71 protein-coding genes, 1 rRNA gene and 1 other RNA gene are annotated in these 93,408 nt (G+C 71.0%); 36 read left to right on the plus strand and 37 right to left on the minus strand.

What is annotated here, in order from left to right; translation table 11 throughout:
• Nucleotides 1–158 precede the first annotated feature (158 nt).
• Nucleotides 159–275 (plus strand): 5S ribosomal RNA (rrf, locus tag ACWGDB_RS34030).
• A gap of 124 nt (nt 276–399) precedes the next feature.
• On the opposite strand, the gene ACWGDB_RS34035 is transcribed toward rrf, so the two are convergent.
• From ACWGDB_RS34035 to ACWGDB_RS34055, 5 genes are read right to left on the minus strand one after another with little or no spacing between them, the layout of a single operon-like run.
• Nucleotides 400–1,710: a DUF58 domain-containing protein gene (locus ACWGDB_RS34035; protein WP_453825997.1), complete on the minus strand. Its 1,311-nt coding sequence runs from the start codon at nt 1,708–1,710 to the stop codon at nt 400–402.
• A complete protein-coding gene (locus tag ACWGDB_RS34040; protein WP_453825998.1) occupies nt 1,710–2,699 on the minus strand; it encodes an AAA family ATPase in 990 nt (329 codons plus the stop codon). Before ACWGDB_RS34040 ends, ACWGDB_RS34035 begins: the two co-directional genes overlap by 1 nt.
• Complete coding sequence (locus ACWGDB_RS34045; protein WP_453825999.1) at nt 2,699–3,907, minus strand: DUF4350 domain-containing protein; 1,209 nt, start codon at nt 3,905–3,907, stop codon at nt 2,699–2,701. The genes ACWGDB_RS34040 and ACWGDB_RS34045 overlap by 1 nt, the downstream gene beginning before the upstream one ends.
• A complete protein-coding gene (locus ACWGDB_RS34050) occupies nt 3,904–4,629 on the minus strand; it encodes a DUF4129 domain-containing protein (RefSeq protein WP_453826000.1) in 726 nt (241 codons plus the stop codon). The genes ACWGDB_RS34045 and ACWGDB_RS34050 overlap by 4 nt, the downstream gene beginning before the upstream one ends.
• A 4-nt stretch (nt 4,630–4,633) precedes the next feature.
• A complete protein-coding gene (locus ACWGDB_RS34055; protein WP_453826001.1) occupies nt 4,634–5,953 on the minus strand; it encodes a hypothetical protein in 1,320 nt (439 codons plus the stop codon).
• 140 nt (nt 5,954–6,093) lie between these two features.
• Between ACWGDB_RS34055 and mtnA the strand changes: the two genes are divergently transcribed.
• The 7 genes from mtnA (at nt 6,094) to ACWGDB_RS34090 (ending at nt 15,224) form a co-directional block, all read left to right on the plus strand.
• Nucleotides 6,094–7,245: an S-methyl-5-thioribose-1-phosphate isomerase gene (gene mtnA / locus ACWGDB_RS34060; protein ID WP_453826002.1), complete on the plus strand. Its 1,152-nt coding sequence runs from the start codon at nt 6,094–6,096 to the stop codon at nt 7,243–7,245.
• A gap of 160 nt (nt 7,246–7,405) precedes the next feature.
• Nucleotides 7,406–8,095 carry a two-component system response regulator MtrA gene (gene mtrA, locus ACWGDB_RS34065; protein ID WP_015659998.1) on the plus strand — a complete coding sequence of 230 codons (690 nt, stop codon included), beginning with the start codon at nt 7,406–7,408 and terminating at the stop codon, nt 8,093–8,095.
• Nucleotide 8,096: 1 nt separating this feature from the next.
• Nucleotides 8,097–10,172, plus strand: coding sequence for an MtrAB system histidine kinase MtrB (gene mtrB, locus ACWGDB_RS34070; RefSeq protein WP_453826003.1), 2,076 nt, complete (start codon nt 8,097–8,099; stop codon nt 10,170–10,172).
• Nucleotides 10,162–12,006: an LpqB family beta-propeller domain-containing protein gene (locus ACWGDB_RS34075; protein ID WP_453826004.1), complete on the plus strand. Its 1,845-nt coding sequence runs from the start codon at nt 10,162–10,164 to the stop codon at nt 12,004–12,006. The genes mtrB and ACWGDB_RS34075 overlap by 11 nt, the downstream gene beginning before the upstream one ends.
• 259 nt (nt 12,007–12,265) lie before the next feature.
• Nucleotides 12,266–13,267 (plus strand): ComF family protein, encoded by a 1,002-nt coding sequence (locus ACWGDB_RS34080; protein WP_453826005.1) that lies wholly within the window; start codon nt 12,266–12,268, stop codon nt 13,265–13,267.
• Nucleotides 13,268–13,582: 315 nt separating this feature from the next.
• Complete coding sequence (hpf, locus tag ACWGDB_RS34085; protein ID WP_383616714.1) at nt 13,583–14,275, plus strand: ribosome hibernation-promoting factor, HPF/YfiA family; 693 nt, start codon at nt 13,583–13,585, stop codon at nt 14,273–14,275.
• Between the two features lie 202 nt (nt 14,276–14,477).
• Nucleotides 14,478–15,224 (plus strand): response regulator, encoded by a 747-nt coding sequence (locus tag ACWGDB_RS34090; protein ID WP_453826006.1) that lies wholly within the window; start codon nt 14,478–14,480, stop codon nt 15,222–15,224.
• A 22-nt stretch (nt 15,225–15,246) separates the two neighbouring features.
• Here ACWGDB_RS34090 and ACWGDB_RS34095 read toward each other — a convergent pair whose 3' ends face one another.
• The gene (locus tag ACWGDB_RS34095; protein ID WP_453826007.1) at nt 15,247–16,446 is read right to left on the minus strand and encodes a winged helix-turn-helix domain-containing protein; all 1,200 of its coding nucleotides are present in this window, start codon (nt 16,444–16,446) and stop codon (nt 15,247–15,249) included.
• An 89-nt stretch (nt 16,447–16,535) separates the two neighbouring features.
• Complete coding sequence (locus ACWGDB_RS34100; protein ID WP_453826008.1) at nt 16,536–17,117, minus strand: GNAT family N-acetyltransferase; 582 nt, start codon at nt 17,115–17,117, stop codon at nt 16,536–16,538.
• Between the two features lie 270 nt (nt 17,118–17,387).
• On the opposite strand from ACWGDB_RS34100, the gene secA reads away from it, so the two are divergent.
• On the plus strand, nt 17,388–20,237 hold the full coding sequence (secA, locus tag ACWGDB_RS34105) for a preprotein translocase subunit SecA (protein WP_453826009.1): 2,850 nt from the start codon (nt 17,388–17,390) through the stop codon (nt 20,235–20,237).
• 102 nt (nt 20,238–20,339) lie between these two features.
• Here secA and ACWGDB_RS34110 read toward each other — a convergent pair whose 3' ends face one another.
• Nucleotides 20,340–20,963: an Rv3235 family protein gene (locus ACWGDB_RS34110; protein WP_453826010.1), complete on the minus strand. Its 624-nt coding sequence runs from the start codon at nt 20,961–20,963 to the stop codon at nt 20,340–20,342.
• A 353-nt stretch (nt 20,964–21,316) separates the two neighbouring features.
• Between ACWGDB_RS34110 and ACWGDB_RS34115 the strand changes: the two genes are divergently transcribed.
• Together ACWGDB_RS34115 and ACWGDB_RS34120 are read left to right on the plus strand one after the other, a co-directional pair.
• Nucleotides 21,317–21,832, plus strand: coding sequence for a DUF6912 family protein (locus tag ACWGDB_RS34115; RefSeq protein ID WP_453826011.1), 516 nt, complete (start codon nt 21,317–21,319; stop codon nt 21,830–21,832).
• 78 nt (nt 21,833–21,910) lie between these two features.
• Nucleotides 21,911–22,576: an HAD family hydrolase gene (locus tag ACWGDB_RS34120; RefSeq protein WP_453826012.1), complete on the plus strand. Its 666-nt coding sequence runs from the start codon at nt 21,911–21,913 to the stop codon at nt 22,574–22,576.
• A 91-nt stretch (nt 22,577–22,667) separates the two neighbouring features.
• Here ACWGDB_RS34120 and ACWGDB_RS34125 read toward each other — a convergent pair whose 3' ends face one another.
• On the minus strand, nt 22,668–23,234 hold the full coding sequence (locus ACWGDB_RS34125) for a DJ-1/PfpI family protein (protein ID WP_383239638.1): 567 nt from the start codon (nt 23,232–23,234) through the stop codon (nt 22,668–22,670).
• A gap of 779 nt (nt 23,235–24,013) precedes the next feature.
• On the opposite strand from ACWGDB_RS34125, the gene ACWGDB_RS34130 reads away from it, so the two are divergent.
• Nucleotides 24,014–28,951 (plus strand): NAD-glutamate dehydrogenase, encoded by a 4,938-nt coding sequence (locus tag ACWGDB_RS34130; protein ID WP_453826013.1) that lies wholly within the window; start codon nt 24,014–24,016, stop codon nt 28,949–28,951.
• A 132-nt stretch (nt 28,952–29,083) separates the two neighbouring features.
• Complete coding sequence (locus ACWGDB_RS34135) at nt 29,084–30,580, plus strand: hypothetical protein (RefSeq protein WP_453826054.1); 1,497 nt, start codon at nt 29,084–29,086, stop codon at nt 30,578–30,580.
• Between the two features lie 159 nt (nt 30,581–30,739).
• Here the strand turns inward: ACWGDB_RS34135 and ACWGDB_RS34140 are convergent, their stop codons facing one another.
• The 4 genes from ACWGDB_RS34140 to ACWGDB_RS34155 all read right to left on the minus strand — a co-directional run bounded on the left by ACWGDB_RS34140 (nt 30,740) and on the right by ACWGDB_RS34155 (nt 36,526).
• Nucleotides 30,740–32,416, minus strand: coding sequence for a glycosyltransferase family 2 protein (locus ACWGDB_RS34140; protein ID WP_453826014.1), 1,677 nt, complete (start codon nt 32,414–32,416; stop codon nt 30,740–30,742).
• Nucleotides 32,413–34,641 carry a CDP-glycerol glycerophosphotransferase family protein gene (locus tag ACWGDB_RS34145; protein ID WP_453826015.1) on the minus strand — a complete coding sequence of 743 codons (2,229 nt, stop codon included), beginning with the start codon at nt 34,639–34,641 and terminating at the stop codon, nt 32,413–32,415. The genes ACWGDB_RS34140 and ACWGDB_RS34145 overlap by 4 nt, the downstream gene beginning before the upstream one ends.
• A 102-nt stretch (nt 34,642–34,743) precedes the next feature.
• Nucleotides 34,744–35,610 carry an ABC transporter ATP-binding protein gene (locus tag ACWGDB_RS34150; protein WP_453826016.1) on the minus strand — a complete coding sequence of 289 codons (867 nt, stop codon included), beginning with the start codon at nt 35,608–35,610 and terminating at the stop codon, nt 34,744–34,746.
• Nucleotides 35,603–36,526, minus strand: a complete 924-nt coding sequence (locus ACWGDB_RS34155; RefSeq protein WP_453826017.1) for an ABC transporter permease — start codon at nt 36,524–36,526, stop codon at nt 35,603–35,605. Before ACWGDB_RS34155 ends, ACWGDB_RS34150 begins: the two co-directional genes overlap by 8 nt.
• 334 nt (nt 36,527–36,860) lie before the next feature.
• On the opposite strand from ACWGDB_RS34155, the gene ACWGDB_RS34160 reads away from it, so the two are divergent.
• Nucleotides 36,861–37,487: a TetR/AcrR family transcriptional regulator gene (locus ACWGDB_RS34160; RefSeq protein WP_453826018.1), complete on the plus strand. Its 627-nt coding sequence runs from the start codon at nt 36,861–36,863 to the stop codon at nt 37,485–37,487.
• A gap of 139 nt (nt 37,488–37,626) precedes the next feature.
• On the opposite strand, the gene galE is transcribed toward ACWGDB_RS34160, so the two are convergent.
• Complete coding sequence (gene galE, locus ACWGDB_RS34165; RefSeq protein ID WP_453826019.1) at nt 37,627–38,607, minus strand: UDP-glucose 4-epimerase GalE; 981 nt, start codon at nt 38,605–38,607, stop codon at nt 37,627–37,629.
• Nucleotides 38,608–38,683: 76 nt separating this feature from the next.
• Entirely contained in the window at nt 38,684–40,369 is a 1,686-nt protein-coding gene (locus tag ACWGDB_RS34170) for a glycosyltransferase family 2 protein (protein ID WP_453826020.1), read from the minus strand.
• A 129-nt stretch (nt 40,370–40,498) separates the two neighbouring features.
• Between ACWGDB_RS34170 and ACWGDB_RS34175 the strand changes: the two genes are divergently transcribed.
• Nucleotides 40,499–42,124, plus strand: a complete 1,626-nt coding sequence (locus ACWGDB_RS34175; protein ID WP_453826021.1) for a glycosyltransferase family 39 protein — start codon at nt 40,499–40,501, stop codon at nt 42,122–42,124.
• Here ACWGDB_RS34175 and ACWGDB_RS34180 read toward each other — a convergent pair.
• Entirely contained in the window at nt 42,114–42,581 is a 468-nt protein-coding gene (locus tag ACWGDB_RS34180) for a MarR family winged helix-turn-helix transcriptional regulator (RefSeq protein WP_453826022.1), read from the minus strand. The two genes, ACWGDB_RS34175 and ACWGDB_RS34180, sit on opposite strands and share 11 nt — an antisense overlap.
• 119 nt (nt 42,582–42,700) lie before the next feature.
• On the opposite strand from ACWGDB_RS34180, the gene ACWGDB_RS34185 reads away from it, so the two are divergent.
• Nucleotides 42,701–43,114, plus strand: coding sequence for an organic hydroperoxide resistance protein (locus tag ACWGDB_RS34185; RefSeq protein ID WP_383616234.1), 414 nt, complete (start codon nt 42,701–42,703; stop codon nt 43,112–43,114).
• Nucleotides 43,115–43,133: 19 nt separating this feature from the next.
• Here ACWGDB_RS34185 and ACWGDB_RS34190 read toward each other — a convergent pair whose 3' ends face one another.
• The 8 genes from ACWGDB_RS34190 to ACWGDB_RS34225 all read right to left on the minus strand — a co-directional run bounded on the left by ACWGDB_RS34190 (nt 43,134) and on the right by ACWGDB_RS34225 (nt 59,260).
• Nucleotides 43,134–44,768: a hypothetical protein gene (locus ACWGDB_RS34190; protein WP_453826023.1), complete on the minus strand. Its 1,635-nt coding sequence runs from the start codon at nt 44,766–44,768 to the stop codon at nt 43,134–43,136.
• A gap of 64 nt (nt 44,769–44,832) precedes the next feature.
• On the minus strand, nt 44,833–47,073 hold the full coding sequence (locus ACWGDB_RS34195; protein WP_453826024.1) for a bifunctional glycosyltransferase/CDP-glycerol:glycerophosphate glycerophosphotransferase: 2,241 nt from the start codon (nt 47,071–47,073) through the stop codon (nt 44,833–44,835).
• A 9-nt stretch (nt 47,074–47,082) separates the two neighbouring features.
• Nucleotides 47,083–49,284 carry a CDP-glycerol glycerophosphotransferase family protein gene (locus ACWGDB_RS34200; RefSeq protein ID WP_453826025.1) on the minus strand — a complete coding sequence of 734 codons (2,202 nt, stop codon included), beginning with the start codon at nt 49,282–49,284 and terminating at the stop codon, nt 47,083–47,085.
• A gap of 178 nt (nt 49,285–49,462) precedes the next feature.
• The gene (locus ACWGDB_RS34205) at nt 49,463–51,736 is read right to left on the minus strand and encodes a bifunctional glycosyltransferase/CDP-glycerol:glycerophosphate glycerophosphotransferase (protein WP_453826026.1); all 2,274 of its coding nucleotides are present in this window, start codon (nt 51,734–51,736) and stop codon (nt 49,463–49,465) included.
• A 168-nt stretch (nt 51,737–51,904) separates the two neighbouring features.
• Nucleotides 51,905–52,819: a carbohydrate ABC transporter permease gene (locus tag ACWGDB_RS34210; RefSeq protein WP_453826027.1), complete on the minus strand. Its 915-nt coding sequence runs from the start codon at nt 52,817–52,819 to the stop codon at nt 51,905–51,907.
• On the minus strand, nt 52,816–54,162 hold the full coding sequence (locus tag ACWGDB_RS34215; RefSeq protein ID WP_453826028.1) for a carbohydrate ABC transporter permease: 1,347 nt from the start codon (nt 54,160–54,162) through the stop codon (nt 52,816–52,818). Before ACWGDB_RS34215 ends, ACWGDB_RS34210 begins: the two co-directional genes overlap by 4 nt.
• A gap of 4 nt (nt 54,163–54,166) precedes the next feature.
• Complete coding sequence (locus tag ACWGDB_RS34220) at nt 54,167–55,549, minus strand: ABC transporter substrate-binding protein (protein WP_453826029.1); 1,383 nt, start codon at nt 55,547–55,549, stop codon at nt 54,167–54,169.
• Between the two features lie 243 nt (nt 55,550–55,792).
• On the minus strand, nt 55,793–59,260 hold the full coding sequence (locus tag ACWGDB_RS34225) for an FHA domain-containing protein (RefSeq protein ID WP_453826055.1): 3,468 nt from the start codon (nt 59,258–59,260) through the stop codon (nt 55,793–55,795).
• 370 nt (nt 59,261–59,630) lie between these two features.
• Here ACWGDB_RS34225 and ACWGDB_RS34230 point away from each other — a divergent pair, with 370 nt between their 5' ends.
• From ACWGDB_RS34230 to ACWGDB_RS34245, 4 genes are all read left to right on the plus strand, one after another.
• Complete coding sequence (locus tag ACWGDB_RS34230; protein ID WP_453826030.1) at nt 59,631–61,319, plus strand: serine/threonine-protein kinase; 1,689 nt, start codon at nt 59,631–59,633, stop codon at nt 61,317–61,319.
• A gap of 135 nt (nt 61,320–61,454) precedes the next feature.
• A complete protein-coding gene (locus ACWGDB_RS34235) occupies nt 61,455–62,696 on the plus strand; it encodes a serine/threonine-protein kinase (RefSeq protein WP_453826031.1) in 1,242 nt (413 codons plus the stop codon).
• Nucleotides 62,697–62,799: 103 nt separating this feature from the next.
• Nucleotides 62,800–63,906 carry a peptide chain release factor 2 gene (gene prfB, locus ACWGDB_RS34240; RefSeq protein ID WP_453826032.1) on the plus strand — a complete coding sequence of 369 codons (1,107 nt, stop codon included), beginning with the start codon at nt 62,800–62,802 and terminating at the stop codon, nt 63,904–63,906.
• A gap of 294 nt (nt 63,907–64,200) precedes the next feature.
• Nucleotides 64,201–64,806 (plus strand): LPXTG cell wall anchor domain-containing protein, encoded by a 606-nt coding sequence (locus ACWGDB_RS34245; RefSeq protein WP_453826033.1) that lies wholly within the window; start codon nt 64,201–64,203, stop codon nt 64,804–64,806.
• Nucleotides 64,807–64,922: 116 nt separating this feature from the next.
• On the opposite strand, the gene ACWGDB_RS34250 is transcribed toward ACWGDB_RS34245, so the two are convergent.
• The gene (locus ACWGDB_RS34250; RefSeq protein ID WP_427844733.1) at nt 64,923–65,117 is read right to left on the minus strand and encodes a hypothetical protein; all 195 of its coding nucleotides are present in this window, start codon (nt 65,115–65,117) and stop codon (nt 64,923–64,925) included.
• A 233-nt stretch (nt 65,118–65,350) separates the two neighbouring features.
• Here ACWGDB_RS34250 and ftsE point away from each other — a divergent pair, with 233 nt between their 5' ends.
• The 9 genes from ftsE (at nt 65,351) to dacB (ending at nt 73,808) form a co-directional block, all read left to right on the plus strand.
• On the plus strand, nt 65,351–66,040 hold the full coding sequence (ftsE, locus tag ACWGDB_RS34255; RefSeq protein WP_383616869.1) for a cell division ATP-binding protein FtsE: 690 nt from the start codon (nt 65,351–65,353) through the stop codon (nt 66,038–66,040).
• Nucleotides 66,041–66,077: 37 nt separating this feature from the next.
• The gene (gene ftsX / locus ACWGDB_RS34260; protein WP_383616866.1) at nt 66,078–66,995 is read left to right on the plus strand and encodes a permease-like cell division protein FtsX; all 918 of its coding nucleotides are present in this window, start codon (nt 66,078–66,080) and stop codon (nt 66,993–66,995) included.
• Nucleotides 66,996–67,062: 67 nt separating this feature from the next.
• Nucleotides 67,063–68,229: a S41 family peptidase gene (locus ACWGDB_RS34265; RefSeq protein ID WP_453826034.1), complete on the plus strand. Its 1,167-nt coding sequence runs from the start codon at nt 67,063–67,065 to the stop codon at nt 68,227–68,229.
• A gap of 59 nt (nt 68,230–68,288) precedes the next feature.
• Nucleotides 68,289–68,837, plus strand: a complete 549-nt coding sequence (smpB, locus tag ACWGDB_RS34270) for an SsrA-binding protein SmpB (RefSeq protein ID WP_453826056.1) — start codon at nt 68,289–68,291, stop codon at nt 68,835–68,837.
• A 125-nt stretch (nt 68,838–68,962) separates the two neighbouring features.
• Nucleotides 68,963–69,331, plus strand: a transfer-messenger RNA (tmRNA) gene (gene ssrA, locus ACWGDB_RS34275).
• A 202-nt stretch (nt 69,332–69,533) separates the two neighbouring features.
• Complete coding sequence (locus tag ACWGDB_RS34280) at nt 69,534–70,544, plus strand: DUF4232 domain-containing protein (RefSeq protein WP_453826035.1); 1,011 nt, start codon at nt 69,534–69,536, stop codon at nt 70,542–70,544.
• Nucleotides 70,541–71,104, plus strand: coding sequence for a hypothetical protein (locus ACWGDB_RS34285; RefSeq protein ID WP_453826036.1), 564 nt, complete (start codon nt 70,541–70,543; stop codon nt 71,102–71,104). Before ACWGDB_RS34280 ends, ACWGDB_RS34285 begins: the two co-directional genes overlap by 4 nt.
• A gap of 77 nt (nt 71,105–71,181) precedes the next feature.
• A complete protein-coding gene (locus ACWGDB_RS34290; RefSeq protein ID WP_453826037.1) occupies nt 71,182–72,165 on the plus strand; it encodes an extracellular catalytic domain type 1 short-chain-length polyhydroxyalkanoate depolymerase in 984 nt (327 codons plus the stop codon).
• 50 nt (nt 72,166–72,215) lie between these two features.
• A complete protein-coding gene (gene dacB / locus ACWGDB_RS34295; RefSeq protein ID WP_453826038.1) occupies nt 72,216–73,808 on the plus strand; it encodes a D-alanyl-D-alanine carboxypeptidase/D-alanyl-D-alanine endopeptidase in 1,593 nt (530 codons plus the stop codon).
• A 101-nt stretch (nt 73,809–73,909) separates the two neighbouring features.
• On the opposite strand, the gene ACWGDB_RS34300 is transcribed toward dacB, so the two are convergent.
• Together ACWGDB_RS34300 and ACWGDB_RS34305 are read right to left on the minus strand one after the other, a co-directional pair.
• Nucleotides 73,910–74,755 carry an SDR family oxidoreductase gene (locus ACWGDB_RS34300; RefSeq protein WP_453826039.1) on the minus strand — a complete coding sequence of 282 codons (846 nt, stop codon included), beginning with the start codon at nt 74,753–74,755 and terminating at the stop codon, nt 73,910–73,912.
• Between the two features lie 102 nt (nt 74,756–74,857).
• Complete coding sequence (locus tag ACWGDB_RS34305; RefSeq protein ID WP_453826040.1) at nt 74,858–75,823, minus strand: helix-turn-helix transcriptional regulator; 966 nt, start codon at nt 75,821–75,823, stop codon at nt 74,858–74,860.
• A gap of 64 nt (nt 75,824–75,887) precedes the next feature.
• Between ACWGDB_RS34305 and ACWGDB_RS34310 the strand changes: the two genes are divergently transcribed.
• The gene (locus tag ACWGDB_RS34310; RefSeq protein WP_453826041.1) at nt 75,888–76,469 is read left to right on the plus strand and encodes a TIGR03086 family metal-binding protein; all 582 of its coding nucleotides are present in this window, start codon (nt 75,888–75,890) and stop codon (nt 76,467–76,469) included.
• Nucleotides 76,470–76,545: 76 nt separating this feature from the next.
• On the opposite strand, the gene ACWGDB_RS34315 is transcribed toward ACWGDB_RS34310, so the two are convergent.
• From ACWGDB_RS34315 to ACWGDB_RS34335, 5 genes are all read right to left on the minus strand, one after another.
• Nucleotides 76,546–78,066 (minus strand): FAD-binding oxidoreductase, encoded by a 1,521-nt coding sequence (locus ACWGDB_RS34315; protein ID WP_453826042.1) that lies wholly within the window; start codon nt 78,064–78,066, stop codon nt 76,546–76,548.
• A 159-nt stretch (nt 78,067–78,225) separates the two neighbouring features.
• On the minus strand, nt 78,226–79,905 hold the full coding sequence (locus ACWGDB_RS34320) for an NAD(P)/FAD-dependent oxidoreductase (RefSeq protein WP_453826057.1): 1,680 nt from the start codon (nt 79,903–79,905) through the stop codon (nt 78,226–78,228).
• 180 nt (nt 79,906–80,085) lie between these two features.
• Nucleotides 80,086–81,546 (minus strand): FAD-dependent monooxygenase, encoded by a 1,461-nt coding sequence (locus ACWGDB_RS34325; protein ID WP_453826043.1) that lies wholly within the window; start codon nt 81,544–81,546, stop codon nt 80,086–80,088.
• Between the two features lie 176 nt (nt 81,547–81,722).
• Complete coding sequence (locus ACWGDB_RS34330) at nt 81,723–82,118, minus strand: pyridoxamine 5'-phosphate oxidase family protein (RefSeq protein WP_451173939.1); 396 nt, start codon at nt 82,116–82,118, stop codon at nt 81,723–81,725.
• Nucleotides 82,119–82,151: 33 nt separating this feature from the next.
• Entirely contained in the window at nt 82,152–83,642 is a 1,491-nt protein-coding gene (locus tag ACWGDB_RS34335) for an MFS transporter (RefSeq protein ID WP_453826044.1), read from the minus strand.
• 165 nt (nt 83,643–83,807) lie between these two features.
• Here ACWGDB_RS34335 and ACWGDB_RS34340 point away from each other — a divergent pair, with 165 nt between their 5' ends.
• The gene (locus ACWGDB_RS34340) at nt 83,808–84,227 is read left to right on the plus strand and encodes a winged helix-turn-helix transcriptional regulator (protein ID WP_453826045.1); all 420 of its coding nucleotides are present in this window, start codon (nt 83,808–83,810) and stop codon (nt 84,225–84,227) included.
• A 19-nt stretch (nt 84,228–84,246) separates the two neighbouring features.
• Here the strand turns inward: ACWGDB_RS34340 and ACWGDB_RS34345 are convergent, their stop codons facing one another.
• The 3 genes from ACWGDB_RS34345 to ACWGDB_RS34355 are packed head-to-tail and all read right to left on the minus strand — an operon-like array spanning nt 84,247 to nt 86,559.
• Entirely contained in the window at nt 84,247–84,795 is a 549-nt protein-coding gene (locus ACWGDB_RS34345; RefSeq protein ID WP_453826046.1) for a flavin reductase family protein, read from the minus strand.
• Nucleotides 84,796–84,808: 13 nt separating this feature from the next.
• Nucleotides 84,809–86,119 carry a cation:proton antiporter gene (locus tag ACWGDB_RS34350; protein WP_453826047.1) on the minus strand — a complete coding sequence of 437 codons (1,311 nt, stop codon included), beginning with the start codon at nt 86,117–86,119 and terminating at the stop codon, nt 84,809–84,811.
• A complete protein-coding gene (locus ACWGDB_RS34355; RefSeq protein WP_453826048.1) occupies nt 86,116–86,559 on the minus strand; it encodes a nuclear transport factor 2 family protein in 444 nt (147 codons plus the stop codon). Before ACWGDB_RS34355 ends, ACWGDB_RS34350 begins: the two co-directional genes overlap by 4 nt.
• 247 nt (nt 86,560–86,806) lie before the next feature.
• On the opposite strand from ACWGDB_RS34355, the gene ACWGDB_RS34360 reads away from it, so the two are divergent.
• Nucleotides 86,807–87,499 (plus strand): antibiotic biosynthesis monooxygenase family protein, encoded by a 693-nt coding sequence (locus tag ACWGDB_RS34360; RefSeq protein ID WP_383632866.1) that lies wholly within the window; start codon nt 86,807–86,809, stop codon nt 87,497–87,499.
• Between the two features lie 64 nt (nt 87,500–87,563).
• The gene (locus ACWGDB_RS34365; protein ID WP_453826049.1) at nt 87,564–88,238 is read left to right on the plus strand and encodes a response regulator transcription factor; all 675 of its coding nucleotides are present in this window, start codon (nt 87,564–87,566) and stop codon (nt 88,236–88,238) included.
• 40 nt (nt 88,239–88,278) lie between these two features.
• Here ACWGDB_RS34365 and ACWGDB_RS34370 read toward each other — a convergent pair whose 3' ends face one another.
• Entirely contained in the window at nt 88,279–89,094 is an 816-nt protein-coding gene (locus ACWGDB_RS34370) for a ScbR family autoregulator-binding transcription factor (protein WP_453826050.1), read from the minus strand.
• Nucleotides 89,095–89,303: 209 nt separating this feature from the next.
• On the opposite strand from ACWGDB_RS34370, the gene ACWGDB_RS34375 reads away from it, so the two are divergent.
• Nucleotides 89,304–90,308 (plus strand): ScbA/BarX family gamma-butyrolactone biosynthesis protein, encoded by a 1,005-nt coding sequence (locus ACWGDB_RS34375; protein WP_453826051.1) that lies wholly within the window; start codon nt 89,304–89,306, stop codon nt 90,306–90,308.
• 640 nt (nt 90,309–90,948) lie between these two features.
• Here the strand turns inward: ACWGDB_RS34375 and ACWGDB_RS34380 are convergent.
• Entirely contained in the window at nt 90,949–91,659 is a 711-nt protein-coding gene (locus ACWGDB_RS34380) for a ScbR family autoregulator-binding transcription factor (protein ID WP_453826052.1), read from the minus strand.
• A gap of 553 nt (nt 91,660–92,212) precedes the next feature.
• Here ACWGDB_RS34380 and ACWGDB_RS34385 point away from each other — a divergent pair.
• The gene (locus tag ACWGDB_RS34385; RefSeq protein WP_453826053.1) at nt 92,213–92,962 is read left to right on the plus strand and encodes a response regulator transcription factor; all 750 of its coding nucleotides are present in this window, start codon (nt 92,213–92,215) and stop codon (nt 92,960–92,962) included.
• 353 nt (nt 92,963–93,315) lie between these two features.
• Nucleotides 93,316–93,408, plus strand: a 93-nt coding sequence (locus tag ACWGDB_RS34390) for a biotin carboxylase N-terminal domain-containing protein (RefSeq protein ID WP_280842533.1), incomplete at its 3' end; no start/stop codon positions are given.

Raw genomic sequence — 93,408 nt, forward strand, 5'->3', positions numbered from 1 at the left:
GTTGATAGGCCGGATCTGGAAGCACGGTAACGTGTGGAGGTGACCGGTACTAATAGGCCGAGGGCTTGTCCATAGATGCTCGCGTCCACTGTGTTGGTTCTGAAACCACGAACAGCCCCGTATGGCCACATGCGGTGCGGCTGACAGTTTCATAGTGTTTCGGTGGTTATAGCGTGAGGGAAACGCCCGGTTACATTCCGAACCCGGAAGCTAAGCCTTACAGCGCCGATGGTACTGCAGGGGGGACCCTGTGGGAGAGTAGGACGCCGCCGAACAAATTGTGAGAAAGGCCCACACCTTATGGTGTGGGCCTTTCTGCGTTTATGGTGGTTTACGCTACGCGTGGTTTCGGGGCTCTCTGAGAGGAGAGCCCCCTTCGAATCTCCGCCAGCCCGCCGGTTAGAGGCGTCCCGCTGTTTTGAGGGCCAGGTATGCGTCTGCCAGTGCCGGCGCGAGTTCTTCTGGCGTCGCGTCGACGACCGTGACGCCGTGACGGCGGAGTTGTTCTGCCGTGCGGTGGCGTTCGCTTTGGGCCTGGGCGGCGGCTGCGGCCTCGTATACGGCGTCTGTGTTTCCGCGTGCGGTTGCCATGTGCGCGATGTGGGGGTCCGCTACTGATGCCAGAAGAACTGTGTGGCGCTGCGTGAGTTGGGACAGCACCGGGAGCAGGCCCTCCTCGATGGGGGCCGCGTCGAGGGTCGTGAGCAGCACGATCAGGGAGTGGCGGGGGGCCGTACGGAGAGCCGTGGCTGTCAGGCCTCGGGCGTCCGTTTCGATCAGCTCGGGTTCCAGTGTGGCCATTGCGTTGACCAGGGAAGGGAGGACGTCTCCTGCTGCGCGGCCCTGGACGAGGGCTCGTACTCGGCGGTCGTAGGCGAGGAGGTCCACTCGGTCGCCGGCGCGGGAGGCGAGGGCGGCCAGGAGCAGTGCCGCGTCCATGGAGGCGTCTAGGCGGGGAGCGTCGCCGACGCGGCCTGCTGAGGTTCGGCCGGTGTCCAGGACGAGGAGGATGTGGCGGTCCCGTTCGGGGCGCCAGGTGCGTACGGCGACCGCGGACTGGCGGGCTGTGGCGCGCCAGTCGATGGAGCGGGTGTCGTCGCCGGGGACGTATTCGCGCAGGCTGTCGAATTCTGTGCCTTCGCCGCGGGTGAGCACGCTGGTGCGGCCGTCGAGTTCGCGCAGGCGGGCCAGTTTGGAGGGGAGGTGCTTGCGGCTTGTGAACGGGGGGAGGACTCGCACCGTCCAGGGGACGTTGTGGGTGCCCTGGCGGGAGAAGAGGCGTAGCGGGCCGTAGGAGCGGATCGTCACGCGGTCGGTTCGGCGGTCGCCGCGGCGGGTGGGGCGTAGGCGGGTGGTGATGCGCCGGCGTTCGCCTGCGGGGACCGTCACGCGGTGGCGGGACGCTGCTACCTCTGTGCCCGGCTGCCAGCTGCTGGGGGGCCAGGCGTCGCGGAGGTGGGCGCGCAGGGGGCGGTTGGACGGGTTGGTGATCGTCAAGGTGACGTCGGCCGTTTCACCCAGGCGTACGGAGGTGTCGCCGGAGCGGGTCAGGCCCAGGCGGCGTACGGGTGCGGCCAGTGCGAAGTCGCAGGCGCAGGCCGCTACCAGGGGGGCGTTGACCGCGAGGATGCCCGTCCAGCTGGGGTCCCAGATGCCTACGGGGAGGGAGCCCAGGGCCGCGAGGAGTGCGGCTCGTCCGGTGAGTGCCATCAGCGCGGGACGGGGACGTGGGTGAGGATCGCGTTGATCACGGAGTCGGCTGTGACGCCTTCCATCTCGGCCTCCGGACGGAGTTGTACGCGGTGGCGGAGGGTGGGGAGGGCCAGGGCCTTCACGTCGTCGGGGATGACGTAGTCGCGGCCTGTGAGCCATGCCCACGCGCGGGCGGTGGCCAGGAGGGCCGTGGCGCCGCGTGGGGAGACTCCGAGGGTGAGGGAGGGGGATTCCCGGGTGGCTCGGCAGATGTCGACCACGTAGGCCGTGATCTCGGGGGACACCGTCGTCTTGGCCACGGCCGCGCGTGCCGCTTCCAGGTCTGCGGGGCCCGCTACGGGGCGTACGCCGGCGCCGCGCAGGTCACGAGGGTTGAAGCCCTCGGCGTGGCGGGTGAGGACGTCGATCTCGTCCTTGCGGGAGGGGAGCGGGATCGTGAGCTTGAGGAGGAAACGGTCCAGCTGCGCTTCGGGGAGGGGGTACGTGCCCTCGTACTCCACCGGGTTCTGCGTGGCTGCGACGAGGAACGGGTCGGGGAGCGGGCGGGGGGTGCCGTCGACGGTGACCTGGCGTTCCTCCATGGCCTCCAGCAGGGACGACTGGGTCTTCGGCGGAGTGCGGTTGATCTCGTCGGCGAGGAGCAGGTTGGTGAAGACCGGGCCGGGCTGGAAGGAGAACTCGGCGGAGCGGGTGTCGTAGACGAGGGAGCCCGTCACGTCGCTCGGCATGAGGTCGGGGGTGAACTGGACGCGCTTGGTGTCGAGTTCGAGTGCGGAGGCGAGGGTGCGTACGAGGAGGGTCTTGGCGACGCCGGGGACGCCTTCGAGGAGGACGTGGCCGCGGCACAGGAGTGCGACGACGAGACCGGTCACGGCGGGGTCCTGGCCGACCACGGCTTTGGCGATCTCGGCGCGCAGGGCTTCCAGGGAGGCGCGGGCGGTGTCCGCATCCCCGGTGTTCCCGGCGTTGTCAGTGGTCGGGTCCATCATGGACGGCGTACCTCTCTTTCGAGGGCGTCGAGTTGGTCGGCGAGGGCGATGAGTGCTGCGTCGTCGCTGGGTGGCGGGCCGAAGAGGAGGGTGTGCAGGGGCTGTCCGTCTCCGTGGTGGTGGAGGTGGGCGGACAGGGCGGGGAGCAGGGCCTCGGGCGTGTGCGCCTGAGTGACGGGGACACCTACGAGGGGGGCGAGGCGCGTGCGTGTGGTGGAGCGAAGAGCGGCGGCCGCGCGGTCGCGGGCGTTCGCCTTGCGGTAGAGGCGGGCGCGGCCTTCGACGGTTTCGGAGGCTCGGATCGCCACGGGGAGTTTTTCGGGCACGAGGGGGCCGAGCCGGCGTGCCCGCCAGAGGGCCGCCAGGGCTGCGGCGATGAAGAGCTGCAGTGTGCCCCAGAGCCAGCCCGCGGGGAGCAGGTCGAGGAAGCTGCGTTCGTCGTCCGTGTCGGCGGCCGACGTGTCGGAGAGCGAGGGGAGGTACCAGACCAAATGGGGGCGGGAGCCGAGGAGTTGGAGGGCGAGCGAGGCGTTGCCCTGCTCGTCGAGGCGGTCGTTGTTGAGGATGTCGGGCGCGCCGAGGACGACGGTGTCGCCGGTGCCGTCGCCGGTGGAGTCCGGGACCCGCAGCAGGGTGGCGAGGCGTTCGCTCGGATAGCACTCGTCGGCGTTGAGGTGGGTGGTGGTGTAGCGGACGCCGCCCAGGTCGGCGGTGCCCGCGCGCTGGGCGGCGGGCAGGGAGCAGTCGGGGGAGAGCTCCGAGTCGAGGCTGGTGGCGGGGTCGGCGGTGACGCCGGGGGCGAGCCGTTCGACGGACCAGCTGCCGGGTGCGACGAGTACGGTGCGGCCACCAGAGCCGGCGGTCGACGAGCGCAGCCAGGTCTGTTGACGGTGCGTCAGCAGGTCGGGGGAGGTGACCAGGAGGGTGGTGTCCGGGGCGGCCGCGGCGCGTGCGTCGTCCAGGGTGGTGACCACGCGTGTGTCCACGCCGCGGTCGGCGAGGAGTTCGGCGACGGCGCGGCTGCCTTTGGGGTCGGCGGAGCGTGGGTCGAGGGCGCCGTGCCGGGAGTCGGAGCGGATCGTGGCGATCACGACGGCTGCCACGAGCAGGAGTACGACGGCGAGGGCGATGCCTCGCGCGCGGGTCCACACCTGGCGTGGGGTGGGCGAGGCCGAGGTGGACGGGAGCGTGGCCTCGGTGGTCATTCGGCGGCTCCCTGGCGGGCGTTGGGGGCCGCACTGGGGGCGCTGGCGGCGAGTTGTGGCTTGCTGCTCTCCAGGTCGCGGTCGAGCTCCGCGATGCGCTGGTACGCCTGCTGGGTCGCGGTCCTGCCGCCGTACGTCACGTCGTCGAAGTCCCGTGCGGCGGTGCGCAGCCGGTCCTTGTGGGCGGGCAGTGAGCGGCCTGCTTCGGCGGCGGCCTCGTCCGCGGTGCGGCCGGGGCGTACGTCGAGAAGTGCGCGCTCCTCGAGGGAGCGGACGATGGCGCGCATGCGTTCCTGGACGGCCTGGTTCCAGTGGCCCTGGGCTGCGTGTGCCTCGGCGGCGGCCCGGTGTTCGGCGGCGCTGCGGGGGCGGTCGTCGAACAGGGCTGCGGAGGAGGTGGGTTGGCGGCGGGGGGTGCCCAGGCGCCACCACAGGGCGCCGAGGGCCGCGACGACGACCAGGATGACGACGACCAGGCCGAGCGGTCCTCCGGGCGTCACGGTCGAGGCGCTGTCGAACAGGTCCGCGACCCATTCCCAGAAGGCGTCCAGGGCACGCTGGAACCAGCTGGGTTCGTTCTCGTGGTACATCTGCTTGGACAGCTCGCGACGGGCCGCCTCCCGCGCGGGGTCGCGCGGGATCGTCAGTGGTGGCTCGTCGTCCGAGCGTGCCGTCAGCGACAATGCCGACGCTGTTGTGAGAACTCCCCCCGCCAGGCTCACCGATTCAGCTCCCCGGAGTGCCGGTGCCGTGGCCCTGGACGCCGGCTGCTCGGGCCAGTTCGAGGTCGAGGGCCTCGCGGCGGATGCGCTGGTCGATGTAGAGCAGCACGGTGACGCCGGCCGTGATCGGGAAGGTGATCATGGAGCCGATCACCGAGCCGATGCCGCTGATGATGAGGAACGTCCAGCCGAAGTCGCCCGCGCCGTCGAGGAATGCGGTGGCGCCGTCGCCGCTGAAGGCGGCGGCGAGGAAGGTGAAGGGGATGACGACGATCGCCGCGACGATGTTCGCGATGAGTGTGGCCAGCAGCTGGATGCCGAAGACGCGCCACCAGGAGCCGCGGACCAGCTTCGTGGAGCGGCTCAGCGCCTTCATGATGCCCTGCTTCTCCAGCATCAGTGCGGGCGAGGCGAGGGAGAAGCGGAACCACAGCCACATCGCGACGATGCCCGCACCGAGGATGCCCAGGACCACGAGCGCCCCACCCGCCGCACCGGAGCCCGAGGCGACCACGAGGATGCCGGGCAGGGCACCCACGAGCACCAGGCCGAAGGTCATCAGCAACAGCAGGAGGAGCAGGCCGAACAGCGGCAGCACCTGAGGACGGGCGTCGCGCCAGGCCTCGCCCGTGGTCACGGACTTGCCGAGTACCGCGCGGCTGGTGACCGTCGTCAGCAGGGCGGTCGCGATGATCGCGCCGATCACCGAGATCAGGAAGATCACGCTGGAGCTGAGCAGTGCGTCGCCCGTGGCCCGGGTGACCTCGCTGAGGGTGGCGTCCGGGTCGTTGAGGGCCTCACTGCCGGCGAGGTCGTTCAGGACGAAGCCCTGGAGGAGGATGACGAGGATTTCCGTCACGATCGCGACGGTCAGGGAGATGCCCAGGACCGTGCGCCAGTAGGTGCGCATGGTGGAGACCGCGCCGTCGAGGATCTCGCCGACGCCGAGCGGGCGCAGCGGGATCACGCCGGGCTTGGCAGCGGGCGGCGGGCCGCCCCAGCCGCTGCCCCAGGCGCCGTATCCGCCCGGGGCGCCGTAGCCCTGGGGGCCACCGCCGGGTCCTGCCGGAGGGGGAGTGCCCCAGCCCGGGCCGGGCGGCGGGGGCGGCGGGGTCTGACCGGGGGCCTCGGGTCCCGTCGGGGCGGACCATTGGGCGGCCGGCGGCTGCTCCTTGGACCACTTCGAGCCGGGGCCCTGTGGGTCGGGCGCCGGCTGCTGCGCGGGGTCGGGGCGGTCTGCGGGCTCGGCAGGGCCGGACGTGCCGGGTTCCTGGCCGTCGGACGGGGCGGATCCGGGCGAGGCCCAGCCCGGAGTGTCTTTCATTCTCGCTCCTTCACGGTGCCCGTCCGCGGTCGCGGCGGCAGGTTGGCAGCCATCGTGCCATGGGGTGGCTGTGGAGGTACCGGCCGCGGTATGGGCTGCACACCTTCAATTGTCCGCCGGACAACGGGCAGACTGACCGCATGGCTGATCAGCACGCGCAATTCGGCGAGGACAGCAAGCGGCACGAGATTCCGGCGATTCGATGGGACGAACCACCCGAAGGTCCCGTACTGGTCCTTCTCGACCAGACAAGGCTGCCGGCCGAGGAGGTCGAGCTGGTCTGTACGGACGCGCCCGCGCTGGTGGAGGCGATCCGTTCGCTCGCGGTGCGCGGGGCGCCGCTGCTCGGGATCGCCGGGGCGTACGGCGTCGCGCTCGCCGCCGTACGCGGCTTCGACGTGGACGACGCCGCCGAGTCGCTCGCCGGCGCCCGGCCCACCGCCGTGAACCTTGCCCTCGGCGTGCGCAGGGCTCAGGCGGCGTACCGGGACGAGCTCGCCGGGAGTGGGGACGTCGAGCGGGCCGCTGCTGCGGCGCTGGGTGCGGCGCGGGCGTTGCACAGGGAGGACGCCGAGGCCAGCGCGCGCATGGCCGAGCGGGGATTGGCACTGCTGGACGAGCTGCTGCCCGGCGGTGGGCACCGGATCCTCACGCACTGCAACACCGGGGCGCTGGTGTCGGGCGGAGAGGGCACGGCGTTCGCGGTGGCGCTCGCGGCGCACCGGGCCGGGCGGCTGCGGAGGCTGTGGGTGGACGAGACGCGGCCGTTGCTGCAGGGCGCTCGCCTGACGGCGTACGAGGCGGCGCGCAACGGGATGGCGTACACGCTGCTCACGGACAACGCGGCGGGGTCCCTGTTCGCCGCCGGTGAGGTGGACGCGGTGCTGATCGGGGCCGATCGGATCGCGGCCGACGGGTCGGTGGCCAACAAGGTGGGGAGCTATCCGCTCGCCGTGCTCGCGCGCTACCACCATGTGCCGTTCATCGTGGTGGCGCCCTTGACGACAGTGGATCCGGGGACGCCGGACGGGGCGTCCATCGAGGTCGAGCAGCGTCCTGGGTTCGAGGTGACCGAGATCGCGGCGCCTCAGGTGCCGGTGGCGGGAGGGGAGCCGGGAGGCGGGATCCCTGTGGCGCCTCTGGGGGCCCAGGCGTACAACCCGGCTTTCGATGTGACTCCGCCCGAGCTGGTGACGGCGATCGTCACCGAGGAGGGAGCCGCGTCGCCCGTGACGGCCGAGGCGCTGGCCGAGCTGTGCGCCAGGTCACGGCAGGTGACGCCGACTTTGTGAGGAAGACGTGGGTGTCATCAGTCCGGCAGAGCGGGGCGAACCCCCTCATTTGTCACTCGCTGTGATCTGAGCGAGGGCAGACAGTGGCGACGGCGTACGACTAAGGTCACTGGCCGGTGACCTATCTCACCTGAGCCTTCGCCACTGTTATGAGAATGGGATGATGTCGTTTATGAAGGGACGAGTCCTTGTCGTCGACGACGACACCGCACTGGCCGAGATGCTCGGCATCGTGCTGCGTGGTGAAGGTTTTGAGCCGTCTTTCGTAGCCGACGGCGACAAGGCGCTGGCCGCATTCCGTGAGACCAAACCTGACCTGGTGCTGCTCGACCTGATGCTGCCCGGGCGCGACGGCATCGAGGTGTGCCGTCTGATCAGGGCGGAGTCGGGCGTGCCGATCGTGATGCTGACGGCGAAGAGCGACACCGTCGATGTCGTCGTGGGCCTGGAGTCCGGCGCCGACGACTACATCGTGAAGCCGTTCAAGCCGAAGGAGCTCGTCGCCCGGATCCGGGCGAGGCTGCGGAGATCCGAGGAGCCGGCGCCCGAGCAGCTCGCCATCGGTGACCTGGTCATCGACGTGGCCGGGCACTCCGTGAAGCGGGACGGGCAGTCGATCGCGCTGACGCCGCTGGAGTTCGACCTGCTGGTCGCGCTGGCCCGCAAGCCTTGGCAGGTGTTCACGCGTGAGGTGCTCCTCGAGCAGGTGTGGGGCTACCGGCACGCCGCCGACACGCGTCTGGTCAATGTGCATGTGCAGCGGCTGCGTTCCAAGGTCGAGAAGGACCCGGAGCGGCCGGAAATCGTCGTGACCGTACGTGGCGTCGGCTACAAGGCAGGGCCGAGCTGACATGTCCGGGGACAGTGCCGCTTCGGCCCCCGGTCGGACCGGGGCCCGCCCGGAGCGGCCTGTCGGCCGGAAGAAGGCGGGCTCCCGCTGGGGACGGTTCCTCGAGGGCGGGCTGCTGCAAGGCGGAGTACAGGGCAGTCCGGTCCTTCGGCTCCTGCTGCGCTGGGTGCGCCGGCCGCTGCTGCCCGTCATGCGGCTGTGGCGGCGCAACATCCAGCTCAAGGTCGTCGTCACGACCCTGCTGATGTCGCTCGGCGTCGTCCTGCTGCTGGGCTTCGTCGTCATCGGGCAGGTGCGCAACGGCCTGCTGGACGCCAAGGTGAAGGCCTCCCAGAGCCAGGCCACCGGCGGGTTCGCCGCGGCCAAGAAGAGCGCCGACGAAGCCGCGGCCGGGGCCGCCGACGACGGCGCGACGGTCGACGGGCGTTCCGAGCAGAACGTCATCCAGTGGATGAGCGACCTCGTCTCCTCGCTCTCCAGCGGCGGCCAGGGCGCCTTCGACGTGGTGACCCTTCCGGCCTCCGCGGCAGGAGACAGCGGTGGACGCGGGCCGCGAGCCTCCGGCGGCGTGGACCCGACGGCGAGCGTGCCCGAGGACCTGCGCGAGCGGATCGACAGCAACATGGGGGCGTTCCAGAGCTACACCCGCATCGTCTACAACCGCACCGCCGACAAGGAGCCCCAGCCGGCCCTGGTCATCGGCAAGCAGGTCAACGACCCCAACAGCGACCCGTACCAGCTCTACTACTTCTTCCCGCTCACCCAGGAGGAGAAGTCGCTGAGCCTGGTCAAGGGGACGCTGGCCACCGCCGGGCTCTTCGTCGTCGTACTCCTCGGAGCCATCGCCTGGCTCGTGGTGCGCCAGGTCGTCACGCCGGTGCGGATGGCGGCCGGTATCGCCGAACGGCTGTCCGCCGGGCGGCTGCAGGAGCGGATGAAGGTCACTGGCGAGGACGACATCGCGCGGCTCGGCGAGGCCTTCAACAAGATGGCGCAGAACCTCCAGCTGAAGATCCAGCAGCTGGAGGACCTCTCGCGGATGCAGCGGCGGTTCGTTTCCGACGTGTCCCATGAGCTGCGGACGCCGCTGACGACCGTACGGATGGCCGCCGACGTCATCCACGAGGCGCGGGAGGACTTCGACCCGGTGACCGCGCGGTCGGCGGAGCTGCTGGCCGACCAGCTGGACCGGTTCGAGTCACTGCTCGCCGACCTGCTGGAGATCAGCCGCTTCGACGCGGGCGCTGCGGCACTGGAGGCCGAGCCGATCGACCTCAGGGAGGTCGTGCGGCGTGTTGTCAGCGGGGCCGAGCCGCTCGCCGAGCGCAAGGGCACACAGATACGCGTTGTCGGCGACCAGCAGCCCATCGTCGCCGAGGCCGACGCCCGCCGCGTCGAACGGGTGCTGCGCAACCTCGTCGTCAACGCCGTCGAACACGGCGAGGGCAGGGACGTCGTCGTCAAGCTCGCCTCGGCGGGCGGTGCGGTCGCGGTCGCGGTGCGCGACTACGGCGTCGGGCTCAAGCCCGGCGAGGCGACCCGCGTCTTCAGCCGCTTCTGGCGGGCCGACCCGGCACGCGCGCGTACGACGGGCGGTACGGGGCTGGGGCTGTCGATCGCGCTGGAGGACGCACGGCTGCACGGCGGCTGGCTCCAGGCGTGGGGCGAGCCCGGCGGCGGTTCGCAGTTCCGGCTGACCCTGCCGCGGACCGCGGACGAGCCGCTGCGAGGCTCGCCGATACCCCTGGAACCCAAGGACTCGCGGCGCAATCGCGGCCTCGACGACGCCGGACTGCCCAGCGGTGGCGGTGAGAAGGCGGCTACGGTGCCGGTCCAGCCCAACGGGGACCAGGCGCCCCCGATGCCGTCCAGGGACCCCATCGCCACGCGGATGGGCGGGGCGGCCCCCAAGGCCGACCCGACGGCGCTGCCCGGCAACGGCGCACGCGTGGTGCCCCGGCCCGCTTCGGGCGCACGGCGGCAGGAGGAGACGCCCGGTGCGCAAGAGCCGGCAAGCGAGGAAGCCGGACAGGACGGGGAGTCGAGCAAGCATGGGGAGGCATCTCGTGGCCGCTGACCGCGAGAGGGGCGCCACCCGGCGCGGGGCGGGGCGCGCGGTGGCGTACGCCGCCTGTGGCGCCGTACTGCTGGCGGGGTGCGCCTCGATGCCCGACAGCGGCGATCTGCGGGGCGTCGAGTCCACGCCGCGGCAGGAGACGCAGGTGCGGGTCTTCGCCATGCCGCCGCACGAGGACGCCTCGTCCTCGGAGATCGTGTCGGGCTTCCTGGAAGCGCTGACCAGCGACGATCCGGACTACGAGATCGCACGCAAGTACCTGACCGAGGAAGCGTCCCAGAAGTGGCAGCCCCAGCTGTCCACGACGGTGCTCGCCGACGGACCGGGCGCCGATGCCGAGCGTGTGGCAGGCCGGGAGGAGACCGACAGCCTCTCCTACACGCTGACCGGCACCAAGGTCGCCCTGGTCGACGCGCAGCAGTCGTACGCGTCCGCCGACGGGGATTACAGCGAGCCGATGCACCTCACCCGGGACAAGAAGACCAAGCAGTGGCGCATCGACATCCCGCCGCGCGGCGTCGTCATGGGCAAGTCGGACTTCCAGCGCAACTACATGTCCGTCGACAAGTACTACTTCGCCTCGAACACCACCCTCGGGACCTCGCCGCACACGGCGGCCGTCGCCGATCCCGTCTACGTCCGCAGGAACGTGGACCCGATGACGCAGATGGTCCGCTCCCTGCTCACAGGGCCCACCAGCTGGCTCAACCCGGTGGTCAGGTCGAGCTTCCCCACCGGCACGGCATTGAGGAAGGGCGTCACCGCGCTGACGCCCGACGATCAGAACAGGCTGACCGTGCAGTTGAACGACAAGGCGGCCCGGGTCGGGCTGACCCAGTGCAAGGAGATGGCGGCCCAGCTCCTGTTCACCCTGCAGAACCTCACCCCCACCGTGGACGAGGTCGACCTGCGGTCCCCCGGCAGGCAGCTGTGCTCGCTCACCGAGCAGGACGCGGAGGCCGTCGCCGCGCGCGGGTCGGTGGAGCGCGCCGACTATCTGTACTTCCTCAACGCCGAACACCGGCTCGTACGGCTGCCCGCCGCCACCAGCGACACGGAGCCCGACCCTGTGCCGGGCGCCCTGGGCGACGGCGATGTGGAGCTGAAGTCGGTGGCGGTGTCGCGCGACGAGGACATGGCGGCAGGGGTCGGCCTCGACGGCAAGAACCTGTACGTCGGCGCGCTGGTGTCGGGCGGTCCGCTCGGGGAGCCGGAGCTGAGCAGCGCGGGCTCCTCGGCGGAGGAACGGCTCTCGGCGCCCAGCTGGGACGCCCAGGGCGACCTGTGGGTGGCCGACCGCAATCCCGGCAATCCCCGGCTGCTCCTGCTGGAGGAGGGCGTCGGCAAGCCCCTGGTGGTGAAGACGCCGCCGGGCCTCGAGGGGCGCATCGAGTCGGTCAAGGTGGCCGCCGACGGTGTGCGCATCGCGCTCGTGGTGAAGCAGGGCGAGAAGTCGTCGCTGCTCATCGGGCGGATCGAACGGAGCCAGGACGACAAGGCGGACGAGTCCTCGACCGTGTCGGTGCACGAACTGCGCTCCGCGACTCCCGAGTTGGAGGAGGTCTCGGCCATGTCGTGGGCCGGTGACAGCCGGCTCGTCGTGGTCGGGCGGGAGAAGGGCGGCGTGCAGACCATGCGGTACGTGCAGGTCGACGGCTCCACTCCGGAGGGGCCGGCGCCCGCGGCCCTCAGCGGCGTGAAGGAGATCACCGCGTCCGAGGACGCACGGCTGCCGCTGGTCGGTTACTCGGAGGACGGGATCGTGCGGCTGCCGTCCGGGGCGCAGTGGCAGAAGGTCGTGACGGACGGGGCGGCTCCGGTCTATCCGGGGTGAGGCCTTGCCCGGCCCGCCGTTGGATGCGGGACGGGGAGTGTGGTGGCCGCTTCCGGCCGGGGTGAGTCTCCGGCTGGGGGCGGCCGCTTCGGTTTGTGCGTGGGTGGTGCCGCGGTGCGTGGGGGGTGCTGTGGTGCGTGGGTGGGAACGCGGCTCGGTTCGGGGAGGGAAGTGGGCAGCCGCATCAGGCGCCGGGTTATCCACAGGCAGTTATCCACAGGGGTGGTCGGCCGGCGCGGGCGTTGGCACAGTGGTGGCCATGCGGGGGTGGTGGCAGGACTTGACCGACCTGGTACTCCCGGCCGAGTGCGGAGGCTGTGGAAGGCCTCGCACGGTGCTCTGCCCGGAGTGCCGTGCCGTCCTGAACGGGGCCGTACCGAGCCGGGTGCGACCGGAGCCGGAGCCGCCCGGGCTGCCGGTCGTGCACGCGGCGGCCCGGTACGCGGACGAGGCGCGGGCGGCTCTGCTCGCCCACAAGGAACGCGGCGCGCTGGCGCTCACGGCACCGCTCGGGGCGGCGCTGGCGGGGGCTGTGCGGGCTGGGCTTCGGGAGGCCTGTGCGTCTCGGGACAGCGGGGCGTCGGAGCGGGATGTGCGGCTCCGGGGCTCGCAGGTGCGGGGCGACGGGGCGCGGCGGTTGGAGGGCGCCGAGGCGCCTGTGCTGCTCGTCCCCGTTCCGTCCGCGCGTGGGTCGGTGCGGGCGCGAGGACATGATCCGTCGCGCCGGATCGCGCTCGCGGCGGCGGGCGAACTGCGGCGGACCGGGACGCCGGCACGCGTACTTGCTGTGCTGCGGCAAGCGCGCGGGGTGGCCGATCAGTCGGGGCTCAACTCGCGGCAGCGGCTGGACAATCTCTCCGGCGCGCTGGTGGTGGCGCCTGCGGGTGGTCGGCTGCTTGCCGGGGGTGGTCCCGTCGTGCTCGTCGACGACCTGATGACGACGGGTGCGTCGCTGGCGGAGGCGGCGAGGGCTGTGCGGGTGGTGTTGGCGGCGGCGGAGGGGGTGGGCTCCGGTGGTCGGGAGAGGGTGGGCCCCAACAGTCGTACAGCGGAGCCCACCGCCCGCGTTGGCCGGACAACAGCCGTGTACCGGCCGGGAACTCGGGAAAGCACATGGGAACGGAGAGCCGGATCGACGGAGGGCAGTGTGCGGCAGTTGCGTGAGAGGCCGGGAATCATGGGCCCAGGACTGACCCCTGACCTGATCTGCGCGGCTGTGGTCGCGGCGTCGCCGGATTCTTTCGAAATAAACCGGAACTGACTGAGAACTTGCATCGTTGCAGGTAACGAGAGGGTCAATTCACCTGAACGGAGGTACGCCGCAGTAGAGGGTGACGACATCCGTCCGGGCGAGATATGTTCGGTTGTGAGGGAAAGGCGCAGGCCATCCCCGTCATATCCGAATGCCGTGCCGTGGGTTTTGCGCAATCACCCGCGGCCATGGGGTGGAGATCTTGCCCATGGGGGAGGAGGAGGTGGAAGTCACCGAGTCCGAGGTTCCGGGGCTCCCCGGGGCCTGGTGCAAAAGGGAGATGCTCCGCCGATGGAGCGGGGCGATCCGGGAACGGAGTTCTGCGTGGACATCGTCGTCAAGGGCCGCAAGACCGAGGTGCCCGAGCGGTTCCGCAAGCACGTGGCCGAGAAGCTGAAGCTGGAGAAGATCCAGAGGCTCGATGCCAAGGTGATCAGCCTCGACGTCGAGGTGTCCAAGGAGCCCAACCCGCGACAGGCCGACCGCTGTGACCGAGTGGAGATCACGCTCCGCTCCCGCGGTCCGGTGATCCGGGCGGAGGCAGCGGCCAGCGATCCGTATGCGGCGCTCGACCTCGCGGCGGAAAAGCTGGATGCCCGGCTGCGCAAGCAGCACGACAAGCGTTTCTCGCGCCGAGGCGCACGCCGACTCACGGCGGCCGAGGTCCCCGACCACGTACCGGGCGCGGCGACGCTCAACGGCAATGGCCGCACGTTCCAGGAAGAAGAGCCGGACGGAATTCCCACCAAGAAGATCGGCTCGCTGGAAGTAAAGGGCGAAGGCCCCCTCGTTGTACGCGAGAAGACGCACGTCGCCTCCCCGATGACCCTCGACCAGGCCCTCTACGAGATGGAGCTGGTCGGGCACGACTTCTACCTGTTCGTCGACTCGGAGACGAAGGAACCAAGCGTCGTCTACCGGCGTCACGCCTACGACTACGGCGTCATTCACCTCAGCACGGACCCGATGGTCACCCAGGCGCAGGCCCCCGCGGCAGGCGGCACGCTGGGTGGCTGACCCACCCGGCTGACAGCTGAGCCGGTGCCCCTGGAGCGCGGCGTGCGCCCCCAGGGGCACCGGTGTGCGACCTCTTCGCGCCCCGCTCGTCACCGTAGTGTCGGCCAGGCATGGAATCATGGCCGCACCGGCCCAACCGTTGGGCCGCTGCCTTGGGTTGGCGATGGCAGACGACCAGCCACAGCCTTCAGGGGGAGGAACGATGGCGGACAGCTTCGGACCGATGCGGGACGAGGATGCCGACAGCGATGTCGTCGGCATGGGCCCGGACACGGGCTCTCCACGCAAGGAGCCGATCAGAGTCCTCGTCGTCGACGACCACGCCCTGTTCCGCCGTGGACTGGAGATCGTGCTCGCGGCCGAGGAGGACATCCAGGTCGTCGGGGAGGCGGGCGACGGCGCGGAAGCCGTTGACAAGGCCGCTGACCTGCTGCCGGACATCATCCTGATGGACGTGCGGATGCCCAAGCGGGGCGGGATCGAGGCCTGCACCTCCATCAAGGAGGTCGCCCCCAGCGCGAAGATCATCATGCTGACGATCAGCGACGAGGAGGCCGACCTCTACGACGCGATCAAGGCGGGCGCGACCGGCTATCTCCTGAAGGAGATCTCCACCGACGAGGTGGCCACGGCCATTCGCGCCGTGGCCGACGGGCAGTCGCAGATCAGCCCGTCCATGGCGTCGAAGCTGCTCACCGAGTTCAAGTCGATGATCCAGCGCACGGACGAGCGCCGGCTCGTGCCCGCGCCGCGCCTGACGGACCGTGAGCTGGAGGTCCTCAAGCTCGTGGCCACGGGGATGAACAACCGGGACATCGCCAAGGAGTTGTTCATCTCCGAGAACACCGTGAAGAACCACGTGCGCAACATCCTGGAGAAGCTGCAGTTGCACTCCAGGATGGAGGCCGTGGTGTACGCGATGCGGGAGAAGATTCTCGAGATCCGCTGAGGCCGGATGACCGGCCCTGGGGTCACGCCAGCAAGCGGGTGAGCTCTGTGGCGAGCGGCTCGCGCAGGTCGGGTGCGTCGACCCGTTCCACGCGTACGTCCGTGCAGTCCACCCAGCTCGCCGCCTCCACCAGCGCCTGGGCCACCGCGGGGACCGCCTTCGGGCCGTCCAGGGTGACCTGCTTGGCGACCAGGGTGCGGCCCTCGCGGGCCGGGTCAACGCGGCCGACCAGACGGCCACCGGCCAGGACCGGCATCGCGAAGTAGCCGTAGACCCGCTTCTGCTTGGGGACGTACGCCTCCAGGCGGTGGGTGAAGCCGAAGATCCGCTCCGTGCGTGCCCGCTCCCAGATCAGGGAGTCGAACGGGGACAGCAGCGTCGTACGGTGGCGGCCGCGCGGAGGGGTTTCCAGGGCCTCGGGGTCGGCCCAGGCCGGCTTGCCCCACCCCTCGACGGTGACCGGCACCAGGCCCGAGTCGGCGATCACCGCGTCGACCTGTTCGCCCTTGAGCCGGTGGTAGTCGGCGATGTCCGCGCGTGTGCCCACGCCGAGGGACTGGCCCGCCAGGCGGACCAGGCGGCGCAGGCACTCGGCGTCGTCAAGATCGTCGTGCAGCAGTGCCTCGGGGATGGCGCGTTCCGCCAGGTCGTAGACGCGCTTCCAGCCGCGGCGCTCGACGCAGACCACCTCGCCGTACATCAGGGCGCGTTCGACGGCGACCTTGGCGCCCGACCAGTCCCACCACTCGCTGGTCCGCTTAGCGCCGCCCAGCTCGGTCGCGGTCACGGGGCCCTCGGTGCGGAGCTGCTTGATCACCTGGTCGTAGGCGCCGTCGGGGAGGTCGTGGTTCCAGTGCGGCCGGTTGCGGTAGGCACGGCGGCGGAAGGCGAAGTGCGGCCACTCCTCCACGGGGAGGATGCAGGCCGCGTGGGACCAGTACTCGAAGGCGTGGGGCTGCGCCGACGGCTCGCCCGCCGCCCCGGTGGTCCAGTAAGCCTGCTCGACGGTCTTGCGGCCTACTGCGCCCAGGCGGGCGTACGGGATGAGCTCGTGGGAGCGCGCCAGGACCGAGATGGTGTCGAGCTGAACCGCGCCGAGGTGACGCAGTATGCCGCGGACGCCTGACCTGCGGTCGGGGGTGCCGAGGAACCCCTGCGCGCGGAGGGCGATCCGGCGGGCCTCGTCGGCCGAGAGGTCGGTGGTGGGGCGCAGGGTCGTCATGGTCGGCACGATAGGCGGTGGCACTGACAGTGCGGGGTGAGCTGGGGGTTTGTCCGTGCTGGACCTGCTCGCGGGTGCCGGGGGCGCAGTTATGCGGGCTGGTTCCTCGCCGGCAGGTACGGGGCCGTGGACGGCAGGCTCAGGTCCGACGGGAGCAGGGAACCCACCCAGCAGTCCCGGCGTACGCCCTGGTTGACCATGGCGGAGCGGAGGGTGCCCTCGAGGGTGAAGCCGGCGCGTTCCGCCACCGCGCGGGAGGGCCTGTTGCCGACCTCCGCGCGCCATTCGACCCGGTCGAGCGACAGGTCGACGAAGGCCCAGCGGGACGCGGCGAGTACGGCTTCGGTGATGTAGCCGTTGCCGCGGTGCTCCTTCGTGCCCCAGAAACCGATCTCGGCCTCGCTCATGGACCGCATGGTGAGGCCGAGCATGCCTACCAGGTCCTCCCCTTGGGGGAGGAAGAGCCCCCAGGTGAGCATCGAACCGTTCGCCCAGCCTTCGGGGACCAGTTGTTCCGCGAAGCTCTGGGCGTGCTCGTAGAGGTAGGGCGAGGGAATCGTGGTCCAGCGCTGGATGTCGGGGTCCTGTACGGCCTCGTACACCGTGTCCGTGTCCTTCGGGCCGACCGTGCGCATGAGGAGACGGCTGGTGGCGAGCGTGACGGGTTCCATCGGCCGATTCTGCTCGGGGGCCGTCGCCGGCGCCATCCTTATATGCGGTGTGTGAGCGAGCGAACGCATTTCGCGCAATTCGTCGGCGGAACGCGGCACCATCCGCAGCCCCCGGCCGTTGTCCCTTTGACGGAGATTTGAAGCAGCGGAGGTTCGACGTCCACGGCAGGCTCCCGGCGTGGCGGGGTCCTCGCATACGATGGCCGTTGCTCAGTCAAGTCAAATGGAAACCGACCGTCCCAGGCCCGACCGGCAAGGAGACCAACCCCCGTGTCCGTCCTCTCGAAGATCATGCGTGCAGGCGAAGGCAAGATCCTGCGCAAGCTGCACCGCATCGCGGACCAGGTCAACTCCATCGAAGAGGACTTCGTCGACCTCTCCGACGCCGAGCTGCGGGCCCTCACCGATGAGTACAAGCAGCGCTACGCAGACGGTGAGAGCCTGGACGACCTGATGCCCGAGGCCTTCGCGACCGTTCGCGAGGCCGCCAAGCGCGCTCTCGGCCAGCGTCACTACGACGTCCAGATCATGGGCGGCGCGGCCCTCCACCTGGGCTACGTGGCCGAGATGAAGACCGGTGAGGGCAAGACGCTCGTCGGCACGCTGCCCGCTTATCTGAACGCGCTGTCCGGCCAGGGCGTCCACCTGATCACGGTGAACGACTATCTGGCCGAGCGTGACTCGGAGATGATGGGCCGCGTCCACAAGTTCCTGGGTCTGAATGTCGGCTGCATCCTCGCCAACATGACGCCGGCCCAGCGCCGCGAGCAGTACGCGTGCGACATCACGTACGGCACGAACAACGAGTTCGGCTTCGACTACCTGCGCGACAACATGGCGTGGTCCAAGGACGAACTCGTCCAGCGCGGCCACAACTTCGCCATCGTCGACGAGGTCGACTCCATCCTCGTCGACGAGGCCCGTACGCCGCTGATCATCTCCGGCCCGGCCGACCAGGCCACCAAGTGGTACGGCGACTTCGCCAAGCTGGTCACGCGCCTGAAGAAGGGCGAGGCGGGCAACCCGCTCAAGGGCCTTGAAGAGACCGGCGACTACGACGTCGACGAGAAGAAGCGCACGGTCGCCATCCACGAGGCCGGTGTCTCCAAGGTCGAGGACTGGCTGGGCATCGACAACCTCTACGAGTCGGTGAACACGCCGCTGGTGGGCTACCTGAACAACGCCATCAAGGCCAAGGAGCTCTTCAAGAAGGACAAGGACTACGTCGTCATCGACGGCGAGGTCATGATCGTCGACGAGCACACCGGCCGTATCCTCGCCGGCCGCCGCTACAACGAGGGCATGCACCAGGCGATCGAGGCGAAGGAAGGGGTGGACATCAAGGACGAGAACCAGACGCTCGCCACGATCACCCTGCAGAACTTCTTCCGCCTCTACAAGCGCCACGACCACGACGACAAGGAACAGCCCGGTCTGTGCGGCATGACCGGTACGGCGATGACCGAGGCCGCCGAGTTCCACCAGATCTACAAGCTCGGCGTCGTCCCGATCCCGACCAACCGCCCGATGGTCCGCCAGGACCAGTCGGACCTGATCTACCGCACCGAGGTCGCCAAGTTCGAGGCGGTCGTCGACGACATCGTCGAGAAGCACGAGAAGGGCCAGCCGATCCTCGTCGGTACGACGTCGGTCGAGAAGTCCGAGTACCTGTCGCAGCAGCTGTCCAAGCGCGGCGTCCAGCACGAGGTGCTGAACGCCAAGCAGCACGACCGTGAGGCGATCATCGTCGCCCAGGCCGGCCGCAAGGGCGCCGTCACCGTCGCCACCAACATGGCCGGCCGTGGTACGGACATCAAGCTCGGCGGCAACCCCGAGGACCTCGCCGAGGCGGAACTGCGTCAGCGCGGCCTCGACCCCGAGGAGCACATCGAGGAGTGGGCCGCGGCCCTGCCCGCCGCCCTGGAGAAGGCCGAGCAGGCGGTCAAGGCGGAGTTCGAGGAGGTCAAGGACCTCGGCGGTCTCTACGTCCTGGGCACCGAGCGGCACGAGTCGCGCCGTATCGACAACCAGCTGCGCGGTCGTTCCGGCCGTCAGGGCGACCCGGGCGAGTCCCGCTTCTACCTCTCCCTCGGTGACGACCTGATGCGCCTGTTCAAGGCCCAGATGGTCGAGCGCGTGATGTCGATGGCGAACGTCCCGGACGACGTGCCGATCGAGAACAAGATGGTCACACGCGCGATCGCGTCCGCCCAGTCGCAGGTCGAGCAGCAGAACTTCGAGACCCGTAAGAACGTCCTGAAGTACGACGAGGTCCTCAACCGCCAGCGTGAGGTCATCTACGGCGAGCGCCGCCGTGTTCTGGAGGGCGAGGACCTGCACGAGCAGGTGCAGCACTTCATGGACGACACGATCGACGCGTACGTCGGCGCGGAGACCGCCGAGGGCTTCGCCGAGGAGTGGGACCTGGACCGGCTGTGGGGCGCCTTCAAGCAGCTCTACCCGGTGAAGGTGACCGTCGACGAGCTGGAGGAGGCGGCCGGTGACCGTGCCGGGCTGACCGCCGAGTTCATCTCCGAGTCCATCAAGGACGACGTCCACGAGCAGTACGCGGCGCGTGAGGCGCAGCTCGGCTCCGAGATCATGCGTGAGCTGGAGCGCCGGGTCGTGCTGTCGGTCCTGGACCGCAAGTGGCGCGAGCACCTCTACGAGATGGATTACCTCCAGGAGGGCATCGGCCTGCGCGCGATGGCGCAGAAGGACCCGCTGGTCGAGTACCAGCGCGAGGGCTTCGACATGTTCACCGCGATGATGGAGGGCATCAAGGAGGAGTCCGTCGGCTACCTGTTCAACCTGGAGGTCCAGGTCGAGCAGCAGGTCGAGGAGGTCCCGGTGGAGGACGCCAGGCCGGCGGCCGATCTGGAGAAGAAGGACGCGGTGCCGGCGCAGGCGGGCTCGCGTCCCGAGATCCGTGCCAAGGGCCTCGAGGCTCCGCGCCGCCCGGACCGGCTGCACTACACCGCGCCCAAGGTGGACGGTGAGGGCGACATCGTCGAGGGCGACTTCGACAACGGCGACGAGCCGGTGCGCTCGGAGGCCGACGGCCTCACGCGCGCGGAGCGGCGCAAGCAGGCGCGTGGTGGGCGGCGCCGCAAGAAGTGACGTGACGGTGGCTGTGACGCCGTAGCAGCCAGGAAGGGCCGGGTTCCTTGGGGAACCCGGCCCTTCGGCTTGCTCGGCCCGCCGGCGGCCGTCGTGGGGCGGTCAGTCGTCGTCCGGGCGCGGCCTGCGTGGGCCGCCCAGTTCCACTGCCGTGCAGCGCCAGCGGAGGTCTCCGCCCTGTTCCAGGCGGAATGCCATGGCGCGCAGCTGGTCTCCGGCGCCGATGCGGGCGAAGGCCTCGATGGCGCCCGGGCGGGGTTCGAAGTAGCCGATGTCGCGGACGACGGGGCGGGTGCCGCGGGTGCGCAGGAGGCCGCGTTCCGCGAGCCGGGCGAGTTCGTCGTAGGCGCGGCCGGCGGTGTGGCGGAGCATCCAGTGGACGGGGCGCTGGCCGCTCAGCACGAGGAGCAGGCGGTCGGCGAAGACGTCGGTGGGGCGGGGTTGCGGGACGGTGGGCCGGTCGAGGGGGCTGGTTTCGGCCGCCGGGAGGCGCCCGGTGCGCGGCGTAAGGGCGGGGACGGTCGCTGGGCGAGTGTCCGTGGGCCTGGTGCGCGGGAGGGTTGCCGTGGAGCCTGAGGAGCCCGGTGGGCGGCCTCCGGGGGATGCCGTACGGGCCGTGCCGCCGCTCGGTGTGCGGGGCGGGCTGCCGGCGGGGCGGCGGGTGTCGCGGCGGGTCGGCGGGCGGGTGCCGGGGCGGTGCTGTGCCCTGGTCATGACCTTGTTCATGGAGTCCCCGTTCGGTGAACCCGGTTTTATACCGGTCGGTAACTTCGTGGTTGGTGATCTTGTACGGGGCCGCGGGTGTCGGCGGCAAGGAAGCGGGGACTCGGGCCGGGCGGCCGGAAGCTTCACTTATCCGGGTGATCGAGGGCGGCGGAAGCCCGCACCGGCAAGGGCGCACCGGGTGAGTTCGTGGACCGGGGTGGACGCCGGGCGGGGTGGTGGACGGGGCTCGAAAGGGGACGCCGCAGGTATCGCCCGCACGTATCCTGAAGGCCCTCCGGAGGTGCGGGGATCGCCCCTCTCCGGGCCCTTGCAGAGCCTTACGAGTGCTCCGAGTACGAAGAAAGCGGTCAGCCATGCGCGTCTACGTCCCCTTGACCCTCCCCGGTCTCGCCGAGGCGCACAAGGCGGGCGAGCTGAAGGCCGAGTCGCTCGTCGCGTACGCCGTCACGCCCGCGCTGCGCGAGTGGTACCTCTCCGACGACATCGAGGAGCTGGAGTACGCCGCGCTCAACCGGTCCGCGCTGGCCTCGCTGCGGCTGCTGGCGGCGGACGCCCGGGCGGCGCGGCGCCGGGTCGTGGTCGCCGTCGACGTGCCCGACGGGGCGGCCGTCGCCGACCCGGACCGGGGGCTGGACCCGGCGGCGCTGGGCGAGGTGCGGATCGCCGGGGGCGTGGCGCTGGCCAGGGCGGCCGCCGTGCACGTCGACTCGGACGACGCGGAGACGGACGTGGCGGCGGCCGCGGAGGCGCTGGCGGCGGCGGACGGCGGGGACGACGACGCGCAGTTCGTCGTGGACGGGGCCGACGACCATGAGCTGCTGTGGTTCGCCACCCAGGAGATCCCGAACCTGGTGGGTCTGGTCGACTGACCCGGCGCTGCCCTCGTTGACCTGCTGTTCGACCCGCCGTTCTCTTGATTGTCAGTGAGGGCGGGTACGGTTTTCGGCATGGGGAAGCTACTAGGGGCGCACATCGTCTGGGACTGGAACGGGACGCTGTTCCACGACAATGACGCGATCATCGGGGCGACGAACGCGGCGTTCGGCGAGCTGGGGCTCGACCCGATCACGATGGAGCAGTACCGGGCGCTGTACTGCGTGCCGGTGCCCAAGTTCTACGAGCGGCTGCTCGGCCGGCTGCCGACCGACGCCGAGTGGGAGGTCATGGACGAGACCTTCCACCGGTACTACGCCGAGCACCGGGTGACCTGCGGGCTCACCACGGGTGTGGCGGAGCTGCTCGTGGAGTGGGGGTCGGCGGGGCGCAGCCAGTCGATCCTGAGCATGTACGTGCATGACGAACTCATCCCTTTGGTGCGGGGGTTCGGGATCGAGGAGCACTTCATACGCGTCGACGGGCGGACCGGGCCGTCCGGGGGCAGCAAGGCCGAGCACATGGTGCGGCACATCAAGGCGCTCGCGAGCGTGGATCCCACTCGCACGGTCGTGATCGGCGACGCGGCGGACGACGCGGTGGCGGCGCTGCATGTGGGGGCTCAGGCCGTGCTCTACACCGGGGGGTCGCACAGCCGGGCGAGCCTCGAAGGGGTCGGGGTGCCGGTCGTGGACACGCTGGTCGAGGCGGTCGCGGAGGCGGAGCGGCTGGCCGCGTGAGCGTCGGCGCCCCTCAGGGGCGCGGCGCCCCGGTGGAACGCCGCGCCTGTGCTCGCCGGGGCCTGCATGCGGACCCGGGCGGGGGCGTGGGTCAGGTCACCGGTGCCTTCGCTCGCAGCACCGTCAGGAACTCGCGCATCCAGCTGGAGTGGTCCGGCCAGGCGCGGGAGGAGACCAGGGTGCCGTCGACCACGGCCTCCGCGTCCTGGAAGGTGGCGCCGGCCGCCTGCATGTCCAGTTCCAGGGCGGGGTACGCCGTGACGCGGCGGCCGTGAAGGCTGTCGATCGCGGCGGTGAGCAGGGGGCCGTGGCAGATCTGGGCGACCGGCTTGTCGGCGTCGAAGAACGACTTCAGGATCTTGCGGAGCTCGGGGTCGTTGCGGAGGTACTCGGGGGCCCGGCCGCCGGGGATGACGACGGCGGCGTAGTCGCCGGGGTCGACCTCGGAGAAGGCGAGGTCGGCGGGCCAGGTGTAGCCGGGTTTCTCGGTGTAGGTGTCGAAGCCGGGTTCGAAGTCGTGGACGACGAACTGGAGCTTCTTGCGGGTGGGGGCGGCGATGTGGACGTCGTAGCCCTCTTCGCGGAGGCGCTGGTAGGGGTAGAGGACCTCCAGTGACTCTGCGGCGTCGCCGGTGACGATGAGGATTTTCGCTGTCATGTCGGGTGCGCTCCTCTTTTTGGCCGGGGGCTGCGTCTCCGCCGGGCCTTGGGGGCAACGTGCCTCGGGGCGGGGCGCTTGCCAAGGGGGCGTGCGCGGCCCGGCGGCACGAAGCGCCGCCGCGGCCGTGACGGGCCGCCCCGGCGGCACGACTGCCTGCACGCCCGGTGGGTCGCGGACAGGCAAGGCGCAGAAGGCGCCATGGTCGGCGGCTGTTTTCGGACACCGGTCGCCTCCGGATGGCCTGCTTCCGTTCGCGGAACCCGGCCCCGGTCGTCGTCACCGTCCCTCACCCCAGGCTCCCCCCGTGCACCCGACCCCGCCAGTTACGCCCTCCCCACCCCGTTTGCCCCTGTGCAGAACGTCAAAGTTCCACCCCTGGTTTTGTACACATACGGCTCATGACGGCCCCCCTGTAAGGAGCGATAGCCTTAGTGGCGTGATCAGCGCGATAGCTCGCGGGGGCAGTGTTGCCCCTGCCCTGCGCCCGGCGAGCACGGACTACATCCGTGACCGGGCGGCGGTCGCTGGTCTTCGCGGGCGGGAGGGGGGCGTAAGGGCTCCCGGGACGTCATGCACACCCCGGGCCCGGACGTCGCAGAGAGCAGCGTCACACCCCTTGGGCAGCTCAAGATTGGCTCATATAACCCCGCTCATCTCACCTCGCGGCATAGCGTCGAAGCAGACCGGACACCCCGCGTCGCGGCGTTACACCGGAGGGGAAGAGACCGTACTTCCTTCTACGTCACGCAACGGCGCGCGACAGGAGCCAGAGGACAATGCAGACCAAGCTGGACGAAGCCAAGGCCGAGCTGCTCGAGAGGGCCGCTCGGGTAGCTGAGAACAGCCCGGTCGGGGGGCACCTACCGACTGGGACGACGGACGAGAGCAGCCCCGGCACCCCGGACCACGACACCGTGCTCACGTTCCTCCAGCGCTACTACCTGCACACCGCCCCGGAGGACCTCACCGACCGCGACCCGGTCGACATCTTCGGAGCCGCCTACTCGCACTACCGGCTGGCCGAGAACCGCCCCCAGGGCACGGCCAACGTGCGGGTCCACACGCCCACCGTGGAAGAGAACGGGTGGACCTGCAGCCACTCCGTCGTCGAAGTCGTCACCGACGACATGCCCTTCCTCGTCGATTCGGTGACCAACGAGCTCACTCGGCAGGGCCGCGGGATCCACGTGGTCATCCACCCCCAGGTCTTCGTCCGCCGCGACCTCACCGGCAAGCTCATCGAGGTGCTCACCGCGCCGCCCACCGGCGAGGTGCCGCACGACACGCACACCGAGTCCTGGATCCACGTCGAGATCGACCGCGAGACCGACCGCGGCGACCTGAAGCAGATCACCGCCGACCTGCTGCGCGTCCTGTCCGACGTCCGTGAGGCCGTCGAGGACTGGAGCAAGATGCGGGACCTGGCCATGCGCATGGCCGACGAGCTGCCGCAGGAGCCCCACTCCGATCTGCGTGAGCAGGAATTCGAGGAGGCCCGCGAGCTGCTGCGCTGGCTGGCCGACGACCACTTCACCTTCCTCGGCTACCGCGAGTACGAGCTGCGCGAGGACGACTCGCTGGCCGCCGTGCCGGGCACCGGCCTCGGCATCCTGCGCGCCGACCCGCACCACTCCGAGACCGACAGCCACCCCGTCAGCCCCTCCTTCGAGCGGCTGCCCGCCGACGCCCGCGCCAAGGCCCGCGAGCACAAGCTCCTCATCCTGACGAAGGCCAACAGCCGGGCGACCGTGCACCGGCCGTCGTACCTCGACTACGTCGGCGTGAAGAAGTTCGACGAGAACGGCGAGGTCGTCGGTGAGCGCCGCTTCCTGGGCCTGTTCTCCTCCGCCGCCTACACCGAGTCCGTCCGCCGCGTGCCCGTCGTCCGGCGCAAGGTCGACGACGTGCTGCGGGTCGCCGGGTTCTCGCCCAACAGCCACGACGGGCGCGACCTGCTGCAGATCCTGGAGACGTACCCGCGCGACGAGCTCTTCCAGACCCCGGTCCCCGAGCTCCAACGCATCGCCACGTCCGTCCTGTACCTGCAGGAACGCCGCCGGCTGCGGTTGTACCTGCGGCAGGACGAGTACGGCCGCTACTACTCGGCCCTCGTCTACCTCCCGCGCGACCGCTACACCACCGGCGTACGCCTGCGGATCATCGACATCCTGAAGGAGGAGCTCGGCGGCACCAGCGTCGACTTCACCGCCTGGAACACCGAGTCGATCCTCTCCCGGCTGCACTTCGTCGTGCGGGTCCCGCAGGGCACCGAGCTGCCGGAGCTCAGCGACAGCGACAAGGAGCGCATCGAGGCGCGTCTCGTGGAGGCCGCGCGCTCCTGGGCCGACGGCTTCGCCGACGCGCTCAACGCCGAACTCGGCGAGGAGCACGCCGCCGAGCTGCTGCGCCGCTACTCCAACGCCTTCCCCGAGGGCTACAAGGCCGACCACAGCCCGCGCTCCGCGGTCTCGGACCTCGTCCACATCGAACAGCTCACCGAGGAGACCAACTTCTCGCTGAGCCTGTACGAGCCGGTCGGCGCGTCCCCCGAGGAGCGCCGGTTCAAGATCTACCGCAAGGGCCCGGCCGTCTCCCTGTCCGCCGTCCTGCCCGTCCTCAGCCGGCTCGGCGTCGAGGTCGTGGACGAGCGGCCGTACGAACTGCGCTGCTCCGACCGCAGCGTCGCCTGGATCTACGACTTCGGTCTGCGGCTTCCCAAGTCGGGCGGCAATGCCGGTGACTACCTCGGCGACGACGCGCGTGAGCGGTTCTCGGAGGCCTTCGCCGCCACCTGGACCGGCAAGGCGGAGAACGACGGCTTCAACGCCCTCGTCCTGAGCGCCGGGCTGACCTGGCGGCAGGCGATGGTGCTGCGGGCGTACGCCAAGTACCTGCGGCAGGCGGGCTCCACCTTCTCGCAGGACTACATGGAGGACACCCTCCGCAACAACGTCCACACCACCCGGCTGCTCGTCTCCCTGTTCGAGGCCCGGATGTCGCCGGACCGCCAGCGTGCGGGCCGCGAGATCGTGGACGCGCTGCTCGAAGAGGTCGACGCGGCGCTCGACCAGGTGGCGAGCCTCGACGAGGACCGGATCCTGCGGTCCTTCCTCACCGTCATCAAGGCGACGCTGCGGACGAACTTCTTCCAGGAGGCGGCGGCCGGCAAGCTGCACGACTACGTCTCCATGAAGTTCGACCCGCAGGCCATCCCCGACCTGCCGGCGCCGCGACCGGCGTACGAGATCTGGGTCTACTCGCCGCGCGTCGAGGGCGTGCACCTGCGCTTCGGCAAGGTCGCGCGCGGTGGTCTGCGCTGGTCCGACCGGCGTGAGGACTTCCGCACCGAGATCCTCGGCCTGGTCAAGGCGCAGATGGTGAAGAACACCGTCATCGTGCCGGTCGGCGCCAAGGGCGGTTTCGTCGCCAAGCAGCTGCCCGATCCGAGCGTGGACCGGGACGCGTGGCTGGCGGAGGGGGTCGCGAGCTACAAGACCTTCATCTCGGCGCTGCTCGACATCACCGACAACATGGTCGCCGGCGAGGTCGTGCCCCCGGCGGACGTCGTCCGCCACGACGAGGACGACACCTACCTCGTCGTCGCCGCCGACAAGGGCACCGCGACCTTCTCCGACATCGCCAACGGGGTCGCCGAGCAGTACAACTTCTGGCTCGGCGACGCCTTCGCCTCCGGCGGCTCGGCCGGCTACGACCACAAGGGCATGGGCATCACCGCCCGCGGTGCCTGGGAGTCCGTCAAGCGGCACTTCCGCGAGCTGGGCGTGGACACGCAGTCCGAGGACTTCACGGTCGTCGGCATCGGCGACATGTCCGGTGACGTGTTCGGCAACGGCATGCTGCTCAGCGAGCACATCCGCCTGGTCGCCGCCTTCGACCACCGGCACATCTTCATCGACCCGAACCCGGACGCGGCCACCTCCTACGCCGAGCGCCGCCGCGTCTTCGAGCTGCCCCGCTCCAGCTGGGAGGACTACAACACCGAGCTGATCTCGGCCGGTGGCGGTGTCTTCCCCCGCAGCGCCAAGGCCATCCCGGTCAACGCGCACATCCGCGAGGCCCTGGGCATCGAGGGCAAGATCGCCAAGATGACCCCGGCCGACCTGATGAAGGCCATCCTCCAGTCGCCGGTGGACCTGCTGTGGAACGGCGGCATCGGTACGTACGTCAAGGCGTCCACCGAGACGCACGCCGACGTCGGCGACAAGGCCAACGACGCCATCCGCGTCGACGGCGCCGACCTGCGGGTCAAGGTCGTCGGCGAGGGCGGCAACCTCGGGCTGACCCAGCTCGGCCGGATCGAGTTCGCGCGGCACGGCGGCCGGATCAACACCGACGCCATCGACAACAGCGCGGGCGTGGACACCTCCGACCACGAGGTGAACATCAAGATCCTGCTCAACAGCCTGGTCAGCGACGGCGACATGACCGTCAAGCAGCGCAACAAGCTGCTCGCCGAGATGACCGACGAGGTCGGCCGCCTGGTCCTGCGCAACAACTACGCGCAGAACACGGCGATCGCCAACGCCCTCGAGCAGTCCAGCGCCATGCTCCACGCCCAGCAGCGCTTCATGAAGCACCTGGTCAGGGAGGGGCACCTGGACCGGGCGCTGGAGTTCCTGCCCACCGACCGCCAGATCCGTGAACGCCTCGGCACCGGCCACGGCCTCACCGGCCCGGAGACGGCCGTTCTGATGGCGTACACGAAGATCACGGTCGCCGAGGAGCTGCTGCACACCACGCTGCCGGACGACCCGTACCTGAGCACGCTGCTGCACGCGTACTTCCCGACCGCACTGCGCGAGCAGTTCCCGGCCAACCTCGTCAGCCACCCGCTGCGCCGCGAGATCACCACGACCGTGCTGGTCAACGACACGGTCAACACGGGCGGTACGACGTATCTGCACCGGCTGCGCGAGGAGACCGGGGCTTCCCTGGAGGAGATCGTCCGGGCGCAGACCGTGGCCCGCGCGATCTTCCGTTCGTCGACGGTGTGGGACGCGGTCGAGGCGCTCGACAACAAGGTCGAGGCCGCCGTCCAGACCCGGATCCGGCTGCACTCGCGCCGCCTGGTCGAGCGCGGTACACGCTGGCTGCTCAACAACCGGCCGCAGCCGCTGGAGCTCGCCGACACCATCGACTTCTTCAGTGACCGTGTCGAGCAGGTGTGGTCGCAGCTGCCGAAGCTGCTCAAGGGCGCGGACCTGGAGTGGTACCAGCAGATCTACGACGAGCTGACCGGTGTCGGCGTCCCCGCCGAACTGGCCACGCGGGTGTCCGGGTTCTCCTCGGCCTTCCCGACGCTGGACATCGTCTCGGTGGCCGACCGCCTCGGCAAGGACCCGATGGACGTCGCCGAGGTGTACTACGACCTCGCCGACCGGCTCCGTATCACCCAGCTCATGGACCGCATCATCGACCTGCCCCGCGCGGACCGCTGGCAGTCCATGGCCCGCGCCTCCATCCGCGAGGACCTCTACGCCGCCCACGCGGCCCTGACCTCGGACATCCTGGCGGCCGGCAACGGCACCGCGACGCCCGAGCAGCGCTTCAAGTCGTGGGAGCAGAAGAACACGGCGATTCTGGGACGGGCGCGTACGACGCTGGAGGAGATCCAGGGGTCGGAGGCGTTCGATCTGGCCAACCTGTCGGTGGCCATGCGGACGATGCGGACGTTGCTGCGGCAGCACTCGTAGCCGTGCGGGTTCGTTGATTCGTACGTAGGTCGTACGTAGCTCGTACGTGGGTCAGGGCGCCCCGGACTGTGACAGTCCGGGGCGCTCGCGCATTTAGGACATAACGGGAACTAAAGTGCTGGCGTGAGCACGATGCGGGGTGCGCTGCGGAGACCTTCGGCCGTTGCGCAGGTCGGCGCCGTGCTGGTGGTCGTGCTGCTTGTGCTGGTCGTCGTCCGGCTTCCGTGGGCCGGGGATCTCGGTATGCACGCCGCGACCGTGCAACGTCTGCGGCACGATCTGATCGACCCCGGCAATCCGCTCGTCGACGCGGACACACCGAGTCCGTACTACTCGCCCTGGATGCTGGTGCTCGGGTGTGTCGCCCGGGTGACGGGGTTCTCCGTCTTCGTCGTGCTGCGGATCGGTGCGGTGGTCGGACTCGGGTTGTTCGTCAGCGGGGTGTGGCGGTACGTGCGGACGCTCAGTGCGCATCCGGCTGCGCCGGCGCTGTCGTTGCTGTGTCTGGTGTTCCTGTGGGGGACGTCGCTGTTCACCTGGAGCGGGTTCCTCGGGCTGAACTCGCTGGCGTTGACGGTGTCGTATCCGAGTCTGTTCGCGTTGGGGCTGGCGTTTCACTTCTGGGCCTGGCTGGCGGGCGCGGTGCGGGGCGGGTCGGTGCGGGCGGGCTGGGCGCGGGGGTGGGGAGTGTGGGTCGGGCTCGGTGTGCTGTGGGCGGTGATTCTGCTGTGCCATCAGTTCTCGGGGGTGGTGGCTTCGCTGGGGGCGTTGGCCACGGTGGTCGCCGCGCGGGTGGGGGGTGGGGTGTGGGTGCGGCTGGGGGTGGGCGTGCTGGTGGGGGTGGGGGTGCTGTGGGTGTGGCCGTACTACGACTTCTTCGCCTTGTTCGGGGCGGGGGGCGATCTGGAGGCCGTGCATCGGGGGTTGTACCGGGATCTGGTGGGGCGGTACTGGCTGGTCTCGGTGGGGGTGGTGGCGCTCGGGGTGCGGTGGTGGCGGGATCGGTGGGATCCGCTGGTGCTGTTCTTCGTGCTGGGGGTGGTGGTCGTGGGGGTGGGTGGGGTGAGTGGGCACTACTCGTGGGGGCGGGCTGTGCCGGCGGTGGTGATTCCTGCGCAGATCGCTGCGGCGGTGGGGGTGGTGGAGGTGTGGGGGCGGCGCCCGTGGTGGCGTGGGGTGGGGGTGGGGGTGCTTGGTGCGGCATTGGTGGCGGGGGCCTGGACGCAGGTCGGGACTGTCGGGTACGTCGTTCCGCGGGGGGTGTTGCCGGGGGTGGTCGCGGCGAAGTACCGGGTGCCTTGGGTGGGTTATCACTGGGTCACGCCGTGGGTTGGGTACGGGGACGTCGTGATGGCGCGGACTGTTCCCGCGCGGCAGATTCCGGCGTATGGGGCGTACACCGTGGCGCCCGGGTATCCCGACTTCTTTCTGCCGGATGAGGGGCGGCGGGGGGAGGCTGTGCGGCGGTACTTCGCGGTGGGGGCGTCGGAGGGGGTTCGGCGGGAGATCGTGCGGGCGTATCGGGTGCGGTGGGTTGTGGATCAGGAGGGTGGGGGTGGGGTGGGCTCCGGGGTGCGGGTGGTGGCTCGGGGGCCGGGTGGGCAGGTGTTGTATGAGGTGGTGCGGTGAGGGGTTCGCGGGGCGTTCTCTCGCCCCCGCCGCCCCTACCCGTCCCGTCCCTGAGGGCTGCCGCCCCCAGACCCCCGCTTCGGCCTGAACGGCCTCGTCCTCAAGCGCCGGACGGGCTGACATACCTGGACCGGCGCCGGTTAGTGACCCAAGGCCGCCCTACCGCAACGCGCTCCTCAGCAAGCGTGCCGCCCTTCTCACCCTCGGGCGGGCCGCGTGGCGGGCCAGGGGGTGGAGGAGTTTCGCCGTTACGCCCACCGGCTGCCAGCGGATTTGGAGTCGGCCGGTGCCTCGGCCCTCCGGCTCGATGGTTACTTGGTGGGGTGCCGTGCCGGTGCGGTACGGGATGCGGGTGGTCAGGGTGGGGAAGTCCAGGGGGGCCAGGAGAACGGCGGAGTGGGCTTGGTCCTGGTGTTCGATGCGGAGCAGAGGGTGGCGGACGCCGGCGAAGCCGTGGTGGGGGACCAGGGCGGTGGCGAGGTCGAGGTGGACGTGGCCCTCGTAGATGCCGGGGCGGGTCGGGGTGAGGCGGAAGGGGGCCTTGAGGCGGTGCCGGCCGGGGGTGAGGAGGAGGGCGGCGCGGTGGGGGCCGACCGGCAGGCGCAGGCCGGGGTCGTAGGTGCGGATGGTGAGGTCGATCGAGGCGCCGGGGCCACGGGTGAGCTCGGTGATCTCGTGGCGGAACTGGGCGCTTCGGAACGGGCGCGTGTCCAGTTCGAGGTCGGTGACGTCCAGTTCGCGGCGGGACCAGTCGGTTGTGGGGACGGTCTCGCCCCAGTACGTGTGGCCCCTCGCGTCCGGTGTCACCTGCCTCGGCGCCACCGCGTGGCCCAGGCCCCGGGCCGCCGACCCGGCCTCCTGGAAGCGGCGTTCGCGGACCAGTTGCAGGACCACGCGTTCCGTCCGGGGCAGGCGGGCGTAGGCCGCGGGGGACAGGGTCTCCAGGTAGGGGGTCATGATGTCCGCGAAGGACGTCAGCCACTGCTCGTCGCGGTACGGCAGGTCCCCGGCGTACATCCGGAAGTCGTGCTTGAGGAACTTGTAGTCCTTGTCGTCGCGCAGCCCCGTGTGCCCGCTCTCGGCGAGGAAGTCGTCGATGAGACGCTGGACGCGGACGCGATCGCGGACGTTGTCGAGCCGGTCGCGCTGGTTGGAGATCGATGCCGCGCCGGTCGTCGCGAAGGGCGCGATGTGCCAGCGGTACACCGGCTCCGGGACGATCGTGAACTCCTTGGCCAGGCAGTACGCCTGCGCCGAGAACAGCTGGTCCTCGTAGTGGACGCCCTCGGGGAAGCGGAGGTCGTGGCGGTCCAGGAAGGCACGGGCGTACATCTTGCTCGTCGACAGGTGCTCGAAGAGCAGCCGGGGTTCGGACTCGATGCCGATGACCGTGCGGCGCTCGGCGACCAGGTGCGGCATCCATCTCGTACGGCGGCCGTTGTCCTCGCGGATCCGCACCACCGCGCCCATCGCGAAGTCGATCTCCCGCTCACGGTGGGCCGACAGGAGCAACTCCACGGCGTCGTCGGTCAGTTCGTCGTCGCTGTCCAGGAACATCACGTACGGCGCTCGCGCGATCTGAAGGGCGCGGTTGCGCGGGACGCTGCAGCCGCCGCTGTTCGCGGGCAGGCGGAGGTGGCGGACGCGGGGGTCCTGGGCCGCCAAGTGCTGTGCCACCCGCGGGGTTTCGTCCGTCGAGTGGTCGTCGCTGATGATGATCTCGATGTTGGCGTGGGTCTGGCGGCGTACCGACGCCACGGCTCGGGGGAGGCGCTCGGCGTCGTTGTAGACGATGACCGTGACGGTCACGTCGGGGGGCGTGACGTCCGGCGTCATAGCGACTCCCTCGGGCTCGGTGCCGGTGTGCGTTCCTCCAGTGGGATCACCGGCGGCAGGGCGTCCTCGCTCTCGCCCAGGAACACCCGGCGTACGACGCGTTCGGCGGCGCGTCCGTCGTCGTACTCGCAGAAGCGGTGGCGGAAGGCGGTCCGCGCCTTCGTCGCGCCCTCGTCGTGCCAGGCCGAGGTGGTGAGGATCTCGGTCAGTTCCTGCTGGGTGCGGGCCACTTGGCCGGGCGGCTCGGCCATCAGGTCGAAGTAGACGCCGCGGGTGGAGCGGTAGGTCTCCCAGTCGTCGGCGTAGACGACGATCGGACGGTCGAGGTTGGCGTAGTCGAACATGATGGACGAGTAGTCCGTGACCAGCGCGTCCGCGGCCAGGGCCAGGTCCTCGACCGGGTCGTAGGCGGAGACGTCGATGACCCGGCCCGTGCGGCGCAGGGCGGTCAGCGGGGACGGGGCGTGGTCGTAGAAGTAGTGGCCGCGGACCAGCAGGACCGTGTCCTCGCCGAGTTGCTCGGCGAGGGTGGCGAGGTCCAGGCGGGGCGTCCAGCCGGCTTCGTAGTCGCGGTGGGTGGGGGCGTAGAGGATCGCGCGGTGGGCCGGCGGGATGCCCAGGCGGTCGCGGATCGTGCGGATGTCGGCCGCGGTGGCGGTGTAGTAGACGTCGTTGCGCGGATAGCCGTGGTCGAGGGAGACGAAGCGGGAGGGGTACGCGCGCTCCCACATGCGGGTGGAGTGGCTGTTCGCGGAGACGCTGAAGTCCCACCTGTCGATACGGGACAGCAGCGCCGGGAAGTCCAGGCCCTTGGCCGCCGCCGGGAACTCCATCTGGTCCACGCCCATGCGTTTGAGCGGGGTGCCGTGATGGGTCTGCAGGTGGATCGCGTCCGGGCGTTTCACGACCGCGTTGGCGAAGTTGACGTTGTTGACCAGGTACTTCGCCGTGGCCAGCACCTCGCGGTAGCGGCGGGTGCCGGGGAGCACATGGTCGGTGTGGGGTGGCAGGAGGGGCGCGTTGTCGGGTGTGACCACCCACACCGGGTGGATCTGCGGGGCCAGTTCGGTGAGCTTGGCCGCGATCGCCGCCGGATTGCAGGCCACGCCGCGGTTCCAGTACGCCGCGAAGACGGCCAGGTTGGGATTGACCGGGCGGGACAGGGACCTGCGGTAGTGGTGGTCGCCGAGGGCGGCCGAGACCTGGCGTGCGCGGGCTCCGACGGCCGACTTCGCGGCTCGGCGGGCGCGGTTGGTGGCCTGGAAGGCGCGGTACCCGGTGTACGCGTTCTCCTCCAGGAGGGCTCGGCGGATCCCCTCGGGGCCGGCGGGGCGGCGGTATCCGGGCGGGCGTTGCCGGACGGCGGCTTCGGCGGCGCGGCGGAAGAACTGCCTCGCCACGGCCTCCGGCATGGGGGTGCGGGCGAAGGCGCGCAGACAGTCCCGGATCATCACGTCGTACAGGACGGCGTGCGTGGTGCGGCTTGCGTGGTCCGCGGGGACCGCGCGGCCTGCGGGGCTTGTGGCGAGGGTGAGGAGGGCCTCGTAGCGGTCGACGAGGGCGTCGTGCTGCTCGGGGGCGACCGGGGGGAGGCTCTCGGGGCGCAGCTCGTGGTGCTCGTACGCCACCTGGTTCAGGGCGGCGACGTGGTCGGCGAGGAGGAGGGCGGCATAGGCGGCGTACGGCTCGTCGGGGGTGGTGAGTCGGGGCTCGTGCGCCTGCCAGAAGGAGGTGCGCAGGGCGCGGTTGCCCAGCAGCGGGGTGATGCGGAGCGCGCTGCGGGCGATGTCGTCGAGGGGGTGGGCGGCGCGGCCCGCGCGGGCCAGGCGCGGGCCGTCCGAGGAGGGCAGGCCGGCGGTCTCCCAGGTGGAGCGGACGTGGTCGAAGAGGAGGACGTCCACTTCGTCCGGCACCTGCGCGACACGCTCGGCGACCGTGCGTGGGGCGCCGGCGGGCAGGCCGTCCTTCGCGTGGACGAAGTGCAGCCAGCGGCCGGAGGCCCGGGCCGCCCCGGCCGAGCGGGCCGCGGCGTCGTCCGTCCCGTCCGGCAGCGGCAGTACCAGCATCTCGGGGGCGTACGTCCGGGCCGTCTCCTGGGCCCACGGTCCGACCGCGGCCACGATCACCTCGACGTCGGGGTGCGGGTGCGCGGCCAGGGAGGCGAGGAGTCCGGTCAGACGGTCCTGGGTGTTCGGCCCGTGGACGATGACGCTGAGCTCGGGCATCGCGGGGACTCCTTCACCGTCATCATCGCGCCGGGCGCACCCTGTTCCCCCATCCGGCCATAGTGGCATCAACGGGGTGAAAGGGTGCGCCGGAGTTGCGCCTCACGAGGGAAGAGGGGCGGGCGCCGGCTTGGGCTTCGGTGTCGGCTTGGCCGTCTTGTCCCCCGTGAAGGCCTCGTACTCCTTCAGTACGTCGTCCGTCGGCCCGTCCATCCGCAGCTCGCCGCGCTCCAGCCACAGCACGCGGTCACACGTGTCCCGGATCGACTTGTTGTTGTGGCTGACCAGGAACACGGTGCCCGCGTGCTTGCGCAGCTCGCGGATCCTGGCCTCGGAACGCTTCTGGAAGGAGCGGTCACCGGTGGCGAGGGCCTCGTCGATCAGCAGCACGTCGTGGTCCTTGGCGGCGGCGATGGAGAAGCGCAGGCGGGCCGCCATGCCGGAGGAGTACGTGCGCATGGGGAGGGTGATGAAGTCGCCCTTCTCGTTGATGCCGGAGAAGTCGACGATCTCCTGGTAGCGCTGCTTGACCTGCTCGCGGGACATGCCCATCGCGAGGCCGCCGAGGTGGACGTTGCGCTCGCCGGTGAGGTCGTTCATCAGGGCCGCGTTCACGCCGAGGAGGGAGGGCTGGCCGTCGGTGCAGATACGGCCGTTCTCGACCGGGAGCAGGCCCGCGACCGCCTTGAGCAGCGTCGACTTGCCGGAGCCGTTGGTGCCGATGAGCCCGATCGCCTCGCCCCTGTACGCCACGAAGGAGACCTTCTTGACGGCGTGCACCTTGCGCACGCCCGATGCCTTCTCGGTCTGCTTGCGGCGCAGGATGCGGTTGAGCGCGGCGGTGGCGGAGCCGCGGCCGGCGCCGGTGCCGTTGACGCGGTAGACGATGTCGACGCCGTCCGCGATGACGGTGGGGACCTGCCGGCCCTGCTGGATCTGCTCCTGTGCGAGCTGTGCGTTGTCAGCCACGGCCGTACCTCTCCTCAGCCTTCCAGAAGTAGATGAAGCCGCCGACGCCGGCGAGCAGCGCCCAGCCCGTCGCGATCGCCCACACGTGCGGCGGGAGCTGGCTCGCGTGGAAGCTGTCGATCAGCGCGAAGCGCATCAGGTCGATGTAGACGGCCGCGGGGTTGGCCTGCAGGGCCGCGGTCAGCCAGGACGGCCAGTCGGTGTGCTTGGCCATCATGTGGCTGATGCTGAACATCACGCCCGACGCGTACATCCAGGTGCGCAGCACGAACGGCATCAGCTGGGCGATGTCCGGTGTGCTCGCACCCATGCGGGCCATGACCATCGCGATGCCGGTGTTGAAGACGGACTGCAGCACCAGCGCCGGCACCACCAGGACCCAGGAGACGGCGACCGGGATGCCGAAGAAGAGCAGGATCACGACCAGGGCCGCCATCGAGAACAGCAGCTGCTGGAGCTGCTGCAGCGCGAAGGAGATCGGCAGCGCGGCCCGCGGGAAGTGCAGGGCCCGGACGAGGCCCAGGTTGCCGGAGATCGCGCGGGTGCCCGCCATGATCGAGCTCTGCGTGAACGTCCACACGAAGACCCCCGTCACCAGGAACGGGATGTAGTCCGGCACCCCCCGGCTCGTGCCCAGCAGCTTGCCGAAGATGAGGTAGTACACCGCCGCGTTCAGCAGCGGCGTCATCACCTGCCAGAGCTGGCCGAGCTTCGCCTGGCTGTACTGCGCCGTGAGCTTGGCGGTGGAGAAAGCGCCGATGAAGTGCCGGCGCGCCCACAGCCGGCCGACGTACTCGCGCAGGGAGGGGCGGGCCCCGCTGACCGTGAGGCCGTGCCGGGCGGCGAGGGCCGCGAGGTCGGCTTCGTGGGGCGGGGCGGGGGCCGTGGGGGGCGGTGTGTGGAGGGCCTGGGTCACATCCGCTGCTTTCGCTCGGGGGGTGCGGGGTGGGTGCGGGGCGGGGGTGCGGGGCGGTTTCTTACGCTTCTCTTCACGAATTCTTACGTCGGGACGGGACCGTATCGTCGCAACGTGAGCGTAGATCTCTGGGGCGTCGGAACGCAACCGTTTCGTCGTGACGTGAGCGAGGTAACGGCGGGGTTGTTTCGCCGCAAGGTCGGCGTCGCCCGGATGCAACCGTGGCGTTACGGCGTGGCGGCCCGAGCCCGTCGTGGCTGACCCCGTCCGACCCGTCTGTGCCCTGTTTCGTGGGGACGGCACCGTATCGTCGCAACGCCCTATGCTGGTCCGCATGACGACGAACGCCGACCGGCCCCAGACGAGTCCGCGCCGCCGGACCCCCGCCGGGGCGGCCGTGCTCCGCGAGGACGTGACGGAGGCCATTCGGGCGGCCGTCTTCGAGGAACTGGCGGCGGTCGGCTACGCGCGGATGTCGATCGAGGGCATCGCACGCCGCGCCGGCGTCGGCAAGACCGCGGTGTACCGGCGCTGGCGTTCCAAGCTGCACCTGGTGCTCGACGTGGTGTCGGCGGTGGCGGTCATGGGGCTGCCGACGCCGAACACGGGCTCCCTGGAGGGGGACCTGCGGATGCTGTACGAGGTGACCTCGCGCGCGTTGCGTCACCCCGTCGTGTCGCAGATCATCCCCGACCTCCAGGCCGAGGCGGCCCGCAACCCCGAGATCGCCGAGGCCCTGCAGAAGGCGCTGGAGCAGGGGCAGGAAGGCGTCGCCAGCAAGATCCTGACCGGGGCGGAACAGCGTGGCGAGGTACGGGCGGGCATCGACGACGATCTCGCGCTCGACCTGATCTCGGGCCCGTTGTACTGGCGGATGGTCGTGGCCCGCAGCCCGAAGCTGCCCAAGGGTCACCTGGACGCGCTGGCCCGGGCCACCACCGAGGCGCTCAAGGCGCTGTGAGTGGGCTGCGCGCAGCGACCGCCGGGCGAGCGTGGCCCGCAGGGAGTCGCCCGGACTAGGTCGTCACAACTCGTAGGCGGTCGGCGCGCAGCGGGGCGCCGAAGCCTCCCCGCGCCCCGAAATCAGCTCCGCGCCCCGATCAGCTCCGCGCCGCCCCCGGATGCAGCCGGACCCACCCTTCCCAAGCCGACGCGATCATGTCCTGGACGTCGTGCTTGGACTTCCAGTCCAGTTCGGTGGCGATGCGGTCGGCGGAGGCGACGACGCGGGCCGGGTCGCCGGGGCGGCGGGGCGTGACGGTCGGGGGGCGGTCGTAGCCGGTGATGGCGTTGACCAGGTCGATCATCTCGCGGACCGAAACGCCCTCTCCGCGGCCGATGTTGAGGGTGAGGGAGTGGCCGGGGGAGGACTGCAGGGCCCGTGCCGCGGCGACGTGGGCCTCGGCCAGGTCGACGACGTGGATGTAGTCACGGATGCAGGTGCCGTCGGGGGTCGGGTAGTCGTCCCCGAAGATGCGCGGGGGCGCGTTCTCCGTGAGCCTCTCGAAGACCATGGGGATGAGGTTGAAGACGCCGGTGTCGGCGAGTTCGGGGGTGGCCGCGCCCGCCACGTTGAAGTAGCGCAGGGACGCCGTGGACAGGCCTGTCGCGCGGCCCGTGGCCCGGACCAGCCACTCGCCGGCCAGCTTGGTCTCGCCGTACGGCGACATCGGCGCGCACGGCGTCTCCTCCGTCACCAGGTCCACGTCCGGCATGCCGTACACGGCCGCGGAGGAGGAGAAGACGAAGGACCGTACGTTCGCCGCCGTCACGGCTTCCAGCAGGACGCGCAGGCCCTCGACGTTCTCCCGGTAGTAGTGCAGCGGCAGGTCGACGGACTCGCCGACCTGCTTCTTCGCCGCGAGGTGGACGACACCGGTGATGCGGTGGGCCGCGATGGCGCGGGCGACGCGCTCGCCGTCCAGGGTCGAGCCGACGACCATCGGGACGCTGTCGGGCACACGGTCGGCGATGCCGGTGGACAGGTCGTCGTACACCACGGCGCGTTCGCCCGCCTCGGTCATCGCCCGTACGACGTGCGCTCCGATGTAACCGGCGCCGCCGGTGATCAGCCAGGTCATGTGCGGCCGTTCCCCTCGTCAGTGGGCCCTGTGGTCATCCGTGGTCTGCGCTGCTGGTCTGCGCTGCGGGTCTGTCTCAAGTGTGCGTCTGCCAGTGAAGCAGGCGGCGGAGTCTGCTGCGGACCACGGACAGAACTCCTCGTGAACCGGGAGCCACGCGCAGCGCCAGCGCTCCGGAGTGTGTGACGTAGGGCTGTACGAGTACTACGGCCGGCCCAGCGCCGACCACCGCGCGTCGGCGCAGAGGACCGGCGTTCGTGAGGGCGTGCGCCGTGACCTCGCGGTACGCGCCGCCCTGGAAGCGCACGCGCAGGCGGAGGTCCCAGGTGCGGGACGCGCCGGCCGGCCCGTACGGCCCGGACGTCCCGGGCACTCCGGAGAACGCGGCCCAGTGGACCGTCGTCTCGGCCGACCAGACGCCGTCGGGCGGGGACGAGGGCGTGAGCGCCACCCTCGTACGCGGCCCCGCCGCCCGCCCCGTCTCCCGGCACCGCCACTCCACCTCCAGCGCCTCGGGCCCCGCCTGCGCCACCCTGCCGTACAGCTCGTGCAGGCGAAGCCGGAGGAGGGCGCTGCGCGCGCGGGGGCGCAGTTCCGCGTCGACGGCGAGGGGGAGGAGGCGGACGGGGCGGGTGAGCAGGGCGTCCAGGGTGGGTTCGGGGAGGTCGGCCGACCAGACGGGGGTGCCGTCGGAGGCGTGGGCGTAGGGAGGGAGGAGGCGGGCGGGGCGGGAGGCCAGGTCCCTGAGGCGGGGCAGGTCGCGGGGCTCGGGGGAGGCCAGGACGACACGGCCGATGAGACGGCCGGGTGCGGTGGGGTTGTGGGCCCAGTCGGACGCGTCGTACTCCGCGAGGTACGCCCGCGTGTGCGCCCACCACGCGCGCTGGTAGCGGGCGTCGTGCAACCCCAACTCGCGCGCGTATATCCGCACCTCGTGGTCCAGGAACTTGGCGCGTGCCGCCCGCGCCAGCTCCTTCTGGCCGGCGCCCAGCAGGATGCCGTAGGCCAGCCGGCTCGCCTCCGTGCGCGCCCGCCAGTTGGCGATGCCGGCGCGGTCCAGGGAGATGGACAGCCGGTCGGCCGAGCGGCGCACGTGCCAGACGTACACCCGGTCGGGGACCAGGGCGATGCGTGGCCGGGCGGCGAGCACGCGCGCGGTGAAGACGAAGTCCTCGTAGGGGAAGCGGCCTTCGGGGAAGCGGATGCCGTGCCCGCGCAGGAAGTCCGTGCGGTACAGCTTGTTGACGCAGAGCGTGTCGTGGACCAGGCGGGGGCGCTGTGCCGGGCGCTCGACCACGGCGTGCGAGGTGTAGAGGGGTGCCTGCCATGGCACCTCGCGCCGTCCGGGCAGCTCCCGCCGCACACACAGGCCGCTCGCCACCTCGGCGCATCCGCCCGTCGCCGCCGCGAGCAGCGCGTCCACCGCCCCCGGCGGAAGTACGTCGTCGCTGTCCAGGAACATCACATAGGGCGAGGTCACCCGGTCGAGCCCGGTGTTGCGCGGACTGCCGCAGCCACCGCTGTTGACCTGGCGCCGGACCACCTGCACGCGCGGCTCGGTCGCGGCGAGACGGGTGAGCACCTCGGCGCTGCGGTCCGTCGAGCAGTCGTCGACGGCGACGACCTCACGGACGACGGGACCCTGCGCCAGCGCCGAGCGGACGGCGGTCGTCACATGTGCGGCGTCGTTGTAGCCGATGACGACGACGCCGACCTGCGGGTCGCGCGCGGTGCGGGCGGCGGGGGCGGCGTGAGGGTGCATCAGGGGCCCGGTTCACTGTGATTCATTACCGCGGGATCGTATGCCGGGTGAGTGGCATATCGGTGGCGATACGCGGTGATATGCCGTCAATGACCAATAAGCATCAGTTAATAGTACAAACTCATTCCCGTGCTGATCGGGGACCGGGAGCCGGGAAAGGGCGAGCGCGAGGGCGAGGGCGGTGCGGCCGCGGTCCTCGCCGTGTGCGTCCCCGTGGTCGTCATGCTCGGGCTCGGGCTGTGGGGCCTCGACCGCGACGCCATGTGGCGGGACGAGGGAGTGACCTTCCAGGTCGCGCGGCGGTCGGTGCCGGAGATCCTGCGGCTGGTGCAGGGCGTGGACGCCGTGCACGCCCTGTACTACCTGCTCATGCACGCCGTCCTCGCCGTACATCCCGGCGAGGTCGCCCTCCGGCTGCCGTCGGTGCTCGGGGCGGCCGCGGCGGCCGGGCTGATCGCGGCACTCGGGGTGCGGCTGGCGCGGCCGCGGGTGGGGCTGTGGGCCGGCCTGCTGTACGCCGTGACGCCGCTGGTCGGGCACTACGCCCAGGAAGGCCGGTCGTACGCGCTGGTGACCGCGGGGGCGGCCGGGGCCACGCTGCTGCTGGTGCGGAGGGTGTGGTGGGCTTACGGCGTGGTCCTCACGGTCACCTGTCTGCTGCATGAGCTGGCCGCGCCGGTGGTGTGCGCGCATGCGGTGACGTTGGGGGTGGGACGGGCGCCGAGGCGGGTGTGGGCCGCGTGGGGCTGTGCCGTGGCGGCCGCCGGGGTCGCCCTGCTGCCGTTGCTGCTGGTGTCACGGGCGCAGGCCGGGCAGGTGGGGTGGCTGCCGGTGCCGGGGTGGGGCAGTGCGGAACGGCTGTTGCGGGAGTTCGCCGCCGGGCCCACGGGCGTGGTGTTCGGGGTGTGTGTCCTGCTGATGGCGGCGGGGCTGGGGGCGGGGCGGGTCGCCGGGGTCGCGTTGCCGTTGCTGGTGGTGCCGCCCGGGCTCCTCATCGCCGCGTCGCAGGTCCGGCCCCTGTACGACGACCGGTACGTGCTGTACGCGCTCGCGGGGGCGCCGCTGCTCGTGGCCGCGGGGGCGGACCGGCTGGCAGGCCTCGTGCACCGCGTGCGACCTCGCGGCGACCGCCCTTCCCGCAACGCCAAGCCCGACCGCGACCCCCACCTCGACCAAGGGCCCTACGACGGCCGGCCCGCCGCCGGCCGATCCCCGCACCGCCCCCTGGCACCCCTCGCCGGCACCCTCGCCATCACCCTGGTCTTCCTCCATCACCTCCCCCTCCACCGCCAGGACCGCTCCCCGGCCCACCGCCCCGACAACCTCGCCCTCACCTCCGCCTACGCCGCCCGGCATCTGCGCCCCGGTGACCCGGTGCTGTTCGTGCCGTCCATCGGGCGGCGGGCGGTGCTCGCGTATCCGAAGGGGTTCCGACGGGCGTGGGACATCGCGCTGCGGCAGTCCGGGCCGCGGTCGGGGACGCTCTACGGCCGTGAGGTCGGGGCCGGCGAACTGCGGCGCAGGCTTGCCTCGGTCGACCGGGTCTGGGTCGCCGCCGAGCCGTACGCGCTGAACTCCCCCTGGTATCCGAGCAACCCCACCGAGCGCGTCAAGCTCGCCGTCGTGGGCGAGGAGTTCCGGCCACTGTCCGAAGGGCCGCCAGACGGTCCGCTACGGCTGTACGTCCGCCGCCCGGCCGCCGAACGCACGGCACACCTGGCCACGGACCCCACCCCGCAGTCGCCTAACCGGTAGCCCCCTCGACCGCCGCCGCGTCCAGCGCCGAGGTGAGCTGGTCCAGCCGTGCCCGCAGCTCGCGGATCTCGTCGACGTCGAAGCCCGTCGCCGCGGCGATCCGGCGCGGCACCTGGAGGGCCTGCTCGCGCAGCGCGGCGCCCGCCTCGGTCAGCCGCACCTCCACCGAGCGCTCGTCGCGGGCGCTGCGCTCCCGGCGTACCAGGCCGGCCGCCTCCAGCCGCTTGAGCAGCGGCGACAGGGTGCCGGAGTCGAGGCGCAGGTGTTCGCCGAGCTTCTTCACGGGCAGGTCGCCCTGCTCCCACAGCACCAGCATCACCAGGTACTGGGGATAGGTGAGCCCCAGGTCCTTCAGGACCACGCGGTAGACGCCGCCGAAGGCGCGCGACGCGGCGTTCAGGGAGAAGCAGATCTGCTGGTCGAGGCGGAGCCAGTCCGCCGTGGGCGTGCTCGTCATGCCCCCAGGGTAGCTCGTGTCCGTCATTAAGTTGTGTGCAATTGAATTGTGTGCTCTACTTGTCGTCGTCGGCGGCCACCAAGAGAGCCGCCGGACGTGACTTGAGAGGGATGGTTTCCATGGACGCGCTCTACACCGCTGTCGCCACCGCCACCCACGGCCGCGAGGGTCGCGCCGTCAGCAACGACGGCAAGATCGACCTGCAGCTGGCCGCGCCGGTGGAGCTGGGCGGCAACGGCCAGGGCACGAACCCGGAGCAGCTGTTCGCCGCCGGTTACGCCGCCTGCTTCGGCAGCGCCCTCGGCCTCGTCGGCCGTCAGGCGAAGGTCGACGTCACCGACGCCGCCGTCACCGCCGAGGTCGGCATCGGCAAGCAGGGCGAGGGCTTCGGCCTGAAGGTGACCCTGCGCGTGGAGCTGCCCGACACCCTCGACGAGGCGACCGGCCGCAAGCTGGTCGAGCAGGCCCACCAGGTCTGCCCCTACTCCAACGCCACCCGCGGCAACATCGACGTCGACCTCGTCATCGAGTAAACCGACCCGGCAGCCACGGTCACCCGATCCGCGCCAGCACCTCCCCCGTCTCCCGGCTCCACGCCACCACCACCGCCTCCTCCGGCACCCGCTTCCACCGCGTCAGCAGCAGCCAGCGCGCGTGGTGGCGCCGGGCGACGGTCGTGCGCTCGGCCCGGGTGGACGTGGGGGAGAGGTAGGCGCGGACATCGGCGAGCCGGCGTTCCCGCTCCCGCTCGTCCAGGGCGGGGTCGGGCCAGATCGGCGCGGCCAGGTTCGGTCCGTACCCGGGGATGGAGCGAGGGGCGTAGTGCCCGTCGGAGATCACCACCTCGCCCTTCCCGACATGCCGTGCCACCCAGGCGTACGACGGCCACAGCGAGGGCTGTTCGAGCCCGATCGGATCGAGGGCCCGCGGCACCACCGCCCCGCCCTGCACGGTCAGGAACCCGACACAGGCCCCGGCGACCGCGGCTCCGCCCAGTGCCCGGCGCGCCCTGCCCCACGGCCGGGGCGCCGCCAGCTCCACGGCCAGGGCGAACTGCAGCGGCACCAGGGTGAGCCCGAGGATCCTGCCGTAGGTGTAGTGGCCGCTGACCCAGCCGTACGCCACGAGCAGGCATTCGAGGGCGAAGAGCAGCACCAGCGGATCCCGCCAGGAGCCGCGCCGCCACCGCAGCCACAGCGCCGGCAGCCCCAGCAGCGCCAGCCAGAACTGCCCGCCGAGCTGCTCGTACAGCCGCTGGTGCATCCAGTCCACGCTGTCGTCCCCGGCCAGCGCGAACACGTCGAAGTACGGCCAGGACCAGGCGAGCAGCACCGCCGTGCCCGTCATCACCCCCCATCGCACGGCCAGGGCGCCCCGCTGCCCCCGAAGCCACCCCTGCTGCCACCCCGCCACGAACGCCACCGCGCCCAGCGCCGCCGCCACCGCGGTGATCGGATGGATCAGCAGGATCAGCCCGTACAGCACCCCGATCCCCGCGTACCCGGCGAGCCCCGGCAGCCCGCTCGGTCCGACGTACCGGACGAGCCCCTGCCGCCGGTCCTCCCCCTGTCCCTGGCCGCGTGCCCGCGTCCCCGTCAACGCCCAGGCCCAGAAGGTGAGGCCGATGGCGAAGGCCGAGGGGTAGCCGAGGTTCCCCGTCATCGACATCAGGCTCAGATAGCCGCTCCACCAGGCCCGCTCGGTCCCCCACAGCAGCGTCATCGCCCCCAGTGCGAGCACCGGCGCCCACGGTCTCGGCGTCAGCACCCGCACCAGGCGGCCGATGCCGGTCAGCAGCACGAGCAGGTTCAGCGCGCCGGCCGGCCGCAGCATCTCCCAGCCGCCCAGCCCCGTCAGCCGGGCGAACGCGCCCTGCGCGACCGCGTACGGCGAGTAGTACGGGCTGCCCGCGCCCGGCAGGTCCGCCATCGGGTGGCGCGGGTGGAGCAGGTCCGCCTTCAGGCGTTCGACGACCGCCGCGTGCTGGCCCGCGTCGCAGCACAGCGGCACGGCCCAGTACGCCAGCAGCATCACCAGGTAGAACAGGAAGCCGTAGAGCTGGTACGGCGTCGGACGCCAACTGCGTCCGCCGCGCAGGGCACTCGCGCCTCGAACGGTCCTCCGGACGAGGACACCGACAGCGGCGCCCGCGGCTCTGGTCGTGGAGGTTGTACTGGTTTGAGGCATTTGCCGTATGTTCCCGGCAAGGTCAACACCTCTACCTCACGTCACCTCATCGAGTGAGCCCGCTTCAGCGGGCGTCCATGAGCGACGACCTCGCCGCCGCCGGCGCAGGCACCCGCTCGACCCCGTCCGGACGCTCCGGCATCCGCTCACCGAGCATCACCGTCCGCACGACCCGCTCCGCGGCCAGCCCGTCGTCGAACTCGCAGAACCGCTCCCGGAACCCTGCCCGCAACCGCGCCGACTCCCCGTCCTGCCAGGTCCCGGACGCGAACAGCCACGCCAACTCCCGGTACGAGCGCGACACATGGCCCGGCGCGTCGGCCGTGATGTCGAAGTAGGCGCCCCGGCTCGCCGCGTACGCCCCCCAGTCGTCGGCGTGGATCACGATCGGCCGGTCCAGGTTGGCGTAGTCGAACATCAGGGCGGAGTAGTCGGTGACCAGCACGTCGGCGGCGAGCAGTACATCCTCGACATGCGGTTCGTCGGTCGCGTCGATCACCACGCCCCGCCGGTGCAGATCGGCCAGGCCCATCCCACGGGCCGTGCCCTTGGCGAGCGACGGATGCAGCCGTACGACGAGGGTGTGGCCGGTGCCGAGATCCCGGGCGAACCTGGCCAGGTCGATCCGGTCCACGTGGCCGCCCCGGCGGTACTCACGGCGGGTCGGCGCGTACAGCACGACGGTGTTGCCGGCGGGGACGCCGAGCCGCGCCCGCACCGCCTCGCCTGCCTCGGAGCCCGCGTTCACCAGCACGTCGTTGCGCGGGCTTCCCGTCCTGAGCGACGTGAAGTGGCACGGATACGCCCGCTCCCACGCCAGCTCGGAGTGCCGGTTGGCCACCAGGCTGTAGTCCCAGCGGTCGGCCCGCCACAGCATCTTCGGCACGTCGAAGCCGTGCCGGGCGCCGGGCTTGGTCAGCAGGTCGGCCGCCATGTACTTGAGCGGGGTGCCCTGGTGGGTGTGGAGGTGGACGCTGCCGGGGCGCTTGGCCAGGGTGCCGGGCCAGTTGACGTTGTTCACCCAGTACGTGGCCCGCGCCATGACCTCGTGGTAGCGCCGCGAGCCGGGCGTCACGAAGTCGATCCCGGGCGCCAGCGCGTCCACCGCGTCCTCCTGGACCACCCACACGCCCCTGATGTGCGGGGCGACCTCGCGGGCCTTGGCGTGGATCGCCGCCGGATCACCCAGCACTCCGCCATGGGAGAACGCCGAGTAGACGGCCAGGTGCGGATCGAGCGGGAGCTTCGACTTGGCGGCGTACCAGGCGCGTCGGGCCCGGTTCGACGCCGCGCGTGTCACGCGCCGCTTGCCGTGGCCCGCCGCCCTGCGCACCTCGCGCAGACCACGTGCGACGGCGTACGTCGGGTAGGACGCCGTCGCCAGCAGCCGCATCTCCTGGCCGCGCCGGCCGTCGGGCGGTGTGAAGCCCTCGGGGAGGTGGCGGGCGTAAAAGGAGCGGATCTCGCGGTAGAAGTCCGGCCGGTCCGCGGGCCGCACCCGGTCCTCGCGCGCGAGCACGAACAGCATGTGATCCAGGGCCCGTTCGAACAGCGGCGGGCGTGCCCACGCCAGGTCCGGGCGCTGTGCGAGAAACGCGAACAGGCCCTCGTACTGCGGGAAGATGTCGAAGTGCCGCCGCCCCGGCGTCCTGGTGATCGCGCCCTGCCGCCGCTGCCGGTATTCGACCCCGATCCGCTCCAGACCGGCGATGCGGTCGGCCAGCACCATCGAGCGGTACGTGACGGGCGCGTCCTCGTACAGACCCGCCGCGTAGCGCAGCTCGTGCTTCAGGAAGAAGTCCCGCCGGTACGCCTTGTTCCAGGCGACCAGGAACAGATGCAGATACTCCGGGTTCTCGCGGACGTTGAAGGTGCCCGTCCCGGCCGCGGCCAGCAGGTCGGCCGCCGTGCTGCGGCCGCCGCGGCCCCACCAGTGGGTGCGGACGTGGTCGAAGACCAGGATGTCCGGCTCGTCGGCCGCCTCCAGGCGTGCGGCGACGGCCGCCAGCAGGCCCGGCGTGTACTGGTCGTCGCTGTCGAGGAAGAGGACGTAGTCGCCGCTCGCCTGCTCCAGACCGGCGTTGCGGGCCCGGCCGAGGCCGACGTTCTCCGGCAGGTGCAGCACGTGCACGCGGGCGTCGCGGTCGGCGTACGCGTCGAGGATGGCGGGGCAGCCGTCGGGGGAGCGGTCGTCGACGGCGATCACCTCGAAGTCGGTGTACGACTGCCCGAGCACCGAGTCCAGGCACTCCCGCAGGAAGCCCTGCACCTTGAAGACGGGGACGATGATGCTGAAGCGGGGCACGTCGGTACCTCAGTTCCTTACGAGGGTCGTCGCGGCGGGGGCGGGGATGCGCTCGGTGAGGGGGAGCACCGGCGGGATCGCCTCGGGCGGCTCGCCCAGCAGCACCCGGCGTACGACGCGCTCGGCGGCGCGCCCGTCGTCGAACTGGCAGAACCGCTCCCGGAAGGCGGCGCGCAGGGCGGTGGCCTCCTCGTCCGCCCACGAGCCGTCGCGCAGGACGGCAGCCAGCTCGCCCGGCGTCCGCGTCACCCGGCCCGGCGGTGCCTCCAGCAGGTCGAAGTAGACGCCCCGCACCTCCCGGTAGACGTCCCAGTCGTCGGCGTACACGACGATCGGCCGGTCCAGGTTGGCGTAGTCGAACATGATCGACGAGTAGTCGGTGATCAGCGCGTCGGCGGCCAGGCACACGTCCTCGGCGGAGCGGTGCGCGGTGACGTCGATGATCCGGCCGGTGCCGCGCCCGGCGCCCCGGTCGTAGAAGTAGTGGGCGCGCAGCAGCACGACGTACTCGTCGCCGATCTCCTCGCACAGCGCCTCCAGGTCGAGGCCCGACTCGAAGCCGGTGGCGTGGTCGCGGTGCGTGGGCGCGTACAGCAGGGCCTTCTTGCCCTCGGGGATGCCGAGTTCGCGTCGGACGCGGGCCACGTCGGCGGCGGTCGCCGTGTAGTAGACGTCGTTGCGCGGATAGCCGTACTCGAGGGTCTCGTGCGCGGCGGGGTAGGCGCTCTCCCACATCTGGGTCGAGTGCCGGTTGGAGGTGAGGTTGTAGTCCCAGCGGTCGACGCGGGCCAGCAGCCTGGCGAAGCTGCCGGTCGCCGCGGCCACCACCGGGTACGTCGCCTGGTCGGCGCCCATCTTCTTCAGCGGGGTGCCGTGCTGGGTCGACAGATGCACGCTGCCGCTGCGCTTGACGACGGCGTCCGCGAAGTTGGCGTTGTTGATCAGGTACTTGGCCCGGGCGAGCACGTCCCAGTACCTGCGGCTGCCGATGACCGCGTACTCCACGTCCTTCGGCACGGTGTGCGCCTGCTCGGCCTCGACCAGGAACACCGAGCGCAGGTGCGGGGCGAGCTCCCGCGCCTTGGCGTGGATGGCGGCCGGGTTGCAGACGTAGCCGCGGCCCCAGTACGCGCAGTACACGGCGAGGTTCCGGTCCAGACGGCGGCGCAGCTGCCACCGGTACCGCAGCCGGGTGCGCAGCCCGCGCGGCCGCGGCACCCCCGAAGCCGCCCGAGTCGCCGCCCGGTTGGCGCCACGCAGCACCCGGAACGCCGCGTACGCCCCCCTCGCCAGCAGCCGGTGCTGCACACCGAGGCTCCCGCCCGGCACCCGGAACCCGGCGGGCCGGTACCGCCGGTAGAGCCCGCTCGCCCGGCGGAAGAAGGCCCGGCGCCGGCGCGGCAGCCGTCGCGGATGGGCGGCGGTCTTCAGTACGGCGGCGAAGAGCTGCTCGAACAACGGCCCGAGCCTGCTCTCCCCCAGCCCCTGCTCGACGGCCCGCGCCAGCACCAGCTCGGCCTGGTCGAGCAGCTCGAAGTGGTGCTCCCCGGGCAGGTTCAGCCGGTTGCCCTGCCGCCGCAGCAGATGCCGTACGACGACCTGGCGCAGCACCGCCATGCGCTCGGCGCCCAGCACCACCAGGCCACCGAAGCCGATGTCGGTGAAGTGCCCGTCGGGAAAGGGGAGTTGCCGTGCCGCGAGGAAGGCCCGCCGGTAGGCCGCACTCCACGCGGGCAGCTGGACCCCCGTCAGCTGCGGAGCCTGCTCGGGCGCGAACACCGCGCCCGGCGTCCGCGCGAGCACCAGCGCGGCCGGGTTGGTCGGCTCGCCCACCCACCACGGGGTCCGCTCGTGCTCGAAGTACAGGACGTCCACGTCACCGGTCTCGCTCAGCCGGGCGTCCAGCGCCGCCAGCGCGCCCGGCATCAGCTCGTCGTCGCCGTCCAGGAACAGCAGCCAGTCGCCGATCGCGGCCCGCAGCCCCGTGTTGCGCGCCCCGGCCAGACCGGCCGTCGGCGGCGAGTTCACCGGCGCCACCCGGCAGTCCCGCTCGGCGTACCCGGCGGCGACGGCCGCCGCCGCGGAGTCGAGGGCGTCGCAGACCGGGATCAGCTCGAAGTCGCCGAAGGACTGGGAGAGGACCGAGTCCAGCGCCTGGGACAGCCGGCCCGCGACCCCATGGGACGGAACGATGATGCTGAAGCGGGGCATACTGCTCTTTCTGTCGATGGGCTGGCGGCCGGGTTCCTCAGCGGGCCGGGGCCGGCCTCAGCCGGCGCGAGTACGGCCGGGCCGACCGGCCGGACGCCAGGTGGACGGCCGGGTCGGCGTGGGCCGTGACGGGCTGGAGGGCATGGGAACTCCTCTTCCGTTTCCGTGAGAACGGCGTTCAGAGGCTCTCGGTGACGGTCCGGCGCCCCGTCGGTTGCGGCACTGTCGCGAGCGGAGAGTGCGTGAGCGACGCGGCCGGCGACGGCACGGGGTGGCGCTTGCCGAGCGGCACGACGGGCGGGCGGCAGGTCTCGCCCAGCACCACATGGCGTACGACCCGCTCGGCGGCGCGCCCGTCGTCGTGGGGGCAGAAACGCTCCCGGAACGCCGACCTCAGCTGGGCGGAGCGCGAGCCCCGCCAGTGGCCGGAGGCGAAGATGTCGATCAGCTCGTCCTCGCCGCGCGCCACCGCGCCCGGCGGGAAGGAGCGCACGTCGAAGTAGGTGCCGCGGGCCGCCTCGTACGCCTCCCAGTCGTCGGTGTGGAGCACGATCGGCCGGTCCAGGTTGGCGTAGTCGAACATGATCGACGAATAGTCCGTGACCAGGGCGTCCGAAGCCAGGCACAGCTCCTCGACGCACGGATGGCCGGTGACGTCGATGACGCGGCCGGCGGTGGGCGTCAGGGGACCGCCGTGCCGCGGGTCGGCGCGGGCCAGGACGACGAAGCGGGGGCCAAGGCGGCGCAGGACGCGGTGCAGGTCGAGGGTCGTGCGCTGGGTGCGCCGGTAGTCGCGGTGGGCGGGGGCGTAGAGGATCGCGACCGTGCCGTCGGGGATGCCGAGCTGCTCGCGGAACCGGGTCACGTCCGCCGACGTCGCCTGCTGGAAGACGTCGTTGCGGGGGCTGCCGTACTCGAGGGTCGTGTACCCGCCCGGGTGCACCCGCTCCCAGGTCAGGGTGGAGTGCCGGTTGGCGGACAGGACGTAGTCCCACTTGTCGACGTCGTCGAGGAGTTCGTCGACGTCCGTGCCCCCCGCCGCCGCGGGGCGTTCGCCCAGGTCCAGGCCCATGTGACCGAGCGGGGTGCCCTGTTGGGTCTGCACGAGGACCTGGCCGGGGCGCTTGACCAGGCGGCGGTCGAAGCCGTCGTTGTGGACGAGGTACTTGGAACGGGCCAGGGCCGTCCAGTAGGAGGCCGTGTCGGGGCGCAGCCGGCGCGGGCCGGACGGGGCGGTGTCCCGCTGCTGGGCATCGGCGTCCGGGCCGGTGATCCAGGCGGTGCGGATGTGCGGGGCGTGCGTACGGAAGGCCTGCTCCAGGGCGCCCGGGCTGTCGCCGGGGCCGGGGACGCCGTGGGCCGCGAAGGCGGCGCGGTCGGCGCGCAGGGGAAGGCGCCGCTGGACGCGGTAGTGCAGACGCAGGGCACTGCCGCGCAGGCCCTTCAGCAGGCGATCGGTGAGTTTGCGGATGCGGCGCAGCAGGGCCGACGCCAGCTGCAGGGCACGCCATGTGCGGTGCAGGCCGAGGCGGACCAGGCCGTGCCGCAGGCGGTTGCGCGGGGGGACGGGGGCACCGGGGGAGCGGTAACGGCGGTAGTGGGTACGGGCCTTGCGCAGGAACGCGGCGCGGCTGCGGCGCGGGAGGCGGTCCCGGCGGGCGAACACCACGACCAGGTGGTCGACCATCCTGCGGAACAACAACGGGCGCCAGCGCGCCAGTTCGGGGTTCCGGTCGACGTAGGCGAAGACACGGTCGTACTGCTCGAAGATGTCGAAGTGCCGCGGGCTGACCGTGCCGAGGATCGCGCCCCGGCGGCGCTGCCGGTAGTGCACGCACACCCGGTCCAGGGTCGCGATCGACTCCGCCGTCATCAGGACCGGATACGTCCAGGGTGTGTCCTCGTAGTAGCCGGGTGGGAAGGTGAAGCCCTCCTCCTCGACGAACTCCCGCCGGTACGCCTTGTTCCAGGCGACCATCAGCAGCCGCAGCAGCCCCGGCCGGTCCGTCAGCCGGAACGGTGCCGGGCCCTCCTCGGTGAGCTGGGCGGCGGCCTGGTTGCGGATCGTCTCGCCCGTCCAGAAGGTGCGCGCGTAGTCGTAGACCAGGACGTCCGGCTCGCCGGTCTCCTTGAGCCGGTCCGCGATCTCGTGCAGGGCGTCGGGGGTGAGCGTGTCGTCGCCGTCGAGGAAGACCAGGTAGTCGCCGGTGGCCTCGGCCATACCGGCGTTGCGGGCGGGTCCCAGGCCCTGGTTCCGTGCGAGGTGCACGGGGTGTACGCGCGGATCGCGGGCCGCGAACTCGTCGATGATCGCGCCGCATGCGTCCGGCGAGCAGTCGTCGACGGCGATCAGTTCGAGATCGGGATACGACTGCGAGAGCACCGATTCCAGGCACTCGTGCAGGTACGCCTGAACCTTGTACGCGGGGACAATGACACTGAACCTGGGCAAGGGACATCCACTGGGTCGGCCGGGGCGGTAGGCGGCGACAGCGCCTTGCCCGGCAACGGCCAATGGAGTGACTTGGTTACGCCGCGGTACGGCATACGGGGGATCATGAATGAACGTGAGGGGGCGGACCGATGACGGGCCGCCCCCTCAAGCGTGTTGCGGTTGCGCCTACTTGACCGCGCCCGCCATCACGCCGGACACGAACTGCCGCTGGAACGCGAAGAACACGACCAGGGGGATCACCATGGAGATGAACGCGCCGGGTGCCAGGACGTCGATGTTGTTGCCGAACTGCCGTACCTGCGTCTGCAGGGCGACCGTGATCGGCTGGCTCCCGGAGTCCGTGAAGATCAGCGCGACCAGCATGTCGTTCCACACCCACAGGAACTGGAAGATGCCGAGCGCGGCGATCGCCGGACCGCCGAGCGGCATCACGACGCGGAAGAACAGGCGCAGTTCACCGGCGCCGTCCAGCCGGGCCGCCTCCAGCAGCTCTCTCGGGATCTCGGCGAAGAAATTCCGCAGCAGGAACACCGCGAACGGCAGCCCGAAGCCGACGTGGAAGAGGATCACGCCGGTCAGGGAGCCGAAGATGCCGATCTTGCCGAACAGTTCGGCGATCGGGATCAGCGCCACCTGCACCGGCACGACCAGCAGGCCGACCACGCCCAGGAACCACCAGTCGCGGCCCGGGAACTCCATCCACGCGAACGCGTAACCCGCGAGCGAGCCGATCACGACGACCAGGACCGTCGCCGGGACCGTGATCAGCACGGTGTTCAGGATCGAGTCGGTGATGTCGCTGTTGCTCAGGAGCTTGTCGTAGCTGTCGAAGGTGAGTTGGGAGGGCTTGCTGAAGACCTCCCACCAGCCGCTCGCGGTCATCTCCTCCGGCGGGCGCAGCGACGACAGCAACAGCCCGATCGTCGGGACCAGCCAGAACAGGCCCACGAGGATCAGGAACACCCGCACAATCCCGCCGCTGACGAACGAGGCGAGCCGGCCGCCGAGGGACTGCTCGGTCTTCACGGTCTCGGGCGGCGGCGGAGCCGCCTTGCTGAGCCCGCCGACATCGGTACTCATCGCCTGCCCTCCCGCCTGAGCCTACGGATGTTGAACCACATCACGGGAATGACCAGGAGCAGCAGGAACACCGCGATCGCGCTCGCGATGCCCGGCTGGTCCTCGGAGAAGCCCTTGCGGTACAGCTCCAGTGCCAGGACGTTCGCGTCGTCCTGGGAGGAACCCGGGGCGATGATGAAGACCAGGTCGAAGATCTTCAGGACGTTGATCATCAGGGTGACGGTGACGACCGCGAGGACGGGCGCCAGCAGCGGCACCGTGACGCGGCGGAACACCTGCCACTCGTTGGCGCCGTCGACGCGGGCCGCCTCCAGCAGATCGCGGGGGATGCCGGCGAGCCCGGCCGCGATCAGCACCATCGCGAACCCGGCCCACATCCAGATGTACGACCCGATGATGGCCGGCGTGACCAGGGACGGGCCGAGCCAGTCCAGGCCGTTGTACGGCTCCTTGAAGTTGTCCGGGGGGAGCCGCAGTTGGGCCCCCTCGGCGGCGGCCGGCAGCGTGAACGTGCCGTCGTCGGCGGCCTTCGTGGAGGCCACCACCTTGCCGTCCTTGACGGCCTCGATCTTCATCCCGGCATAGCCCAGCTCGGCCGCGTCGACCCCGCCGAGGGTGCCGACGCCCTTGCCGCGCGTGAAGTCCTGCCAGGTCGTGCCGGTGACCCCGGCCGGGTCCGCCTTCGCCTGTACGGCCGCCTTGGAGTCGTCCGGCATCTGGTCGGGCGCGACGCCCACCAGGGGAAGGCTGACCGGGGTGCCCGCGCTGACGGTGTCCTTGGTGATGAACCCGCCGCCCGGTGCCGCTTCGAGCGGCGACTCCCGCCCCGGGTGGGCCTTCGGGAACGCCGACGCCTGCGCGAAGGTGTCGTGCACGCCCACCCACACCGCGTTCGCGACGCCCTTGTCCGGATCCTGGTCGTACACCAGCCGGAAGATGATGCCCGCCGCCAGCATCGAGATCGCCATCGGCATGAAGACGACCAGCTTGAACGCCGTGCCCCAGCGCACGCGTTCGGTCAGCACCGCGAAGATCAGACCGAGCGCGGTGGCGACCGTCGGGGCGAACACCACCCAGATCACGTTGTTCTTGAGGGCCGTACGGATGCCGTCGTCCGTGAACAGCGCCTCGTAGTTGTCGAATCCGGCCAGGCCGTCGCCGGACTGGTCGTAGAAACTGCGGACGAGCGAGTACCCGATCGGGTAGACCACGAGCGCGCCGAGCAGCACCAGAGCGGGCAGCAGGAAGAGCACCACCACGGACCTGCGCGTGCCGGTCACGCTCTTGCGCGACTTGGGTGCGGCAGGGGGCGCAGTACCCCCTGCCGCTTCCGTCGACGCCATGGCGTCAGTTTCCGAAGGCCGCGGCCGCGTCGGCTTCCAGCTTCTGCTGTGTGCCCGCGACGTCCGACGGGTTCTTCAGGAAGTCCTGAAGCGCCTTCCACTCGCCCTTGCCGGGCGTCCCGCCGAAGGCCTGCGGGGCCTGGTCGGACATGTCGAAGCGGAAGTCGTCACCCGAGTCGATCAGGGCCTTGGCGATCTTCTGCTGAACCTCGTTCGGATACGCAGAGTTGGGGACGTTCTTGTTCGGCGAGAGGTAACCGCCCAGCTTCGCCTGGATGGTCGCCGCGTCCGGGGAGGCCAGGAACGTGGCCAGGGCCTGCGCGGCCTCGGAGTCCTGCAGGATGACGGCCGCGTCGCCGCCGGAGACGACAGGTGCGGTGTCACCCACGGTCGGGAACGGGAACACCTTCGCGTCCGTGCCGACCTTCGCCTTGGCCTGCGTGATGTTGACCTGCGCGAAGTCGCCCTCGTAGACCATGGCGGCCTTCGGCTGGTCCCCACCGGTGAAGACCTGCGTGACGGAGGCCGGGAAGTCCGTCTGCAGCGCGCCGTCCGCGCCGCCCGCCACATAGTCCTTCTTGCCCCACACCTGGGCGAGCGTGGTGAGCGCGTCCTTCACGGACGGGTCGGTCCACTTGATCTCGTGCCTGGCCAGCTGGTCGTACTTCTCCGGGCCCGCCTGCGAGAGGTAGACGTTCTCGAACCAGTCGGTGAGGGTCCAGCCCTCCGCGCCGCCGACGGAGAACGGCGTGACGCCGGAGTCGTAGACGGTCTGCGCGGTGGTGAGCAGTTCGTCCCACGTCTTGGGCTCGGTGGCCCCCGCGTTCTCGAAGACCTGGGCGTTGTACCAGATCAGGGACTTGTTGGCGGCCTTGTAGTAGACGCCGTACTGCTTGCTGTCGACCTTGCCGATGTCCTGCCAGCCCTGCGAGTAGTTCTCCTGGAGCTCCTTGATCGCCTCGGCGCCCAGCGGCTTGGCCCACTTCTTGTCGACGGCCTGCTTGATGGCGCCGGGCTGCGGCAGCATCGCGATGTCCGGCGGCTGGCCGCCGGCGACCTTCGAGCCGAGGAAGTTGATGATCGGGTCCTGGGCGGGCACGAAGGTGACCTTCGCGCCGGTGCGCTTCTCGAACTCCGCGAGGACCTTCTTGAAGTTCTCCTGCTCGGCACCGGTCCACACGGCGGCGACCTCGAGGGACTCGCCGTTCAACTTGGGAAGGGTGACGGTGTCGGCGGTCTCCTGGCCGGATCCGCCCTGTTCGTTGCCACTGTCGCTGTCGTCGCCTCCGCATGCGGTGAGCGAGAGTGCGAGGGCGCCCGCGCATACGGCCGCCGCGGCCCTGACGGCCTTGCTGGTCCGGTTCCTGCTGCTCGTGCTGGTGCGCATCACTGCCCCGTTCTTCGTGCCTCGTCGAACGTTCGAGCGCTGTCCCGTGCGATCTGGTCTACGCCCTGGGTTTGGGGGCGGCAAGACCGCGTCCGCTGTCAAGTGGGAGATCGTGACCGGCTCGTGACCAGGGGCCCTGCGCTGGGGTGAACGTCCCTGGAGGCTGCCGCCCCCAGACCCCCGCTATCGGCCTGAACGGCCTCGTCCTCAAACGCCGGACGGGCTGGATTGCGCCGACCGGCGTCACAGGAGTGAGGGCACCTCGGTCGCCGCGACCTCCCGCGCCGCCCTCTCCACCGCACTGGCCAGCAACGCCAGGTCCGTGGGCCCGTTCCCCAGTTCGCGGACCGGGCGCCGGGCCGGCGGATCGCCCATGCGGTGCCACTCCAGCGGCACGACGGTGGGCCGCAGCGTCGCCGTCCGCGGGATACGTCCCGTGACCCGCCCGCCCTGGAACGGCACCGCTCTTCCGTCCGCCCAGGTCAGCCGGCCCCGCCCCGGCGCGGGTTCGTCCGGGCCCGCCGTCACCGCGTCCAGCGTCACCCGCAGCGTCGCCAGGCGCGCCGGCTCCGACTCCGCCGTACGGCCACCGATGGCCGCCGCGGCCACCAGATGCACACCGAGCCGCTCGCCCTCGCGGGCCACCGCCTCCAGCGCGCGTATCACCGAGCCCGCCGCCGGCCTGCCCGGCGATCCCAGCGCGGGTGAGACGAGCGCGTCCAGGTCGTCCACGACGACCACGAGCCGGGGCAGCGGCGGCACGGCCTCGGCCTGCCGACGGGCCGCCCCCGGCCGCAGCCGGATCGTGGAACTGGACGGTGCGTCCAGATCCCCCGTGAGATCACCGGCACCGGCCCCCGCCGCGCGCTGTGCCACCATCCGGCCCGACAGCGCCCGCCCGGTGTGCCACTCGGCGAAGTCGGACCGCCCGAGCAGCTCCGCGCGCCGCTTCAGCTCGGCACTGAGCGACTGGGCGAACTCCCGCATGCGGACGGGGTCGTTGGCGGTCAGGTGCGTGGTCACATGCGGTATGTCCGTGCACGCCCGCAACCCCTCGGCGGGCCCGCCGCCCCCGCCGACGCTGTCCCGGCCGTCGATCAGCACGACGCCCAGCCGGTCCGGCCGCTCGGCCGCGGCGAGCGACGCGACGAGGGCCCGCAGCAACTCCGTCCGCCCACTGCCGGGCGGCCCCTCGATCAGCAGGTGCGGTCCGTCGGCGCCGAGGTCCGCGCCGACCGGCCCGCGCGGCCCGGCCCCGAGCACGGCACACGCCCGCCCGCCGAGGGCCTGAGGGTCGTCGGCCGCGTCGGCCCACCGGGCCATCAGCGACGCCGGGGTGGCCCGGGCCAGCCCCAACTCGTCCAGCAGCCGCGCCGCCTGAGGCAACGGCACGGACACACGCGCGTGCCCCTCCCCGGCGGTCCCTTCCGTCCGCAACGGCGCCAGGGCCCGTGCGAACCGCTCCGCCCAGGCGAGGGAGACGGCGTCCAGCGCGGCGACGGTGCCGTGCCCGATGGGGCCGTGCGGGGTGGCTGCGGGGGGAGTGGGGCCGGGTGCGGCGTCGCAGGGCCCGGCCGGGCCGTCGCCGGCCGTGCCGTGAGCTGCGGCGCTCTCGCCTCCGACGGCGGCCTGTTCGCCCGATCCGCCCCGGGCCACCCGCATCAGCCGCAGCGCCGTCGCCACGTCCCCGCTGAGCAGCCCGACCGCTCCGCACTCCCGGAACACCGGCGCCGCCGTGCACGCCGCCTCGTAGGTCTCCGTCACCGGCGACGCGGGCGACGCCGAAGCCGTCTCGGCGAGGCACACGACGTGGATCCCGGCCCGCGGCCCCTCCAACGCCAGCCGCGCCACCGCCTCGCGCACATCGGCGCCCCCGGGATCGCCGTCCACGACGACCACGGTGTACGGCCCCGGGAACCCGTCCGCCCCCTCGCCGGGCACGTCGTCCTGTGCCCACGAGGGCCGCCGAGCGGCACGCTGCGCCGGCACATGTCCGTCGGGCACGGCTGCGGCCACCGCGCCCCGCGGCTGCGCCGTCAGGTCCTCCAGCCGCCGCAGCAACTCCTCGGTGCGGGCCGCCGCCTGTTCGCGGTCGTAGGCCAGCAGCAGGCGGCAGTCCTGGCCGTGTCCGGGGCGGACATGCGGGAGCCAGCCCAGCCATGCCCACTCGGCGGTGCGCTCCTGCAGCGGGCGGGCGCGGTCCGCGCTGAGCAGGACCACCTCCAGGGCGTCGGGCGAGTGCAGCGAGGCGAGTTGGGCGAGCACCGCGCGGGCCAGCCCGGCGAGCCGCTCGCGCGGACCGGCCAGGCCGAGCGCCCCGACCTCCCGCAGATCGGTGGTCACCGGCACCGCGGGCAGCAGCCCCGAGCCGTCGGGCGCCGCACGGTCGGCCGTGCCGAGCCGTACCGTGAGCGCCTCCGGGTGACCCGGCGAGCGCTCCCACAGCCGGGGCCCGGGCCCCAGCGCGGTCAGCAGCAGGGACGCCGGATCCGGCCAGGCCTCCGGCAGCCGGGAGCGGCTCGTCGTCGAGGGGAGGCCGGTCGCCTGGGCCGGCTCGTCGACGTCGTACGTCCCGCGCCGGACCTCGTCCTGCTCGCCGCGCCCGCCGGCCAGCCGTCGCGCCCACGCCGTGAGACCGCCGCGCCTGCGCACGCCCGGCGGGATGTCGGTGCCCCGCAGCGGGGTGCCCTTGCGGGTGCCGCCGGCCGCTGTGTCGTCGGTGAGCCCGGTCCCGGCGGCCGTGGGGGACGCATCAGGGAACATGTCCCGGGCGTCCTCCTCGCCCCGACGCCCGTCGAGCGTGCCCACCCCGAAGCCCGCGCCGTGCGTGTCGTCTCCGCGCGGTCCCGGGAGCGGCGGCTGCGACCCGCCGTGCCGCTCGATCCGCGGTGCCCCGCCCTGGACGGGTACGACGGGCGGCTCGCCGGTGCCGTGTTCCTGAGCGGTCGGCCGCGCTCCCGAGGAGGCGTCCGCGCCGCTTCCGTCCGCCACGCGTGCGTGCGGCACCGCCGCGTCACCCCGCGCGGGTGCCGCCGGGCCGTCGGCCTCGCGGTCGCCTCCGCCGGGCACACGGGTGTGCCCCTCCCCGTCCGGCTCGGTCCGCACCCGTGCCCCCGGGCCGCCGGCCGGAGCCAGCCGCAGGGCCGACTCACCGATCCGCAGCAGCGCGCCCGGTACGAAGCGCACCGGTCGGGTGGTCAGCCGGGTGCCGTCCAGCGTCGTGCCGTTGGTGGAGCCCAGGTCTGCGACCGAGACACGGCCGTCGGCGGCGACCGTGACCGCGCAGTGCAGCCGGGAGACGTCCGGGTCGTCGAGCGGTACGTCGGCCTCGGCGGAGCGGCCGATGCGGATCTCGCCGCCGTGCAGCAGGTGGACCCCGCCCGCGTCGGGGCCCGCCACGACATGGAGCTGGGTCGGGGCGTCGTCCAGCTCGGGGTGGGGCTCGGGCGCCGCCGGGGCGCCGATCGAGAGTACGGCGCCGTCTATCAGAGGGGGCTCGCCGAGTGTGCTGCGCCGGTCGTCGAGGCGCTCCGCGCCCGCGTACAGCACGATCGGGCCGTCGCCCCCGGACACCGCCGAGGCGAGTGCCGAGGCCACCGCGGCCAGGGCCGTGCCCGCTGGTGCCGTCACCAGCACGTCGCAGCTCGCGGCGCGGCCACGCGCCGGGGCAGGCGGGGCCAGTGGGTCTACGACGGTCAGCCGGATCTGCATCGGCGTCAGCGGTCCCTTCTGCGCGGACGCGGAACAGGGCCCTCCAAGACGGCCCTCCCCACCCCACACGAGCACATCGGCCAGTACTGCACGCATCCTCGCACCTGCCACTGACAACGCGCCCCCCGCCCGAAGACAAGTGATCTTGATTGGTCGGCTCTGCCCGCAAAAGTGCCTGACAGATGACCTACCGACGACCGCTTGAGATCGGTCACGTCCGCTTGCGGCAACCACAAGACAGAGCCGAGCGTCTTTCCTTCGAACATGTACGGGAAGCCGTACGTAAGACGCACAGAATGAGGACAGGTCGGTGCCACGGGGCACGGCACTACAGTGGGTCGGAACGTAGGCAAGCAGCAGGGAGCGCGACGTGCGGCCGGTAGGCAGCAAGTACTTCCTCGAGGAGCCGCTGGGTCGCGGCGCCACGGGGACCGTCTGGCGGGCCCGCCAGCGGGAGACCGCGGGCGCCGAGGCCGCGGTGCAGGGGCAGCCCGGCGAGACCGTCGCGATCAAGGTCCTCAAGGAGGAGCTCGCGAGTGACGCGGACATCGTCATGCGGTTCCTGCGGGAGCGGTCCGTCCTGCTCCGGCTGACCCACCCGAACATCGTCCGGGTCCGTGACCTGGTCGTCGAGGGTGAGCTGCTGGCGCTCGTCATGGACCTCATCGACGGCCCCGACCTGCACCGCTACCTGCGCGAGAACGGCCCCTTCACCCCGGTCGCCGCGTCCCTGCTCACCGCGCAGATCGCCGACGCGCTGGCCTGCAGCCACGCCGACGGCGTCGTTCACCGCGACCTCAAGCCCGCCAACGTCCTGCTCCAGCAGAACGGCGGCCAGATGCACCCGATGCTGACCGACTTCGGCATCGCCCGCCTCGCCGACTCCCCGGGCCTGACCCGCACGCACGAGTTCGTCGGCACGCCCGCGTACATCGCGCCCGAGTCCGCCGAGGGCCGCCCGCAGACCTCCGCCGTCGACATCTACGGCGCCGGGATCCTCCTCTACGAGCTGCTCACCGGCCGTCCGCCGTTCGGCGGCGGCTCCGCCCTGGAGGTCCTGCACCAGCACCTGAGCGCCGAGCCGCGCCGCCCGTCCACGGTCCCCGACCCGCTGTGGACGGTCATAGAACGGTGCCTGCGCAAGAACCCCGACGAACGGCCCAGCGCCGAGAACCTCGCCCGCGGCCTGCGCGTCGTCGCCGAGGGCATCGGAGTGCACGCGAACTCCGCGCAGATCGCGGCGGCCGAGGGCGTCGCAGCGCTGCTCGCCCCCGACCCGGCGCCGGCAGCCGTGCCGGGCTCGGCCGACCCCACCCAGGTGATGCAGCACGGCGCGGGCGCGTACGACCCGAACGGCGCGACCAGCGTCCTGCCGCACACCGGCGCCCCCGGCCCGGCGGGCGCCGCGGACCCCACGGCCGTACTGCCGAACACGGGTGGCCCCGGTGGACGGGGCGCCGCCGACCCGACGGCCGTGATGCCGCCCGTGCCGCCGGGACAGCCCGGCCGGCCGGGCCCCGAGGACCCGCACCCCTGGCAGAACCAGCTGCGTGCCGCCCGGGACCGCAACGAGCAGACACAGGTCCAGTACCTCGACCCCAACCAGGACCCGCTGCGCCGGCGCCCCCAGCGCCAGGTCGCCCGCCCGCAGCAGCAGCCCCAGCAGCAGCGGCCGCCGCAGGGCCGGCAGCAGGGTTACGGCCATCCGCAGCAGCACCAGCCGCAGCAGTACGCCCCGCCGCGTCAGCCGCAGCAGCAGCCCCAGCGGTACGCCCCGCCGCCCACGCCAGAGCCGCAGCGGCCCCAGCGCGAGCCGCGTCAGCCGCGTCAGCGCAGCCGCAACCCGATGCGGATCCCCGGGCTCGGCTGCCTCAAGGGATGCCTCTTCACGATCGTCATCCTGTTCGTCGCGGGCTGGCTGGTCTGGGAGCTGAGCCCCTTGCAGGAGTGGATCGGCACGGGCAAGGGCTACTGGGAGCAGCTCAGCGACTGGTTCGGCACCGTGAGCGGGTGGATCGGAGACCTGGGCGGTTCGGGCGGGGGCTCGGGCACGGGCTGACCCGGGGGCCGACGCGGTACGGCGTCGGCTGGTTTGGTTATTTGTCGACACCGGGCGGGTGATTTCCGCCTCGGCGGTGAAGGTTGGCTCCTCGGACGCGTAGTTTTAGCGACACACGCGTCTGTAGGAGCAGCCTTGGCACGGAAGATCGGCAGCCGGTACACCGCCAACCAGATCCTGGGGCGGGGCAGCGCCGGCACGGTGTGGCTGGGCGAGGGGCCCGAGGGGCCCGTCGCCATCAAGCTGCTGCGCGAGGACCTCGCGTCCGACCAGGAACTCGTCGGACGCTTCGTGCAGGAGCGCACGGCCCTGCTCGGCCTGGAGCATCCGAACGTGGTCTCCGTACGCGACCTCGTGGTCGACGGCAACGACCTCGCGCTGGTCATGGACCTGGTCCGGGGCACGGACCTGCGCACCCGGCTCGACCGCGAGCGGCGACTCGCGCCCGAGGCGGCCGTGGCGATCGTCGCGGACGTCGCCGACGGGCTGGCGGCGGCGCATGCGGCCGGGGTCGTGCACCGGGACGTCAAGCCCGAGAACGTCCTGCTGGACATGCAGGGGCCGCTGGGTCCCGGGGGTGCCCATCCCGCCCTGCTGACGGACTTCGGTGTGGCGAAGCTCATCGACTCACCGCGTCGCACCCGCGCCACGAAGATCATCGGGACGCCGGACTACCTGGCGCCGGAGATCGTGGAGGGGCTGCCGCCACGGGCCGCGGTCGACATCTACGCACTGGCGACCGTCCTGTACGAGCTTCTCGCGGGCTTCACCCCCTTCGGCGGCGGCCACCCGGGCGCGGTGCTCCGCCGTCATGTCACGGAGAGTGTGGCGCCGCTGCCCGGCATCCCCGACGAGCTCTGGCAGCTGCTCGTGCAGTGCCTGGCGAAGGCACCGGCCTCGCGGCTGCGGGCGTCGGAGCTCGGGGCGCGGCTGCGGGAGCTGCTGCCGTTGGTGGCCGGGATGCCGCCGCTGGACGTTGACGAGCCGGACGCGGAGCCTGCGGAGGACGAGGCTCCGGTCGCCGAGGAGGCGGCGCCGGCGGGGGAGCGGGTGCGGCGGCGGGGCGCGGTCCCGTTGGTGCCGGGCGCGAAGCCGGCGGACTCCAACCGGGACACGCATACGTCGATGAGGGTGCCGGGGCCCGACGAGCTGGCCGGGGGCGCGCGGGGTACGGCCCGGGTGCCCCGGGCGGCGGGTGCCCCGCGCCCGGGCTCCGCACGCCATCGTGCAGTGACGCGCCGGCGCCGGGTGGCGGTGGGGGCGGCAGCGGTGGTGCTGGTCGCGGCGGCCGGGGTGGGCGCGTGGCTGGCGACGTCGGAGGACGACGCCGGGGCCACACCCCAGGACACGAACAACACGGCTCCGGCGACCCCGTAGTCTCCTCGCCCCCGCCGCCCCTCACGGCAGCGGTGACACCGGGCACGCCCTCGGGCACGGTCACCCGGCATGGCCCGCTTGGCGGAGCCGTTACGCTGGAGGCGTGGCAGTCGTCGATGTATCCGAAGAGCTCAAGTCCCTCTCCTCGACCATGGAGTCGATCGAGGCCGTTCTGGACCTCGACAAGCTGAGGGCAGACATCGCCGTGCTCGAGGAGCAGGCGGCCGCGCCGTCCCTGTGGGACAACCCGGACGAGGCGCAGAAGATCACCAGCAAGCTCTCCCACCTCCAGGCCGAGGTGCGGAAGGCCGAAGCCCTGCGTGGCCGGATCGACGATCTCGCCGTGCTGTTCGAGATGGCCGAGGAGGAGGACGACCCGGACACCCGCGCCGAGGCCGAGTCCGAGCTCTCCGCCGTCCGCAAGGCGCTGGACGAGATGGAGGTGCGGACGCTCCTCAGCGGCGAGTACGACTCCCGGGAGGCGCTCGTCAACATCCGTGCCGAGGCGGGCGGCGTCGACGCCGCCGACTTCGCCGAGAAGCTGCAGCGGATGTATCTGCGCTGGGCGGAGCAGAAGGGCTACAAGACCGAGATCTACGAGACGTCGTACGCGGAAGAGGCCGGCATCAAGTCGACCACCTTCGCCGTGCAGGTGCCGTACGCCTACGGCACGCTCTCGGTCGAGCAGGGCACCCACCGGCTCGTGCGGATCTCGCCCTTCGACAACCAGGGGCGCCGCCAGACCTCCTTCGCGGGCGTCGAGATCCTTCCCGTGGTCGAGCAGACCGACCACATCGAGATCGACGAGTCCGAGCTGCGGGTGGATGTGTACCGGTCGTCCGGTCCCGGCGGTCAGGGTGTGAACACCACCGACTCCGCGGTGCGCCTCACCCACCTCCCCACCGGCATCGTCGTCTCCTGCCAGAACGAGCGGTCGCAGATCCAGAACAAGGCGACCGCGATGAACGTCCTCCAGGCCAAGCTGCTCGAGCGGCGCCGTCAGGAGGAGCAGGCCAAGATGGACGCCCTGAAGGGCGACGGCGGCAACTCCTGGGGCAACCAGATGCGGTCGTACGTGCTGCACCCGTACCAGATGGTCAAGGACCTGCGCACCGAGTTCGAAGTCGGCAACCCCGAGGCCGTGTTCAACGGTGAGCTCGACGGGTTCCTGGAGGCCGGGATTCGCTGGCGCAAGCAGCAGGAGAAGTAACTTTGTCGACAAGGCAACTGCCGCCACTCCGGCGGCAGTTGCCTTTTCTGTGCCTGCATGTCTGGGTTTTACATCACACTCACACTCTCCAACCCCATGCATAGCTCCCGTATTTGGACATGGCGCCCGCAAACGGCCTTGACGTGTCTTTGAAAAATGGGAAGGGTAAAGCGTGGCATGCGTATCTCTGGGGCGCATGTGAACCGGGGGATTCGAGTTAAGCGACGTCCTCCGTCGATCACGGCCCCCGAGCGCCGCCTCACTGACGATTCAGCTACTGGGGGTAGCAACCACATGACGAAGAAGACGCGGATCCGTATCGCGCGCCTCGCGGCCGGTGCCGTGATCGCGGCCGGTGCCTCGCTGACCGCTGCGGGTGCCGCATCTGCCGCTCCGTCGGACGACCCGTGCGTCCCCGTTCTCGACTTCCTGTGCGGGAACGACGATCCGACGGACCCGCCCACGCCCGAGCCGACGGACACGGGTATCCCGACGTCCCTCCCGACGGACCCGGTCGAGCCGACGGACGAGCCCACGGTCGACCCGACGGAGCCCACTGACGAGCCGACCGAGCCGCAGGAGCCCACCGAGGACCCGACCACCGAGCCGACCACCCCGGGTGGCGACAACGGCGACAACGGCGGCGGCAACGACAACACCGACCCCGACGGTGGCACGTCCCCCCAGGAAGAGGGTTCCTCCTCCCTGACGGAGACCAACACCGACAGCACGGGCACCGGCGCCAACACGTCCGCCCAGGGCAACGGTGAGGAGCTCGCCGAGACCGGTGCCGCTGAGACCACGTTCCTGCTGGTCGGCGCCGCCACGATGATCGCCGGTGGTATCGGCTTCCGCATTCTGCCGCGCCTCGTGGGCGGCCGTGGCGGTGCGGCTGCCTGACGGTAGCCGGTCGTCCACGCTGCGTGATTCACGCCGTACGGCCGAGGGGCCCGGAGCGCATGTCGCTCCGGGCCCCTCGTCATGTCCGCACGTCAGTACATGGTGCGGGCGTCGCCCTATGCCGCCGTCTGGTGCGCCAGCAGTGCCACGGCCGCGATCAGCACCGCCAGCAGGGCGATCAGCGTCATCGGGTTCAGGCCCGCAAACAGGTTCTCCTGCTGCAGCCGCTCACGGTTCGCCCGGCACACGGGGCAGCGGCCCTCACTCACGGGCGCGGCACAGTTCGCGCACACCAGCCGGTCGTACGTCATGCGCCACCCTCCTAGCCAGTTCCTCCGGGGGGTTCAACGGGTTCGGCCCCGAGAACGTTCCCCCCTCCACAATGCCAGGTTCCCCGGGAAAGGGCGCGGGCGCTCTCGGAGGGCTGGTTGCCAACCCGGCACAAAATGCACAAGCCTCACGCAACCCCTCCCGGTGCCTGCGCCCCTACCCCTGGTTCGCGTATGGTCACGCTCATCTACCCCCGGCGACCCATGGTGCACCCGTGATCCGACTCGACAACGTCTCCAAGGTCTACCCCAAGCAGACCCGCCCGGCACTCAGGGATGTCTCCCTGGAAGTGGAGAGGGGCGAGTTCGTGTTCCTCGTCGGGTCCTCCGGCTCCGGAAAGTCCACGTTCCTGCGGCTGATCCTCCGCGAGGAGCGGTGCACTCACGGGCAGGTGCACGTCCTGGGCAAGGACCTCGCGCGTCTGTCCAACTGGAAGGTGCCGCAGATGCGCCGCCAGCTGGGGACCGTGTTCCAGGACTTCCGGCTGCTGCCGAACAAGACGGTCGCCGAGAACGTGGCCTTCGCGCAGGAGGTCATCGGCAAGTCCCGTGGCGAGATCCGCAAGTCCGTGCCGCAGGTGCTCGACCTCGTCGGGCTGGGCGGCAAGGAGGACCGGATGCCCGGTGAGCTCTCCGGTGGTGAGCAGCAGCGGGTGGCGATCGCCCGGGCCTTCGTCAACCGGCCCAAGCTGCTGATCGCCGACGAGCCCACCGGCAACCTCGACCCGCAGACCTCCGTCGGCATCATGAAGCTGCTCGACCGGATCAACCGGACGGGCACCACCGTGGTGATGGCGACGCACGACCAGAACATCGTGGACCAGATGCGCAAGCGCGTCATCGAGCTGGAGAAGGGCCGCCTCGTCCGCGACCAGGCACGCGGCGTCTACGGCTACCAGCACTGACCCGCGACCGTCCACGGAAAGGCCTGAAGAAGACGCCATGCGCGCCCAGTTCGTACTCTCCGAGATCGGTGTCGGTCTCCGCCGCAATCTGACGATGACCTTCGCCGTCATCGTCTCCGTCGCCCTGTCGCTCGCCCTGTTCGGCGGGTCGCTCCTGATGAGCGACCAGGTCAACACCATGAAGGGCTACTGGTACGACAAGGTCAACGTCTCGGTGTTCCTCTGCAACAAGAGCGACGCCGAGTCCGACCCCAACTGCGCCAAGGGCGCGGTGACCGACGACCAGAAGAAGGAGATCCTCGCCGACCTGGACAAGATGACGGTCGTCGAGAAGGTCACCTACGAGTCGCAGGACCTGGCGTACAAGCACTACAAGGAGCAGTTCGGCGACTCCCCGCTGGCCGCCTCGCTCACGCCGGACCAGATGCAGGAGTCGTACCGGATCAAGCTGAAGGACCCGGAGAAGTACCAGGTCATCGCGACCGCCTTCGACGGGCGTGACGGTGTGCAGTCGGTGCAGGACCAGAAGGGCATTCTGGACAACCTCTTCGGGCTGCTCAACGGCATGAACTGGGCCGCGCGGGCCGTGATGGCGCTGATGCTCGTGGTCGCGCTCATGCTGATCGTCAACACCGTGCGGGTGTCCGCGTTCAGCCGACGGCGTGAGACCGGCATCATGCGGCTGGTCGGCGCCTCCGGCTTCTACATCCAGGCGCCGTTCATCATGGAGGCCGCGGTCGCCGGCCTCATCGGCGGGTCGGTCGCCTGTGCCTTCCTGGTGATGGCGCGGTACTTCATCATCGACCACGGTCTGGCCCTGTCGGAGAAGCTGACGCTGATCAACTTCATCGGCTGGGACGCGGTGTTGACGAAGCTGCCGCTCATCCTCGCGACGAGCCTGCTGATGCCCGCGTTGGCGGCGTTCTTCGCGTTGCGCAAGTATCTGAAGGTGTGACCAACGCCAAGGGGGCCGTCCGGTCAACGGACCGTACGGCCCCTCGCGTTGTCCTAGACTCACCGGCATGTCAGGTCGTGACCTGTTCTGTCAGCCCCGCCGCTTCGGCCGCGGGGCCGCCCTGACATTGGTCTTCGCGAGCGTGCTCGTCGCCGGTGCGGCGACCGGTTCGCTGCCCGGCCCTGACCGGAAAACCCCCGCCGACGCCGCCGGTTCGGCCGCTCCGGCCGGGCGGCACGTCGATGTCGCCGAGGCGGCCGCCGCGGCCATGGCCGCGGGCAAGTCCCCCATGGAGGCCGCCGAGCGTGCGGTCAGCCGCAGCGGAGACCGCTGGGGCGCCGTCTACTCCCAGGGCGAGTACGAGGAGTTCGAGGAGGCCCTCGACGGCGAGTACACCGGCGTCGGGCTGTGGGCGCGCCGAGAGCGTGACGGCCGTATCGAGGTGACCAGGGTGCGGGCGGGGTCGCCCGCCGCCGTCGCCGGGATCCGCTCGGGCGACCTGGTGCGCAGCATCGACGGCAAGAAGGTCGACGGGCGTCCGGTCACCGAGGTCGTCTCCTTACTGCGGGGCGACGCGACCGACGCCGACGCAGGTACGGCCGTGGAGGTGGGGCTGGAGCGCGGCACGCACGCGTGGGACCTCACGCTGCGCCGGGCCCGGCTGTCCACCGACTCGGTCACCGTGCGGGAACTCGCCGACGGCGTCACCGTCATCAAAATCGACTCCTTCACCAAGGGCTCCGGCGACGCGGTCCGCGAGGCCGTACGACACGCCCCGGCCGCCCCCGGCGTCGTCCTCGACCTGCGGGGCAACTCCGGCGGCCTGGTCACCGAGGCCGTCACCGCCGCCTCCGCCTTCCTCGACGGCGGCCTGGTCGCCACCTACGACGTCGACGGCGACCAGCGCGCCCTGCACGCCGAACCCGGCGGCGACACCGCCAGACCCCTGGTCGCGCTCGTCGACGGCGGCACGATGAGCGCCGCCGAGCTGCTCACCGGCGCCCTGCAGGACCGCGGCCGCGCGGTCGTCGTGGGCACCCGCACCTTCGGCAAGGGCTCGGTCCAGATGCCGAGCCGCCTCCCCGACGGCTCCGTCGCCGAGCTGACCGTCGGCCACTACCGCACCCCCTCCGGACGGACCGTCGACGGCCGTGGCATCACCCCCGACCTGGAGGCCGACCAACAGGTCCTGGAGCGGGCCGAGACGGTCCTCAGCGGCCTCGGCGACTCGTAAATCGGCTTTCCCCGCACCCCCTCCGTAGTGCGAAAATGGACGGCACTATGAGCAAGGGAATGTACGTACCCAAGGAGTCCCAGCCCAAGCAGGGCGCCGGGGCGGCCGGCAAGGCGGGCCGAGACGGTGAGAAGGGCGGCAAGCGCAAGATCGTCGCCCAGAACAAGAAGGCCCGGCACGACTACGCGATCATCGACACCTTCGAGGCCGGCCTGGTCCTCATGGGCACCGAGGTCAAGTCGCTGCGTGAAGGTCGGACCTCGCTGGCCGACGGCTTCGTCCAGATCGACCGGGGCGAGGCGTGGCTGCACAACGCCCACATCCCCGAGTATCACCAGGGGAGCTGGACCAACCACTCCGCGCGCCGCAAGCGCAAGCTGCTGCTGCACCGCGAGGAGATCGACAAGCTGGAGGCGAAGTCCCAGGAGACGGGTCACACGATCGTGCCCCTCGCCCTGTACTTCAAGGACGGTCGGGCGAAGGCCGAGATCGCTCTGGCGCGAGGCAAGAAGGAGTACGACAAGCGCCAGACCCTGCGGGAGAAGCAGGACCGGCGGGAGTCGGACCGGGCGATCGCGGCGGCGAAGCGGCGGCAGCGCGCCCAGTAGCGGCCCGCAAGGAATAGGCTGGCATGGTCGTGCGTCGGTCACGTACGATGGCACTGCACCTCACAGAGGGTGCGCGCCCCTCTCCGGCAGCCGGAGGCTTCCGGAGGGGATTGAAAAAACAACATGGGGATGATCGGTTTCGACAGCGGCTGTTCAAGCAGGGGAAGCGTGTCGAGGAAGCGGCAATGATCTCGTAAACCATATGTCGCAAAAAATAATCGCCAACACCAAGCGCGATTCCTTCGCCCTCGCTGCCTAAGTAGCGACTTGCGAAGTGTCAGCCCGGGGCTGTTCCCGACCCGGATCCTGGCATCAGCTAGGGAACTAAACCTTGATCCCGGTCACGGGGTGAAGAGGGAAACCAAACAGTGACTGGGCCCGTCGGCGACTTGTTCGCGTGATCGCCGGGGCCGAGAAAATCGCAGCGAACTGCACACGGAGAAGCCCTGATTCTGCACCGTTGGACGCGGGTTCGATTCCCGCCATCTCCACGATCGGGAGGTTTCCGAACCTCCTCTCACCCATGTGGGCAAAGGCCCCGCCGCCTCCGGGCAGCGGGGCCTTTGTCTTGCCGGGACTCTCTTGCCCGGACTCACGCGCCCGGCTTGCGGGGCTGGAGTGATCTGTGACACCCCTGTGACCGGAGGTGTGGGTTCCGCCACAGACCGTGGGTGCCACCCCTGGTGAGGTGGGCGGATGCCTACCGCCTCGCGCACCGTCCCCGCCGCCCTCGCCGGTGTTCTGCTGCTGGCCGCGTGTGGTTCCCAGAGGGCCTCCCAGGGCGATGACACGACGAGCGCTCGCGGCGCCGGGGCCCCGGTCAGCGCCGCGTCGCTGTGCCCGTCGGACTTCGTGCAGTACGGCAGCCCGCCGCCGTCCGCCGAACCGGCCGTCACTCCTTCCGGTACGCCGACGCCGCTGCCTCTGCCTCCCTCGGTCGACGGTCCGGGCGAGGACGGGGTCAAGGTGACCGGCCTGTACGCCTGGGGGCAGGACAGCGGCTGTGACGCCGACTTCTCCGCCGCGTTCGAGGTCACCAACCGGGGGACGGAGGCGGCCACTTACACGGTGACCATCAGCTTCCAGCCGGCGTCGGGAAGCGCCGTCGGCAACGTGGATCAGACCGTCGCGTCGGTCGCGCCGGGGCGAACCGTCGAGGCGGCCGTCGCGATGACGAAGACGGTCGGGCACGCACCCGAGGTGACGGGCGCGGAAGTGATCAAGGTGCGCAGCGTTCCCGTCGGCGAGGGGTCGTCCGCCTCGGGACCGTGCCCGGCGTCCGGGGTGCATGTCTACGCGGACGAGGGGGACGCCGCCATGGGGCTGCGCGTCGTCGGCCTGCATCTCGTCAACTGCGGCACCCGGACCTACGAACTCGACGGCTACCCGCGGCTCGAACTCCTCGACGCGGACCACGACATCGTCGAGGGCGTGCGGATCCTCCAGGGCACCGATCAGATCAGCACCGGCACCGGTGGGACCGGCCGGCCGCACCCCGTGGTGCTGCGGCCGGGCGAGGCCGCCCAGTCGACGCTGGCCTGGCGGAACACCACCGAGCTTGGCGTCGGCGATCCGGTCAACGCGCCGTACGTCCGGGTGCGGGCCAAGCAGGGTGCCGACCCCGTGACGGTGATGCCGGAACTGGACCTCGGGACGACCGGGAAGCTCGGCGTAGGGCCGTGGAAGAAGGACGAGACGTACCGGTGACCGGTTTTCTCGCCGTTCTGGCGTGTGCCCTCGCGCTGGGTCTGCTCGCCCATCCGCGTATCGCGCCCGGCGTCAAGGTCCTCGTTCTCACCGCGCCTCCGGTGGCCGTGGTGGTATGGCTGCTGGACGCGGTGGCCGACGAGACCTCCGTCGCCGTTGCCGTTGCCGCGGTGTACGGCGTCGTACTGGTCGCGCTGAACGGACTCATCGGCCATCCCCGCCTTCCGGCCTGGGTGAAGACGACGGCGTTCGTCACGATCCCGGTCGCCGCGGTGGCCTGGCTGCTGGTCGTCACGGCGGACGACACGGCCAAGGACCCCGGGGAGGACCCGTGCTCCATGAGCTACGGCGGCGTCGGCGTCTCCAAGGCGTTTCCCCCGCAGGCGTACTGCCTCTACGAGGACGGCGGGACGCACAACCTCGCGGCGGGCGCCCAGTTCGTGTTCTGGGTCTGCTTCGTCAGCAGCCTGCTGCTGCTCGCGGCCGGGCTGTGGGAGGTCGCGCGGGATCCGCGCAGGCTCGTGCGGCAGTTCCGTACGGACCCCTCGCCCGCTCGATGAACCACCATGGGTGAGGCGTCCGTTGTGGTGGCCCACTCCATATCGACGGGTCGTTCATGCTTCTACGGTCCCTCCGCATGACACAGACCAGAGCCGCAAGCCGTCGAATCGCCGTCTGCGCGGGCCTTCTCTTCGCCCTGATCGCCGCCTTCCTCACGCCGGGCCGAGCCGAGGCCGCCTCCCTCCAGGAGGTCACCGGGTTCGGCTCCAACCCCGGTGCGCTGCGCATGTTCCGCTACGTCCCCGACGGGCTGCCCGCCGGACGGCCCGTGGTCGTCGCGCTGCACGGGTGCACACAGAACGCCTCCGGATACGGCACCGGCAGCGGCTGGCTCCAGCTCGCCGACCGCTGGGGCTTCTCCGTAGTGCTGCCGCAGCAGCAGAGCGCCAACAACGCCTCGTCCTGCTTCAACTGGTTCCAGAGCGGCGACCTCGCGCGCGGCCAGGGCGAGGCCGCGTCCGTGGCCCAGATGGTCGACCGGCAGCTCGCCGACACCTCCGCGGACGCCTCGCGCGTGTACGCCACCGGGCTGTCCGCCGGGGGCGGGATGACCGCGGTGATGATGGCGGCGTACCCGGAGAAGTTCGCGGCGGGCGGGATCGTCGCCGGGCTGCCGTACGGGTGTGCGCAGGCGGCCGGGTCGCCGTATGTGTGCATGTACGTCGGGGCGACGCAGACCCCGAAGCAGTGGGGGGACCGGGTGCGGGCCGCCCGGCCGGGGTACGCCGGGCCCTGGCCGACCCTCGTCGCCTTCCAGGGCACGGCCGACTACACCGTGAAGCCCGTCAACATGACCGACCTGGTGAGGCAGTGGACCGATGTGCACGGGAGCGATCAGACCGCCGACGTGAGTGACACCGTGGCCGGGTATCCGCACCAGGTCTTCCGGGACGCGGGCGGGCGGGCGGTCGTGGAGACGTACAGCGTCACCGGGATGGGACACGGGCAGCCCGTCGATCCGGGGAGCGGGAGCGAGCAGTGCGGGAGTGCCGGGGCGTATGTCCTCGACGTGAACCTGTGTGCCGCGTATCGGATGGGGCGGGCCTGGGGGCTGGGGTGAGCCGAGGGCGCTCTGTCGCCACGGGCGGTTGTCCGGGATGCTGCTGAAGCATGAGCGGACCCGTGAGAACGTCCGGGAGATGCGTCAACTCCCGTAGCAGACTGTGGACATGGCCCGTCGCCGTGGCGCTCGTCGCCGCCGTCCTGGGGCCCGGGGCGCAGGCCGGTGCGGACTCGGACCGTACCGGCCTGCCGGAGGCCGTCGACACCATCCTGGGCGATGCGCGGATGGAGGGCGGCGTGGCGAGCGTCGTGGTGGCGGACGCCGCTACCGGTGAGCTCCTCTACCGGCATCTGCCCGCCACCCGGCTGATGCCCGCCTCCAACACCAAGCTCGCCACCTCGGCCGCGGCCATGGAGATCCTCGGGCCGCAGTACCGGTTCACCACCGATGTGCTGACCACCGGACGCCGGCACGGCTCCGTGCTGCGGGGCGACCTGTATCTGCGGGGCACCGGGGACCCGACCCTGCTCGCCGGCGACTACGACCGGCTCGCCGCGCGTCTCGCCGCGTCGGGGATCAAGCGCGTGGACGGGCGGCTGATCGCCGACGACACCCGGTTCGACAGCGTCCGGCTGGGGCGGTCCTGGGCCGCCGACGACGAGTCGTCGTACTACTCGGCCCAGATCAGCGCGCTGAGCGTGGCGCCGGACACCGACTACGACACCGGGACCGTGATCGTCACGGTCGGGCCGGGGGAGGAGGCCGGTGCCGAACCGGTCGTCACCGTCACACCCGACACCGACTACGTCGACATCGACGTGCGGGCCACGACGGTCGCCGCCGGCGGGGCGAACGATCTCACCGTCGAGCGCGAGCACGGCACGAACACCGTCGTCGTCAGCGGTACGACGCCCGTCGGGGGCGCCGGTGCCGAGGAGTGGGTCAGCGTGTGGGGGCCCACCGGGTACGCCGCCGCGGTCTTCCGGGACGCGCTCGCGGACCATGGCGTCAAGGTCGTGGGGCCGACCCGCCTGGGGCGCGGGACTCCCGCGGGAGCGACGGAGCTGGCCTCGCACGACTCCATGGCTCTCAAGGACCTGCTCATCCCGTTCATGAAGCTCTCCAACAACATGCACGCCGAGATCCTCACCAAGGCCATGGGCCACGAGGTCTCACGGCAGGGAAGCTGGGGCGCCGGGCTGGACGCGATCGCCGGCTACCTCAAGGGCGTCGGCGTCGACGCCGGGAAGGTGCGGCAGGTCGACGGCTCGGGGCTGTCGCGGATGGACAACTTCGCCGCCGGGCAACTCGTCGAGCTGCTTCTCGCCGTGCGCGCGGAGCCCTGGTACGCCGACTGGCACCGGTCGCTGCCGGTCGCCTGCGACCCCGACCGCTTCGTCGGCGGCACGCTGCGGTCACGGATGTGCGGGACACCGGCCGCGCTCAACGCCCGTGCCAAGACGGGGTCGTTGACGGGCGCGTCGGCTCTTTCCGGGTACGTCACCGACTCCGGCGGGCGTGAACTCGTCTACGGCATCGTCCTCAACAACTATCTGGCCTCGTCCGTGAAGCCGTTGGAGGACGCCATCGTGGTGACACTGGCCCGGTCGACCGCTGAGGCCGCCGGTGCCGCGTCGATCCGCGGGGGCGGGGCGAACACGGAGCTCGAGTGTGCTTGGCGCAAGCCCGATCTGTGCTGAGGCCGAATGGCCCGCCCCGGACCCGTACGGGGGATTCCGGATCCGGGGCGGTGCTGAGGGGGCCGCGGCGGCGCGTCACTCCGCGGCGTCGGGCGTCATCGTCACTTGAAGGCGTGGACGTTGCGCCGGGCCCAGCCCGCGAAGGAGCCGGCCGGGCGGCCGAGGATCTGCTCCGTGTCGGGGCCGACCCGCTGCTCGGCGGGGAGGGGCGCGCCGAGGATGTCGAGCGTGCCGTCGATCACCGGCTCGGGCATGAACTGCGCCATGTGCTCGCGCGCCTGCTCACGGGTCAGCTCCACGAAGCCGACCTGCTCACCGATCGCCTCGGCCAGCGCCGCCGCCTGCTCGCGCGGGGTGACGGCGGCCGGGCCGGTCAGCTCGTACGTCCGGCCGTCGTGGCCCTCCTCGCGCAGGACCACGGCGGCGACCTCGGAGATGTCCGCCGGGTCCACGACCGGCAGCGCCACGTCGGCGAACGGGGCGATCACCGCGCGCTGCGTGCGGACGCTCTCGATCCAGGCGTAGGCGTTGGAGGCGAAACCGCCGGGGCGCAGGATCGTCCAGTCCAGGCCCGAGGAGCGCACGGCCTCCTCGAACTCCCGCAGCCGGCCGTGCGAAAGGGCGTCCGGGCGGGTGCCGTTGATCTGCGAGGAGAGCAGCACCACGCGCCGCACGCCGGCCTCCTTGGCCGCCGCCAGCACGTCGGCGGCGGGCGCGCCGCCGCCGAGCAGCTCACCGGCGAGCAGGATGAACAGGGCCTCGGCGCCCTCCAGGGCCGGGCCCAGGGTGGTGGGATCGGCGAGGTCGGCGCGGACATGCCGCGCTCCCTCCGGAAGGTCGTAGGAGAGGGGATTGCGGGACACGGCCGTCACCTTCTCGCCGGCGGCGGCGAGGGTCTCGACGAGCGGGCGGCCGACGTTTCCGGAGGCTCCGGTGATAGCGAACATGAGAACTCCCAAAGGTGTGTAAAGAGGGTGGAGTTGGGGCGGATCCATGCGATGTCTGCGACGTTAGCATCCTCCGTATAGTAGGTACCTAGAGGAAAGCGACTATGGCGTAGACGCGTCCTGGAGCGCCCCGTAGCGCGCCATCAGGTCGCGGCCGAGGCGGGCCAGGTGTTCGCGTGCCTGGGGCGGGCCCACCACCTCGACCCGGGCCCCCAGCCCCGCCAGCTGCGCGGCCAGCACCTCCACCGACGGCCCGGCGGCCTCGATCTCCCGTCTGCCGTCGTCCAGTAACCGGCCGATGCTCAGCCGCCCGCCGAGCAGGCGCTGGAGCACGGGCAGGGCGTCCTGATCGGCCCGCGCCGTCACGGTCGCGGCGAGGAGGCGGCCCTCCAGCTGGGTGACCAACGTCCGCCAGGCGGCCGTCAGATCGAAGTCGGCGGGACGGCGGACCGGCTCGTCGGTCGGCTCCGCCGAGGTCACCCGGCCCAGCCGGAAGGAACGCAGCCCCTCCGACGTGCCGGCCACCATGTACCAGTGGCCCGCCTTGAGGACCAGCCCGAGCGGGTCCACCGTGCGCTCGTGCGGTACGCCGCCGGGGCGGGCGTAGCCGAGGCGCACCCGTACGCCGTCCAGCACCGCGCGCTCCAGGGCCGTATGGTGCGGGCCGCTCGCCATCACGGCGGTGCGCGACCAGTCCTGGTCGTCGACGATCCGCGCCCGGGACGCCGCCTCGGCGTGCGGCCGCAGCGGCTCCGGCACCGCCCGCAGCAACTTCCTGAGCGCCGAGCGCAGTTCGGGGGAGGCCGCCGAGGAGCCCGCGGCCAGGAACAGCGCCTGCACCTCCGGCGAGGTGAGCCCGGTCAGATCCGTGCGCGCTCCGCCGACCAGCCGCCATCCGCCGCCCCGGCCGCGCTGCGCGTACACGGGGACGCCGGAGGCGATCAGGGCCTCCAGGTCGCGCCGCGCGGTGCGTTCGGAGACCTCCAGCTCGGCGGCGAGTTCCGCGGCGGTCACCAGGCCGCGCGCCTGGAGGAAGAGCAGAGCCGCCACCAGTCGGTCAGCTCGCATCAGTGATCAGCCTTTCCTGGAAAGTGGCCGGAGGGTGGCCTGTTTGGCCGGAAGACTCGATGCCATGACGAACTCCATGAGCGACCCCCGCAACGGACTGCTGAAGGCCGTCGACCTGGCCGGCGACGTGCTCGCCTCGGTGCGGCCCGAGGACTACGACCGCACCACGCCGTGTCCGGACTACTCGGTGCGCCAACTGTCCAATCACCTTGTCTCCGTGGTCCGCCGGGTTGCCGTGATCGGCGCCGGCGGACAGTTCTTCAGCGTTCCGCACTTCGCCGAGGACGTCGCCGACGGCGCCTGGGCCGAGGCCTGGGCCGCCGGGACGAAGGAGCTGCGGTCCGTCTGGACGGACCCGGCGGTTCTGGGCCGGGAGATCGGGCTGCCCTGGGGGCCCGTCCCCGGCGCCGCCGCCGCGGTCATCTACACCAACGAGTTCGTACTGCACACCTGGGACCTGGCCAAGGCGACCGGCCACAGCCCCGCCTGGGACGACGACGTCCTGGCCGCACCGCTCGCCGCCATGCAGCGCGCCGTGCCCCGCGAACCGCGCGGCGGCCAGGTGCCCTTCGGCCCCGTCGTGGACGTCCCGGAGGACGCCCCCGCCATCGACCGCCTGGTCGGCTGGTACGGCCGCAAGCCCTGAGCCGGTACCGCCCTTCCCCCGCGAGCCGCCGGACCCCGTTGTCCGGCGGCCTTTCGCGGTGTCGGACCCGTGGCGGTCAGGCGCTGCCTATGGACTGCGGGAAGCGGAAGAACCGGTACGGGTCGTACTTGGACTTGATCCGGGTCAGCCGGGAGTAGTTCTCCGCGTAGTACGACGCCTTCCAGTCCTTCAGCGACGGGTCCATCCAGTTCTGGTAGGTCTCGCCGTTCGACAGCGGGTCGATCGTCGCGAAGCCGTTGTCGACCCAGGTGTTCGCGACCGCCTTGGCCTCGTCGGTCACCTGGGCCGGGTCGTTGATCAGGACCCGGTAGTTGACCGAGAAGAGCGAGTCCCGGTGCACATAGGCGGTGGCCGTGCGCGCGACCTCGTTCGCGGCGCCCCCGAAGAAGTGGAAGTCCAGGTAACGCGCCTGCCCCGCCCTGCGGTTCGCGTCGAAGGCCGTCATCACGTCCGCCCAGCCGCTCGCCGGGTACGGGTCGCTGCCCATCCGGGTGCGCTCCAGGCCGTACGCCGGGCGGGACAGCGTGCCCTGCGGGGTCTTCTCGGAGCGCTGGCACTGGGCCTCGGTGAGGGTGGCGCAGCCGAAGATCATCATCATGAGCTGCTGGTACGTCATGACGCCGTCCTGCCGCTGCACGGGAGCGCCGGTCAGGGCGAGCAACCGGGCCGCCTCACCGGCGAGTTCGGCCGGGGTGCCGCGGGAGGCGAGGAAGACGTTGGCCTGCGGCACCGAGCCGGGCGCCGCGTCGGGCTGTACGACGTAGGAGCCGCCGCCGATGGTGTGCGGGGCGTCCACCAGCCACCGGGCCACACCGTCGAGGACGTCGGCCATCCGGTCGTAGGGGAAGATCAGGTTGCTGATGGCCATCTGGTCGCCGCTGTGCGGGGTGACCGTGAACCGGGTGACGATGCCGAAGTTGCCGCCACCGCCGCCGCGGATCGCCCAGAACAGGTCCGGGTACTGCTTCGCCGAGGTGGTCACCACCCGGCCGTCGGCGAGCACCACCTGGGCGGCGGTCACCGCGTCACTGGCCATGGCCGTCGGCCGGGTCAGGAAGCCGAAGCCGCCGCCCTGCAGGAAGCCGCCGGCGCACACGGTCGGACAGCCGCCCTCGCTGACCACCAGGTGGTGCGGGGCCAGCGCGTTGAGGATGTTGACGTTCTGCGCGCCCGGGCCGATCTCCACCGACGAGGGGCTCTTCACCGTCACGGCGTTGAGCCTCGACACGTCGATGATCATGCCCGGCGTCGTGGACCAGCCGCCGTAGTTGTGGCCGCCGCTGCGGACCGCCGTACGGACGCCGTTGTCCTGGGCGAAGCGCACGCAGACCGAGACGTCCGCCGCGCTCGCGCAGTAGGCCACCGCCTGCGGGTTGACGGCGTCGAACTGGCCCAGCTCCAGCTGGCGGGCGACGGAGTAGTAGGGGTCGGTGGGCAGCACGAGCCGGCCCGAGAGCCTGGCCGCGAGTTGGTTCCACGGTGTCCCCGAGCCCTCGGCGGCGACGGGGATGGCGGGCACGAGGGCGATGCCGGCTGCGGCCGAGCCGGCGCCGAGCAGGGTTCTACGACTGATCACACGGTGTCCCAGTGTCGATGCGGGTGTGGTGGACGGAGGTTCGGTGCGGGTCAGGGGGCCAGGAGCTGGGGCCGGGGGCCCGCACAGGGCTGCGCGTGGGGGTGGCACCACGCCCTGTGCGGGCCGGTCTCAGGGGGGTGCGGCCGTGGTCAGGAGGGTTCAGGAGACCTTCTTGCCGCGTACGGCGGACTTGGCGACGCCCTTGAGCATCGAGCGGCCGAGGTCGCGCATCTCCTTGGGGCCGTTGGTGCTCGCCCACCACATGAACTTGATCATCGTGGGGGTGGTGGCCCGGTAGAAGCGGTGGTCCTCGCCGTCCTTCCAGCCGAAGGGCGTGTTGACGGACTCGCAGTCGTTGATGGCCTGGAAGACGATGTCGGCCGCCTTGTCACCGTCGATCTCGCCCGCCTCGTAGCTGAGGCAGGTCTCGTTGGTGACGTCGAGCAGGTGCTTGAAGGCGTGGCTGTCCGGCCACCACAGGCCCGGGTAGGGCGAGTTCTCCATCTCGCGGAAGTGCCGGTCGTCGCCGTCCAGGACGAACTCCTGGCGGGCCTGGATCTGCCGCATGGTGGCGGGCGTGGTGAAGCAGGCCCAGACCCGGAACACCGCGTTCCAGAGCCGGAAGTGGGAGAACGCGATGTAGGAGCTGTTGACGATCATGTCGTTGTACGTGAGCAGCCCCTGCTCCAGACGCTCGACGTACTCGAAGCGCTTGGCCGTGAAGTCGTCGTCGCGCAGCGCTTCCAGGACGCGGTAGCACAGGGCGTCCACCACCTCGAAGGTGTTGGACAGGCCGCGCGAGTACAGCGGGTCGACGAAGCCGGCCGCGTGCGACATCAGGCACCAGCGGTCGCCCACGGTCTGCTTGGACGAGTACTGGATCCGGTCCGGCGTCGAGATCCACTCGCGCACCCGGCTCGCGCCCTCGAACTGGCGCTTCACCGCCGGGTACATGTCGAGGTAGTGGTTGAACTCCTCGTCCGGCGTCTTGTCCTTGGGCTGCGGGTACAGCCGCTCGTCGAAGGTCAGGCCGACGCTGCACATCGGGTTGCGCGAGTCCGTGTGGTTGTCGAACGGGATGATCCAGAACCAGCCGCGTTCGATCAGGTGGTGCAGGGTGCCGCCGTGGAACGGGGACTCGGCGGGCGGACGCAGCGCGTCGGGGTAGTTGCACACGTCGTCGTAGGGCTTGATGCCGACGTAGTGCGTGAACAGGGAGCGCGCGTGGTGCTTGAGCCGGGAGGGCTTCTCGCGCAGGTCGAACTTCTGGGCGAGCGGCGAGCGGAAGCCGCTGGCGTCGATGAGGTACTTGGCGCGGAAGACCTCGCCGCTCTGGCCGGTGACGGTGACGCCGTCGTCGTCGAAGTCCAGGTCGGTGGCGCGCCAGTTCTGCCGCAGGGTGCAGCCGTACTTGGCGGCGACGTTGAAGTAGTAGGTGTCGGTGTCCTGGCGGAACATGTGCGACGCCTCGGTCAGCATCTTCGGGATGACGAACATCGTCGCCTCGCGCGGGTCCGGCTCCCGGTCCGGGACGTGCCGCACGAATCCGAAGCTCTGCTTGCGGCCGTGGTGGGCGCCGATGTACTTGGTGACCGCCTTGATGTCGAGCAGGTGCTTGATCTCGGGGACGTCGTAGCGCACGGCGAGGATGTGCAGCCACTCCACGAGCTGCGGGTTCTGCGACTCACCGACCGCGAACCGCGGGTGCTGCCCGGCGTCGACGAGCACCACCTTCGCGCCCTGCCGGGCCAGGATCGCGCCGGTGATCGAGCCGCCGATCCCGGCGCCCAGGATGATGACGTCGCACTCGGTCCACTCGCCGGCTTTCGGTGTGGGCATCTCTGTTTCGGCCTTGCCGGTCAACTCGGAACTCCTCTTCTGACGAAACGGTCGGCGCGCGTCCTCGGCGCCGCGGCGCCCCCAAGGGGCGCGGGGAACTGCGCGACCAGCCACGACGAACCCGCAGACGAGCGACGGGCCGCAGAGGCACCTCCTGGTCGCGGCCTGCCCGCGGAGCGTCTAGGCAGGGCCGAACCAGCGCTGCAGGGCCTCGGCCAAACCGGCGGAGCCACCCGTGCCGACCCAGGCGATGTAGCCGTCGGGGCGGACCAGCAGGTCGGCGGCCGGGGCGGCGGGGTCGGGGCGGGAGGCGGCGACCACGTCGACGCGGTCGGCCCAGCCGGCGGCGGCCTCGGTGAGGGCGTCGCCGCCGCGCAGGTTCAGCAGCAGCGGGCGGCCGCGGGTGAGCAGTTCGTACGTGCTGCTCTTCTCGTCGCCGACCAGCAGCTCCTGGTCGGGCAGCCGGTGGCCGAGCAGCGGGTGGTCGCCCTCGCCCATGTCGTAGCCGATGTCCAGGCCGGTGACCAGGCCGACCAGATGGCGGCGGACCGCCTCGATGCCGACCAGCTCGCCGAAGAGCCGGCGCAGCGGCTCCATCTCGGGGCCGCCGAGGTACAGGGAGCGCTGCACGAGGGTGTTGGCGACGATGCGGGCGCCGACCGGGTGGCGCTCGGTGTGGTAGGTGTCCAGCAGGCCCTCAGGGGCGTGCCCGTTGAGTTCGGCCGCCAGCTTCCAGCCGAGGTTCACCACGTCGCCGACGCCGGCGCTGATGCCCTGGGCGCCGATGGGCAGGTGGATGTGGGCGGCGTCGCCCGCGAGGAAGACCCGTCCCTGGCGGTACTCGGCGGCCTGCCGGCTGCCGTCGGTGAAGTAGCTGGTCCACAACGGCTTGTGGCCCGTGATGTCCTCGCCGGTGACGCGTTGGAAGGCGGCGGCGACCTCGGGGAAGGTGGGCGCCTCCTGGGTCGGGCGGACGCCGGCGCCGCGCTCGAAGACGACGACGCGGGTGGCCTGCGGGCCGAGCGGGAGCACCACGACCATGCCGGACTCGCCGACCTCGCCGGTCGGGCGGATGCGCAGCTCGTTGGTGGCGACGTCGGCCATCAGCATCTCGATGGTGGCGCTGGTGCCGGGGAAGTCGATGCCGGCCAGCTTGCGCACCGTGGAACGGGCACCGTCACAGCCGACCAGGTAGGCCGCGCGCAGTGTCTCGACGCCGTCGGCGGTGCCGACCTCGACGACGACACCCTGCTCGTCCTGGGTCATGCCGACGACCTCGTGCCCGCGGCGGATCTCGGCGCCGAGGCCGGTCGCCCACTCGAGCAGAATGGCCTCGGTCCGCGACTGCGGAACACCACGGACGCCGAAATTGCCGCCCTCGACGATGCGATAGTCAATGGGCAGTCCACCGAAATGCCCGAAGGGTATCGTCTCGAGTTGACCGAATTTCTCGAGAAGTCCGCGCTGTCCGAACTCCTCGATGGTGCGGGCGGAAAACCCGAGCGCCCGGGACTGCTGCATGGGCTCCGCGAGGCGGTCGAGCACGACCACCGACCTTCCGGCCAGGCGGAGTTCACCGGCGAGCATGAGCCCGGAGGGACCGGCACCGGCGACAATCACGTCGGCATGAAAATTATCCATGTTTCCTCTCCCAGTGGATTTTTCTCCAGTATTCCGGGGGAGTTGGGGAAGCTGAATGGCCGTAAGTACAGGTCTCTGACAAGTTTCGTCAGAGATTCTGCAGCTGCGTCAGGCGGTGGAAATGGGCGAGGGCGCCGGAAGGAAGTTCCGACGCCCTCGGCCGGTTCGGACCCGGCTCAGAGCAGGCCCAGCACCCGGTCGATCCGGATCTCGATCACGACCAGGCCCGGTGGCTCCGGCGGCGGCGTCCAGTACCGCTTGGCGTACCGCCGTATGCCCTCCTGGACCCGTAACGGGTCGTCGTGGACGGTGGCGGTGCCCTCCAGGGTGATCCAGCGGGGCCCCACCGTCTGGCAGAGGGAGGCCCGGCCGGCGGGCGTGGCCAGGACGTTCCTGGCCTTGCGCCGTGTCACCGCGGTCATGACCCGCGCCAGGCCCGCCTCCCCGTCCCAGGTGAACCGCACGGGCGTCACATGGGGCGAGCCGTCGGGGCGCAGCGTGGTGAAGGTGCACAGATGGTTCTCGGCGAGGAAGTCCTCGGCCGCGGGGGACAACCGTGGTGACGTCGGCATGGCGGCTTTCCGATCTATTGCGGGTTTCCGATCTCAGGCCTTGGCGGGAGCGTCGGCCGGCTGGTCCGACGCCTTGGTGAAGGGCAGCAGGAGCAGCGTGAGGAGCAGGCCGGCCACGGCGAAGCAGGCGCCCGCGAGGAACGCGTCGTGGAAGACCTCGGTGCGCGCCTGGGTCACCCGCGCGGGCACCCCGTCCGCCCACTCGGTCAGCTGCTCGACCTGGCGGAAGGCGTAGGTGGCGGCCACGGCGAGGCCGAGGGCGCCGCCGACCTCCTGCGCGGTGTTGATGAGCCCCGCGGACAGACCGGACTCGTCCTCCTGGGTGCCGGTGAACGCGGCGACCTGCACCGGCACGAAGGACAGGCCGAGACCGAGGCCGGAGATCAGGAAGGCGGGCAGCAGGTCCACGACGTAGGAGGCGTCGGAGGGGGCCCGCCACAGCAGGAACATGCCGACGCTGGTCAGCGCCAGGCCGGCCATCAGCACCGGCTTGGCGGCGACCTTGGTCACCAGCTGGGAGGCGATACCGGCGCCGACCGCGACGATCACGGCGAGCGGGACGTAGGCCAGACCGGTCTTCAGGGCCGACCAGTTGAGGACCTGCTGCATGAACAGGCTGGCGAAGAAGAACAGCGTGACGCAGGTGCCGAGCAGCAGGAGGGCGACGATGTTGGAGGCCCGCAGCGACTTGCGCTTGAAGACGCCGAGCGGGATCAGCGGTGCCTCGGCGCGGCGCTCGATCAGCAGGAACGTGATGAGCAGGACCGCGGAGAGGGCGAAGCCGCCGTAGACGCGGGCCAACGGGACGTCCGAGTCGTCGATGGTCTGGCCGAGGCTGAAGATCAGCAGCACGAGACCGGCGGTCAGCGTCACGGCACCGGCGACGTCGAAGGAGCTGCGGCGCTCCGCGGCGCGGCTCTCGCCGACGATCCTCGGGGCGATCAGCGCGCAGACCAGGCCGATCGGCACGTTGATGAAGAAGATCCAGCGCCAGCCCGGACCGTCGGTGAGCAGACCGCCCAGGGTGACACCGGCGACGGCGGCGATACCGCTGAGTGCGCCCCAGGCGCCGAGCGCCTTGTTGCGCTCGGCGCCCTCCGCGAAGTTGTTGGCGAGCAGGGACAGCGCGGCGGTCGCGATGAACGCGGCTCCGAGGCCCTGGGCGCCGCGCGCCACGATCAGCATGGCCGCGCTCTGCCCGAACCCGGCGAGCAGCGAGGACAGGGCGAAGAGGATCAGGCCGGTCTGCAGCATCCGGCGACGGCCGAACGCGTCGGCCAGCCGGCCGGTCAGCAGCAGGAAGCCGCCGAGCAGCATGCCGTACGTGGTGACGATGTACTGCAACGACGTCTGCGAGATGTGCAGTTCGTCCTCGATGGTCGGCAGGGCCACATTGACGATGGACACATCGAGGAAGGTCATGAAGCCGGCCAGGCAGAGGAACGCCAGGATGAGTCCCGGGCGGTGCGGCGGGGCCGATGCATCGGTGTGGCGGGGAAGGCGCAGCGACTCTTGGGTCGACATGTCGCTCCTAGTGGAGGTGACGGAAGGGTTCCGTAGGGACGGACATCCGGAGGGAAAGGACATGGCGCGAGGCCGGGAGCGGGAGCCCGCTCACCGTCTTCCGGGAAGCTAGCATCCTGGGTAAAGTAGGTACCTAGAGGAAAGTGACTTCCTGGGAGGGTCCGAATGGGCAGCACCGGCGCCATGGGCAGCACCACCACGCGTGGCGGACAGGTCGACTCGGAGCTGGCGTGTCCGGTCTCCCCGGTGGTCGACATCGTCTTCAGCCGCTGGACGACACCGATCCTGTGGACGCTGCACGAGTTCGGCAGGCAGCGCTTCGTCGAGCTCCAGCGCAACATCCGCACCATCACACCGAAGGTCCTCACCCAGCGGCTGCGCCAGATGGAGCGCGACGGCCTGGTCGTGCGGACGTACCACCCCGAGGTGCCGCCCCGGGTCGAGTACGAGATCAGCGAGCTGGGCCGCAGCCTGGCGCCGATCTTCGCCCACCTCGCCGAGTGGTCCGCGGAGAACCTCCAGAAGGTGGAGCGGGCCAGGCGGGAGTTCGACACGGCGGACGAACCGACGTCCGTGTCGCGCTGACCCGCGCCGGGACCTGCTGCTAACCCCGGGCCGGCGCGGGGACATCGGTGTCGAGGACGCGCATCGAGCCCTTGTAGAAGACCAGCGGGTCGGCCTCCTCGGTCGACGTGCCCAGGGCGGTGACCTCGCCGAGCAGGATCGCGTGGTCACCGCCGTCGTACTCGTCGGCGAGACGGCACTGCAGGAAGGCCAGCGCCTCGGTGAGGACCGGCAGTCCGCTCGTGGAGCGGTGGTGCGGGACCTCCGCCAGACGTGCCGACTCGCGGCCCGCGAACTTCCAGGCGAGGCCTTCCTGGCTGCGGGTCAGGAAGTTGACGACGAAGCCGCCGGACTTCTGCAGGACGGGGCGCAGCCGCGACTGCTTGTGCAGGCAGAACAGCACCAGCGGCGGATCCAGTGAGACGGACGTGAAGGAGTTCACCGTGGTGGCGGCGCCGTCCTCGGGACCTCCGGTGGTGATGACGGTGACGCCGGTGGCGAAGTTGCCGCACACCGTGCGCAACGCACGGCCGTCGACCGGCGGTTGCGGCAGATGTCGGCCGTGCTGGGACGGCTGGACGGGTATCACGTGAGCCCCCTCGTCAGGTGCGCGGCGCGGTCGCGTCCGCGACGGGTGTACGTGCCTTCTCGGTCACGCCGGCCGTGAGGTGCTCGCGCCGGGACAGCAGCGGGGCCGCCATCGCCGTCGTCACGAGGGCCATGATCACCAGCATGGTGAACATCCGTCCGTCGAGCACTCCGAGGCTCACGGCGGCGTTGAGGATGATGAGTTCGGTCAGGCCACGGGTGTTCATCAGCACGCCCAGGTCCTTGGACTCACGCCAGGACAGGCCGGACAGCCGGGCCGGGACGATCGCGCCGAGCAGCTTGCCCGCGCAGGCCACGGCGATGACCAGGGCCAGGGACAGATAGTCGGTCGCGGTCAGGGAGCCGAGGTCGACGCCGAGGCCGGTGACGATGAAGAACACCGGCAGCAGCACGACGCTGACGTCGTCCAGCGGCCGGCGCAGGTTCGCCGCGAGCACCCTCCGGGGTTCGCGCGGCATGATGAAGCCGAACAGGAACGCGCCGAAGATCTGGTGGATGCCGATCCACGAGGTCAGCCACGACGAGGCGAACACGCCCGCGCACAGCACCGCGAGCAGCGCGCTCCAGCGCTCCGTCGCCGCCCAACGCCACACCAGCCGGGCCACCAGCGGCCGGACCACCATGAGCATCAGCGCGACATAGACCACGCTCAGCGCCCCGATCCGGGCCAGGTCCGCATAGTTGCCGTCCGAGCTGACCAGCGCCGACACATACGCCAGCAGACACCAGGCGAGGACGTCGTCGATCGCGGCGCTGGCCAGTGACAGGGCGCCGACCCGGGTGTCCATCAGCTTGTTCTCGGTGAGGATCCGTGCCAGCACGGGGAACGCCGTCACGGACATCGCGGTGCCCATGAAGGTGGCGAACGCGAGGAAGGAGATGTGCTTGCCGGCCACGGTGTCGTGGTGCGGATACAGCACGACCGCCGCGGCGACGCCCAGCCCGAAGGCCAGCACGATCGACGACAGCGAGACGCCCGCCGCCAGCCGCGCGTGCGGCCGTATCAGCCGCTTCTCGAACTCCCAGCCGACCACGAACATGAACAGGACGAGGCCGACCTGGGAGACCGCGGACAGCAACGGCCGTACGTCGCCCGGGAAAAGGCGCTCCGTCAGGTCGCCGGGGAACAGGCCGAGCAGACTCGGGCCGAGCACGATGCCGGCGGTGATCTCGCCGATCACCTTCGGCTGGCCCAGCTTCCGGGCGAGCGCGCCGAGGGCGGCGCCGACCAGCAGGATCACGCCGATGCCGAGCAGCATGGTGGCCATCTGCTGCTCCCCGCCCCCCGCCGCCAGCGCGGTCATCGGGAGCCCCCGGGCCGCGGCGGGTTGCCCGTCGACCAGACCAGCTGGAACGACAGTTCCGTCAGACGCCAGCCGTGCTCGGTGTGCCGGGCCTCGCCGTGGACGAGGGTGCCGGAGACGAACAGCGGATCGCCGGGCGCGTCCGGATGGTGTACGTGGGTGGAGACCAGGTTGGCGCGCAGCACCGCCCGCTGCTCGCCGGTGAGGTCCACCACCGCCGGGGAGTTGAGATGCTGGGTGCGCGCGAACGCGTCGAGTGCCTGCCGGTGCCAGGCGGCGAGTCCCTCGATGCCCTCGTGTCGGGCCATCGGGAACTCGACGCGGGCATCGTCGCTGAACAGCGTGCGCGCCCAGACGTCGTCGAGTTTGTCCTCGTCGAGGCCCAATAGATAGCGGTCCAGCAAGGTACTGATTTCGGCTGCTGACGTGACGGAATTCATTGCCCGAGCATCGCGCGGTGGCCAATGGGCACCCAAGGGCACTTGTCGAAGACCTGACGTAGCTGCGGAAGATCTGACGCTGGCGGAAAAGACCTGACAATCCGCGCGGAGTCCTGAACAGAGCGCTCTTCAGCAGGAGTTGATGGCTTGTCATGCTGGTCGGGAAGCACTGATCCGCTGAGCCGGAAATTCGAGTTCTGCTTCTTTCGTCAACCTTTCATCACCCGATCTACCGGAAGAGAAGAGAATGCCGAAGATCGCAGCCGATGGTAAGAACCTGACCGTCCTCAACCTGTTCTCGACCGACTCCGCCGAGAAGCAGGACAGCCTGCTCGCGGCGATGCGCGAGATCGTCGACGCCGCCGCCTACGACGGCTGGATCTCCAGCACCGTGCACAGCGGGCAGACCAAGTTCGGCACCGCCAACTTCATCCAGTGGCGTTCCACCGAGGACCTGGAGGCCCGGTACGCCGGCGAGGAGTTCAAGCACCGCACCCTGCCGCTCTTCGGTGAGATCACCACCGCGATCCGGCTCCTGCAGAACGAGGCGGTCTTCACCCAGTCGAAGCCGGGCGCCGGCCCCACCGAGATCGGGCCGGAGCGCGAGGACTACACGGTCATCGACCTGTACGGCGTCGCCGAGAAGCACCAGGACGACCTGGTCGACACGCTCGGGGCTTCCCAGGACTGGCTGCAGAAGGTCCCCGGGTACCGCAGCCACACGGTGCTGCGCGGTCTGCGCGGCCGTGGCATCGAGGGCAAGTGGGTCGTCGTCTACGCCCAGTGGGACAGCAAGGAGGCATACGACGCCTTCCGCGAGCAGCCCGCGGCGCAGCGGTCGGCGGAGCGGCAGAAGATCGACGCCACGGTGGACGCGCTGGCCATCTGGCGGGACTCCAACACCTACCGCGTGGTGCACACCCGGTCGGCGGGCGAGTGACGGTCCGGGCCGCCGACGGGGAGGTGCCTGGCGCCGCCCGGACGCGGCCCGGAGTGGAGTGCACATGCGCGTACTTGTGATCGATCCGGATGACGGGACCGCCGAGCCCCTGGTCTGCCGCCTGGTGCGCAACGGCCATCAGGTCCGGCGGGCCCGCACCGGGCGGGCGGCCCTCCAGGCATGGGAGCAGGCCGAAGTCGTCCTGCTCGACCTGGAGTTGCCCGACCTCGACGGTCTGCAGGTGTGCGCCGAGATCCGGGCCCGGGGCACCACCCCGCTGATCGCGTTCACCAGCCGGGACACCGAGCTGGACCGGGTGCTCAGTCTGCGGTCGGGTGCGGACGACTGTCTGGTGAAGCCGTACGGCTTCCGGGAGCTGATCGCCCGGATGAACGCGGTGACCCGGCGCGTCACCACCGGCGGGGGTCCGGCCGGCGTGTCCTGCGGGGCCCTGCGGCTGGACCCCGGGACGCGTGAGGCGTGGGTGGCGGAGCAGCCCCTGGAGCTGACCCGCAAGGAGTTCGACATCCTGTTGCTGCTGGCCTCGGCACCGGAGACGGTGATCTCACGCCGGGACCTGATCGCCGGGGTCTGGGCGGACGAGTGGGCCATCTCCACCCGCACGGTCGACACCCACGTCAGCGCCCTGCGCGCCAAGCTCGGCGAGGGCTGGATCACCACGGTCCGGGGTGTCGGCTACCGGCTGGAGGAAACGTCGCCCTCCGCCCCGCTCCGGTGAGGTGCGACGCCGGTTCACCGGGGCCGTCGCGGACGGCCGATCAGGCAGCGCTGCCCTCCCCCTCCGGGGCAGCGCTCCCTTCCGGTACCCGGGTGGCGGAAGCGTCGGGCTCCCAGGCCGGGCCGGCCTCCGAGGCCGAGCCGTCCTCGGCCGCGGCGTCGTACTCCTCGTCGGTCGGCGCGTCCTCCCCCTCCAGTGCCGCGTCGCGCGATGCGAGCAGGGACACGGCTCGGTCGGGGGTCAGTTCCAGCGTCGGGAGGATCTGCGGCATCGCGATGGTCGGCAGGAGGTGGCGGAACATGGAGATCACACGGCGGGTCAAGTCCTTGCGCTGACACAGCACTTGGGACGTCCACTGGATTCCGGTGAAGGACCCGGACAGCAACTCGGCCGTCTCCGCCGGATCCACGTGCGGCAGCAACTCGCCGCGTTCGCGCGCCTCGACGAGCAGTCCGGTGAGCCGGTCCGCCCAGGACTGGAACGGTCTGCCGTGAAAGGGATTGCCGCTCTCGGCGCTCTCGGCGCTCTCGCTCCACTGGTCCATGGCGAGTCCGACGCTGGCCCGGGTCAGCGGGTCGTGCTGCAGCTGGTGCGCGAACAACAGGCCCTGGTCGGCGAGTTCCTGCAACTTCGTGCGCTGCGGGGGCAACGGGCCGAGCTCCAGCTGCGCCGCTATCACCCCGAGGGCCAGGTCCTCCTTGGAGGTGAAGTGGAAGTACAGCGCCCCCTTGGTGACACCGGCCCGCGCGATGATCTCCGTGATGGTGGCGGTGCTGTAGCCCCGCTCGTCGAACACCTCGGCCGCCGCCAGCAGGATCGACTTGCGGGTCTGGATGGCTCTCGCTTGACGTGCCATGCGTCCGTGCCTGTTTCTATGTCAGAGCTTGGTCAGGTTCCCCCGCAAAGAGAACCGGACTGCCAGTCTTTTGTCGAGAGGGGAACGATCCCCTCATTTATCGACTCAGGGGGCAATCCATGCCTGATGGCGCGATATCTGTAGTCGACCGATTTGTTGAGTCTCGCGCGGGTATGGACCCGGCGCAGGCGCGACCCGACCCCGCTGGCGTGGCCAGCACAGCCCTGCACACCGGTCCGCTTGCCGGACAGGTCGCACCGATCCCCTCGGAAGAGTCCGCCTCACGACCCGCATACCGGACCGACTCCCCGGTTCTGATTCCCGACGGCCGGGCCACCGCCGAGCTGTGCCACCGCCCGGACCCCGAGGACCGTTTCCCCGTCGAGTGGCTGCGCCTCACCGAGCACCGGTTCCTGGTCTCGGTGAACTGGCCCGCCGCACACCGCTTCTTCGCCCCGCTGCCCGGCGGGCGTCAGGATCCGCTGCTCGTCGCGGAGACCACCCGGCAGGCGACGATGATGCTGGCCCACGCCGAGTTCGGAGTGCCGATCGGCGACCAGTTCCTGATGCGGGAGCTCGGATACCGGGTCGAGACAACGGAGTTCACCATGGCGGTCGCCTCGGGCGCGATCGACGTCGTGGTCGAGTGCACCGACGTCCAGCTGCGCGCCGGGCGCCTCGTCGGCATGCGGGTCGACCTGCGCTTCCAGCGCCTCGGCCGGCTGCTCGCCACGAGCATGGGCATCCTGGGCTGCACTTCGGCCCGCGTCTACCGCCGGCTGCGCGGCGAGCGGACTGCCGTCACGGGGCGCGCACTGCCGCTGCTGCCGGCCGTCGCGCCCCGCGAGACCGGCCGCGGCGACCGCAAGGACGTCGTCCTCGCCCCCTCCAGGCATCGCCCCGGCTGGCGGCTGCGCCTGGACACCACGCACCCCACACTCTTCGCCCGTCCCAACGACCACGTCCCCGGCATGGTGCTCCTCGAAGCCGCCCGGCAGGCCGCCAACGTCCTGACGCCCGGGCACGACTTCCACCCCGCCTCGATGCGGATCGCCTTCCACAAGTACTGCGAACTGACCGAGCCCTGCTGGATCCTCGCCGGACCCGACCGGTCCGCGGAGCAGGGCACCGTGATGCGTGTGCAGGGCCTCCAGCAGGACGAGCCCGTCTTCACCGTGACCTTGGGCGACGGCGCTACGAGGGACGGCGGCTGATCCGGCACGTCCTGGCCGCGGTGCTGGTAGTTCTGGTAGTTCCGGCGGATTCGCCGGTCGTCCCGTCCGTCCCGGGCGGCGGACATACGGTCGCCACGGCCTGCGTCGCGGGGGCGTACGACCGTGGCCGATCCGCGCACCGCCGCCGGCAAGGGGCTCTTCACCGGGCGGGCGGACGCGGCGCACGCACTCCCGCGCGGTCACCCCGGCCCGGCGGTCCACCGCTGACGGCACGCCAGGACGCGAGGACGGACACCCCAACTCACGGCCGCCCCCCCGGGCTGCTCCGACGGCCGGTCGCACGCGCCGTTCCGCCGGGCCGGTCTGACGGGCTGCTCGGGCGGCCCGCTCCCACGGCCGGTCGCACGTGTCGTTCCGGTGCGCTGTTCCGAGGGGTCGGTCTGACGGGCTGCCGTGCCGGGCCGTTCCTACGGTCCGCTCCGACAGGCCGGTCTCACGCGCTGTTCCGCCGGGCCGGTCCCACGGTCTGCTCCGCCGGGCCGGTCCCACGGCCGTTCCGACGGTCCGTTCCGGCGGGCCGCTCCCACCCCGGTCGCACGTGCTGCTCCGGCGGGCCGCTCCCGCAGCCGGCCCCGCGACCGCTCCGACGGCCGGTCCCGGGCTCGGTACCGGACCCGCATCACCGCACCCCCGTGGTCGCAGCCTCCGCGTCGTCCTCTTCCTCCGTGACGTAGGGCAGGTAACGCGAGACGGAGACCGCGTGGTCGACCACGTCAGGTGTGCCGGCGGGGTTCAGTGCGCCGAGCAGGCCCGGCGCGGCGAGCCCCGGCAGGAAGCCCTGCCAGAACCCCGTGAAGGCCAGCCGGGTGCGGTCGCCCTCACCCCCCTTTATCAGTACTCCTATGCCGGTCGTGGCGGCGACGATCGCACACGTCAGCGCCGGCAGCTGGGCCTGCGCCGCGACCCCGCCCTCCTGGCGCGCGCGGTCCAGCAGGCGCTGCACGCAAGCGTGCCACGCGTGGGCGAACTGCTCCCGCCCTCTGCGGGACCGGTCGTTGTCCAGCCGCAGCCCGGCCCGCGACACCACGTCCCAGGACAGCAACTGGCTCAGGGTGTGCGAGATGTCGGTGAGGGCCTGCAGCGGCTCGGAGTTCTTCTCGTACGCGAGGCGCGCGGCGCGCCACAGGATGCCGCGCGCCTCGCTCACGACCGCTTGGGCCAGGTCCTCCTTGTTCGCGAAGTGGAAGTGCAGCGCGCCCGTGCTCATGTTGGCCCGCGCGCTGATGTCGGAGAGCCTGGCCGAGGCATAGTCCTCGCGGTCGAAGACCTCCGCCGCCGACTTCAGCATCAGTCGGCGGGTGCGGATCGCCCTCTCCTGTTGTAGTCCCACCTGCCTGAATCCTTTCATCCCGCAGTCCAGGAAACGGACTTGAAGGTTTGTTTGTGGGGTGCGGATGCCCGAGTGCCGGGAGCGTGGGTCCGGCTGTGGCTCTCGTTTCTATCGACACACCGTCAGTACTGCCCAGAAGATCACACTTTCCCACCTCATGGCCAGGGCGAGGGAGAAGCGGAAGCAGGGAATCAGTCAGCCGAGAACATCCCGGACGGTCTACCACTGCCACAGGGGATGTGCAATGCGTCGAACGAGGCCGGCCTCGGTAGTCGATCTACGGACGAGTAGGCCCGGTTGTTGAGACCCAGAACAAACCGCAGCCGCCGTCAGTGATTGCTTTCTCGTGGCACAGGGGCGAATTTTGACCACTTTCAAGATCCAGAAAAACGATCTCGGTTACGTTTCGCGGCGGAATTGATCCTTCATGTCCGGCAACTCCGGCAAAAGTCGCATCAGTTGTCACAGAGTGTGAGTTTACCGAGTTTTTTTTTGACAAACCGAGAGGTAGGTTTTTAGGCTCGACAAGCCAAGGCGCTCGAGCGGGAACTACATGTTCAGGGGGAGAGCAGTGAGCCAACGCGCAACGAGCAGCACTCTGGAGTACCGAAAGCCCATCACCTCGCAGATCCGGAAGCCGGCGACCAACTGGCGGGTCCTGGTGGTCGAGAACAACACCGGCGACATGGAGGCCCTCGCCGCCGGCCTGCGGCGACACGGCCATCAGGTCGAGGGGGTCGGCACGGGCAACGCGGCCCTGCAGGCCTACCAGGTGTCGGACATCGTTCTGCTGGACCTCGAACTACCCGACCTGGACGGTCTGGAGGTGTGCCGTTCCATCCGTTCCCTGAGCGACGTCCCGCTCATAGCGGTCACCGGGTGGGGGACGGAACTGGACCGCGTCCTCGGTCTCCAGGCGGGCGCGGACGACTACCTCGTCAAGCCCTACGGCTTCCGGGAGCTGATGGCCCGGATGGACGCCGTCATGCGTCGCTCGCGTCCGCAGGTGCAGATCGAGCAGGTCGTCTCGCGCGGGCCGTTGCTCATAGACGCCGCCTCGCGCGAGGTGAGTCTGCACGGCCAGGTCGTGGAGGTCACCCGCAAGGAGTTCGATCTGCTCTATCTGCTCGCCTCCCATCCGGAGACGGTGATCTCACGCAAGCGCATCATGCAGCAGGTCTGGGGTGGGTCCTGGTCCCGTCGCACCGTGGACACCCATGTCAGCAGCCTCCGCGGCAAGTTGGGGGGCAGCGACTGGATCGTCACCGTACGCGGAGTGGGGTTCCGCTTCGGTAGTGGCTGATCTCGCACCCGGCGCGATGTCACCACATCGCCGCCGACTTCGAAAAGGGCGGGCTCCTGACGGGGGAGCCCGCCCTTTCGCATGCCCATGCCCTTTTGCGCGCCGGTCGACTGTTCTGCCGCCGTGCGCTGTTCGACGGGGCTTCTGACAATTCCCTGACACTTGCCTGGCGCTGCGCCAACAAAGCCGTATCCCCGCTGAGGATCTGGTCCGAAGGCTTAATGGCCGGCTGTTGAAAGCGCCGAGGTCGCGCACGGAGTATGGACAGGTATTCGGCGCCTGCCCGGGAGTGGAATTCCCCCGGCCGCGCTTGATCATCCCAGAATTCCTGCCGATTGAGGAGGGGGTCAGTCGTGCGCAAGGTGCTCATCGCCAACCGTGGCGAAATCGCTGTCCGCGTGGCCCGGGCCTGCCGGGATGCCGGGATCGCGAGCGTGGCCGTCTAC

This window comes from Streptomyces sp. NPDC055013, assembly GCF_053608645.1.

What these genes read in the sequence shown, in the direction of transcription:
- ACWGDB_RS34035 (WP_453825997.1), bottom strand. Translation starts at nt 1,710, where the DNA reads ATGGCACTCACCGGACGAGCCGCACTCCTCGCGGCCCTGGGCTCCCTC.
- ACWGDB_RS34040 (WP_453825998.1), bottom strand. Translation starts at nt 2,699, where the DNA reads ATGGACCCGACCACTGACAACGCCGGGAACACCGGGGATGCGGACACC.
- ACWGDB_RS34045 (WP_453825999.1), bottom strand. Translation starts at nt 3,907, where the DNA reads ATGACCACCGAGGCCACGCTCCCGTCCACCTCGGCCTCGCCCACCCCA.
- ACWGDB_RS34055 (WP_453826001.1), bottom strand. Translation starts at nt 5,953, where the DNA reads ATGAAAGACACTCCGGGCTGGGCCTCGCCCGGATCCGCCCCGTCCGAC.
- mtnA (WP_453826002.1), top strand. Translation starts at nt 6,094, where the DNA reads ATGGCTGATCAGCACGCGCAATTCGGCGAGGACAGCAAGCGGCACGAG.
- mtrA (WP_015659998.1), top strand. Translation starts at nt 7,406, where the DNA reads ATGATGTCGTTTATGAAGGGACGAGTCCTTGTCGTCGACGACGACACC.
- mtrB (WP_453826003.1), top strand. Translation starts at nt 8,097, where the DNA reads ATGTCCGGGGACAGTGCCGCTTCGGCCCCCGGTCGGACCGGGGCCCGC.
- ACWGDB_RS34080 (WP_453826005.1), top strand. Translation starts at nt 12,266, where the DNA reads ATGCGGGGGTGGTGGCAGGACTTGACCGACCTGGTACTCCCGGCCGAG.
- ACWGDB_RS34090 (WP_453826006.1), top strand. Translation starts at nt 14,478, where the DNA reads ATGGCGGACAGCTTCGGACCGATGCGGGACGAGGATGCCGACAGCGAT.
- ACWGDB_RS34095 (WP_453826007.1), bottom strand. Translation starts at nt 16,446, where the DNA reads ATGACGACCCTGCGCCCCACCACCGACCTCTCGGCCGACGAGGCCCGC.
- ACWGDB_RS34100 (WP_453826008.1), bottom strand. Translation starts at nt 17,117, where the DNA reads ATGGAACCCGTCACGCTCGCCACCAGCCGTCTCCTCATGCGCACGGTC.
- ACWGDB_RS34110 (WP_453826010.1), bottom strand. Translation starts at nt 20,963, where the DNA reads ATGAACAAGGTCATGACCAGGGCACAGCACCGCCCCGGCACCCGCCCG.
- ACWGDB_RS34115 (WP_453826011.1), top strand. Translation starts at nt 21,317, where the DNA reads ATGCGCGTCTACGTCCCCTTGACCCTCCCCGGTCTCGCCGAGGCGCAC.
- ACWGDB_RS34120 (WP_453826012.1), top strand. Translation starts at nt 21,911, where the DNA reads ATGGGGAAGCTACTAGGGGCGCACATCGTCTGGGACTGGAACGGGACG.
- ACWGDB_RS34125 (WP_383239638.1), bottom strand. Translation starts at nt 23,234, where the DNA reads ATGACAGCGAAAATCCTCATCGTCACCGGCGACGCCGCAGAGTCACTG.
- ACWGDB_RS34130 (WP_453826013.1), top strand. Translation starts at nt 24,014, where the DNA reads ATGCAGACCAAGCTGGACGAAGCCAAGGCCGAGCTGCTCGAGAGGGCC.
- ACWGDB_RS34135 (WP_453826054.1), top strand. Translation starts at nt 29,084, where the DNA reads ATGCGGGGTGCGCTGCGGAGACCTTCGGCCGTTGCGCAGGTCGGCGCC.
- ACWGDB_RS34140 (WP_453826014.1), bottom strand. Translation starts at nt 32,416, where the DNA reads ATGACGCCGGACGTCACGCCCCCCGACGTGACCGTCACGGTCATCGTC.
- ACWGDB_RS34145 (WP_453826015.1), bottom strand. Translation starts at nt 34,641, where the DNA reads ATGCCCGAGCTCAGCGTCATCGTCCACGGGCCGAACACCCAGGACCGT.
- ACWGDB_RS34160 (WP_453826018.1), top strand. Translation starts at nt 36,861, where the DNA reads ATGACGACGAACGCCGACCGGCCCCAGACGAGTCCGCGCCGCCGGACC.
- galE (WP_453826019.1), bottom strand. Translation starts at nt 38,607, where the DNA reads ATGACCTGGCTGATCACCGGCGGCGCCGGTTACATCGGAGCGCACGTC.
- ACWGDB_RS34170 (WP_453826020.1), bottom strand. Translation starts at nt 40,369, where the DNA reads ATGCACCCTCACGCCGCCCCCGCCGCCCGCACCGCGCGCGACCCGCAG.
- ACWGDB_RS34180 (WP_453826022.1), bottom strand. Translation starts at nt 42,581, where the DNA reads ATGACGAGCACGCCCACGGCGGACTGGCTCCGCCTCGACCAGCAGATC.
- ACWGDB_RS34185 (WP_383616234.1), top strand. Translation starts at nt 42,701, where the DNA reads ATGGACGCGCTCTACACCGCTGTCGCCACCGCCACCCACGGCCGCGAG.
- ACWGDB_RS34190 (WP_453826023.1), bottom strand. Translation starts at nt 44,768, where the DNA reads ATGCCTCAAACCAGTACAACCTCCACGACCAGAGCCGCGGGCGCCGCT.
- ACWGDB_RS34200 (WP_453826025.1), bottom strand. Translation starts at nt 49,284, where the DNA reads ATGCCCCGCTTCAGCATCATCGTTCCGTCCCATGGGGTCGCGGGCCGG.
- ACWGDB_RS34210 (WP_453826027.1), bottom strand. Translation starts at nt 52,819, where the DNA reads ATGAGTACCGATGTCGGCGGGCTCAGCAAGGCGGCTCCGCCGCCGCCC.
- ACWGDB_RS34215 (WP_453826028.1), bottom strand. Translation starts at nt 54,162, where the DNA reads ATGGCGTCGACGGAAGCGGCAGGGGGTACTGCGCCCCCTGCCGCACCC.
- ACWGDB_RS34220 (WP_453826029.1), bottom strand. Translation starts at nt 55,549, where the DNA reads ATGCGCACCAGCACGAGCAGCAGGAACCGGACCAGCAAGGCCGTCAGG.
- ACWGDB_RS34225 (WP_453826055.1), bottom strand. Translation starts at nt 59,260, where the DNA reads ATGCAGATCCGGCTGACCGTCGTAGACCCACTGGCCCCGCCTGCCCCG.
- ACWGDB_RS34245 (WP_453826033.1), top strand. Translation starts at nt 64,201, where the DNA reads ATGACGAAGAAGACGCGGATCCGTATCGCGCGCCTCGCGGCCGGTGCC.
- ACWGDB_RS34250 (WP_427844733.1), bottom strand. Translation starts at nt 65,117, where the DNA reads ATGACGTACGACCGGCTGGTGTGCGCGAACTGTGCCGCGCCCGTGAGT.
- ftsX (WP_383616866.1), top strand. Translation starts at nt 66,078, where the DNA reads ATGCGCGCCCAGTTCGTACTCTCCGAGATCGGTGTCGGTCTCCGCCGC.
- ACWGDB_RS34265 (WP_453826034.1), top strand. Translation starts at nt 67,063, where the DNA reads ATGTCAGGTCGTGACCTGTTCTGTCAGCCCCGCCGCTTCGGCCGCGGG.
- smpB (WP_453826056.1), top strand. Translation starts at nt 68,289, where the DNA reads ATGTACGTACCCAAGGAGTCCCAGCCCAAGCAGGGCGCCGGGGCGGCC.
- ACWGDB_RS34280 (WP_453826035.1), top strand. Translation starts at nt 69,534, where the DNA reads ATGCCTACCGCCTCGCGCACCGTCCCCGCCGCCCTCGCCGGTGTTCTG.
- ACWGDB_RS34290 (WP_453826037.1), top strand. Translation starts at nt 71,182, where the DNA reads ATGACACAGACCAGAGCCGCAAGCCGTCGAATCGCCGTCTGCGCGGGC.
- dacB (WP_453826038.1), top strand. Translation starts at nt 72,216, where the DNA reads ATGAGCGGACCCGTGAGAACGTCCGGGAGATGCGTCAACTCCCGTAGC.
- ACWGDB_RS34300 (WP_453826039.1), bottom strand. Translation starts at nt 74,755, where the DNA reads ATGTTCGCTATCACCGGAGCCTCCGGAAACGTCGGCCGCCCGCTCGTC.
- ACWGDB_RS34305 (WP_453826040.1), bottom strand. Translation starts at nt 75,823, where the DNA reads ATGCGAGCTGACCGACTGGTGGCGGCTCTGCTCTTCCTCCAGGCGCGC.
- ACWGDB_RS34310 (WP_453826041.1), top strand. Translation starts at nt 75,888, where the DNA reads ATGACGAACTCCATGAGCGACCCCCGCAACGGACTGCTGAAGGCCGTC.
- ACWGDB_RS34320 (WP_453826057.1), bottom strand. Translation starts at nt 79,905, where the DNA reads ATGCCCACACCGAAAGCCGGCGAGTGGACCGAGTGCGACGTCATCATC.
- ACWGDB_RS34325 (WP_453826043.1), bottom strand. Translation starts at nt 81,546, where the DNA reads ATGGATAATTTTCATGCCGACGTGATTGTCGCCGGTGCCGGTCCCTCC.
- ACWGDB_RS34330 (WP_451173939.1), bottom strand. Translation starts at nt 82,118, where the DNA reads ATGCCGACGTCACCACGGTTGTCCCCCGCGGCCGAGGACTTCCTCGCC.
- ACWGDB_RS34335 (WP_453826044.1), bottom strand. Translation starts at nt 83,642, where the DNA reads ATGTCGACCCAAGAGTCGCTGCGCCTTCCCCGCCACACCGATGCATCG.
- ACWGDB_RS34340 (WP_453826045.1), top strand. Translation starts at nt 83,808, where the DNA reads ATGGGCAGCACCGGCGCCATGGGCAGCACCACCACGCGTGGCGGACAG.
- ACWGDB_RS34350 (WP_453826047.1), bottom strand. Translation starts at nt 86,119, where the DNA reads ATGACCGCGCTGGCGGCGGGGGGCGGGGAGCAGCAGATGGCCACCATG.
- ACWGDB_RS34355 (WP_453826048.1), bottom strand. Translation starts at nt 86,559, where the DNA reads ATGAATTCCGTCACGTCAGCAGCCGAAATCAGTACCTTGCTGGACCGC.
- ACWGDB_RS34360 (WP_383632866.1), top strand. Translation starts at nt 86,807, where the DNA reads ATGCCGAAGATCGCAGCCGATGGTAAGAACCTGACCGTCCTCAACCTG.
- ACWGDB_RS34365 (WP_453826049.1), top strand. Translation starts at nt 87,564, where the DNA reads ATGCGCGTACTTGTGATCGATCCGGATGACGGGACCGCCGAGCCCCTG.
- ACWGDB_RS34370 (WP_453826050.1), bottom strand. Translation starts at nt 89,094, where the DNA reads ATGGCACGTCAAGCGAGAGCCATCCAGACCCGCAAGTCGATCCTGCTG.
- ACWGDB_RS34385 (WP_453826053.1), top strand. Translation starts at nt 92,213, where the DNA reads ATGTTCAGGGGGAGAGCAGTGAGCCAACGCGCAACGAGCAGCACTCTG.